The following is a 112203-nucleotide window of genomic DNA, read 5'->3' as shown; positions in this document are numbered from 1 at the left end:
AGGTGGCCAGCACCTGCGAGGCGAACGCCTCGTGGATCTCGTAGAAGTCGAAGTCCTGCAAGCTCAGCCCGGCACGTTCCAGCATCCGCGGCACCGCGTACGCCGGCGCCATCAGCAGTCCCTCCCGCCGTTCGCCGTCCGAACCGCCGTGCACGTAGTCCACGGCCGCGGTCTGGCTGAACGTGAGAAAGCCGAGCACCGGCAAATTGCGGGCGGAAGCCCATTCCTCGGTGGCCAGCAGAACGGCGGAAGCGCCGTCGGTCAGTGGCGTGGAGTTGCCCGCCGTCATGGTGCCCTCGGGGCCGCCGAACGCGGGCTTGAGCTTGCCGAGTTTCTCGGCGGTCGAGTCGGCGCGCAGGTTCGCGTCGCGGGTCAGCCCGAGGAACGGGGTGACCAGGTCGTCGAAGAAGCCGCGGTCGTAGGCGGCGGCCAGGTGCTGGTGGCTGGCGGCGGCGAGGGCGTCCTGCTCGGCGCGGGTGACGCCCCATTCCTTCGCGGTGATCGCCGCGTGCTCGCCCATCGACAGTCCGGTGCGCGGTTCGGAGTTGCGCGGGATCTCCGGGACGATGTGGCCGGGGCGCAGCTTGGTGACCAGCTTGAGCCGTTCGCCGACGGACTTCGCCGAGTTCAGCCGGACGAGCAACTGCCGCAGCTCGTCGTTGACGGCCAGCGGCGCGTCGCTGGTGGTGTCCACTCCGCCGGCGACGGCCGAGTCGATCTGCCCCAGTGCGATCTTGTTGGCCATGTTGATCACCGCCTGCAGGCCGGTGCCACAGGCCATCTGCACGTCGGAGGCGGGCGTGGCCGGGGACAGCCTGCTGCCGAGAACGCTTTCCCTGGCCAGGTTGAAGTCGCGCGAGTGCTTGAGCACGGCGCCCGCGGCGACCTCGCCGAGCACCTCGTCGCGCAGCGCGAACCGGCTCACCAGGCCGTTCAGCGCGGCGGTGAACATGTCCTGGTTGGACGCCTTCGCGTATGGTCCGTTCGACCGCGCGAACGGGATGCGGTTGCCGCCGATGATCGCGACCCGCCGGACGTTCTGCTGTGCGGCCATGTCTCCTCCAACGCGCCTGTGCTTGTGCTCTCATCGTAACCTACCGGCCAGTAAGTTACGCTGTGGACCAACACACACCGTGCAGGAGGCGAACCCGATGGCCGACAAGTACCAGCAGTTCACCCGCAGCGCGGTCGGACGGTTCGTGGTGCCGAAGCTGGGCCTGCCGAACCCGACGCCGCTGCGCCGCCACAAGACCGGCCAGCCGCCACTGGACGGTCCCGCACTGCTCGGCGCCGCACCCGGCGGACGCCTGGAGAAGACGCTGCGCACGCAGCTCACCGCGGCCGGGATCGAGGTGCTCGACGTTCCGGCGGAGGGCACGAAGCACGGCGCGCTCGTCTTCGACGCCACCGGAGTCACCGATCCCGCGCAGCTCCGCGAGCTGCACACCTTCTTCCACCCGGTGATCCGCAAGGTGGCCACCTGCGGCCGCGTCGTCGTCCTCGGCAGCACCCCGGAACTCGTCGACGGCCGGGAACGCATCGCCCAGCGCGCGCTGGAGGGGTTCACCCGCTCGGTCGGCAAGGAACTCAAGCGGGGCGCGACGGCGCAGCTCGTCTACGTCGCCCCCGGCGGCGAGCAGGCCGCGGAGTCCACGCTGCGCTTCCTGCTCTCGGCGAAGTCGGCCTTCGTCGACGGCCAGGTCATCCGCGTCGGCGACGCCCCCGCCCCCGAACCGGAGAACTGGGACGAGCCGCTGAACGGCAAGGTCGCGCTGGTCACCGGTGCGTCGCGGGGGATCGGCGCGGCGATCGCCGCCACGCTGGCCCGCGACGGCGCACACGTCGTCGCCCTCGACATCCCGGCGCAGGGTGGTGACCTGTCGGCGGTGGCGAACGAGATCGGCGGCTCCGCGCTGCAACTGGACATCACCGCCGCGGACGCCCCGGCGAAGCTCGCCGAGTACCTGACGCAGCGGCGCGGCGGGGTGGACGTCGTGGTGCACAACGCCGGGATCACCCGCGACAAGACGCTCGGCAACATGACCGAGGGCGGCTGGGACTCCGTGCTGGCCGTGAACCTGTCCGCCCAGCTCGCCGTGAACGACACGCTGCTGGCGGAGAAGGTGTTGCGGGACAACGGAAGGATCATCGGCGTCTCGTCCATCGCCGGGATCGCGGGCAACGTCGGGCAGACCAACTACGGCACCAGCAAGGCGGGCGTCATCGGCATGGTCGACACCTACGCCCCCGAGCTGGCCAAGCGCGGCGGCACGATCAACGCGGTCGCGCCGGGCTTCATCGAGACCAAGATGACGGCGGCGGTGCCGCTGATGATCCGCGAGGGCGGTCGCAGATTGTCCAGCCTCTCGCAGGGCGGACTGCCGGTGGACGTCGCGGAAACCATTGCCTGGTATGCCAATCCGGCGTCCACGGCGGTCAACGGCAACGTGGTCCGCGTGTGCGGCCAGGCCCTGCTGGGGGCGTGAGATGAGCGTCCGGGAACTCTCCGCCGCACCGAACGCCGCCGCGCTCTACTCGAAGGCCGCGCTCGGCGGCCTGCGCCACCCCGGCGGGGATTCCCTGCCGGGCAACGAGTTCGTCCTGCCGGGTGTGACGGTCGACCCGGCGGAACTGGCGGCCTACAACCAGGTCTGCGGTTTCCCGCTCACCGACGAGCTGCCCGGCACCTACCCGCACGTGCTGGCGTTCCCCCTGCAGATGGCGCTGATGACCGAGCCGGGCTTTCCGTTCCCGCTGCTCGGCATGGTGCACGTGGCGAACCGGATCACCCAGCACCGTCCGGTGCGCCTCGGCGAGGAGTTCACCCTCCGCGTGCGCGCCGAGAACCTGCGCGACCACGCCAAGGGCAGGCAGTTCGACGTCGTCAGCGAGCTCGTACCGTCCGGTTCGGACAGTCCCATGTGGACGGACGTGAGCACGTACCTGCGCCGCGACGGCGGTTCCGGCGGAGGGAAGCGTGAACAGCTCGCCCCGCCGACGCCGAGCGCGATCTGGCGGGTACCGGGCGACATCGGCCGCCGGTACGCCGCCGTCTCCGGCGACCGCAACCCGATCCACCTGCACCCGCTCACCGCGAAGGCGTTCGGTTTCCCCTCGGCCATCGCACACGGCATGTGGACGAAGGCGCACAGCCTGGCGTCCTTCGAGGGCAGGCTGCCGGACGCCTACACGGTGGACGTCCGCTTCGCCCAGCCCGTGCTGCTGCCCGCCAAGGCGGGGTTCACCTCATGGCGTACCGGCGACGGCTGGGCCTTCGAACTCTGGCACGCCCGCAAGCCGAAACCGCACCTGACCGGCACGGTCACCTTCGACTGAGCACGGCCGTGCTCAGGCCGCCGGATCGGACGGGGTCCAGAGCTTGCCCTCGACGAGGTCGTTGAAGCCCAGCCAGACGAGGTTCATCAGCCAGGACGCGAGCATGCCCTCGGTGACCGAGGGGTGGTCGATCCACCAGTCGGCCAGCGACTCGGCCGCGCCGACCAGCGCCACGGCCAGGCCCTCGCCCGACTTCTGCACCTGGTCGGCCAGTTCCGCCCGGCTGCCCGCCGACTTCACCAGCACGGCGACGAGCTCGATCGCCTGCTGCCGGAGCTGGTTGATCTCGTCGGCGAAGGTGCCGCCGACGGCGAGCGCCTGCCGGTGCAGCACGGTCCACGAGTCGCGGTACTCGTGCACGAACCGGTAGAACGAGCGGAGTCCGTGCCAGAGCTGCATGTCCGGGGCCAGCTCGGGCCGGATGCCGGCGGCGACCGCGTCCAGCAGACGGGCCGACTCCCGGCGGATGCAGTGCGTGAACAGGTCTTCCTTCGAACCGAGGTAGGCGTAGATCATCGGCTTCGAGACGCCGGCGACCTCGGAGACCTCGTCCATCGACGCCGGGTGGTAGCCGTACCGGGAGAAGACCTGCACGGCCGCGTCCAGTATCTGCCGCTCCCGCACCTCGCGTGGCAGGCGCTTGGAACGCCCGGCGGGGCGCGTCTTCTCCGGCTGTTCCGCCTCGGGCACGTGCTGGACCTCCCTGTTCCGTCGTAGACGCTACCTGTATCGCTTCACCTCGTGGGTGGGCAACGTCTTGCCGCTCTAACTACCCGTCGGTAGCGTGAGGCGCGATCGAGGTCGTGGAGGTGGCGAGTCCGTTGTGCGTACCGAGGCTCGACCGGTGAACGCCCAGGCCAGAACCTGGCGGGCCCGGCTGACGCGACGACTCGCGCCGGTTCCGGAACCCTCCGGCTACGCCCCGGCACGGCCCGAACTGGACGCCTTCGCCGCGATGCTCGAAATCGGCAAGCTGAGTCCGGGGCAGTTCGTCACCGTGCTGGAGACCCTGCACATGCTCGGCACCGCGGGCGCGGGCGTCGAGCTGAGTTCACTCTCCACGCCGAGGCTGGTCGACATCGTGCACAAGGCCTCGCGGGAACAGGTCGCCGCGCTCGCCGAGCACGAGGAGCTGCGGGCTGTCTTCCTGCACGAGATCTTCCGCCGGATGGGCGAGCAGCTCGTCCCGGAACGCGCCCGCAACGTCAGCTTCGTGGTGTCCTGGCGCTTCCCGCGTCCGGGTGCGGCCGAGGAGTACGACCGCTACCAGCTCCTGATCGAGGACGGCGAGTGCACCAGCGGGCCCGACCTCGGCCTGACCCCCGACACCACGATCACCCTCGGCGTGGACGACTTCATCCGGATGGCCACCGGGGTCGCCGCGGTGGCGCCGATGTTCGTCACCGGCAAGGTCAAGGTGAAGGGCGAGTACGCCCCGGCGGTCCGGTTGAGCAGTTACTTCGACATGCCGACGCCGAACTGAGGCCTCACGGCTGGTCGATCACCGGGCGCTGCGCGGGATCCGGCCGGGGGCGCTCCGGCCGGTCGTCCTCGACGATCTCGCTGTCCACCACGATGACGCGGTCCTGATCGGCGCGGTCCTGACCGGGAGGGCCGAACGGGTTCTGTGCGCCCATCGATCCCATCGAGCCCATCGGGCCGATGCCGCCGTGCTGCATCATCGGCGCCTGACGTTCCAGCCTGCGCAACCAGGCGCGGCGGAACAGCGCGCGCGTCGGCAGCAGGAGCAGCAGGCCGGCGAGGTCGCTGACGAAGCCGGGCAGCAGGATCAGCAGCCCGCCGAGCGCGATCAGCATGCCGTCGGTGACCTCGTTGTGCGCGGGTTTGCCGGCGCGGGCGGTGTCCATGAACGCCCTGGCGGCCTTGCCTCCCTCGCGCCGGGCGAGCCAGGAGCCGAGGACGGCGCCCGCGACCAGCAGACCCAGCGTCGGCAGCAGGCCGATCGCGGAGCCGACGGCCCAGACGGCGGCCACTTCGGCGACGACGTAGAGCAGGAACACCAGTGCCATACCCGGACAACGTCCGAGTCGCCCGTTTTGCTCCCGGATCACCCGGCGGGCCGATAACGTCACCGTCCGTGTGGAGCTGGCAGGCCGGTGAGGTGGCGCGTTACCTGGCGATCGCGGTGCTGCTGATCGCGGCCGCCGCCGTGCTCCGGCACGGTGCCCGGGACCGCGAGCGTGGACGTGGCCTGCCGACGCTGCCGACGCGCCGGTACGGCGACCGGACGATGGTCGGCTCCGTCCTCGGCTGGCTGTTCATCGCGGTGCTGGTGCTGGCCGCCACCTCGGTGGGCCTGCTCTGGCTGCTCGGCTGGCCCGCCTTTCCGCCCGCCCGCGAGTTCGGCGTGGCGCAGGTGCTGGAGCTGCTGAAGATCGCGCTCGCCGTCGTCGCCGGTTTCGGCGGGGTGGTGCTGCTGGCGGTGAACTTCCGCAGGCAGAAGGTCACCGAGGCGGAGCACGAACTGGCCACCGCGCACGCGGAACGAGAGCAGACGCAGGGCTACAACGAACGGTTCGGCTCGGCGGCCGAGCAACTCGCGCACGACAGCGCCGCCGTGCGGCTGGCCGGCGTGTACGCGATGGCCGGGCTCGGCGACGACTGGTCCGGCCAGCGCCAGGTCTGTGCCGAGGTCCTCTGGGCCTACCTGCGGTTACCCGTGGCAAGCGGGGCCGGGGAGGCGGAGGTACGGGCCGCCGTGCTGCGGGTGTTGCGCGACCGGCTCGGCGTGGATCGGGACTCGCACTGGCACGCCCTCGACTTCGACTTCACCGGGGTCGAGTTCGTCGACACGGACTTCAGCGGCCTGCGCTTCGACGGCACGGTGATCTTCGACGGGGCGCGGTTCTCCGGCGAGCTGACCTCGTTCCAGGGGACCCGGTTCGGCGGCCTGCTCTCCTGCCACGGCACTACCTTCGCCAGTGAACGGACGGACTTCTCCGGCGTCGAGTTCCGCGGCTCCGGGCGTGCCGAGTTCGTCGGCGCGCGCTTCGAGGATGGGGTGCTCGCGCTGGAGTCGGTGGACGCGACGGCGGGTACCGCGATCGACTTCTACCGTTGCGCCTTCGCCGGGACCACCGTCGAACTCGCCACCGGAATGCGCTACGCCGGACTGGTCCGCTTCGATCGGTGCGAGTTCACCGAATGCCCGGTCACCATCGAGACGGACCGCACCTGGATCGAGGACGGATCACTGATCGGCCGGGTGCTGGTGTCCGACTGCACCCTCGAAGGCGGCTCGCTCGACCTGTGTGGAGTCGCCGACTACGGTGCCTACCTGAGGCTGACCGACACCACTTTCGACACCGTGCAGGTCGTACTGGCCGGCACCTTTCCCAGCGGCCACGCCCGGCGCATGGACCCGGCGCGCAACAGCCGCTTCGTCGCCCGCCGGATCACGCTGCGCGACACCGACCTGCCGTTGCCGGTGAAGGTGCTGGCCGGGGACGCGATGGTGGCACCGGACACCCGCAGCGGGGAAGAATGGCGCAATGCCGAGTGACGAACGCCCCGTGCGCGACCTGGCCGACGCCTACGTGGAGGGGCTCGCCGAGCTCGACCCGATCATGGCCACCATGGTGGGCATCCGCCCCGGCGACGACAGGATGCCGGACTTCTCGCCGTCCGGGCAGGAGTCACGGGACGGGCTGGCCCGCGCCACGCTCCGCCGTCTCGACGAGGCCACCGGCGGAGGCACCGGTGGGGACACCGACCCGGCCGACGGTGACGAACGCCGGTGCGGACGCCTGCTCCGCGAACGCCTCGGTGCCGCGCTGGCCACCAGCGCCGCGGGCGAGCCACTGCGCGACGTCAGCAACCTGATGGGGCCGGTGCAGCAGACCAGGACGGTCTTCACGCTGATGCCGACCGAGACCCCGGACGACTGGGCCGTCGTGGCCCGCCGGATGGCGCGGGTGCCGGAGGCACTGGCCGGCTACCGGGCCTCACTGACCGAGGGCCTGTCGCGTGGCCTGCTCGCCGCGCCGCTACAGGCGAGCACCCTCGTCGAGCAGCTCGCCCAGTGGAACGCCGCGGCCGAGGGTCGCGGCTGGTTCGCCGGGTTCACCGACGCGGCCGAGGTGCCGCCCGCGCTGCGCACCGAACTGGAGCAGGCCGCCGCGTCCGCGACCTCGGCGACCACCGACCTGCGCTGCTGGCTGGCCGACGAGTACCTGCCAAGAGCGGAGGGCACCCCGGACGGCGTCGGCGAGGAGCGCTACCGGGTGGCCGCGCGGCAGTGGACCGGTGCCGATCTGGATCTGGCCGAGGCGTACCAGTGGGGCTGGGCGGAATACCGGCGGCTGGTCTCCGAGATCGAAGCCGAGGCGGCCCGCGTGCTGCCCGGTGCTTCCGCGGCGGAGGCGATGGCGCACCTGGACGAGCACAGCGAGGTGGTGCACGGCGTCGAGGAGATCCGGCTGCGGTTGCAGCGGATGATGGACGAGGCGATTGCCGAGCTGGACGGCACCCACTTCGACCTCACCGAGCCGATGAGGACGGTCGAGGCGCGGATCGCTCCGGCGGGCAGCGCCGCCGCCCCGTACTACTCCCGGCCGTCGAAGGGGTTTGCCCGGCCGGGCCGCACCTGGCTGCCCACGCTGGGGCGCACCAGTTTCCCGCTGTGGGGCCTGATCAGCACCTGGTATCACGAGGGTGTCCCCGGACATCACCTCCAGTTCGCGCAGTGGACCGGGATGGCCGACCGGCTCTCCACGTACCAGGCGACCGTCGGCTCGGTGAGCGCCTGTTCGGAGGGCTGGGCGCTGTACGCGGAGCGGCTGATGGACGAGCTGGGCTACCTCGAACCGCAGGGTGCCCGGATCGGCTACCTGGAGGCGCAGCTCATGCGGGCCGTGCGGGTGGTGATCGACATCGGCATGCACCTCGGCCTGCCCGTCCCGGCGGGCTCACCGGTCGGGGACGGGCAGCGGTGGACGCCGGAGCTCGGGCGTGCCTTCATGGCCGCGCACAGCGGGCGCGGGCAGGCGTTCGTGGACAGTGAGATCGTCCGGTATCTGGGCCGTCCGGCGCAGGCGATCAGCTACAAGCTCGGCGAACGGGCCTGGCTGGCCGGACGGGAGGCGGCGAAGGCGAACCACGGCGCGGCCTTCGACCTGAAGTCGTGGCACATGTCCGCGCTCGCCCTCGGCGCGCTCGGACTCGACGACCTGGCCGGCGAACTCGCCGCCCTCTGAGCCGCACGCCGCACGCACCCGCCGTCACCGGTAGGCCTCGGCCTGCAGGGTGAACAGGTGCGCGTACTGGCCGCCCGCGTCCATCAGCTCGGCGTGCGTCCCGGCCTCGGCGAGCTTTCCCTTGTCCAGCAACAGGATCCGCTCCGCCCGGCGGACGGTGGAGAAGCGGTGCGAGATGTAGAGGGTGGTCCGCCCTTCGGCGAGTTCACGCAGCCGGGCGAACAGGTCGTGCTCGGCCTGGGCGTCCAGCGCGGAGGTTGGCTCGTCGAGGACGAGGATGGGCGCGTCCCGCATGAACGCGCGCGCCATCGCGACCTTCTGCCACTCCCCGCCGGAGAGGCTGACGCCCTGGTCGAACCAGCGGCCCAGCGGGGCGTCGTAGCCGCGCGGCAGCCGTTCGATCCGTTCCGCCGCACCGGATCGGGCCGCGGCCGCCTCGACGCGCGGCCGGTCCTCCAGCCGTGCCAACTCGCCGAGCCCGATGTTCTCCGCGGCGGTCGCCTGGTACGTCACGTAGTCCTGGAACATGGCGCTGATCCGCAGCCGCAGCTCGTCCGGGTCGAACTCGCGCAGGTCGACGCCGTCGAGCAGGATGCGCCCGGCGGTCGGGTCGTAGAGGCGGCAGAGCAGCTTGATCAACGTCGACTTGCCCGCTCCGTTGCGGCCGACCACGGCGACGGTCTCGCCGGGCCGGATCTCGAAGCTCACCCCGTCGAGTGCGGGGTCGGCCGAACCGGGATACGCGAACGACACCTCGTCGAACTCGATGTGCCCGCGCAGCGGATCCGGTACCGGTCGCGGTGCCGCCGGCGCGGTGATTCCCGGTGGCGTGGCGAGGAACTGGTAGAGCGTGTCCAGGTACAGGTTGTTCTCGTACATCCCGCTGAACCCGGTGAACAGGCCCTGCACGGACGTCTGCACGGCGGTGGCGGCGGCTGTGTACAGCGCGAGGTCGCCCAGGGTCAGCCTGCCCGCGACGGCCTCCAGCGCAATGTAGAGCGCGATCGCGGAACCGGCCATCGTGCTCAGCAGTGACCACGCCGTGCCGACCAGGTTGCGGTTGCGGGTGAGCTTGCGCTGCCGGTCGTAGTGGACCTCGCCGAGCTTGCGGAACCGGTCGACCAGGTACGGGCCGAGGCCGTAGAGCTTGGTCTCCTTGGCGTTGACGTCGGTGGTGACCAGCGAGGAGAGGTAGTCCATCCGCCGCCGGATCGGCGAGACCAGGAACGACAGCCGGAACGCCCGCGCCCCGTACTTCGACTGCGAGATGAACGCGGGCACCGGGGCGAGCAGCGCGACCAGTGCCAGTAGCGGGCTCACCCAGACCAGCAGCGCGATCATGCTGCCGAAGGTGATCGACGTCTTGATCAGGCCGAGACCGGAGTTGATCATCGACATCGGCCTGGTCGGTGCCTCGCGTTCGGCCTGGCGCAGCAGGTCGTAGGAGTGGGAGCCCTCGAAAAACGCCAGGTGCAGGGTCGAGGCGTGCCGCATCACCTGGTGCCGGATGGTCAGCACCATCCGTTCCTGCAGCAGCGCCTGCGCGATGTTCGTCAGCGCCGAACTGATCGCGGTGAGGGTGAAGATGCCGAACTGGAGCAGCGTCAGGCCGACGATCTTCGCGGTGGACGTCAGTTCCGCGTGCACACCGATGATCGGCAGGCTCAGCGCCGTCTGGTCCGGACGTCCCTGCGTGCGGATGCCGATCGCCTCCACGACGGCGTCCAGCAGCAGCTTCGCCGAGTACGCGGTCGCCGTGGGCAGCAGCCCGGCGATCACGGTGACGACACCGAGCACGATCGTCAGCGGCGGGCTCGCCTGCCAGGTCAGCCGGACGACGCGCGGCAGGGCGCGGACCGTCCCGCCGATCGCCTCGCGCAGTCTGCGCAGCCGGGAGCGCAGGTCCTTCGCGGTGTCGGCGGGTGCCGGGTCGGGTATGTCGATGGGTCCGGTGAGCCCGCTGGCGGCGACGCTCTGCGCCGCTTCGCGAGCCCGGCGGAACTGCGCGCGGCTGGGTCCGAACCGGCCACTCGGCCCGTCGCCGACGCCCGGCATCATCCGGCGGCGCCGGGTGCGGTGGTCTCCCCGTGCAGCGCCCCATAGAGCAGGACGTCGACGATCTCCTTGCCGGACAAGGGTTCCTCCTCGGCGGGCTGGCGCGATCGGCTCATCAGCAGGGTCAGCAGCAGGGAGGCGAGCTGGGTCGGCGGCAGGCGCAGTCCGTCGCCCTCGGGGACGATCAGCTCGGCGACGGCGGTGCGCATCGTCGTGAAGGATTCGGTGCGCCGTTCCCGCCGGGCTCGCTTCGCCACCCGCCGGGCCTCCCGCGCGTCGTCCTCGGATCTGGCGTCCTCGGATCTGGCGGCGTCGGGCGGATTCCGGCGGTGGCGGCCCGCGGCGTGCGTGGCAGCCAGCAGCGCCCCCATCCGTTCCAGGTGTGCGGAGAGGGCGTCGGCCGCCGCGGCCAGCCGGTCGGCCAGGGGCTGGTCGAGCGGGATGCGGGCGAGCGCTTCGACGACCTGGTCGGGACGGAACGCCTCGTCCAGGCAGGCGTCGAGGAGTTCGTCCTTGTCGGTGAACGCCCGGAAGATCGTCCCCTCGCCGATGCCGGCCGCCCGGGCGATCTGGCTGGTGGTGATGGTGGCGCCGTGTTCGGCGACGAGTGGGAGCACGGCGCGCACGATCATCGCGCGCCGGTTCTCCGGATCCATGCCGGGAGCGCGGCGTCTGGCGGGTGTCGGTGTCACGCCGGGCAGTGTGCGGAGTGAGCACTCACTCCGTCAACCCGACTCGCTTTCCTCGGCGCTGCCGGGTCTGAACGGAACAAGGGCCCGGAGCCGTGCTGGCTCCGGGCCCCTTGCCCTGGTGGTGACCGTCTCCGGAAGACCCGGAAGACCCGGAAGACCCTGCCTAGAAGGTGATCGCCATGGCCGGGTCGCCGAGTACCGCCGCCACGTCGGCGAGGAACTGCGAGCCCTGCTGCCCGTCGACGACGCGGTGGTCGAACGAGAGCGACAACTGCATCACCTTGCGCACCGTGATCTCACCGTCGACGACCCACGGCGTGTCCCGGACGGCGCCGAGCGCCAGGATGCCGGACTCGCCGGGGGTGAGGATCGGCGTTCCCGCGTCGACGCCGAACACGCCGACGTTGGTGATGGTGAACGTCCCGTTGATCATGTCGCCGTGCGGGGTCTTGCCGTCCCGCGCGACGGTGGTCAGCTCGCCGAGCGCCCCGGCCAGCTCCGCCAGCGTCAGCGACTCGGCGTCGCGGACCTTCGGCACGATCAGGCCGCGCGGGGTGGCCGCCGCGATGCCCAGGTGCACGTAGTCCTTGAAGACGATCTCCTGCGCGGCTTCGTCCCAGGCGGCGTTGATGTCCGGGGTGCGCTTCGCCGCGAGGCAGACGGCCTTGGCCGCGAACGCCAGCGGGGTCAGCTTCACCCCGGCGAACGCGGGCGAGTTCTTCAGCTTCGCCCGCAGTTCCATCATCGGCGTCACGTCGACGGTCAGGAACTCGGTGACGTGCGGGGCGGTGAACGCGCTCTGCACCATCGCCTGCGCGGTCATCTTCCGGACGCCCTTGATCGGCACCCGGCGTTCCCGCGTGGCCGGGTCGTACCCGACCCTGCTGTCCACAGTGGACACACCGGAAGTGGCGGGGGCACCACTGGCCGCGCGGTGCACATCGTCGCGGGTGATGACGCCACCGTCGGCGGTACCGGTCAGCGAGCGGAGGTCGACGCCGAGGTCCTTGGCGAGCTTGCGTACCGGCGGCTTCGCCAGCGGCACGTAACCCCCGGCCGGAGCCGCGGGCGCGGCCGGAACAGCCGGAGCGACCGGAGGCGGGGGAGCCGGGACGACCGGAGCGGCGGGAGCGACCGGAGCCGAAGCGGCGGGCGTGGTCGGGGCCTTGCGCGCCTTGCGCTTCGCGACGACGGCCTTGGAGCCGTAACCGACCAGCGGCTTCATCTCCTCGTGCCCGGTGTCCTCGGCGGCCCCGTTCGTCTCGGGTGCCGCGGCCGGTGCGGCGGCCGGAGCCGCGGCGCCGCCGGGATCGACGTCGACAGTCAGGATCGGCGTGCCGACCTCGACCGTCTGCCCCGGCTCGACGAGCAGTTCGGTGACCACGCCCGCCCACGGGATGGGCAGCTCCACGGCCGCCTTGGCGGTCTCCACCTCGACGACGATCTGGTTGACCTTCACCTCGTCGCCCGGCTTCACGTGCCAGTTCAGGATGTCGGCCTCGGTCAGCCCCTCCGCGGTGTCGGCGAGGGGAAAGTGCTTGTAGTCAGGCATTTCTCGTTCCTTACCAGGCCAGCGAGCGGTCGACGGCGTCCAGCACCCGGTCGAGGTCGGGGAGGAAGTACTCCTCGAGCTTCGCGGGCGGGTACGGCGTGTCGAAACCGGTCACGCGCAGCACCGGTGCCTCCAGCGAGTAGAAGCACTCCTGCTGGACACGGGCGGCGATCTCGGAGGTCAGCGAGGACTCCGAGGACGCCTCGCTGACCGCCACCAGACGGCCGGTCTTACGGACGGACTCGAACACCGGGTCCAGGTCCAGCGGGGACAGCGTGCGCAGGTCGATGACCTCCAGCGAGATGTCGTCCTCCGCGGCGGCGGTGGCCGCGTCGAGCGCGACCTTCACCGAGGGGCCGTACGCGACGACGGTCGCGGACGTGCCGGTGCGCAGCACGCTCGAAGCGAACAGCGGGCCGGGGGTCGCGGTGGTGTCCACCGGGGCCTTCAACGCGCCCGAGTGGTAGAGCTTCTTCGGCTCGAAGAACAGCACCGGGTCGTCGCACTCGATGGCCTGGCGGATCATCCAGTGCGCGTCGGCCGGGTTCGAGCACGAGACGACCTTCAGGCCGGGGACGTGCGCGAACAGCGATTCCGGCGACTCGGAGTGGTGCTCGACGGCACCGATCCCGCCGCCGAACGGCACCCGGATGACGACCGGCATCTTGATCCGGCCCTGCGAGCGGTAGTGCAGCTTCGCGAGCTGGCTGACGATCTGGTCGAAGCCGGGGAAGATGAAACCCTCGAACTGGATCTCGCACACCGGACGGAATCCGCGCACGGCGAGACCGACGGCCGCGCCGATGATGCCGGACTCGGACAGCGGGGTGTCCAGCACGCGCTGCTCGCCGAAGTCCTTCTGCAGCCCGTCGGTGATCCGGAAGACGCCGCCGAGCTTGCCGACGTCCTCGCCCATGATGATGACCTTGTCGTCGGCCTCCATGGCCGCGCGCAGGCCCAGGTTCAGGGCCTTGCCGATGGTGAGGTTCTGCACGTTCGTGCTCGTTCCGTCCACTCCTGCCTTGGTGGGTGCGCTCATCAGTGGCCACCTGCCGTTTCCGCGAAGCCGGCGAGGTAGGAGAGGTACTCCTCGCGCTGCTTGTCCAGCAGCGGGTTGCCCTCGGCGTAGACGTTGTCGAAGATCCGCGACGGGGGCGGGTCGGGCATGTTGAAGCAGTAGTCGCGCAGCTCGGCGGCGAAGCGGTCGGCCTCGGCGTCCACCTCGTCGAAGAAGGCCTGGTCGGCGAAACCGGACCGGGCGAGGTAGGCGCGCACCCGCTCGATCGGGTCCTTCAGCTTCCACTCCTCCAGCTCGTCGGAGAGGCGGTAGCGGGTCGGGTCGTCGGTGGTGGTGTGCGCGTCCATCCGGTAGGTGAACGCCTCGATCAGCACCGGGCCGTTGCCGTGCCGGCACTCCTCCAGCGCCCACCGGGTGACGGCGAGACAGCCGAGAACGTCGTTGCCGTCGACGCGGATGCCGGGGAAGCCGTAGCCGCGGGCGCGCTGGTACAGCGGCAGGCGCGACTGGCGCTCGGTGGGCTCGGAGATCGCCCACTGGTTGTTCTGGCAGAAGAAGACGACGGGGGCGTCGTAGACGGCTGCCCAGACGAAGCCCTCGTGCACGTCGCCCTGGCTGGTGGCGCCGTCGCCGAAGTAGGTGACGGTGGCCTGACCGTCCTCGTCGCCCACCTTGCCCTCGAACTTCTGCCCCATCGCGTACCCGGCGGCGTTGAGCACCTGGTTGCCGATGACGATGGTGTACGGGTGGAAGCCGTGCTTCTTGAAGTCCCAGCCGCCCTGGTCGGAGCAGCGGAAGATGCCGAGCAGCTCGCGGAAGTCGACGCCGCGCGTGTAGGCGACGCCGTGCTCGCGGTAGCTGGGGAACGCCATATCGCCGGGCTTCATCGCACGGCCGGAGCCGACCTGCGCGGCTTCCTGGCCGAGCAGCGGAACCCAGATGCCGAGCTGGCCCTGGCGCTGCATCGCGTTCGCCTCACGGTCACCGCGGCGGACGATCACCATGTCGCGGTAGAGGTCCTGCAGAGCCTTGCCGTCGATGTCGGCGACGTAGGGGTCGAACTGCGGGGAGTGCACCCGCTGCCCCTCGGGTGTCAGGAGCTGGGTGAGGTCGGAGCCACCTTCCGATGTTGCTCGCAAACCTGCGATCACCTGTTCCGGTGACGGTTGTCCCGCGACCACGGCGGGGCCTTCGCCGGGCTCCGGGCGCGTCCACTGTTCGTCGGACGACATGCGCTTGTCTCCTCGTGTCTGTGCCGCGCGCCCGCTTGTGGCGGGCCCTGCGACTGCGCCGGCGGCCGCGAGGTGCTCGATTGGAAGCGCGCTCGGGTCACCGTCGGCGATGACGGCGTGTTCGGCGTCATCCTGTCATGCGGTCCGGCCGTCCGGTCAGTCCCCGAAGCCAATTTGTTGCCGGGAAAGGCCCTCTGAACAGCGAAAATGCTAGGCCGACCGACCATGTGCCCACCGAAAGTAGGGACTGCGACTGGGGCGTGACGCCGCTGTCGCGCTCCGTGAGAAAGGCAGGTCGCATCGGGCGTGCGCGGCCCCCGTTCGCCGGCACCGGACGGGTGCTCGTAGTCGTGACCTGGGGCGCCACGGCACCAGCGAACCAGGTCTTGTGATCTGCGTCATACGCAACGCTCGCCGCCGTGTGATTCGCGGACATATCGCGGTGACGACCCCCAATTCGTCGACGTATTGCGCCGCTTGCCGGTCGAATCAACGGCAACGGCCACGCTCGCGATACGCGACGAACGCACCGTGCCGGGACCGTGCGTCTCGTGGCACGATGCGGTTCGTGGAGCAGAAAACCGCATCGGACACCGTTCGCAGGCTGTGGGCAGACGAGATCGTGCCCAACCTCTCCGGACTGGTGGAGATCCCCGCCCTTTCCCCCGCGTTCGACGCCGACTGGCAGGCGGCGGGCCACCTGGACGCCGCCATCGAGCACGTCCGCGGCTGGCTCGCGGGGCGCGAGCTGCCCGGCGCGAGCGTCGACGTCGTCCGGCTGGACGGCCGCAGCCCGGTGCTGCTGCTGGACGTTCCCGCGAGCGAGGGCGCCGAGGACCGGGGCACCGTGCTGCTCTACGGCCACCTGGACAAGCAGCCGCCGGTCGGCGGCTGGTCCGAGGGACTCGGCCCGTGGACGCCGGTGCTGCGTGATGGGCGGCTCTACGGTCGCGGTTCCGCCGACGACGGTTACGCCGGATACGCGGCGACGGCCGCGCTGGAAGCGGTGCGCGCCGGCGGCGGAGCGCACGCCCGCGCCGTCGTCCTGCTGGAGACCGGCGAGGAGTCCGGTTCCCCCGATCTGCCCGCCTACCTGGAGCACCTGAGCGAACGGCTCGGCGAGGTCTCGCTGGTCGTCTGCCTGGACTCCGGGGGCAACGACTACGAGCGCATGTGGCTCACCACCAGCCTGCGCGGCATGGTGCAGGCGCACGTCACGGTGCGGGTGCTCGACTCCGGCCAGCACTCCGGCCTGTCCAGCGGCGTGGTGCCCAGCTCGTTCCGGATCCTCCGGCAGCTACTCGACCGGCTGGAGGACTCGGCCACCGGGGAGATCACCGTCGAGGGCAGCAACGTCGAGATTCCGGACGACCGCCGCTTCGAGGCGAAGGCCACCGCCGAGAGCGCGCCCGGCGCGATCGGCAAGGCGTTCCCGCTGCACGGCGACACCCGGACCGTCGTCGAGGACGAGTACGAGTTGCTGCTGAACAACAGCTGGCGGCCCACCCTGTCGGTCATCGGCGCGTCCGGGATGCCCGAACCCGCCGACGCGGGCAACGTGCTGCGCGACGCCACCACGCTGGCGATCAGCTTCCGCCTGCCACCGACCGCCGACTCCGCCGCCGTGCTGGACGAAGTGAAGAAGCTGCTCACCACCGACGTCCCCTACTCGGCCACCGTCGAGCTGGACCACCTGGAGACGGCCGACGGCTGGAACGCGCCCTCGGCCGCGCCCTGGCTGTCCGGGGCGCTGGAAACCGTCAGCGACACCGTGTTCGGCTCACCCTGGCGCAGCGTCGGCCTCGGTGGCTCGATCCCGTTCATGGGGCTGCTGGGCGAGAAATACCCGGACGCGCAGTTCCTGGTGACCGGTGCGCTCGGCCCCGACTCCAACGCCCACGTGCCCGACGAGTGGCTGCACGTCGAGCAGGCCACCCGGGTCACCGAGGCCGTCGCCATCGTGCTCGACGCGCACGCCCGCGGCGAGTGAGCCGGCCGTGGTGACCCGCAGCCGTCTGCTCTGGTTCGTCTTCATGGTCCCGCTGACCACGCCGCTGCTCCTGGCGGCGTACCGGGAGGGCGACCTGACCGGCTCGACCTGGTGCGCGGCCCTCGCCACGGCGACCGGTATCGGGCTGGTGAACGCCCTGCTGTGGGGCAAGGGGCGCAGCCAGCCGAGCTGATCGGTGACGCGTGCTGGGCGTCCGGCTCTAGCGTCCGGCGACCCTGGTCAGGAACGCGTGCCAGGCGGTGGCGTTGGTGGTGAGGCTGCCCGCGCCACGGTCCTTGGTATCGCGCACATGCGCCGCCGTTCCCGTGAGCGCGACCTCGACACAATCACCGTTCCCACTGCTGCCGCTGTAACTGCTCTTACGCCAGGTCAGGCGCGCGATCTCCGGGATAGTCATTGCGGTGCGTCCTCCGGCTGGTCGTACTCGCTTGCCAGGGTGGCAAGCCACTCCCGAGATTGTCCCTCATCCAGGGCATCAGCGGCCAGTTTACGAAGTATGTTGCTGTACACGGAAATGTCCGTGGGGTCTTCCAGAAACAGGCTGGCAGTCTGATGCTCCAAGTAAGCAAGTGGCGTGTTTCCGGCGTATCTCATGACTCGGAAGCCACCACCGAACAGACCACACGGCATCGCTGAATCCGGCAATACTCGGACGGTGCAACGAGCACGACCGCTGTTGAGCACGAGGTGAAGGGCCTGCTCGTGCATGACCTGTCTGCCCCCGATGTCCGACCGCAGCGCTTGCTCGTGGACAAAAAAGGTGAACTCCGGCGCGTTCCGTCGGCGCAGGATGGACTGCCGCTCGATGCGCGCCGCGACTCGCGCCTCCAGATCGTCCGCAGGAATCAACCCCGCTTGCCCGAACAGTGCCCGCGCGTAGTCCTCGGTTTGCAGCAGGCCGGGAATGACCATCGGCTCGTAGATGCTGATGGCGTCGGCGGTGGTTTCCTGGGCGATGAGCGAGCGCAGTTCGTCCGGTAGCTGCTCGCTGTGCTTGCGGATCCGGTAGCTGTCGTTCGACTCGCGCGCGATCTCCACCACCCTGCGAATCTCCCGCTGGGAGGAGCCGCAGTGCGCGAGAAACGTCGTCACGTCGAACTCGGATGCCCCGCGGTCCCCGGTCTCCATCCTGGAGACCTTGCTTTCCGAGCAGCCGAGTTTCCGGGAGAGCTGTCGCGCGGTGAGTTTGCCCGTGAGCCGTGCCCGGCGCAGCTCGGCACCGAGTTCACGCGATCTCGCCGCGACATTGCGTCTGGAGTTTCGCACCATCGAGCAACCGTAGAACCGTTGCGGCCGAACGCATCCACACGACGCGGAAAGGTCACCGCAATGGGCGTGAACCGGCCGCTCCGTGCCACGGCGGCAAGCCGTCGCGCGGAACCCTTTGCTCCCAGGGAATCGCTATCGATTGTCGCCGAGAACGCGCCTGGCCAGTTCCTCGTTCCACTGCACGTACTCGACTTCCGCGCCGCCGGGATGCCGGGCGTAGAGGAAACGTCCGGTGTCGCTGCTCGCCTCCGCGACGATGACGGTGGCGCCGTGGGCGTCCAGTTTCCCGGCGAGCGCGTCCAGATCGTCCACGACGACCGTGGCGGAGGCGTTCGCGTACCGGGCCCGAACCTCCGGCGGCGCGGCGATGACGAGGAAGTCACCGATCGCGGCGAGTTCCAGTTCCGCGAAGGCGAAACGCAGATCCGGCTCGGCCCCGGTCAGTTCGCGCAACAGGGGCAGCGAGCTGTCGAGGTCGTCGGCCCACAGCCGGGCATAGGTTCTCCGGATCGCCATCGTGTCCCCTTACTCTCGGACACGACGGTAGGTCCGCCGGACGTCCGCCCGGAAGGACGCACTTTCCGGTGAGAGGGGAACCCTGAGGTGAATGAGCAGGTCGACGGGCTGGCCCGGGAAATATTCGCGCACGTCGGTGGTCGCTGGGGGCTGCTGATCGTCTACGCGCTGGACACCGGCACGCTCCGGTTCTCCGAGCTGCACGCCGGGATCGACGGCATCAGTCACAAGATGCTCACCCAGACCCTGCGCGGGCTGGAACGTGACGGGCTGGTCACCCGCACGGTGTATCCGACCGTCCCGCCGAAGGTCGAGTACTCGCTCACCGCGGCCGGAAAAGCCTTACGTGCCAACGTGGACGGCATGTGCGAATGGACCCGTCGGCATCTCGACGCGATCACCGCCGCCCGGCACCGTTTCGACACCGCCGAGCCGGGACCGCCGGGCGGGGTGGCTGGGTAGGCTCAGCGGCATGTCGGGGGTCGGGTCGCGGGCACTGGTGCTCGGAAGTGGCGGAATAACCGGGATCGCCTGGGAACTGGGCGTTCTCGCCGGTCTGGCGGAACGCGGCGTGGATCTGGGAACGGCCGATCTGGTGGTCGGCACCTCGGCCGGCGCGGTGGTCGGGGCGTCCGCCGAGTACACCGCGCGCTACCGGCTCGAGCTGGCCGAGCGGGTGGCGGAGCCGCGGACGCGGATGCGGCCGTATCCACTGGCGCGCTTCCTGCTCGTGATGGTGACGACCTCGGACCCACGGGCCTTCCGGCGAAAGGCAGGCCGGCTGGCGCTCGCCGCCAGGGTGGAGGGCGAGGCCGAACGCAGGCGCACCGTGGCGTCCTGGCTGCCGGACGGCGAGCGGTGGCCGCCGGCGGCCCTGTCTGCCACTTCACGGGTGGTGCTGGTGCGGCCGGATCCGGACGCGCGCGCCGCAATGGGCCGGAGTATCACGGACAAGCTGGACCCGTCTCGTCGGAAGGCCGCGGCACTGGCCGGTTTCGCCCAGGCCGCCGCCGAAGCCGAGCGTGTCTCCGAGGTCTGGCACCCTCGTGCATAACAATCCACTGTGGACCAATTGACGGGTGCTTCGAGTAGAGTTCCGCACATGACTGGTTCCGGGCCGAAGCAACTCGCGCCTCCCGAAATCATGGTGCGAAACGAGAACATCACCGTGTGGCACACCGGTCTGGTGCAGGCGGAGTACCTGTTGTCCGTAGGCATGATATTTAGAACGTCTCCGGGTGTGACCACGGCGCACACGCGCATCGACCCGGCAAGGGACCTGCACGAACAAGTGCGTGCACAGAGCTTCCTCGGAAGCGTGAACGTGACGGTGGTCAACAAGGCCACCCAAGCGGAACACCGTCTTTGGCAAGGAACCGACTCCGGGCTGGAGACCAGGGCCATCGTCTGCTACGACGAGGTGGAGCTTCCGAGCGGCGACTACGGGTTCCTGGTGAGAGTGACCAGTCCGGCAGGTGCCGAGTTCGAGTGGGGCCGAGAATTCACGATCTGAGCGCGCCACCTCGGCCCGCTACGGCCGTGGAGCCGTTGCCGGTCAGCGTTCGAGGCGGTCGAAGGCCCGCCGCGCGCCTTCGATCTCCGGCATACGGGTCGCGGCCCAGGCCAGCAGCACGTCCACCGGCTGTCGGAGGGTCTTGCCCAGGGGTGTGATGCTGTACTCGACGGCCACCGGGCGGGAACTGAGCAGTTCGCGCCCGACGATGCCGTTGCGCTCCAGTCGCCGCAGAGTTGCGGTCAGCGATTTCTGCGAGACCTCGGGAATGGCGCGACGGAGGTCGTTGAAGCGGCATGGCCGTTCGCAGAGTTCGTTGAGAATGCTCAGCGACCATTTGTCCAGCACCTGATCCAGCAGCTCCCGGTGGGGCGCGGAAATCGTCAGCTCGTCGGTGGGGCTCGCTCCGGTATCCATGGCGAAACCTAGTTTCGTTGAAGTGTCCTTTGTGTACCAGGTAGCAATAGGATACCTACTGCCTTATATGAGGAGACTTCGATGCCCGTTCGCCATCTCAGCCCCGAAGGAATGCCGCAGCCCGTCCCCTACCAGCACGTCTCCGTCGGCACCGGCACGCGGCACGTGCACGTCGCCGGTCAGATCGCCCGCGACGCCGATGGCACTCCGGTCGCACCTGGTGACCTCACCGGGCAGGTCGCGCAGGCGCTGCGCAACACCGCGACCGGCCTCGCCGCCGCCGGGGCGACCTTCGGCGACGTACTGCGGCTGACGTTCTACGTCACCCGGTGGGAGCCGGAGAAGATCGACGCGTTCATGGCCGGGGTCGAACAGGTCTCCACCGAGATCGGCCTGACGCTGCCGCTCGCCCCCGCCTCGCTGATCGGCGTGGCTTACCTCTTCGAGCCCGACGTACTCATCGAGGTCGAGGCGATCGCGATCCTCGACTGAAACCCGGACCGCAATATGTCGACGTATTGCGGTCCCCGCGAGCGCAATACGTCGACATAAGGCGATTCACGTTTTCTGGGAGCCACTACGGGGTGAAACCACACCCCACCCGGCCACCCGGCTGGGCGGTTGGGACGGGTGCCCGGGTGGGGCGGCCCGATGGGCCGCCCCGCAACCAACGGCAGTGGATCAGACGGTCGGGGCGGGGCCCCGGGTGACGGCGCCGACCGTCACGGTGTGCTGGTCCGCCGAGGCGTCCACGGCGCCGAAGGTCCAGGGCAGGGCGATGTCCGGGTTGACCGGGTCGCCGTGCGGGTTGGAGTCCGCCGGGGCCTGGACGTGGATCGCGGACGGGGTGTGCTGCTCCGCCTTGGGCTCCGTGTCCGTCCAGTGCAGCGGCACGTGCGCCGAGGAACCGTTGGTCAGCGCCACGGAGGGCGCGTCCTCGGGAGCGTCGGACACCGCCTGCACGCTGCCGTCGCCTGCCAGTCCGACGGCGAGCTTGCCCGGCAGGGTGCACCGCTCACCCTCGTTGGCGGTGAACTCGATAGCGGCGTCGCGGTTGCCCACGCCGGCTCCTCCGTAGACCAGCTTGCTGGAGATCTGGTTCGACTGGCATTCGAAGACGGTCGGCTGCGCGGCGGCGGTGCCGGTGCTGAGCGCGGTGATGCCCGCGGCGGCTCCGGCGACGGCGAGAGCGGCGGCGGTGCGGCGAAGAGTCGTACGAGTGGTCATCAGTGTGCCTTTCTCCTCGTGCCCGGACAGACGTTCCGTCCGGTAAGGAGGCGATGCTTTCGATCGCTCTCACACAGAAAGACGTCCCCGGCACCGGAACGATGCGCCGATGTGGGATCCGCCCCGCCTACGCAACCCCCGGACGCCCCAGACGTCCGAACCCACGTGGTTCCACCGGCGAGTAGCCGTGTGCGCTCAGGACTGCTGCCGCAGAGCGTCCTGAAAGTCCTGGTCCAGCCGCGGGCCGAGCAGTCGCGCGATACCAGCCACGGCGATCACGACCAGGATCGCCAGCGTGAGCCAGAAGCCGATCGACAGACCGACTCCCTCGCGGGGATCGATGTCGGACACGTTGCCCAGCAGACTGGGAAACGTCGTCGTCTGCTTTCCGAGCGTGACCACCGTGACGATGCCGCTCGCCACCAGGGCGAGCACGCCTGTTCCGGCGGCGGCGGTCATCACCTGCACGCGCGGCCTGATGCGCCCGAGGAAACCGCTCAACAGTCCGGCGATCATCGACGCGACCAGGACGAACGCGAGCACCCGCGCGGAAACGGCCAGGCCCATGCTGTTGCCGAGAGCCTCGGCCAACTCGTCGAGGACGCCATCGGGTGCGACCGCGCCCACGAGGGCGGACTCGGGTTCACCGGTGAGGAACGCAGTGCCGGAGTAGCAGAGCTGCCCCACGCTCTCCTCGTCGTCTCCGCAGAAGACGGAGGCCACCGGAGTCAGCAGGAAAAGCAGCAGTGCGAAGAGAAACGACACCGGGCCGGCCCATCGCGCGGTCAGGTCTCGCCATCGGCGCGTCGGCGCTCGTTCCTTGTCCACCGACGTGACGCTAGTGGTGCGGCGGGACAAACGACCACCTCGTGTCCGCTTTCGGACGAGGGCTCGCGATGATTGCTGTGCGCACCGTCACATATCATGAACGACGGTGTTCACATATACATCGAGGTGTGGTGATTGCTGGCGAGGAACCGAGTTTCGACGGCATCGTGTTGCGTGCGACGAGGTTCTTCCGCCTGCCGCTGACCGTGCCGCTCGCGCTCGTGCTCGCCGGCGTCGTCGGCGGACTGGTGCTGGAGCACGGTGCCTACATCGCGGTGTTCGTCGCGGGCGTGGTGCTGGCCCCGCTGGCGATCGCCCTGAACGCGGTCGCCGGGACGATGCGCGGGCACCTACTGGCCGACGCCGCCGAGGAACGGTACCTGCGCGAGCACGGCGAGCGGGCCGTCGCCGTGGTGGAGAGACTGACCCCGACCAACTCCAGCTTCAACGACGCGCACGTCACCGACCTGGTGGTGACCGTCGTGCCCGCGCACGGCCGCGCCTACCGGACCACCACCCGGCACGCGATCCACCCAGTACTGGCACCGGCCTTCCAGCCCGGCAAGGGGCTGGTCGTGCGGCAGAGCGCGAAGTACCCCGGCGTCGTCCGCGTGGAACAGGACCCGCCCCGCCAGTGGCGCGAACAGGCCGCGCATCCGCCGGAGACCGGCACCGTCAGCACTGTCCACAGCGGACAGGGCCCGCGGACGCCCGCGGCCCGGCGCCGTCCGCCAGCCAACTTCGGCGTCGTGCTGCTCACGACGGTGGTGCTGGCGGTCGGGGCGCTTCTGCCGATCCACTCCGCCGTCGTCGCCCTCGTCTCCGATCCGGATCTGTTCGCCGCCGAGGAACTGCGCGGTGGCCTGGACGAGGTCGTCGCCGAGGGCGGCACCGCGTACATCGACGTGGTGCTGTGGTCGGAGAAGTTCACCGCCGACGCGGGCGACACCGAGATCGTCTACCGGCCGGGCCGGGTGAGCACGGACGAGAGTTACGGCGCGACCGACGAGGCGGACCGTTTCGACCTGCGCGAGGTGAACCTGACGGCGATCCCCGGCCTGATCGAGCAGGCGGCACGGACGTTCGGCGTGCCGGCCACGGAGGACGTCTACGTGCGGATCGAACGTTCCGCCGCCGGCCCGGTGGAGATGCGGTTCGGTCTGCGTACCCAGCCCGACTCGCGGACGTTCACCGCCGCCGCCGACGGCACACCCGCGCTGAACGCCGACGCGCTCACCGAGGACGGGGCGCGGGCCGTGCTCGCACTGCTGGTCGAGCGGATGGGTGGCTCGCGGGTGTACCAACTGACCGTCGGGTCCGGCCGGGTGAGCGTCGACGCGCCGACCTCGCCCGGTTCCGCCACCGGCGACACTTTCGCCTGGGCTGACGGGAAACTCGTCGAGCAGTCCCCGATGACGATCCAGCCGGACGAGGGCGACCGCCTGTTCGACCTGGCCGAGTTCGATCCGGCCGTACTGCCGAGAATGCTGGCGCTGCTGGAGGAACGGTCCGAGCTGACCGTGCCGGTCTCCGGTGCGAGCTTCCGCGTCGAGCACGACTCCGGACGTCTCGGGCTACGGACCTCGCTGCAGGACGACTACAGCCGGGTCACCCTCACCGCCGCCGCCGACGGCTCCGACCCGATGGTCCAGACCGGCCGCCGCTGAGCCGCCCGGCGCACCTCGCGCTGATGGGCGACCATGGCGGCATGCCGGAGCACACCGCGGACGGGCGCTACGTCGTCATCGACGGACGCCGCTGGCGGGCGACCGACCCGGACATCCCGGAGGACGTGGCCGCGCGGCTGCGTTCGCTGCTGATGTCCGCCCGCCGCGATGTGGGCACGGCGAAGCGCGCGGGCGACGCCGAGGCGGAACAACAGGCTCGCGACCGCGTACACGCCGCGAAGGTCGCCCTCGGCGAACGCGGTACCCCGTGGTGGGAGCAGACCGCCGCGCAGCGCCGCCGCCGCTGGGAGGGCGTACTCCCCGACGCCTGACACCTGAGCCCGCGACATGTCGACATAGCGTGATGTCGTGGCGGGTCAGGCGAGCCGGGTGAGCTGTACCGAGACGTCCAGGGTGGAACCCTTGCCGCCGGTGAAGATGCCCTTCAACGGTGCGACGTCCTTGTAGTCGCGCCCCAGCGCGACCCACACGTGCCGGGGGCCGATGTCGATCGCGTTCGTCGGGTCGTAGGCCCACCAGCCGCCGGTCCACGCATCGATCCAGGCGTGGCTCTCCCCGGCGACGGTCTCGCCCAGCGCCGCGGACGGCCGCGTGTGCAGGTAGCCGGAGACGTACCTGGCCGGGATGCCGATGGCGCGCAGCATCACCAGCGTGACGTGCGCGTAGTCCTGGCACACGCCCTCACGCGCACGCCAGGCGTCGGTGGCCGTGGAGTGCACGCCGGTGCTGCCGGGACGGTAGGTGAGCTGGTCGTGCACCCACTCCGAGATGGCCAGCACCGAGTGCGCCGGATCCTTGCCCTTGCGGAGCTGCTTGGCCACCGAGGCCAGCTCCCGATCGCGCGGCGTGTACTTGGTCGGCTGGAGGTACTCGGTGTGCTCGTCGATGACGGCGTCGGACTTGAGTTCCTTCCACGTCGTGTCGTAGCGCGGTTCCTCCGTCTCGGGGGTCTCACCCGTCTCCACCACCGACGTCGCCACCACGGTGAACTCCGTGTGCGGCGCGTGCAGGTCGAAGGAGGTGACCTCGGTGCCCCAGTAGTCGGTGTAGCGGTACGCACGGGTCGCGGGCGTCGTCTCGATCCTGGTCGCCACCACGGACTGCCTGCGATCCGAGCGGGGCGTCAGGCGCGCCTCGTTGTACGACTGCGTCGCCGGGGACGCGTACTTGTAGCCGGTGCGGTGCACCACGCGGACCTGCCAGCCGTTCACAGGCTCACCTCCGCGCCACGCCACGCCACCCACGGCGAGGAGTGGAAGTACTGGACGGACACGGCGTCACCGATCTCCTTGATCGTCTCCTGCAGCGAACCCAGCCTGCGCGGCAGGTCCTCCAGCAGATCCGCGGGGTGCAGGAACTCCAGCTCACTTCGGGCGCGACCGAGCAGGCGCAGCGCCTCGGCCTTCTCGTTCGCCCGGCCACTGCGGGTGGGGTCCAGTTCGTCGAGGCAGGACTCGGCGAGCCGCAGAGCGTGGAACACCGAACGCGGGAACAGCGCGTCGCGCAGGAGAAACTGCACCACCCGGCCGGCGTCGAGGGCGCCGCGGTACGTGCGCAGGTACGTGTCCTGCGCACCCGCCGAGCGGAGCACCGTCACCCAGCCCGGCGAGGACAACCGGTCCTGCACCCGGGAGAGCAACAAGCGGATGATCATGTCGGCGCGTTCGACGGAACGGCCGAGCACCAGGAACAGCCAGCCCTCGTCGCGGCTCATCGTGGAGTCGGCCAGACCGGCGAACATGGCCGCCCGTTCCTCCACAAAGGACAGGAACGAGTGCGGGCCGGTGCGGCGGGCCTGCCGCTGCCGGTCCGGCACGGCGTTCCAGGTCGCGTTCAGGCACTCCCACAGCTCCGTCGAGACGACCTCGCGGGCGCCGCGGGTGTTCTCCCGCGCGGCGGTGAGCGAGCCGACGATGGAGCTGGCGTTGTCCTTGGCGTAGGCGACGAGTTCGGTCAGCCGCCAGACGTCCAGGTCGCGCGTGTCGTCCGGGGCGATCCCGAGCACGGCCAGCAACTGACGGCTGGCGAAGTCGGGGTCGACGGTGGCGTCCTCCAGCAGCTGGTGGACCGAGACGTTCAGAATGCGTGCCGTGTCGTCGGCACGCTCCACATAACGTCCGATCCAGTACAACGATTCGGCGTTGCGAGCGAGCACTTCTACCTCCTCACTGTTGTTGCTGCTGTTGCTGTTCGGTGGTCAGCTCCGGGCCCTGTTCGGCGGCGCGACCGTCCACAGTAGACGCCTCGCCGAGGGACGGCGACGCCAGCTCGCGCTCCGCGTCCGAGGAACGGGCCGCCAGCACCCAGGTGTCCTTGGAACCGCCACCCTGCGAGGAGTTGACGACCAGGCTGCCCTCCGGCAGCGCCACCCGGGTCAGCCCGCCGGGCAGCACGAAGATCTCCTTGCCGTCGTTCACCGCGAACGGGCGCAGGTCCACGTGCCGAGGCGCGAGATGAGTGTCCACCTTGGACGGGACGGTGGAGAGCTGGACGACCGGCTGGGCGATCCAGCCGCGCCGGTTCGCCTTCACCTTGCCCTTGATCGCGGCCAGTTCCTTCGCCGAGGCGTCCGGGCCGAACACGATGCCGTAGCCACCGGAACCCTCGACGGGCTTGATCACCAGCTCGTCGGTGTGCGACAGGACGTAGTCGGCCTCGTCGGGGTACCAGCAGCGGTAGGTGTCGACGTTGGGCAGGATCGGCTTCTCGTCAAGGTAGTACTTCACGATCTCCGGGACGTAGGTGTAGACGAGCTTGTCGTCGCCGACGCCGTTGCCGATCGCGTTCGCCACCACCACGTTGCCCGCCCGCGCGGCATTCAGCACGCCCGCGATGCCGAGCACCGAGTCCGGCCGGTAGTGGACGGGATCGAGGAACTCGTCGTCGATCCGGCGGTAGATGACGTCCACCTGCCGCTCGCCCTCGGTGGTGCGCAGGTAGACGACGTTGTCCCGGCAGAACAGGTCGCGTCCCTCGACCAGCTCCACGCCCATCAGCCGGGCCAGCAGCGAGTGCTCGAAGTAGGCGGAGTTGTGCACGCCCGGCGTCAGCACGACGACCATCGGGTCGGCGACGTTCGGCGCGGCCGCCGCGCGCAGCCCGCGCAGCAGGTGCCCGGCGTAGTCGCCGACCGGGCGCACCCGATGCTGGGCGAACAGGTCCGGGAACACCCGCGCCATCGTGCGGCGGTTCTCCATCACGTACGACACCCCGGAGGGGTTACGCAGGTTGTCCTCCAGCACGCGGAAGGTGCCCTGCTCGTCGCGCACCAGGTCGATCCCGGCGACGTGGATGCGCACGCCGTTCGGCGGGTTCACCCCGAACGCCTCGCGCTGGAAGTGCGCACAGGAGGTGATCAAACGTCGCGGCAGCACCCGGTCGCGCAGGATCTGGGCGTCACCGTGCACGTCGGCGAGAAACGCCTCCAGCGCCCGGACCCGTTGCGCCACACCACGTTCCAGCTTCGCCCACTCCTGCGCGGCGACCACCCTCGGCACCAGGTCGAGCGGGAACGGACGCTCCTGTCCGGACAGCGAGAAGGTGATCCCCTGGTCGACGAGGGCGCGGTCCAGCGCGTCGGAACGTGCCGAGAGGTCGGCGCCGCCGAGAGCGGCGAGCGACTCGTAGAGCGCCCGGTACGGGCCGCGCACGCTGCCGTCCGAGTCGAACATCTCGTCGTAGGCGCCCGCGTGCGGACGGCCGGGCGCCAGGTAGCCGTGGAACTGCTCGCCCGCGCGGCCCCTGGTCCTGGCCTTCGGCGTGCGGGCGCGACGTCCCGCTGGGGGCAGCTTCGGCTGGGAGCTCGGCTGCTTCGTGGGGGAGCTCTGGTTCATGGTGGCCATCGTCGCTCACCTTGCCAGGTTTGCCGCGCAACACCGAACCGAGCCGTGTCACCGACGGTGAGAGACGTGACGGCGGGACCGGCTCCGTTGCGTCACCGCGGCGGAGGTGCGGTCGCCTGCTACTGGGCCGGTCGGATCACGTCAATGAGACGCGGCCGTAACGCTGAGGCGCTGTCACATGCTTCCGAAGAGTGGCAGGATGCGGGAACTCGAATGGTTCCACCTACTAGGAGTGACACAGTGGCGCGTCGACACACACACAAAGCGCTCGCACTGCTGCCCGCGTTGGCCCTGGTCGTCACCGCGACGGGCTGTGCGGAAGACATCAGCGCGGGCGGCGACAGCCAGGCGGGTGGCGAGATCAAGCTGGTCGAGGAGGGCAAGCTCACCACCTGCACGCACCTGCCGTACGCGCCGTTCCAGTTCACCGAGGGCGACAAGACGGTCGGCTTCGACGTCGAACTGGTCGACCTGGTGCTTCCGCTGGTCGGCGCCGAGGAGCAGGTCATCTTCGACACTCCGTTCGAGGGGATCCAGACGGGCGAGTCGTTCAACGCGGGTAGCTGCGACGTCGCCGCCGCCGCGATGACGATCAACCCGGAGCGCCAGGCCGTGATGGACTTCTCCGACGGCTACTTCGACGCCGACCAGGCGCTGCTGGTGAAGAAGGGCTCCGGGATCACCGACCTGGAGAAGCTGCGCGGCAAGAAGCTCGGCGTCCAGCAGGGCACCACCGGCGAGGAGTACGCCGAGACGAACAAGGCGCAGTACGGCTACGAGGTCATCCAGTTCGAGGACCTCGCGCTGGAGCAGACCGCGGTCAAGACCGGGCAGGTCGACGCCGGCATCAACGACAACGCCGTGCACTTCGAGTTCCTGAAGGCGAACCCGGACACCGAGGTGACCGCGGAGTTCGACACCGGCGATGAATACGGCATCGCGGTGAAGAAGGGCAACGGCGCGCTGCTGGGCAAGGTCAACGAGGCGGTGGCCAAGGCCAAGAGCGACGGCACCTACGACAAGCTCTACGAGAAGTGGTTCGGCCGGAAGCCGGCGAGCAAGTAAGACCTCCCGTGAGCGGAGACGGCTGCCCCGGCGGCCGTCTCCGCTTGCCGTAGAGCCACTTCGCGAGGAGTTCCCCCATGGCAATGTCGCGGCGCAAACGCGCCCAGGTCTTCCGATACATCCAGTACGGCGTGCTGATCGTCGCCGTCGTCGCAATCGCGTTCTCCGCCAACTGGGGACAGATCCAGCGGGCGTTCTTCAATCTGGACGCCGCGAGCACCCAGGTGCCCGGCATCATCACCACCGCGCTGGTGAACACGCTCATCTACACGGTCCTCGGGTTCTCCCTCGGACTCGCGCTGGGCCTGGTGCTCGCGCTGATGAAGCTGTCCTCGGTGGCGCCGTACCGGTGGATCGCCACCGTCTACATCGAATTCTTCCGCGGGATCCCGGCCCTGCTGGTGTTCATCACCCTCGGCTTCGGTATTCCCATCGCGTTCGAGCTCAAGTTCGACATCTACTCCACCGTCGCCATCTCCCTCGGCCTGGTGGGCTCGGCCTACATCGCCGAGACGATCCGCGCCGGGATCCAGGCCGTGCCGAAGGGCCAGGTGGAGGCGGCTCGTTCGCTGGGCATGTCGCAGATGCGGGCCACCGTCAGCATCGTCATCCCGCAGGCGTTCCGCATCGTCCTTCCGCCGCTGACCAACGAGATCATCCTGCTCACCAAGGACTCCTCGCTGATCTACCTGCTCGGCCTCGCCCGGGACGAGTACGAACTGACCAAGTTCGGCCGCGAGGGGCTGAACGCCACCGCCTCGCTCACCCCGCTGCTGCTGGCAGGCCTGTGCTACCTGATCATCACGATCCCGCTCGGCTACCTCTCCCGGTACCTGGAGCGCCGCACCGGCAAACAGAAGGACCGTGGCCTGGAGGTCGACGCGTGAACGAGCTCGCCAGCGAATCGGACAAGACCATGTGCCAGGAATCGACAGGGTCACGCGTCTGCGAGGTGATCGCATGAGTACGGACACGATCGTCGAGGTCACCGGGCTGGAGAAGGCGTTCGGCCACCTCGAGGTGCTCAAGGGCATCGACATGACCGTCAGCCGCGGGCAGGTCATCTGCATCATCGGCCCGTCCGGTTCCGGCAAGTCGACGCTGCTGCGCTGCGTGAACCTGCTGGAGGAACCGAACGGCGGCAAGGTCGTCGTCAACGGGTACGAGCTGACCGACCCGGACTGCGATCTGGACAAGGCGCGCACCGGGATCGGCATGGTGTTTCAGTCGTTCAACCTGTTCGCGCACCTGACCGTGCTGGACAACCTGACGATCGCGCAGCGCAAGGTGCTCGGCCGGGACAAGGCCGAGGCGGAGCGGATCGCCCGGCTCAACCTGGAGAAGGTCGGCCTCGCGGAGAAGGCCCGCTCGCTGCCGGCGCAGCTCTCCGGCGGGCAGCAGCAGCGCGTCGCGATCGCGCGGGCGCTGTCGATGGAGCCCGAGGTGATGCTCTTCGACGAACCGACCTCGGCGCTCGACCCGGAGCTGGTCGGCGACGTCCTCAAGGTCATGCGCAACCTCGCCAGGGAGGGCATGACGATGCTGGTGGTCACCCACGAGATGCAGTTCGCCCGTGAGGTGGCCGACGTGGTGCTGTTCATGGACCAGGGCGTCGTCGTCGAGCAGGGGCCACCCGCTCAGGTGATCGGCGACCCACGCGAGGAGCGCACCCAGACGTTCCTCTCCCGCGTCCTCAACCCCGCCCACGTCGACGACTGACCGCAATTCGTCGACATATTGCGATACCTTGTGCACGATGCTTCGCAATACGTCGACATATTGCGCTCGCCCGCACCGCAATATGTCGACGAATTGCGGTGTGGGTAGCTAGATCGGCACCGGGTGTACGCCATTAGGCCGCTTGCGCGCAGTGTCCATGATCGGCTTCGCTGGTAACCCCGACGGGGGATGCCGGGCATGGCCGGTCACGGGGTGACAGCGACGCGAGGGGGAAGATCATGGCGGACGAGGGGGATCGCGCGCGCCTGAATCCCTTCGCGGGCATCCCGGACCGCGCCTACGAACTCAGTGCCGCCGAACTGCTGCGCTCCCTCGGCGACGCGGAGGGGCCCGGCTGGAAACGCTGGCGCAAGCAGACGTCCAACGCGCCCATCGTGCAGGTCGAGGATCGCTACATCACCGGACGCTTCGACGTGCGCGCCGCCGAACTCGGCTACCTGTTCAAGTTCGAACGGTGCCGCTTCGAGTACCCGCCGGACGTCCGCGAGGCGACCCTGCTGGGCCTGGTGTTCCGGTCCTGCTGGCTGCCCGGGCTCAAGGCGCGCAACCTGCGCAGCCGCAACGACGTCCGGATCATCCGCTGCACCGTCGACGTGGAGCCCGGCGACAAGCCGGACCACGAGACCACGGTCCGCCGCGCCGGCGTCGTCGATCGCGGGGTACCGGACGCGGCGGTGAACCTGACCGACGCCGTCATCGAGGGCTCCGTGGTGCTGACCCGCACGAGAATCAACTATCCCAGGGGAAAGGCGATCCAGGCCGACCGGCTGGTGATCACCGGAGCCCTGCTCGCGTACCGGCTCCAGGCGGGTGGCGAGGTACGGATCCCCGGTATGAAGGTCGGCGGTAACGTCAACTTCTCCGGCGCCAGCCTGCGCAACCCGGAAGGGCTCGCGCTCAACGGCAACGGCCTGCACATCGGCGGCAGCCTGCTGTGCGAGAAGGACAAGTACGGCAAGAACGACGAGCGCCGCGTGTTCACCGCGAAGGGCGTGCTGTACCTGCCGAGCGCCCGCATCGACAGCGACATCGTCCTCCGCGAGGCACGGCTGGAGGTGGACCAGAACGGGCCGCTCGCCATCGACTCCTGGGACACCGGCGACCCCTACGTCGATCCGCATCCCGCGCTGGTCGCCGACCGGCTGCGGGTGGACGGCAACGTCGACCTGGACGAGCTGCGCAGCGTCGGCACCCTGCGCATGGTCAACGCCGCCATCGGCGGTTCGCTGCGGCTGGCGAAGGCCCAGGTGACCGTGCAGCGCCGGGACGGCAAGCCGCACTACGACCGCGCTATCCACCTGGACGGCAGCCAGATCGACGGCGACCTCCAGGCCACCCGGCTCTACGCGCAGGGCCAGTTGCGCCTGGCGGACGTGCAGATCCGCGGCAACGTGCTCGCGTCAAGGGCGCACCTGCTGCACCGCGACCGGGACGTGTTCTCCGCCCGCCGCACCCGCGTCTCCGGCAACCTGCACATGGTCGACGCCGCCGTATCCGGGACGATGCGGTTGCAGGGCATCGAGGTCGGCGGCAGCGTCGACCTGTACGGCACGCAGGTCAGCCACCCGAACGTCACCGACACCAGCAGCTTCTCCGTCGACCTGCGCACCGCGAAGGTCGGCCGCGACATCGTGCTCACCGCCAATCGCGTCCAGTCCGCGGGGGTACGGGAGTTCCGCGCGGACGGCGGCGTGAACATGGACGGGGCCCAGGTCGCCCGCCGGGTCAACCTGACCGGCGCGGTGCTCGGCACGTCCGCCGCCCACGACGTCGCCCTCGACGTCGGCGACGTCGCCGCGGACGAGTTCCTGCTGACGCCGAGCACCCCGCCCGCGGGCCGGGTCATCCTGCGCCGCGCCCGTTGCGGCACCCTCGACGACAACCCGGCGTTCTGGCGGGCGGCGGGCAAGATCGAGCTGGAGGACTTCCGCTACGACGCGATGAGCACGCCGATCGCGATGGAGGACGACGAGGCCGTCGAGAACCGGATCGGCCTGCTGCACGACGCGATGGACGGTTACCGTCCCGGCCCGTACGACCAGCTCGCCACCATGCTGCGGGCCAGCGGCAACGAGGAGCACGCCGACACCGTCCTGATGCGCAAGCAGCAGTTCCGGTACGAGACCCTGGCCCGCGGTTACGGCCTGGTGCGCCGGTTCGGGCTGCGAGTGTGGAGCTGGGCGCAGCGGCTGATGGTCGGCTACGGCTACCGGCCGATGCGTGCGGTGGCGTGGCTGCTGATGCTGCTCGTGCTCGGCAGTCTGTGGTTCGGGCTGCGGCCGGACACCTGCACCGACGACCCGGAACTGTTGCGTATCAACGACACCCGCTGCGCCGTCAACTCCGACGACACCGGGCTGGAATGGGACCCGGTGTTCTACACCCTCGACCTGCTGGTGCCGATCGTCGACTTCGGCAACAAGGGACGCTGGCACATGGCGGGTGCCGACAAGGCCGTCTCGGCGGGCTTCACCTCGATGGGCTGGATCCTCGCCACCACCGTCGCCGCCGGCGTGACCAGAACCCTGCGCCGCAACGGCTGACCTGGCGACCGGGAGTGAGACGATGTCTCCCCTCCACGGCGTCGTGGAGACGTTGCCGCGCAGGAACTGCCGTGGGCACCGGAAGCACCTGCGGGAAGTGAGGCGGTCATGTCCGAGGCGAGGATCGGCAAGCCGGATGCGGAGGGCCGGATCGAGGTGTACGCCCCGCCCGAACGGGTCTTCGCACTGATCACCGATCTGGACGTGCTGGCCGAGGTGTCCAAGGACTTCACCGGTTTCCGCTGGCTCGACGGTGCGACCGCCGTCGAGCCGGGTGCCCGGTTCAGGGGACGCAACCAGCGCGGTGTCCGCACCTGGAACACCACGTCCACGGTCGCCGAGCTGGTGCCGGGGCAGCGGTTCGTCTTCGACGTCACCGCCGTCGGCAGCACGCCGGTCGCCCGTTGGGAGTACGTTCTCGAACCCCTCCCGGAGGGCTGCCGCGTCACCGAGCGCACCTGGGAACGTCGTCCGGGGTGGCTCCGCTTCGTCGGCGGGCTGGCCTCCGGCGTCTGGCACCGTGCCGCCGCGAACGAGCTGTGCATCGCCGTCACCCTGCGCAACCTCAAGGCCCGCGCGGAGGCCGAGACGGCGGCGGCCAGCGCGAGCGTCGAGGTGGACGCCACCGCGGACGCGGCGTTCGCGTTGATCACCGACCTGGACCGGATTTCCGCCTGCGCGGAGGAATGGCAGTCCGGTGCGTGGCTGGACGGAGGTTCGGCGACGGTCCTCGGTTCCCGTTTCCGCGGCCGCAACGCGTCCAGGGAACTGTCCTGGGAGACGGTCTCGACGGTGCGGGAATCGGTGCCGGGCACGCTGTTCACCTTCGACGTGCACGACGGCGACATCCCGGTGTCGCGGTGGAACTACCGGATCGAACCGTCCGGCCGCGGGGTGCGCGTCACCGAGAGCGTCTGGGATCGGCGGCCGGAGGAGTACAAGCCGGTGAGCACGAAGACGACCGGCGTGGTGGATCGAGCCGGCGCCAACCAGCGCAACATCAAGGCGACCCTGCGCCGCGTCAAGGCGGAACTGGAGAAGGCGTGACGCTCCGGTCCCGGTGACCACGGGCAGGCGCGCGGTAACGGCGGGCAGTCGCCCGGCGATCATGCGGTTGCCGCCCACCGGCGGCAGGTCCCTCTCGCCAAAGCGCGGTACCCCGTGGCCCGAAAACCCTTGCTGAGCCTGGTTTCCTGTACGGTCCCACTGCTCGCCGTGCTCGGCTGCACCCCGGACGACCCGCCCGCGAGCCCCACCGTGGCGCCTGCCCCGGTACCCGTGACCGGCCGCGGCGGGAACAATCCCGGCGGGCAGGCTGGTTGACTCCCGATGTGACTTCCACACCGCGCCGGGCCAGGGTCCGGGCCCCCGAACTGGCAGGCGACCGCTGGCTGAACACCGGCGGCCGCGCGATCCGGCTGGACGAGCTGCGCGGCCGCATCGTGCTGCTCGACTTCTGGACCTCCGGCTGTATCAACTGCCTGCACGTGCTGGACGAGCTGCGCCCGCTGGAGGAGGAGTTCGCCGACGTGCTGGTGACCATCGGCGTCCACTCACCGAAGTTCCTGCACGAGGGCGAGGGCGCGGCGATCGAGGCGGCCGTCGAGCGCTACGGCGTGCACCACCCGGTGCTCAACGACCCGGACCTGACCACCTGGAGCCAGTACGCGGTGAAGGCGTGGCCGACCCTGGTGCTGATCGACCCCGAGGGGTACGTGGTGCACGTGGCCGCGGGCGAGGGGCACGCCGAGGCGCTGCGCCGGGTGCTGACCGAACTGGTCGGAGTCCACCAGGACAAGGGCACGCTGCGCCGGGGCGGCAGCCCGTACGTCGCCGGTGAGCAGCGGAGGACCACGCTGCGCTTCCCCGCCAAGGCCGTCGAACTCGGCAACGGCAACCTGCTCGTCGCCGACACCGCGCACCACGGCGTCGTCGAGCTGGCCGCCGACGCCGAGACGGTGCTGCGCCGGTTCGGCAGCGGCGAGCGTGGCGCGGCCGACGGCCCCGGCGAGACGGCGAGCTTCACCGAACCGTCCGGGATCGCCGTGCTGCCAACGGAAATCGCCGCACAGGCCGGTTACCACGTGGTGGTGGCCGACACCGCCGGTCACCTGCTGCGCGGGCTGAACCTGGACACCGGCGCGGTGAGCACCGTCGCGGGCACCGGCAGGCAGTGGCGCGGGGGCGCCGACGCGGGGCCGGCCCGCGAGGTCGACCTGACCAGCCCGTGGGACCTCGTGTGGTGGGACGGCACCGTGCTGATCGCCATGGCGGGCAACCACACGCTCGGCGCGTTCGACCCGGTCGCGGCGACGGTCCGCCGCTTCGCCGGCACCACCGTCGAGGGACTGCGCGACGGCCCGGCGGACGAGGCCTTCTTCGCGCAGACCTCCGGGTTCGCCGCCGACGGCGACCGGTTGTGGATCGCCGACGCCGAGACCTCCGCGCTGCGCACCGTCGACCGGGACGGCCACGGCGGGCACACCGTCGGCACCGCGGTCGGCACCGGCCTGTTCTCCTTCGGCCACCGCGACGGACCCGCCGCCGAGGCGCTGCTGCAACACCCGCTCGGGGTGGCGGTGCTGCCCGGCGGGGCGATCGCGATCGCCGACACGTACAACGGCGCCGTCCGCCGCTACGACCCGGCGACCGGCGAGGTGTCCACCCTCGCCGAGGGGCTGGCCGAGCCGTCCGGGCTGCTGGTGCGCGGGGACGAGGTGCTGGTCGTCGAGTCCGCGGCGCACCGGCTCGTCCCGCTCGACGCGGACGGGACGTCCAGCGTCGACGGGCAGGCACACGCCGTCCTCAGGCCACCGTCCGTGCTGACGCCGGGGGAGCTGGAGTTCTCCGTCGTCTTCACCCCGCCGCCCGGCGAGAAGCTCGACGACCGCTACGGCCCGTCCACCCGCCTGGAGGTCAGCGCCTCGCCGCCGGAACTGCTCGCCGAGGGCGCGGGCGTCGGCACCGACCTGCGCCGCACGCTCCGGCTCGCGCGCAGCGGGCCCACCAGTGGCGTGCTGCAGGTGGTGGCCCAGGCGGCGAGCTGCGACTCCGCCGCCGAGCACCCCGTCTGCCGGGTGACCCGGCAGGACTGGGGCGTGCCCGTCCGGCTGGACGCGGACGGTGACGGAGAACTGCACTTGGTGATGGCCGGGCTGGGAAGCTGAGCGGGATCACCCCCGAGCGGGTGAAATATCCGGTGTGGGCCGCGGTGATCCGTTCGGTGGCACGTAACCGTGGACCGTAGTGGGTAGTTGAACACGCATGGACGGAACCGGCGGCGAGTCACCAGTAACATGGCTCGCGTGTCAGATCGTCCGAACGCGCAGAGCCAGCACGCGAAACTCGAGATCCAGATGCTGCACGACCGCGTGCTGGTCCGAATATCGGCCGAGGACGGTGAGCGGCGAAGCAGCGGCGGCATCGTCATCCCGGCGACAGCGGAGGTGGCACGACGTCTGGCCTGGGGTGATGTACTGGGCGTAGGCAATAATGTGCGCAATGTGAAGGTTGGCGATCGCGTGCTGTTCAACCCGGAGGACCAGCTCGAGGTGGAGATCCAGGGGGAGCCCTATCTGGTCATGCGGGAACGGGACATCCATGCGGTCGCCAGCGAAGGCGGCGAACACGGCACCGGGCTGTACTTGTAACCACCGGTGACGTGCTGCGCGGGTCGGAGGGGACGGACGCAGTGCGGGAAGAACACTACTGGCCGGCGTGGGATACCGACCCGGTCGAGACCACCGGCGAGATCCCTCCCGTCGACACGCGCGCCACTCCGCAGCGCATCAACGACGACCCCATGTCGCCCGATCCCTACCGCTACGGCGACGACGCCCTCGCGGGCGAACTGCTGGAGGGCGACGACATCGTCGACCCGCCGCCCACCCCCGCCCGCAAGTTCCGCAAGGGCCTCGGCAAGGTCTTCATGGTCGCCGGCGGTGTCATGGGCCTGTTCGTCGTCGTCTACGCGGCCGATCTGATGATCAGCGCCGGGGACGTGCCGCGCGGCGTCACGGTCGCCGGCGTCGACGTCGGCGGCATGAACCGCGCGGACGCCGAGGCCACCCTCCGGAAGGAACTCGACTCGCGGCTCACCCAGCCCGTGCAGGTTCGTGCCGGGGACGTCGAGGCCAAGCTCGCGCCGAAGGAGTCCGGGCTGGGCGTCGACTGGGCCGCCACCGTCGAACAGGCCGGGACGCAGCCGTTGAGCCCGATCACGCGGATCACCTCGTTCTTCACCACCCGGGAGGTCGGCGTCGAGACGAAGTCCGACTCGCAGACACTCGCCCAGGCCGTCGACCGGCTCGCCGGCACCCAGCTCAACCACGGGCCCACCGAGGGCGGCATCGCGTTCGTCGACATCCCGGGCAGCGACGGCGGTATCGAGGCCAGCGCCGTGGAACCCCGGCAGGGACAGCAGCTAGCCGACCTGGACACCGCGATCGAGACGGTCGAGGCGAACTGGCTCGGCCCGTCGGGCATCGACATCGCCATGAGCATCACGCCCGTCAAGGCCAGTTCGGAGGGCGTCCGCCTCGCGCTGGAGCAGACCATCCGGCCTGCCATCGCCGCGCCGGTCACGGTGAAGGGCGAGGGCAGGGACGCCGTCCTCAGGCCCGGCGACATCGGCGCCGCGTTCCTGATCACCGCAGTCGACGGGGGCGGACTGGACGTCAAGGTGAACCCGGCGAAACTGCAGGAAACGCTCGCCCCGCAACTGGCCGAGACGGAGAAGGAGGGCAAGGACGCGGCGTTCGAGTTCGCGAGCGGCGCGCCGACGGTCGTGCCGTCCGAACAGGCGCGGCAGGTGAGCTGGCAGAAGACCCTGCAGCCGTACACCGAGGTGCTGAAGAAGACCGATGGCCGGGAGCTGCCCGCCGTCTACGACACCAAGGATCCTTCTCTGACAACGGATGCGGCGAACGCGCTCGGCGTCAAGGAGGTCATCGGCGAGTTCAGCAGTTCCGGTTTCTCCGGCCCGGCCGCGACCAACGTGCAGGCCGCGGCGGCGAAGGTGAACGGTGCGCTGGTGAAGCCCGGCGAGACGTTCAGCCTGAACAACCGGCTGGTGTCGTTGTCCTCCGGGGAGTTCACCCGCGCCCCGGTGCGCGAGGACGGGACCGGTGAGCAGGTGCCGGGCGGCGGCGTCTCGCAGTTCACCACCACGCTCTACAACGCCGCCTACTTCGGCGGGCTCAAGGACGCCGGGCACACGGCGCATCCGTACTACCTGGACCGATATCCGTTCGCCAGGGACGCCAAGACCCTGCAGGACGACGGGTCCACTGTGGACATGGGGTTCACCAACGACGCGGACACCGGTGCCGTCATCCAGGCGACCAGCAGCGGATCCTCGGTGACCGTGAAGATCTGGGGTACCAAGAAGTACCGCGTCGAGAGCAGCACCGGTCCGCGCGCCGACGTCACGCCGCCGCCGGTGGAGGTGGGGCCACCCGGCTGCAGGTCCTCGGCCGGATCGCCCGGCTTCACCACCTCCGACACCCGCGTCCGCTACGACATCGCGTCCGGCGCGGAGGTGAGCCGGGAGACCTCCGAGGTGACCTACCGGCCACGGCCGACCGTCATCTGCGTCCCCGCGCCGCCACCGCCGACCCCCTGACCCGCGTCACACCCGCCTCGCGGGCGCGCCCCTAACGCAACCAACCGCAATACGTCGACATATTGCGATACCTTGCGCACGATGCTTCGCAATACGTCGACATATTGCGGTCCCCGCCACCGCAATATGTCGACGTATTGCGCGATATTGCTCCATGTGGGGGTCAGGTGCGGACGCGGCCGCGACCGCCCTTGACCTTCGTCCAGATCGCCGCCGCGGCGATGACACCGACGATGGCCGCGACGACCTGGAACGCGTGCCGGATCCAGTCGATGCCGTCGGTATCCCGGACGCCGAAGACACCGGCGAGCCAGTTGCCGACGAACGCGGCGACGATGCCGACGACGATCGTCAGCCACATCGGGATTTTCTGGTCGCCCTTGGCGAGCATGCGACCGATGACGCCGAGCACGAGGCCGACCACGATCGTCGTGATGATGCCCCAGATTCCACCAAGCATGACTACTCCTTCGACGGTGAGAACCGGATGCGATCAGCGTGACACCGCTCGACGCGGGACGCGCGGTGTGCGCCACCTGGGGTAACCCGTTCGAGGAGCGGTGAGAAGACGGGTGCCCGTCAGCGCCGGACGCCCCGCTTGCCAGGGTAGAGCCGGGAGACCACCACGACGACGATCGCCGCCACGCCCACCTGGGTGAGCAGTTCGAGCCAGTCGAAGCCGTCCGTCTCGGCGTACCCCGCGCCGCGGGCGATGGCGGTGCCCGCGAACGCGGCCACGATGCCGACCAGGATGGTCAGGAAGATCGGGATCTTCTGCTTGCCGGGCACCACGAAACGGCCCAGCGCTCCGATCAGCAGCCCGACCAGAATTGCCGTGAAAATACTGGTGACGGTCATGTCGCTCCCTACGCCCGTGGCACGGGCCGGACGGCACGCCCAGCCCGGTACAGCTCTCGGGTGAGTAGGTACCTCGGAGGCATCGGTTCAAAACCGCATCCGGCGCGAAACCGGCGGCGGAAAAGCCGTGCCGGAACGGCGACGGCCGCGAGGCGACAGTGCCGCCGGGGGAAGCACTGCGTCTCGCGGCCGTTGCCGTGAGGTTCCGCGGGGACCGCGTCGAGACGTCAGAACGACGCCTCGTCGACCTCCATCAGATCGTTGTCAGCGTTCTCCACGATCGCCCGGCGAGCGGTCAGCTCCGGCAGGACGCTGCGGGCGAAGAACTGCGCCACGGCCACCTTGCCCTCGTAGAACGCGCGGTCCTTGGCGGAGGCACCAGCGTCCAGCTTGCCGATCGCCACCTCGGCGTGCTTGAGCAACTGCCAGCCGACGATCAGGTCACCGGCGGAGAGCAGCAGGCGAACGGTGTGCTGGCCGGCCTTGTTGATGTTCTGCGGGTCCTCCTGCGAGGCCGTCAGGTAGCCGATCAGCGAGCCGAGGATGCCCTGGGTGTCCTCCAGCGCGGTCTTCAGCAGCGTCCGCTCGTTCTTCAGCCTGCCGTTGCCCGCCTCGGACTCGATGAACTGGCTGATCTCGCCCGCGATGTGCGCCAGCGACTTGCCCTTGTCCCGGACGACCTTGCGGAAGAAGAAGTCCAGCGACTGGATGGCGGTGGTGCCCTCGTACAGCGAGTCGATCTTCGCGTCGCGGATGTACTGCTCGATCGGGTAGTCCTGCAGGAAGCCCGAACCGCCGAGCGTCTGCAGCGACTGCACGAGCTGCTCGGTGGCCCGCTCGGAACCGACACCCTTGACGATCGGCAGCAGCAGGTCGTTGACGCTCTCGGCCAGCTTCAGCGCCTCCGCGTCCCCGTCCTGCGTCCAGATCGTGTCCTGGTACGAGGCCGTGTACAGGTACACCGCGCGCAGGCCCTCGGCGTACGCCTTCTGCAGCATCAGGCTGCGGCGGACGTCCGGGTGGTGCGTGATGGTGACCCGAGGGGCGGCCTTGTTCAGCATGTTCGGCAGGTCGGCGCCCTGGACGCGCTCCTTGGCGTACTCGAGCGCGTTGAGGTAACCGGTGGAGAGGGTGGCGATCGCCTTGGTGCCGACCATCATCCGGGCGTACTCGATGACCTGGAACATCTGTGCGATGCCGTCGTGCACCTCGCCGAGCAGCCAGCCCTTGGCCGGGGTGTCGTGCTGGCCGAAGGTCAGCTCACAGGTGGTGGAGACCTTCAGCCCCATCTTGTGCTCGACTCCTGTGACGTAGGCGCCGTTGCGCTCGCCCAGCTCGCCGGTCTCCGAGTCGAAGTGGAACTTCGGCACCAGGAACAGCGACAGGCCCTTGGTGCCCGGCTTCGTCTCGATCCCTTCACCTTCGGGGCGGGCGAGGACCAGGTGCATGATGTTCTCGGTCATGTCCTGGTCGCCCGAGGTGATGAAGCGCTTGACGCCGTCGATGCTCCACGAGCCGTCGTCGTTCCGGGTGGCCTTGGTGCGGCCGGCGCCGACGTCCGATCCGGCGTCCGGCTCGGTCAGCACCATCGTGGCGCCCCAGGCCTTGTCGATCATGAACTGCGCCCAGCGCTTCTGCTCCTCGGTGCCGTTCTTGTCGACGATCATCGCGAAGTTCGGGCCAGCCAGGTACATGAACAGTGCCGGGTTCGCGCCGAGCACCAGCTCGGACAGCGCCCACTGCACGGTCGGGGGCAGGCCGAGACCACCGAGGTGGTTCGGCAGGCCCATCCGCCACCACTCGCCGTCCCAGAGCGCCTGGTAGCTCTTCTTGAACGACTCCGGCAGCGTGGCCGAGAAGGTCTTCGGGTCGTAGACGGGCGGGTTGCGGTCGCTGTCGACGAAGGACTCGGCCAGCGGTCCGGTGGCGAGGTTGTTCAGCTCGGCCAGCGCCCCGCGGGCGGTCTCCTCGTCCGAATCCTCGAGCACGCCCTTGCCGAGTCGATCCTGTACGCCGAGTACCTCGAAGAGGTTGAACTCCAGGTCTCGCACGTTGCTCTTGTAGTGGCCCATGTCGTCGCTCCGTGTCGGCTCGTCATTCCGGCAGGGCTGCCCCTACTGACCGGTAACATCAGGATATTACCTACGGGTAACCGACGGCAAGTGAATCCGCGATCCTGTGACGGAGAAATCAGCGCCCGCGCAGCCGTGGAGAAGGTCAGCGGCGCGGCGCGGGCGCGGTGTCGGTACGCGGATCGTCCGGCTGGATCACCAGGATGCCGGTACGGAACGCCGTGGTCACGGCATGCGTCCGGTCGCGGGCGGACAGCTTGCGCAGGATGCTCTTCACGTGCGTGCGAACGGTCTCCACCGACAGGAACAGCATCCGTGCGATCGCGGCGTTCTCCAGTCCCTCGGCCAGTAGCTGCAGGACCTGGTACTCGCGCCGGGACAGCGGCATCTGCACCCGCATGCCCGAGTCGCCGTTCTGCGCCCGCTTCGGCTTGACGGTCAGCGCCGCCAGCGTCGGATCGACGTAGTGCCGGTCCGCGTGCGTGCGGTGGATCGCCTCGCTCAGCCTGCGCGCCTCCGCCGCTCGCGGCACGATCCCGTGTGCCCCGGCCTCGACCAGCCCGGCGAGGTACTGCGGCGTCCGGTGGGCATGCCGCACCAGCATCACGATCACCACGTTGCGGTCGCCGGTGCTGAGCAGCCGCACCAGGTGGCCCTGCGGATCCAGGCCGGAGTCGAGAAGCACGACGTCCGGCCGTAGCTGTTCGCTGAGTTGCAGGATCGCGTGCTGGTTGGCCGCCTGCCCGACCCAGTGCAGGCCGGGCGCGCGCTGCACCATGGCGGCCAGTCCGTCCCGGAAGATCGGCACGGGATCGACGGCCGCGACGCCGAGAGTCCGGTTGCCCGCGACCCGGGGGCCTGGCTGGAGCCGATTGCTCCCGGTGCTGCGTGTCATGCCACTCCGTCCATGTGCGGGCCCCGTCGCCGGTTTCCGCTCCCCGGGCCGTACGTGCCCGGAGGAATCGCCCTGTCGCGCCTGGTCACACATGGCGGCCAGGACTGTCTACTACTTGGTAGGAGACCGGCGCGACCGATCCATGACGGAAGTTTCCCCCGTGAGATCGCACTTTCGCCCATCTCGGTCAGCTGGTGACGTCGAACCGATGCACGCGATCGACTACGGGTGATGAACGGATTCCCGCGCGTGGTTCTTATGGGTGGTCGCCTACATGAAGTCGTCCGATTTCACTACCCAAAGCAATGTTGCGACTTCTCCCGCCACCCGTCCCTGCCCGGGGCGTCCGTGGACGCGGACGTGTGACGTGCACGAGCAGCGGGTACGAACCGGGCATGGCCACACGGGTACTGGCGATCGCGATCGATTGTCTTGACGCCGAACGGCTCGCCGGGTTCTGGTGTGCCGCCCTCGGCGCCGAGGTCCGGGAACGCTGGCGGGACGCCTGCGAGGTCGAGTACGTGGAGGTCGGCGCCCCGGCCGGGCCGACGCTGCTGTTCCAGCCGGTGCCGGAAGCGAAGAGCAGCAAGAACCGCCTGCACCTGGACCTCGCGCCCGAGCCCGGCGACCAGCGCGAGGAAGTACGGCGGCTGGTCGTCCTCGGAGCGCGGGTGCTCTCCGAAGCTCCCGGGCACCCGTGGATCGTGCTCGCGGACCCGGAGGACAACGAGTTCTGCGTGCTTCCGGCGAGGTGACGACGCGCTACGGCGTTGTTAGGGTCGGCCGTGATCACTTGTGTCGTGGAGTACGTCATCGATCCGTCGAAGATCGACGCCTTCGAGCGTTTCGGGCGTCGCTGGATGGAGCTTGTCGATCTTCACGGCGGCACCCATCACGGCTACTTCCTTCCGGCGGAGGGTGCCAGTGACAAGGCCCTCGCGCTGTTCTCCTTCCCGAGCCTCGCCGCCTACGAGGAGTACCGCGGGCTGTTCGGCACCGACCCCGGCTTCATCGAAGCCGATCGGATCAGGGACGAGAGCGGCTGCGTGCTCCGGCACGAGCGGACCTTCATGCGCCCGATGCTTCCCGTACGGCCAGAGCAGTGACTACCGGCCGCGCTCGCTGACTCCCGCCGAAATCAGCGCACTGACCAGCCGCTACCCGGCGGGGTGGTCAAGTCGGTACTCCTTGCGTACGCTGTGTGACCTGCCACACAAAGCGGTGAGGAGGAGCGGCGTTGGAGTTCGCCCTGGTGCTCGGACTGGTCGTGCTGATCTTCGCCGCCGCCGTCACCTACGTAGCCGGCACTGACCGGCGCGCCGAGCGCCGCGCCACGACGCGCCGCCGGGCGCACCTGGCCCGCCTCGGCGAGGTCGACCCACTGGCCCCCGCGAAACTGCAAGCGGAGATGACCCGCCGCCCGGTGAACTGATCCACGTCGTGGAGGCGTAAGAGGTCGATCCCCGGGACACCGGCTGGGAGACCTTGCTGCCCACGTTCCGCGTCTACTTCCACCTGGCAGGCCAGGACCCGAACGATCCGAGCGAGCCCTACGCGGAGTGGATGCTCAGGCGCCCCTGACGGCCGTTCGCCCCCCGCTTAACGGCCGGGCATCCGCGGTGCGCGCCGTGCGATCGTCGGAACCATGGTGCCGATCCGACGACTGGACGAGGACGACTGGCGATTGCTGCGGGACGTCCGGCTGCGTGCCCTGCTCGACGCTCCCGAGGCGTTCGCCTCCGCCCACGCGGACGAGGCCGCGATGACCGCCGCGCAGTGGACGGCTCGGCTGCGCGGTGGCGCCTGGTTCGTGGCGTGGCCCGAGGGGGCCGCCGAACCCTGCGGACTGGTCGGGGCGCTGCCGGACGGCCGGGAATGGTTCGCCGTCGCCATGTGGGTGGCTCCGGGGCGCCGCGGCAGCGGGCTGGCAGGCGAGCTGATCGCCGCCGTGGTGCGCGGCGCCCGCAGAGCCGGGACGTCGGTGGTGGCGCTGCAGGTCAACGAACACAACTCCAGGGCGAGGCGGCTGTACGAGAAGCTCGGTTTCCGGCCCACCGGCCAGATCGAGACGCTGCCGCGCGAGGACGGCTACACCCGGGAACGGATGTCGCTCGCCCTCGCGCACCGCGCGGACTAGCTGTGGGATTCAGCGGGACCCGACGAGTTCGCGGTGCCGCACCGGCCGCGCGACGCGGGCGTCGGCCGCCCGCTGGGCGGTCGTCCTGGCAGCGGTCCTCGCCGCCGCGGCGCTCCGCGCGAACACGAACAGTGTCGCCGCGATCCAGCCGGTCAGTGCCCCGGCGGTGTTGCTGAACAGGTCGTCCACATCGAAGATCCGGTAGACGAACGGCGCGGTGCCGAAGTTGGCGGTGAGCTGTGTGGCCTCCACCAGCAGCGAGATGCCGAGGCCGAGAGCGGTCGCCGTGACGGCGCCGCGCTTCCACAACAGCCGCACGAACAGGCCCAGCGGCACGAACAGCGCCAGGTTCAGCGCGAACTGCTGGAACGTCTGCGTGGTCAGCGCCTGCGCCGCCGTCTGACCGTGCTTGCCGAGTTCGGTGCCGATGTCGGTGATCCACTGGAACGGCACGAGCTGGACGGTCTGCTCCAGCCGCTGCGTCCCCGGTCCGGGCAGCGGCAGAAACAGCACCGCCAGACTCAGGCAGCCGTAGAGCACGACGGCCCCGGTGCGCAGCAGCGCCGCCGGGACGATCCGGCCGTGCCGCGAACGCTGCACGAGCATGTGCGGGACGAGAGCGACGCCCCACACGGCGATGAAGGCGACGAGCCCGAATTGCAATGAGGTGACCTGCGCGTTCGTCATGGCTCTGACGTTATGGAGCGGGAGGGTGCCCGAACTTCGGTCGAACGGTCCGGCGGCAGCCGCGGCCTCGGCCGATCGGCCGAGCCGGGAACTGGCCGGGCGGCGGAGGCGCAAGGTCTCGTTCACCTTGCATCCGCCTTTTGCCCCTGGTAAACGCCACGCCGATTGGGCAGACTCCGCGCGGTGCGCCCATCTGGGGCCTCTGTGTCCTTTCCGAGGACCCTGCCAGAGGACATGGGATAACAAGGAGTAGTCATCTTGTCCAACCGACTCATGCGGCGAGCGGCCGCGATCGCAGCGGCCACCGTGACCGCGGTCGGCCTGGTCGCGGCGGCGACCCCCGCCTCCGCGGCGAGCGGCTCGACCACCGACGTCCGGCTGATCAGCTTCAACGACCTGCACGGCAACCTGGAGCCGCCCGCCGGTTCCTCGGGCCGGGTGGACCTGCCGGACGGCTCGACCGTCGACGCGGGTGGGGCGCAGTACCTGGCCACGCACCTCGACAAGCTGCGCGGCGAGGTGAAGAACTCGGTCGTCCTGTCCACCGGTGACAGCATCGGCGCCTCGCCGGTGAACTCCGCGCTGTTCCACGACGAGCCGACGATGGAGTACCTGCGGCAGATCGGCGTGCGGGCCTCGGTGGTCGGCAACCACGAGTTCGACGAGGGCTACAAGGAGCTGCAGCGCATGCAGTTCGGCGGCTGCCACCCGGACGACGGCTGCGAGTTCCGCGACAAGTACAAGGGCGCGAGCTTCCCGTTCCTCGGCGCGAACGTCACCTTCGACAAGGGTTTCCCCGCGCTGCTGCCGTTCACCGTCGAGTTCTCCGGCGGCATGCCGATCGGCGTCATCGGCGTCACCCTGCAGGACCTGCCCTCGGTGGTCACCCCCGAGGCGATCGAGGGGCTGAAGTTCGGCGACGAGGTCGAGGCGATCGACCGCACCGCGAACCTGCTCGACAAGCTCGGCATCAAGTCGCAGGTCGTGCTCATGCACCAGGGCGACAACACCGAGGGCGGCGGGCCGGACGACTGCCAGGTCACCCCCGGCCCGGCCACCGAGATCGCGAAGAAGGCCTCGCCGAAGGTCGACGCGTTCTTCACCGGACACAGCCACATGCAGTACAACTGCCAGGTCGCCGACCCGGCGGGCAACCCGCGCACCGTCATCCAGGGCGCCTCCTTCGGCCGTCTGCTGTCGGTCATCGACCTGAAGATCGACAAGCGCACCCGCGACGTCGTGCGTCCGGAAACCAAGGCGCACAACCAGATCGTCACCCGCGACGTCACCCCCGACCCGGAGGCCGTCGCCCTGATCGAGGAGGCCGCCGAGAAGGCCGCCCCGATCGCCAACGAGCAGGTCGGCACCATCGCGAGTGACCTGGTCCGGGCGGCCGCCCCCTCGGGCGAGTCGCCGCTGGGCAGCGTCATCGCCGACGCGCAACTCGAGGCGACCACCGGCAGCGGCGCGCAGATCGCCATCACCAACCCGGGCGGTGTGCGTACCGATCTCACCTTCCCCACGTCCCCGGCGGGTGAGGGCGATGGCGTGGTCACCTATGGCGAGGCGTTCGCCGTGCAGCCGTTCGCGAACATCATGCAGACGCTCACCTACACCGGCGAGCAGCTCAAGGCCGTGCTGGAACAGCAGTGGCAGGGCGAGGAGACCCGCGTCCTGCAGGTGTCCTCGACGCTGAAGTACTCGTACTCGGCGTCCGCTCCGGCGGGTTCGAAGGTCTCCGGCATCACCGTCGACGGCCAGCCGGTGGACCCGGCGGCGACCTACCGCGTCTCGGTGAACAACTTCCTCGCCGCGGGCGGGGACGGGTTCACCGAGCTGACGAACGGTACCGAGCTCACCGGCGGGCCGGTGGACCTGGACGCGTTCATCGCGTACCTGGGCGCCCACCCGGGCGTCACCGCACCACCGGCCGATCGCATCACCGTGCTGCCGTAGCGGAGCCATCCGGCCATCGGCGAACAACAGCGCCCTCCCAGTCCTCGGACTCCGGGAGGGCGCTGTTGTGTGATCTGTCCGGTCAACCTCGGGTCAGGCCGTAACGCGGGCGCCCCCACCTGCGAAAACACCAGCGAGCCACTTCGAGGGCAGGGAGGAAACCATGCGGCAGTCCGGGCTTGGCGCGTCGGTCTTGCTTGCCGTCCTGGCAGCGGTGCAACTGATCATCGGCACGACGATCGTGGCCAACCACTTCACCTCCACCGACAGCCTGCCGGTATGGCTGGCCGTGGTGCACATCGTGATGGGGCTGGGGATCGGCGCCGGGGTGCTGCTGGAACTGCGTAAGCACCGGTCCCGGCCGACGCTGGACCGGTCCCGCACGAAGGAATCCACAATGGACTGAGTGGTCGTTCCCGCCGCCGTTCCCGTTTCACCAAGACACGTCGCGCCCACTTGTCGGACAATCGCTCGGCAGATGGAAGGGGTGCACATGGCGAACTGGGACGAAGTACTGACGATCGCGTCCGCACTGCCCGGAGTCGAGGAGTCGACCTCGTACCGGACACCCTCGCTGAAGGTGTCCGGGCGGAGTTTCGCCCGCCTGCGCACCGAGGCCGAGGGTGGGCTGGTGCTGATGTGCGGGCTCGACGAGAAGGCCGCGCTGCTGGCCTCCGGCGACCAGGCGTACTACACGACACCGCACTACGACGGTTACGGCGCGATCCTGGTCGACCTGGACCGGGTGGATCCCGCACAGCTCGCGGAGCTGATCGAGGATGCCTGGCGACTGAAGGCGGCGGTGAAACTCCGCAAGGCCCGCGACGGTGGTTGACGAGCGCCCGCGTAGGGTCCGATAAGTCCATAGTGGACGGTTCGATCCGGCGGGGGTGAGGTCTGGTGCTGCTGCGTTCGGTGCTGCTGTTCGCGCTCGCGGCCCTGTTCGAGATCGGCGGCGCGTGGCTGGTGTGGCAGGGGATCCGGGAGCACCGGGGCTGGATCTGGATCGGCGCGGGCGTCATCGCGCTGGGGCTCTACGGTTTCGTGGCGACGCTGCAGCCGGACGCCGAGTTCGGCCGGATCCTGGCGGCGTACGGCGGCGTGTTCGTCGCCGGATCGCTGGCCTGGGGGATGCTGGTGGACGGCTTCCGCCCGGACCGCTTCGACGTCATCGGCGCGCTGCTGTGCCTGGCCGGGGTCGCCGTGATCATGTACGCCCCGCGCGGTTAGGTGTCGCGCGGTCAGGCGTACTGGGCTGCCACGCGATCAGCTTGCGCGGCGGACTCAGCCACCAGGTCGGCACCACATCCGCACCGGGATCGGAAGCTCACCGGGCACGGACGCCATGGTCGAGGTCATGCGAATCATGATCCCCGCCGGGCTCCCGGCCTGGTCGAGCAGAGAATGACGAAAGCCCCAGGTCCACAGTGGACAACCACTGGCCTGGGGCTTTCGCGCCGAATCGAATGACGGGAATCGAGCTCGCGTACTCAGCGTCTCGGCTGGATCAACGTGCGCTCATCGCCCGGACCGAAAGCTACGGCTTCACGCTGCCGGAGGTGCTTGGCGAGGCGGGTCAGCAGGTACACCTCTGCTGCGAGGGTCAGCGAACCGGTGAGTACGGCGGTCAGGGAACCGGGCATCATGAACGCGGTGTGCGACACGAGGATCCCGCCGAAGAGCCAGATCCGGTGCCGGTGGTCCCAGTTGGCCGCCGCCTGCCAGCGCAGCACCAGCAAGCCGAACGGAACGGCGGTCATCACCGCGACGATCAGCCGCTGGACGGGGGACATCAGGTCGCCGAGCAGTAGCGTGGCCCCGAGGCCGAGCGGCAGCAGCGTGGTGAGGAACGCCATGGTCAGGTACATGGACACGAATCCGACCACTCCCGGCCGTGGTGCGGACCGGACCGCTCGACCGCGTCCGGCGGAGCGGCGGCGGGGAAGGACCACCAGCGCGACCAGAGCGAGCGCGACGATGAGCGCGATGAACACCAGCGTGAAGCCCCACGGGGTCTGGTATCCGGGATCCTCCGTCGCGGAGATGAGGTAGCGAAGCCCGAGCACGCCCACGATCGCCAGGACGCCGGTGCCGGCCAAGCCCCTGTTGCTCAGGTAGGGCCGGGCCCGCTGGGCCGGGAAGAGGAGGTTGGCGATGGCGATCGGCAGCAGGACGCTGAGCACGACGTGCACGCCGATCTGCGACTCCCAGTAGGTCCAGTTCACGCCGAGCGCCCGGAATCCCCAGTCGGCGGCACCGAACATCCGGGGGCTGGTCAGCGCTTGCAGGCCAAGGCCGTCCTCCGCGATCTGGTAGGCCACGCCCAGCAGCACCAGGCTCGGCCAGCCACCACCGACCCGCACGACCGCCTCGCGGAGCACGAGGACCCCGGCGCCGTACATCACCAGGAGCAGGGGCAGCAGCAGCCAGGTGAACGGCACCGCGATCGCGGTGAACGTCAGCTCCGCGCACAGCGTGGTCAGTAGCGCCAGCGCCAAGGGCGCTCGGTTCCAGCGCCGGTTCCTCATTCGGTCCATCGGTCCGGTTTTTCCCATCTGCGTTCGAGTTCCGCGTATCGCGGCGGGGTCAGCGTGTTTCATGTGCGTGCAGGAGTTCTTCGAGCTTCGCGTTCTGCGCCTTGGCCATGGCCGTGGCCTGCTGCTCGACGGCCGCCCGCTCGGCCGGGTCGTCCGGCATCGGCGGGGCGATGTCCGGGTGCAGCCGTGCGGTGTCCAGCCAGGCGCCGATCTCCGCGTTCTCGGCCCAGCGAAGCTGTTCCGCGTTCGCGGAAAGGGCGAACCGGAGCCAGTCCACGTCGGTCCTCGGGTTGGGGGTGACGGGGCAGAGTTCGTTCTTCGCGGTGTCATCGGGATAGGTCGCCTCCACGTGCGCGATGAGGGAGGCGCTGAACACCGGCTGGCACACGCGAACCGACTGCAGGGTGATCAGCCCGTCCTGGAAGATCGGCACGACGGGGAGTTGCTTCACGGCGTCGGCGGTGCAGTCCACGTGCAGAACACGGGGGCCGGTGGGGAGCGTGCCGCCGTCGAGTTCGATGTCTGTTTCGGTGACTCGTTTGACTCGGCCGAGGCGAACGACGTTCTCGATCCTGCGTAGCTGTCGCAGTTCCTCCTGCGAGACGGTGGCGCAGCGGAACGCCGCCGGCCGCTCGTCCGGGGAGATCCGCAGGAGGGCACCGGCCGCGTCGAGGCGGTCGAAGAGGTCGGACACGGATTCCGCGCCCATGATGGCTTCGTGCTTGGCGGCGTACTCCTTCCCGATGTCCGCGGCCTGGCGCAGCGGCATCGGTTGCACCGAGGCCCGGTCGAGCAGCCACGGCGCGCGGGGCATGATCCAGGTCAGATCTGCCGGATCGACGCCCTGTTCCAGCAGCCAGAGGCAGGCATCGATCCCGGTTTTGCCCGCGCCGACGATGACGTACCGGTCGTAGGGCTCGCGAACGGCGGGCAGCTCGTTCGGCGGCACGACGGGGATGCCGGTGGCGACCTGGAACTCCGGCGGTTGCATGGCCGGTACCGTCACGCTCTGGTACGTGGTGTCCACGATTCTCCGCCGCACGGTCACCTGGTACTCCTTGCCGGAGGTCGTCAGGTGGAATCGGCCGGCGCCCCGGTACTCGGCCATGGGGAAGTAGGAAACCCGCCCGGACGGCAGGAACGTCTGCCGCATCACCTGGTCGAAGTAGCTGCAGATCTCGGCCGCGCCGGCCAGTTCGTACAGCCCGGCGTTCCAGCCCGTCTGGTCGACCTCGTCGTCGCCGAGCGGGCGGGAGTTCACGCCGTACATGGCGGAGGGCTGGTGCAGCCGCACGTAGGGGTAGGCGACGGTCCAGTGCCCGCCTGGCTGGTGGTAGCGATCGACCAGGGTCACGGTCGCCTGCGATTCGGTCAGCAGCGTGTCCACGAAGGCCATCGCCGTCGCGCCCGCGCCGATCACGAGGTAGTCGGTGTCGATGTTGGTCACCATTACGTCATTCCTGTCTGTTCGTCGGTTGGTTCAGCCCGAAGAGGTCATCGCGGCGATGGCGCCCTGTGTCCGGACGATGGCCCTGCGCACCGCGGGACTTATGGACTGGCTCTTCGCGATCTCGCCCATTCGCTTCCGGACCTGCTTGCGTTCCCCGGCGGGCACCGCCCGGCGCCAGAGTTTCGCGGCGTGCAGGACGCCGATCAGGCCGGCGGTGCGCTCGCTCGGCGCGTCTCCGTCGAGGACGGCGGCGGCGAGCCTGGCGCGGACCTCGGCCTCGGCCGAGGCGTCGGCCACCGGGTAGCGGTATGCCGGGACGACACCGAGCAGCCAGGTCCGTTTCCGTTGGAGTACACCGCGTTCGACGAGCGCGGTGACGGTGCGTACGGGTGTCCCGGTGCGGGTGCGGCGCAGCAGTTTCGAGACCTTCACCCCGCCCCCCGCCTCGGCGAGCACGGCGTCCAGGTGCCCGACCCCGGTCGGAGCCGGATCCACCACGCTGACGACGTCGTCGTCGCTCACGGCGATCCGCTGAGTGAGGGCCAGTTCGACGATGACCGCACCGGCCAGCGCCCAATCGAGGCCAAGGCGCGTTCTGCCTCCGCCGGTTTGGTCGTCGAGGGCGATCAGGACGACTTCTTCGGCAACGGTGAGTTCGGGCACGGTGCTCTCCTTCCCGGACGACGGTCGAGCGGGAAGGTGCGGTGGGGCAGGTGCGCGAAGCCACTGGCGGTTCGCGTCACCGGGGGCGCGTTGGAGTGCATGATCACCTAACGGGTTGCGTACAGCGTATTGATCTGTCGCGTACAGTGTATTGAAACTAGTCCACTCGTCCATAGTTTCGGCTTGTACAGCCGAAAGAAGTGCACTAGTCTGGTCGAATTGAACTAGTGCGCTTGCGCCGGTGTCGACGAGTGGGGACGAGGAGGTGCGTATGCCGTCGGGTAACCAGCCGGCGCCGCTCTACCGGCGGATCGCCGGGGAGTTCGAAGCCAGGATCCAGTCCGGTGATCTGCGACCGGGGGACCGACTGCCGTCCATCCGCCAGATCGCGGACCGCTGGGGGATCGCGATCGCGACCGCGACCAGGGTGCTCGCCACATTGCGCGAAGACGGGCTGGTCGAGGCGAAGGTCGGCTCGGGCACGGTGGTCAGCGCTTCCCCCGACAGGCCGCGACCGTCCAGTCGGGCGAAGCCGCCCGCTTCCCGGCTGCCCCCGCGTCCGGCGGGCGGCGCGAAGCAGGCACTCAGCCGCGATCACCTGCTGCGGACCGCCATCGCGATCGCCGACGTCGAGGGCGCCGAGGCCGTGTCCATGCGACGGGTCGCCGCCGAGCTCGGCGTGGGAGCCATGTCGCTCTACCGCCACATCGCGAACAAGGACGACCTGGTGACGCAAATGGCCGACCTGGTCTTCGGGGAAACGGAACTACCCGATCCGGGCCCCGAGGGCTGGCGGGCCAAGCTCGAACTGGTCGCGCGACGGCAGTGGGCGCTGTTCTGGCGGCACCTCTGGCTGTCCAAGGCGGTTTCGTTCACCCGGCCCTCGTTCGCGCCGAACATGATGGTGCACACCGAGTGGACCCTGCGGGCGCTCGACGGTCTCGACCTCTCGCTGCGGACGCGAATGCAGGAAGCGCTGACACTGCACTCGCTGGTGCTCAACGCCGCACTGTCCACAGCGGACGAAGTCGAGGCGGAACAGGAGACCGGAGTGACACTGGCCAGGTGGTTGCAGGCGCAGCAGGCGCGGACCGAGGACCTGTTCGCCAGCGGGCAATTCCCGTTGCTGGCGAAGGTGCACGAGGAAACTGCGCCGGATCTCGACGAACTGTTCGAATACAGCCTCGCCCGGCATCTGGACGGGTTCGCGGTCCTGGTGGGCGAGCCGGCTCCCTAGTTGTGATGTCCCGGCGCGGCGAAGGACAGCGCTCACCGGCATCAGAGAAGCGGCCTGAGGTGCACTTCGCTCGAAGCTGCTCCGCACGGTCGGAGCTCGGCATCTGGTCGTGCCGTGCCGTCCGACCGGCGATTCCGTGCCACGGCGTAGCCGGTTACCGGGTACGCCGAACCCGCACCGCCCGAGGCGGTGTACCCCATCGTCCGGCTCGTTCCCCGGACCGGCACCGGACCGACCGGCGCCGGACGCGATCGTGCGTCGACCGGCGTGCCCGCACGGGGGATACACGCGGGGCGATTCCCCAGGAACGACGAAGGCCCAGGCTCGGCGGAGAAACTGCCGCTGACCTGGGCCTTCGCGTTGTGAGCGGATGACGGGAATCGAACCCGCGTATTCAGCTTGGGAAGCTGATGTTCTACCATTGAACTACATCCGCAGCGGTGTTCGAGCATACACGCCGCCGATCTTCCGCCGTCGTCAACCTCCCCGGGTCAGCGCTCACGCGGCGCGTGCCGGGAGAGCCGGACGGTACGTCTCCGACCGTCCCCGGTGATCGACTTCGCCGGCACACTGCCGCCGAACGGGGATGCATAGCGCTTATCCGGTGAATTGTCACCCAACTTTGTGTGCGTATTCCTGGGCGTAACGCATTCTGACGCTTGGTGACCGAACATTCTCACGCGCGAACAAGTTGGAAAATTACTCCATTGGAACGCTGTTATCCGGTCAATTGTTTCTTTACTCTTCCGCCTGACAGCGCTTGCCGTGCGGCCCGAACCCTGCGTAATCCCTGCCGTGCCGCGCGGGAAGCGCTGATCCGCGTTCGGTCCCCACTGGCGAAGCCCCGACCCGGGGTTCGCCGATGCTCCCCTGCTCGAAAGGAAGCTCGGATGAAGAACCTTGTCGCACGTGCCGCTGTCGTCGGAACCGCCGCCGCTGCCGCCATGTTCGCCGGAGTCGCCGGTGCCAGCGCCTCGGCCGACGGTTCCGCAAGCGACCCGGTCTCGAACGTCGCCCCGGCAGGCTCGGTGCAGGCGATGGCGAAGATGTCGCACTCCGCGGCCAAGGCCGAGCTGGACGCGGCGGGTATCGGGATCTCGTCCAGCGGCGGTTGCAGCGACCGGCAGACCCCCACCTGCACCTCGCTCGAGCAGGTCAACTCGGCCAGCATCGCCGGCGCCAAGACGCTGAAGAGCGCCAGCGGCTGCGGCCTGACCGTCACCGGCGGCACCGAGGTCGGTCACGCCAGCGGCACCTACAGCCACTACAACGGCTACAAGCTGGACTTCAGCATGAGCTCCTGCCTGACCAACTACATCACCGGCAACTTCACCTCGATCGGTGGCTCGAAGTGGGAGGCGCCGTCCGGCAACGTCTACTTCAACGAGAGCAACCACTGGGACGTCACGTTCTACAACTCGGGCTCCTGATCCCAGCCGGGGCTCCCCGCGCCGTCCGGCGGGGAGCCCCGTGCGCCGGGCTAGGGTGTCGGAGTGCTGCTCAGTGACCGCGACCTTCGCAAAGAGCTCGACGCCGGCCGTCTCGGGATCGAGCCGTTCGACCCGGCGATGCTCCAGCCGTCCAGCATCGACGTCCGACTGGACCGCTTCTTCCGGGTCTTCAACAACACGAAGTACACCCACATCGACCCGATGCTCCAGCAGGACGAGCTGACCTCGCTGGTGGAGAAGGACGACGAGGACGCGTTCGTACTGCACCCCGGCGAGTTCGTGCTCAGCTCCACCTTCGAGATGGTGTCGCTGCCCGACGACCTCGCCGGACGGCTGGAGGGCAAGTCCTCGCTCGGCAGGCTCGGCCTGCTGACGCACTCGACGGCCGGTTTCATCGACCCCGGCTTCTCCGGCCACATCACGCTGGAACTGTCCAATGTGGCCAACCTGCCGATCACGCTCTGGCCGGGAATGAAGATCGGCCAGCTCTGCCTGTTCCGGCTCACCAGCGCGGCGGAGTTCCCGTACGGATCGAGTCAGGCCGGCTCGCGCTACCAGGGCCAGCGCGGACCCACCCCCAGTCGCGCCTACCAGAACTTCCACCGCGTGGACACTCGCCGCTAGGCCGGAACAGGCGACTCCCAGTCCAGGTGGTGGTCCCAGGCCCAGCGGCCCGGGTCCACGCCGGACGCGGCGAGTGCGCGGAACCGGCGGGCGAGGAAGACGTCACGCAGCACCCGGCCGACCGTTCCCGGGGACTTCTTGCCGCCGCCGTTGCGTTCGCCCATCGCCACGATCGCCTCGACACGTTCGCGGCGGACCGACTCGTACCGGCCGAACGCCAGGTCCACGTCCTCGTTGTCGCGCAGGCACTTCGCCAGGGTCACCGCGTCCTCCAGCGCCATCGACGCTCCCTGGCCCGCCGCGGGAGGGGTCGCGTGGGCGGCGTCACCGACGATGATCATGCGATCGCGATGCCAGACCGGAACCCGCGGAAAGTAGTACGTCGGGTACGGGCGCACGATGTCCTCGCTGGCTTCGATCAGCCTGGTCGCCGGTGTGCGATCGGCGCTGAACATGCCCAGCAGCCTCGCCTTGATCTCGGCGTCGGTGGCCGCGGCGAGGTCCGCGGCCGTCGGTTCCTTCGGCGCTGGCGGGTTGGCCCACCACCAGGTGTCGCCGTCGGGATGGGGAAAGTAGGCGAAGAAGCTGCGCTTGCCGAAGACCATGTTGACGGTGCCCGGCCGCAGGCCGAGGTCGACGCCGCGCGCGGTGCCGACGGTGTTCAGCAGGCCCTGGTAGGTCGCCTTCGGTGCGGCCGGGTCGATGAGATACCGCACGGTGGAGCGCAGGCCGTCCGCGCCGATGAGCAGGTCGCCGGTCGCGGAGCTGCCGTCGGCGAACTCGGCGCGCACTCCTTCGCCCTCCCGGCGGGCGCCGGTGAGCCGCTTGCCGTACTCCACCTGAACCCCCTGGCGCACCGCCTCGTCGCGTAGAGCGATGTACAGGTCGGACCGGGAGACCGTCACCGCTCCCGAGCCGTCGGGCAGCTCCCCGCCGACCGGCAGGCCGCCGAGGGCGCGGCCGTTGCCGTTGAAGAACTCCATCCGCGGCGTGTCGAACGTCCTGCCACGCAACAGGGTTCGCAGGCCGAGTGCGTCGAGGGCATCGATGCCGTTGACGGCGAGGGTGAGGAACGCGCCGACGCCGTCGGACGTCCGGCCGTACGCCTCGTGCACCGTCGCCCGCACGCCGGCTCTTCGCAGCGCGATGGCGGTCACCGTGCCCGCGATCCCGCCTCCGATGATCAGCGCCTTGGTCATCCCGCCTCCAGAAAGTAGTTCGTTCGATCGAACGAACTATCTACGGTACGCTGGGCGGGTGTCAAGCTCGAGGGCGGAACTCATCAGCAAGGTGCAAGGCGGCGGACGGGAACTGTCCACCGCGACGGTCATGCTGCACACGGCGATCGCGGAGGCCTCCGGGCTCTCCGCCGTCGAGTCCAAGACGTGCGAGTACCTGGCCCGGCTGGGGCCGTTGTCACCGAAGGAACTGACCACGCTCTGCGGCCTCGCCCCGGCGTCGGTGACGGCCCTGCTCGATCGCCTGGAGACGAAGGGCCGGGTCCGGCGCGTCCGCGATCCGCGTGACGGCAGGCGGCTGACCATCGAGCTCGACCCCTCGCACACGGCTGCCGTGGCGCCGCTGTACACCGGGATCGCGGCGGCGACGGCACGACTGTGCGAGCGCTTCGACGACGAGCAACTGCGGACGATCACCGAATTCCTCGACGGCGCGGTGACGGCGACACAGCAGGCGGCCGCCGAGGTCACGAACCTTGCCGAGGGGGACGACGGTGGCGCGCGACGTTGAGAACAGAGGGTGAGACTTTCGTCGGTTCGGTGCGTTCGACGGGTTATTTAAACACCCGATAGTGGTAACTTCCGGCCTCGTGAATGCGCTGAGTTCTCGCCGGAAGTCGACGATGATCGGTCTGAGCGTCGTCGTCGGTGGCGTACTCGCCGCGGGCGGCCACCTCGCCACCAGCACCACCGCGGGCGAACCCGCACCGGACGCCGCCACCCTCGCCGCGGCGAGCAGCGGACTCGGCGGCGGCCTCCCCGGCGAACCGGCGGCCCCGGCACCCGCGCCGGCGTCCACGACGAGCACACCCGCGTCCAGCACCACGGACGTTCCCGCGCCACCGTCGAGTGCCGCGCCGGCGACGACCCCGTCGAGTACGAGCACCACCACCGACGTCCAGGAGAGCAGCGAGACCGCCACCCCGAAGCGCCGCGCCACCGGCGGCTCGCAGACCGAGCAGGTGCTGCGGCTGGTCAACGCCGAACGCGCCGGCGCCGGGTGCGAGCCGGTGGAGGCGGACAGCAGGCTGGTCACCGCCGCCCAGGGGCACAGTGAGGACATGTCCGAGAACGACTACTTCTCACACACCTCGCAGGACGGCCGCACGTTCGGCGACCGGATCACCGAAGCCGGCTATCCCAGCCCGGGCGCCGAGAACATCGCGAAGGGCCAGCGCAGCGCCGAGCAGGTGATGGAGTCGTGGATGTCCTCGCCGGGGCACCGGCGCAACATCCTCGACTGCTCGCTCACCGCGCTCGGTACCGGCCTGGCCACCGACGGCTGGTACTGGACGCAGAACTTCGGCCGCTGAGCCGTCCTAGCGCGCACGGACGTAGTGCAGGCCGATCGCGCCGGTACTCAGCGTCGCCGTCCCGGTGGTCGTCCAGGACGACGCGGGCAGGCCGCCGTCGAACAGCCGGAGCCCGTCGCCGAGCAGTTCCGGGATCACCTGCAGCCGCAGTTCGTCCACCAGGTCGGCGGCGAGCAGCGTCCGGATGAGGCTGGCGCTGCTGAGCACGATGATGTCGCGGCCCGGCGCTCGCTTGAGCTCGCGCACCTCCGTCACCGGGTCCTGCCCGGCGATCCGTGCGTTCCGCCAGGTGGCCTCCGTCAGCGTCCGGGAGAAGACGACCTTCGCCACCGAGTTCATCCACCGCGCCAGGTCCCGATCCCTGGCGGGTGCCGACTCGTCCTCGGCGACGGACGGCCAGTAGCCGTGGAAGCCCTCGTAGTTGACCCGGCCGAGCAGGGCGGTGTCCACGCCCCGCCAGACGCCCTCGAAGTAGGTGCTCATCCGCTCGTGCGCGGCGTGCGCACTCAGCCAGGACATGTCGCCGCCGGGACCCGCGCTGAACCCGTCGATCGAGACGGTCGCGTTGACGATCAGCGTGCGGGTGCTGTCGGTACTCATGGTGCTCCCTGGTCACGGTCCCTGGCCGGGCGCTCGGCGCACCCGGCCGCCGGCGGCGGGTGCGCCGGTTTCGCCATCATGGAAGGACTTCTCTCGCCGGGCGAGTTGTCGGGCCGGAACGTTACGCTCGCCCGCATGGCCGATGTGGACTGGCGCTCCGAGGCGCTCGAACAACTCGACTTCTACTGGGAGCACTGGCGTCCCCGCCTCGACGGGCTGACCGACGCCGAGTACTTCTGGGAGCCGGTGGCCGACTGCTGGTCGCTGCGCCCGGCCGGCGGCGGGTTCCGGATGGACTTCGCCTTCGAGACCCCCGAGCCGCCGCCGTTCACCACGATCGCCTGGCGGCTGGCCCACATCGCCGGGCACGTTTTCCACCTGCGGGCGAACAGTCATTTCGGCGACGGTTCGTACCGTATGGACAACGAGGACCATCCCGGTACGGCGGCCGCCGCGCTCGCCTACCTCGACGAGCAGCACCACGCATGGCGTGACGGTCTCGGCGCGATGGACGCCGAGGCCTGGGCCCGCCCGGTCGGCCCGGCCGAGGGACCGTACGCCGAGCGCTCCTATCTGACGCTGGTGCTGCACCTCAACCGCGAGCTCTGTCACCACGGCGGCGAGGTGGCGCTGCTGCGCGATCTGTACGCCCACCAGCAGCCCGGGCGATAGGCACACCGGACGGCCGGCGTGCCCGCGGTCAGCGGAAGGCGGACGCGTCGACGGTGGCCGGGTCGGCCCCCACGGCATGCACCTCCGCCAGCCACCTGCCGAAGTCGGGGCGGGTGCCGTCGAGGTCGGTGAAGCCGTAGGTGTGCATCAGCGTCCACGAGGCGAGTACCTGCCCGGCGTGACGGCCGACCTCCGGGTCGGTGGCCAGTGCCGCCACGGCGCGGCCGAGGTAGTGCGGGGTCTCCGAGACGGCGAAGGCGGCGCGTTCCGGGTCGGTGGGGTCCACCGCCTCGCGCCAGGTCTGCTCGGTGACGCCGAAGTGGTCGAGCATCGCCTCGGAGCGGAGGAAACCAGGGGTGACGGTGAGGCCGGTGCAGCCGTGTTTCGCCAGCTCGGTGCCGAGCGCCCTGCCTATCGAACGGATGCCGGACTTGACCAGGTAGTAGGGGATCCCGGCGCCGACGTAGTCCTCGTTGTCGCCGTCGGTCACCTCCAGCACCAGACCGCCCGCGGCGACGACCAGCGGCAGCAACCGGTGCAGCGCGATCAGGTGCGTCTCCAGCCCGTTGCGGACCACCGACAGCGCCGTCTCCAGTTCGGACTCCCAGTACGCGGAGGCGAAGTCGACGAACGGGTCGCCGCCCCAGATGTCGTCCACCAGGATGTCCACCCGGCCGTCCGCCTCGGACTCGATCCGCTCCCGCAGGGCGTCCACATCGGACACGGACGTGTAGTCGCACCGGACGGCGATGCCGCGTCCGCCCGCGGCGTCCACCAGTTCGGCGGTCTCCTCGATGGTCTCCGGGCGGTTGATCGGCGAGGCACTGTCCCTTGTGGTCCGCCCGGTGACGTACACGGTGGCGCCGAGCCTGCCCAGTTCCACCGCGATCGCCCGCCCACAGCCGCGCGTCGCGCCGGTCACCACCACGGTCCTGCCCGCCAGTTCACCGGAGTCGTTCATCTCTTCCCCTCCTGCTCCCGGTGCCAGCCGGCCAGCACCGCGTCGGTTTCCACGACCAGCCGGTCGGCCAGCCGCCCCTTCGGCCGGATCGACCAGTCCAGCGCGGCCCCGTTCACCACCGACAGCAGCACCCGCGCCGCCCGTGCCGGTGCCGGGCCGCGCCAGTCCTCGACGGCGGCGGCGCGGCGGACGAGACGGCGCAGCTCGGACTCCAGGGCCGCGTAGTGCTCGCCGAGCAGCGCACGCAGCTCCGGGTCGCCGAGGTCGACGCCGAGCTGGCCGAGATGGTTCGTCGCGGCTTCGGCCCCGTTGCCCGCCCCCTCGGCGGGGGTCAGCCCCGAGTAGGTGGCGACGACTCCGGCGCGCAGTGCCGCGAGCGGACCGTCCACCGCCGCGGCGGCGACCCTGACCACCTCGACCGTCCACTGTGTAGTGATCCGGCTCAGCGCGCGGAGCAATCCGTTCTTCGAGCCGAACCGCTTGGCGACGGTGCCGACCGCGACACCGGCCTCGGCGGCGACCTGCGCCAGCGTGAAACCCGGCCCTGACCTGCCGATCACCGCGGCCGCGGCGGCGAGAAGCCGTTCGTCGGAAATGCTTCGGGGGCGGGCCACAGAGTTATTGAATCATCGTTCATTAACCACGGCAACACCCTCCCGGCACCGAGATGGTTCAGGGTCGGGTCAGGGTCATCACCGATCGCGCCGGAGACGACCGGTGCGCGAAGCTACTACCTGGGTCGGGGATGAGGTTCGCCCTGCAGGATGACGCGCTCGGCACAGTCGTCAGCCATGATTACCCGGTCGGCAACGGCCACCGGCGCACGAGAACAGCCCAGCAGTAAAGCGTCCGGCTGGAACTGGGACGCTTTCGAGGAGGAAGACATGATCGAGGCACGGAGCCTCACCAAGCGTTACGGAAAGACGCTTGCGGTGAACGACCTGTCGTTCAGTGTCGCGGCCGGCCGCGTCACCGGCTTCCTGGGCCCCAACGGCGCGGGCAAGTCCACCACGATGCGGATGATGCTGGGCCTGGACAACCCCACGGCCGGCCAGGTCACCATCGGCGGCAAGCGGTACCACGAGCTGAAGTATCCACTTCGGACGGTCGGTGCCCTGCTGGACGCGAAGTGGGTGCACCCGAACCGTTCCGCCCGCGCACACCTGGCGTGGATGGCGAAGTCGAACAAGCTGCCCGCCAAGCGCGTCGACGAGGTACTGGACGCGGTCGGACTCTCCGGCGTCGCAGGCAAGCGCGCGGGCGGTTTCTCGCTCGGCATGTCGCAGCGGCTCGGCATCGCGGCCGCCCTGCTCGGCGACCCCGAGGTGCTGCTGTTCGACGAACCGGTGAACGGCCTGGACCCCGAGGGCATCCTCTGGATCCGCAAGTTCATGCACCGCCTCGCCGAGGAGGGCAGGACGGTGTTCGTCTCCAGCCACCTGCTCTCGGAGATGGCGCTGACGGCCAGCGAGCTCGTCGTCATCGGCAAGGGCGAGCTGATCTCGCAGAGCACCACCACCGAGTTCGTCTCCCGCGCGTCGGAGAACACCGTCAAGGTGCGCAGCCCGCAGCTCCCGCAGTTGCGCGCGGCGCTGCAGCAAGCAGGCACCGAGGTGCGCGAGGACGAGGGCGCGAGCCTGCTGGTGTCCGGAATGGACAGTGACCGGATCGGCGAGCTCGCCGCCGCCAACAACTTCGTCCTGCACGAGCTGAGCCCGCAGCAGGGCTCGCTGGAGCAGGCCTTCATGCAGATCACCGGCGACTCGGTCGAGTACCACACCGAACTCGAGAACGAGGCGCAGCAGGTGCTCGCCGGCCAGACGGACCCGCTCGTACCGAGCAACCGCTGACCGACCCGACCCCAAGGATTCGAGAAGACCATGACTCTGCTCGCAGTTGAACGCATCAAACTGTTCTCCACCCGGTCGCCGTGGTGGTGCGCGCTGATCGCCGTCGTCGTCACCGTCGGCCTGTCCGCATTGGTCGCCGGCACCATCGACGATCCGGGTGGGATCAGCGTCGGCAGCACCCAGTTCGGCTACAACTTCGGCATGCCGGTGGTGATGGTGCTGGCGGCACTGGCCGTGACCACCGAGTACCGCTTCGGCACGATGCGCACCACGTTCCAGGCGATCCCGAACCGGGCCGCCGCCCTGGGCGCCAAGGCCGTCGTCGTCGCGCTGGTCGGCCTGGTCATCGGCCTGGTGTCCGCCTTCGGCTCGCTGGCCGTCTCGCAGCTTCTCCAGCCGGACGCCGACCTGAGCCTGAGCTCGGCGGCCGAGTGGACCAACGTCGCGGGGATCGGCCCGGTGTACGCGCTCGCCGCGGTACTGGCAATCGGTGTCGGCGTCCTGCTCCGGCACAGCGCCGGGGCGATCGCACTGCTGATGATCTACACGCTCGCCGTCGAATCGCTGATGCCGATCATTCCGAAGATCGGCGACAGCATCTACCAGTGGATGCCGTTCAACGTCGTCAACAAGTTCATCACCGGCGACAACCCGCCGCAGGCCGGTCCGCCCGCGTCGACGAGCACGCTGAGCCCGACCATGGCGCTGATCTACTTCGCGGCCTGGGCGGTCGCGGTGTTCGCCATCGCCATCGTCGTCACGAAGCGGCGCGACGCCTAGAAAAGAATTCCCGCAAGGGAGAGGGGAAAGCCCGCCGGCACCGCGCTCGGGGCGCGGAGCGGGCGGGAACGGGGAAACAGGGCCCGGGTCGTTCTTCGGGGGACGACCCGGGCTTTTCCGTGCGCGGGGGACGCAGGCCGGAGCAGCACCGGGAAAACCGTTCCCGAACGAATGCGCTCGACGACGAAGCGTTATCACTATTGCGCGCAACGAATCGCTGGTACGACGCGAATTCGTGGCTGCGAACGTCGAACCTCGCCGCCATCTGGGCGACCCGGGACCACTTTGGGTAACACTGTTCATGATCCGCACGACATAAAGAGTGCGATACCGCACGTCGGCACATTAAAACCACGTTAAGCGCCTGTGGTTTCTCCCACATTCACCGGACGCGGAGTCGCTGACCAGGCCATACATGAAGTGATCCGTCTCGCCAGCTCCACGGAGGTGACCTTTGACGGTGGTCGATACCGGCGTCAGTCCCATCCCTGCCAGTCCTTCCGGACGGCCAGGGATTCCATTGATGCGCGGCAACCAGCCTCGTCTCGAACCGATGCTCGGCCTGGAGTGGTCCCAGGCGATCGAGCTGCCGCGGGTCGCGGACTCCGCGACCAAACCCGCCGAACTGCGCCGTGCCTGGGTACATCGCGCACCGGAGAAGCGGGTACTCGAACTGTTCCGGGCATCCAGTCGTTTTGGCGGAGCCGTCCCGGCACCGTGGTGGCTGCGCGCCATCGCCGCGGGCACGCTCGACTCCCGGGAGGACGGTTTCCGGGTGGAGGACCGCATCACGCAGCTCCTCGGCCCGCGCCCCGGCTGGGAGTTCGTGCCATGGGCCGCCGACGGCGAGTCCGGGTACTGGGAGTTCATCCCGTCCGAGGGCGGTGCGACCGGCTACTCGATCCCGACCACCGTGCTGAACACCAGCAGGCACACCGGCTGGATCGACGTGTTGCCCGCGCACAACGGCCCGACCCCCGCACCACTGCCGGTCGCCGGCCTGGCCGGGCTGCGATCCCGGCTCGGTGAGTTCGAGGCGATTCGCTGACCGGCTTGCCGGGAACCGCCCCACACCGGCAAATTCCGGCAGTAAGGTTCTCCCGTGCGTGAACTGGCCGTCGACTTCGGTACGTCGAACACCGTCGCGGCCGTGCGGAGTTCCCCCGGCGCGGCACCGAGTCTGCTCACCTTCGACGGCTGGCCGGTGCTGCCGTCCACGGTGTGGCTGGCCGACGACGGATCGATCGTCGTCGGCCGGGAAGCCGAGCGGCAGGCCCGCCTCGACCCCGCGCGCTACGAACCCAACCCGAAGCAGCGCATCGACGACGGACAGGTGCTGCTCGGCAGCACACCCGTCGAAGTCACCGAACTCATCGCCGCCGTGCTCGGCAGGGTCGCGGCCGAGGCGGAACGGCAGCTCGGCGGACCGCCGGAGACCGTCGTGCTGACGCACCCGGCGGGCTGGCGGCAGACCCGGCGCGACGCCCTCGCCCACGCCGCCCGTCGTGCGGGCTGGCAGTGCGAACTGCGGCTGGTCGCCGAACCGGTGGCCGCGGCCACCCACTTCACCCGCTCCGGCGCGGTCGGTGAACCGCAGGTCGGACAGGCGATCGCCGTCTTCGACATGGGCGGCGGCACCACCGACATCGCGGTCCTGCAGCGCACCCCGGCCGGCTGGCATCTGCTTGCCGAGGCCGGGATCCCGGACTTCGGTGGCCGCGACGTCGATCATCTCCTGCACGAGCACGTCCGCACGACGCTCAGCCGGGAACACGCCGAGTCCACCACCGAGCTCTGGGACGAACTGCGCAGGCCGTCGACGCCGGCGATGCGCCGCTCCTCGCGCACGCTGGCCGACGACATCCGCGCGGGCAAGGAAGCACTGTCCTCCTACCCGCAGACCGACATCCCGCTACCCCCGCCGCTGCCCGACGCCCACGTCACCCGCCGCGAGCTGGAAGACCTGGTGCGTCCCGGGCTGGAACGTTCGATCACGCTGCTGGCGACCACCGTCGCGGGCGTCGACCTGCGCGCCGTCTTCCTGGTCGGCGGCGCGACCCGGATGCCGCTGGTCGCGCAGTTGATCAACGAGCGGGTCGGCGTGCTGCCGGTGGCCGTCGACTCGCCGGAATGCAGCGTCGCGCTCGGCGCGGGCAACGTGGCGGACGCCGACGACACCCGGCAGCTCACGGCGCCGATGCCGTTCCCGCCGACCACGCCGCAGTCGTTCCCTGCGTACCCGGGGCAGCAGGCCGTCCATCAGCCGACGCCGCCACAGCCGTTCCCCGCGCAACGGACCTGGCAGACGCCCCCGGCGAAGCGGCCGAAATGGCCGTACACGGTGGCGGCGGCCGCGGTGCTGGTGGTGGCCGCGACGGTGACCGCGGTGACCGTCGCGTCGAGTTCGGGTGAGGAGCGGCTCGGCGGGCAGCCGAGTCCGTCGCCGTCCTCGTCCGCGCGGCCGTCCACCTCGACCGGGCCGACGTCCTCGTCCGCCAGGGTCACCACGACCGAGCCGAAGCCGGACAACTCCCTCGCCTTCGGCAACGACATGGAGTTGCTCGGCTTCGCCGGTGGCGCCGTGGACCGGGCGCTGGGCTGCGTGAACGCGATCGGCACCTCCGGCATCGGCGACACGGTCGGTGCCCGCAGCCACGTGCGCTGCCAGTACCGGGGCACCGACGGCGCCGACTACTTCGCCAACTTCCTCTCCGGCGACACCCAGGAAGCCTGCGAGGCGTACACGCAGATGCTGCACGCCGAACCCGGCTCGAAGTGGTCCGATCCGATGTTCTGGCGCGGCGGCGGCCTGTTCGAGATCACCTCGGACGGCCCACGCGCGACGATCTACTGGCAGTACAGCACCGGCACACCGTGCGGATTCTTCGGCCCGCGTGAGGACGCGCAGGTGCCCGTGCTGGACTTGCACCGGCAATGGAACGCCAGCGTGGGGCTGGAGATCTGAGATTGGTGGATGTCCCGGTGGGCGAGAGCGAGGGGCAGCCGAGGCTGCGCAGCGTCGTCAGTTACGTACAGCGCGGGGGGCGGATGACCGTCGCCCAGCAGCGGGCGTGGGACGAGCGCTGGCCGGAACTCGGGCGGGCGGTCGCGGCGCTGGAGCCGGGGCCGCTCGACTTCGACGCCTGGTTCGGGCGTACCGCGCCGGTGACCCTGGAGATCGGCTCCGGGATGGGCGAGACGACCTCGCAGCTCGCCGCCGCCGAACCGGAGCGCAACTACGTCGCCGTCGAGGTCTACGAGGCCGGTCTCGGTCAGCTCATGCTGCGTGCCGACCGGCTGGACGTGACGAACCTGCGGCTGTTGCACGGTGACGCCGTCATTCTGCTCAACGCGCACGTCGAGCCGGAAAGTCTCGCCGGCGTCCGGATCTACTTCCCGGACCCGTGGCCGAAGAAGCGCCACCACAAACGCAGGCTGGTGCAGCCGGAGTTCGTGGCGCTGGTCGCGTCCCGGCTGAAGCCCGGCGGGACCGTGCACATGGCCACCGACTGGGAGCACTACGCGGAGCAGATGCTCGCGGTGTGCTCGGCGGAACCCTTGCTGCGCAACAGGTTCGCCGACGAGCCCGGTGGCTGGGCGCCGCGTCCGGACTGGCGTCCGGTGACCAAGTTCGAGAACCGGGCCAGGGACGAGGGCCGGATCAGCCGCGACCTCGTGTTCGAACGGATCGGCTGACGCCCCAGGGCTACCGGGCGGCCGGGACGGCTGCCGCGGCGGCCTCCGCGCGGGCGCGACGGCCACGGGCGGGCAGCCGGTCGCCCAGGTCGACGAGCACGGACACGCAGGCCAGCAGGGTCAGCACGGTGAGTACCACCACGACCCCGGTGAGTTCGACGGCCGACATGGCAACCTCCTCGCGTCGCGGGACGGAGCCTGGTGCGTCCATCCGGCTGCGACCAGCATCCGTCCTGCGTGGCGTCTCGCGTATCGGCCGAGCGGCTGGTATCGACCGGCCATCAGGCTGACGCGGACGTCCGCGCGGCGGCGGAGCGTCACCCCGGGACGGTCGCCGTCGCCGTGATCTCCACCAGTTGGCCCGGATAGCCCAGCATCGATACGCCGAGCAGCGTCGAGGTGTGCGGGCCCGCCGACAGCCCGGAGGCGCGCACCACGTCCCAGACGTCGTAGAGGTCCTGTTCCACGGCGGCCACCACGTACACGGTGCTGGCGACCACCCGGCCGGGCTCGCTGCCGATGTCGGTGAGCGCGGCCGTCAGGTTGCCGAGGACCTGGTGCGCCTGCGCGACGTGGTCTCCGGCACCGACCAGGTTCCCGTCGGCGTCGAGCGGCACGGATCCGGCCAGGAAGGCCAGTCGTTCGCCCGCGTCGAGCACGGCGGCATGCGCGTATCCGGGCGGCGGGAACAGGCTAGGAACGATCCGATGCTGGGCCATCTGCGGTCACTCCGTCGTCTCGGCTGCACGTACCGGTGGATCTTCTCGCCGGTGGCGGGGGGGTCATCCGCATTTCGGCCACCTACCGGAACGCCCGACACGGCTTGGGTCCTGGGCGCCGACACGAGGGGTCAGAACGCCCGACACGAGGGGTCAGAACGCGCGACACGGGGGGTCAGGGCGCGCGACACGGTGTGCCGGAAAGCCCGACACGGTGTGCCCGAGCGCGCGACACGGGGCAGGGAGGGGCGGAGGGGGGTGGGCGTGACGCGGGGCGGTTGCCACCTTCCCCCCGATGAGAAGGCGGCAACCGCCCCGTGTTCCCCCTACTTGGCTCCGCTCACTCGTCGGCGAGCGGCTCCGTCTGGACTCGCTTGAGCGCGGGACGGCAGACCGCGGCGGCGAACACCGCGACTCCGGCACCCAGCACGATCGGCGCCAGTACCCACGGGGTGAGTACCGGACCGCCCTCCTCGGCGGTCTGCAGCAGGCCGATCGCGGCGAGGATGCCCACCCCACCGGCACCGACCGTGGCGACGATGGCGGGCAGCGCCGCCTCGGTGCGCAACGCCCGTGCCAGCGTTCGCACCGGAGTTCCGGCGGCGAGCAGCGTGCCGAACGTCCGGCGGCGGTCCATCACCGATCCGGCGGTCGCGATCGCCGCACTGCACCCGGCCAGCAGTGCCGCGGCGCCGAGACCGATCACCGTCACCCTGCGCAGGTCGGCCAGCGTCGTCTGCTGACCGGCGAGGAGGATCTCCCTGCTCTCCACCTGCGCCCCGTCGACCGCGCCCGCCAGTGCGGTGCGCACGACGTCCCTGGACTCCCCGCTCGCCGGGACCGCGAGCATCGCGGACTGCGGAACCACCCCGGCCGGCAACACAGCGGGGTCGACGATCAGCCGGTTGGCCAGATCCTGGTCCTCGGCCGGCAGCGTCTTCGCCAGGGTTCCCGGAGCGAACGGGACGCCGGGGGCCGTCGAGTCGGTGGTGGCGCTGAGCGCGCCGGCGTCGAGCTGCCGCCCGCTGTACACCCCTGGTCCCGAGGCACACATGGACGTCGTGTCGAAACGGGTGAGTTCGGCGGCGGTGTTGCAGTCGGCCACCAGCGCCTGGGTGTTCCGGTCGCCGTCGCGGACGTAGACGGTCGGCACCGCGCGGACCCGCTCGACCTGGCCGTACCGGGCGAGCTCGGCGTTCGCGCGTTCCGCTGCGGCGTCAGCGCCCTCGGTGATGGATTCGACGTAGAGCACCTCGTCCTTGAACAAGGGGCCGCCACCGGCCTGCGCTTCGAACGTCGGCAGCAGCGTCAGCGCCATCGAACCGGCGAACACGGCCAGCACCACACCCGCGGAGGCCCGGTAGGCGCCCTTCGGGTCGTCGGTGAGCCGCCTGCCTGCCAGCAGCCCGGCGGGCCGCCGCCACACCCGGACGAACACCCGGCCGACCGCCGAGGTCAGCCATGGCCCGACCAGCGCGGCGGAGGCGATCATCGCGGCGAGACCGATCAGCGCGACTATCGGGCCGCTGTCCCCGGAGGAGTTGCCGACCGCCAGGAAGAAGCCGCCGATCGCCACCGGCAAGGCCAGCAGCCGCCACCAGTGCAGTGGTTTCGGCGCGGTCCGCGCCGTGGCGCCCAGCGGGGTGTAGACGACCTTGCGCAATCCGATCACCGCGGCCATCAGCACCAGGATCGGAGTCGCGATCAATGCGAAGATCGTCAGCGGAAGTGGCGGGGTGAAGTCGCTGAGGAGCCAGGTTCCGCCTTCCCACGGGACGAAGGTGGCCAGCCAGCGCAGCCCCGGACTGATCGCCAGACCGAGCAGCGTGCCACCGACCGCGGCGATCCCGGTCTCCGCGCTGACCGCCGAGACCACCTGGCGTGGGGTGGCTCCGGCCAGCCGCATCGCGGCCAGCCTGCGTTCCCTGCGGGCGGCGGTCAGCCGCGCGGCCGAGGCGGCGAGCACCAGACTCGGCACCACCAGCACGACCAGGCCGACACCGGCGAGCAGTTCGAGGAACCCGTCCGCGTAGACGGGCCCGGTGGTGAAGCCGTCGACGTTCGTCGCGGTGGCGGAGATCGTGTCCGGCGTGTGCCCGACGACGGCGGCCAACTGCTCGGGGAACTCCAGCGCCTCCGGCCCGATGGTGCCCGCGACCTCGCCGTTGAAGCGATCGGCGAGCTGGGACCCTGGCAGGCTCTGCATCCGCTCGGCCAGCGCGGGCGACACCAGCACCTCACCGGGGCCCGGCAGCTTCGGCAGCCCCGCCGGAAGCTCCACAGTGGACGCGTCCTGGATCGGTGCGACGTCGAGGCGGGTGATCTCCTCGTCGCCGCTGTAGTCGGAGCTGTATGCGACCGAGAGGGTGGCCTGCGCCTCGGAGGGTCCGTAGTCCTGTTGCCAGATCGAACGTTCGGCGCGCGCCTGGGCGGCGAACGGCAGGCTCGCCAGCAGCAGCACCAGCGCGGTCGCCATGGCGACGCCGACACCGGTGAGGATCGCCGAGGTGCGGGCGCGGCGGTCGACCCGCAGCACCTTCATCGCCAGTCCGAAGCCCCTCATCGGGTGATCACCCGGCCGTCGCGGATGGTGACGGTGCGCGGCAGCGCGGCGGCCAGGTCCCGGTCGTGGGTCACCACGATCACCGCGGCTCCGCTGTCGGCGGCCGCACCGAGGAGCGCGTTCATCGTTTCCTGGCCGGTGCGGGTGTCGAGCGCGCCGGTCGGTTCGTCGGCGAAGATCACCGACGGCTGGTGGCACAGCGCCCTGGCGATCGCGACACGCTGCGCCTCGCCGCCGGACAACTCGCCGGGACGGCGCTTCTCCTTGCCGCGCAGGCCGAGGTGCGTCAGCCACTCACGTCCCGCGGCCAGCGCCTTGGACCGTCCGGCCCCACCGAGCAGGGCGGGCAGCGCGACGTTCTCCTCGGCGCTCAGCTCGGCCACCAGCATTCCGGACTGGAACACGAAGCCGAACTCGGTGCGCCGCAGTTCGCTGCGCTTGGTCTCGCTGAGCTGATCGATGCGCTCCCCGGCGAGGAAGATCTGCCCGCCGTCGGCTCGCAGGATGCCCGCGAGCACGTGCAGCAGCGAGCTCTTCCCCGAGCCCGAGGGCCCGACGATCGCGACGGCCTCCCCCGGCTGGACGGCGAAGTCGACCCCGGCGAGCGCGAGTTGGTCGCCGTATCGCTTCAGCAAACCCTCACCGGCCAGCGCGGGCTGCGCTCCGACCGTCCGAACTGGATCCTTCGTCTGCGGACGCACCAGGTACTTCCTCTCTCACACCGGGATCGGCGTCCCGGGATTTCGCTGTCGTTGCTGACCTGCCGAGAACCATCGCGCGCCGGGCCGTACTGGCACCTCGGGCAGACGGTCGGCAGCGGGCCCGGCCGGTCGGCCGATCGGCCGAGTGCCGAATGACTGACCGGCCGGGTCGCGCACCATGCAGGATCGCCTACCGTCGCTGGAGTGCCCTCTGTGAAGAATCCGTCCGTGCGTCCCTCGTCGGTGGTGCAGTGGCTCGGCATCCCCGGTGTAGTGCTGCTCGCGGCGGTGGTGTGCGACCTGCTGATCGTGCTGACGACGGGCAGCTCCGTCGGGCGCGGCGTGCTGCTGCTGCCGGGCTCGCTGGCCCTGGCGGCATGTGCGCTCTGGTCCCGGTCGGCTCCGCTGGCGGCGGCGGTGACGGCGGTGGTTCTGCTCGGCGCGTCGACGGTGCTGCTGAACGACGCCGAGGTACGAGCGTTTCCGACACTGCTGCGCAACATCACCTTCGGCGAGACCGTGGCGGGGTTCATCCTGGTCACCCAGTGCGCCCGGCTGGTGCGGCCACTGTTCGCCGTCGGCGCGATCGGCGGGCTCGTCTCCGTCGCGCTCTTCGCCACCGAGTACCGGCCGCCGAACCTGAACTGGCAGGGCTTCGACCACATAATCAGCCTCGCCGCCGGCTCGGTGCTGCTACTCGCCGCGGTGATCACCGGTATCCGACTGCGCGCTCCGGACGCGCCGAGGCCCGCGCAGGGTTTCGGCGCGGAACTGCTGCGCGACCAGTGGCCGCTGATCGGCATCTTCTCGGTCCTGCTGTTCGTCGAGCTGACGTCGGTGTTCGACGGCAGCCTGCTCGGCTTGGTGGTCGTGCTGACCTCGGTGGTGTCGGCGACCGCGGCGGTGCTGGCCAGCCGGTACGCGGAACGCGGCGCGATGGGCGTCGGAGTCGCGATGTTCGGTGCCGTCGTGATCACGGTGGTGACCGACGACTCTGCGTACAGCGCCGCCGCGGGCATCCCGCCGACGCAGGTGCTCGCCGGGATGGCGGTGGTCGTCGCCCTGGTGCGCAAGGTGAGCGCCTATCGTGCCCTGGCCTACATCGCGGCGCTGTCGGCGCTGGTCGCCTACTGCGCCGCCGCCACCACTCCACGCAGCCTGGAGCCGCTGGCCGTGTCGGCATCGCTGCTGCTCGGCATCTCGGTGGCCTTCGGGCTGTTCCTGCGCAGCCGCGATTCGGAGCGTCGGAAGACCGTGGAGTCAGCGGTGACCGATGCGCAGACGGCGGAACGGATGGCACTGGCCAGGGAGCTGCACGACGTCGTCGCGCATCACGTGACCGGCATCGTGGTGCAGGCGCAGGCGGCGCAGATGGTGTCCGGCACCGACCCGAGCGCCGCGGTCGACGCGCTGGGCCGGATCGAGACGGCCGGAACCGAGGCGCTCGGCGCGATGCGGCGACTGGTCGGCAGCATGCGTGGCGAACCGCCCGCCGGGACCACGACCATCAGCGAGCAGGCCACCACCGACCTCACCGCCGATCTGCGCAGGCTGGTCGAGACGGCCAGCCTCGGCGTACCGACGGAGGTGACGGTGGACCTGCCGGACGCGATCCCGCAGGAGGTCGCCCGGTCGACCCTGCGGATCGTGCAGGAGTCGCTGACCAACGTCGGCAAGCACGCGCCGGGGGCCACGGTGGCCAGGGTGGCGGTCAGCCCGATCGGCGACGAGCTGCACGTCCGGATCCACAACGACGACCCCGCACCGGGACCGGGCGGCCGGGCGGCGCCCGGTGGGTCCGGTGGGTACGGTCTGGTCGGCATGCGGGAACGGGTCGAGTTGCTCGACGGCAGGCTGTCGGCGGGCCCGCACGCCGACGGTGGCTGGCTGGTCGAGGCCTGGTTGCCGTGCGAGACCGTGAAACCCGAGGGGGAGCAGTGATCCGTGTCCTGATCGCCGATGACCAGGAGATGGTGCGGATGGGCTTCCGGATGATTCTGGACGCGCAGTCCGACATCCAGGTGGTCGCCGATGTCGCCGACGGTGTCGAGGCGGTCCGGCAGGCCAGGGAGCTGCGGCCGGACGTGTGCCTGCTGGACATCCGGATGCCCGGGATGGACGGGCTGGAGGTCACCCGGCAGCTCGCCGGCGCGGACGTGACCGATCCGCTGAAGGTCGTGGTGGTGACGACCTTCGACCTGGACGAGTACGTGCACGCGGCGCTGGCCGGTGGGGCGAGCGGGTTCCTGCTCAAGGACGCGGGTCCGGCGCTGCTGATCGAGGCGGTGCGCGCGGCCGACCGGGGCGACGCGCTGGTCTCGCCGCAGATCACCGTCCGGCTGCTGCGGCACTTCGAGGGCAAGCCGGTGAAGGAGGTCGAGCAGCCGCAGGAACCGCTGACCACGCGCGAACTGGACGTGGTCCGGGCGGCGGCGCGCGGGCTGACCAACGGCGAGATCGGCAGTGACCTGTACCTGTCGCTGTCCACGGTGAAGACGCATCTCGCCTCGGTGCAGGCGAAACTGGGCGCCCGCAACAGGGTGGAGATCGCCGCCTGGGCCTGGCGGGGCGGGCTGTTGGACGAGGACTGAGCGGGCCGGGCAGTATGCAGCGATGACCTCGCGCCGTCTCCGTGCCCCTATCGTCCTGCCCGCCGACCCGGCCTGTTCCGTGCTGCGGGATGCCGTCGTCGACATCGGTGCGGACGGCCGGATCACCCACTGCGGCCCGGCCGCCGAGGCGCCCGCACTGGAAGGCGCGCTGGTCACCGACCTGCCCGGAATTCTGCTGCCCGGCCTGATCAACGCGCACGCGCACAGCCCGATGGTGCTGTTGCGCGGTATGGGCGGTGAGCTGCCGCTGCTGCGCTGGCTGCGCGAGATCATCTGGCCCGCCGAGGCGAAGCTGCGCGCCGAGGACGTGCGCGCCGGGATGTTGCTCGGCTCGGTGGAGATGCTGCGGCACGGGGTCACCACCAGCGCGGAGATGTACTTCCACGGCGAGCAGGTGGCCGAGGCGGTGCTGACCACCGGTGGCCGCACGCTGATCGGCGCCCCGATCATGGACCTGCCCGGGCTGGACTGGCTGGCGATGCTGCGCGACATCGACGCCTGGATCGACCGGGACGGCCGGGTGTACGGACCGGGTGACCGGGTCGAGGTGACCTACGGCCCGCATTCGGCGTACACCCTGCCGGAGAAGGCCCTGCGGCTCACCGCGGAGGCTGCGGCCGAACGGGACGCGCTGGTGCAGATCCACGTGGCGGAGGCGCCGGACGAGGACGTCAAGCAGCGCACCGAACACGGATCGGTGCCGCTGCTGCTGGAGAAGGTGGGCATGCTGGACAACCGGGTGCTCGCCGCGCACACCGTCCATCTGTCCGATGTGGACATCGCGTTGTTCGCGAAGTACGGCGTCGGGACGGCGCACTGCCCCGGGTCGAACTCGAAGCTGGCCTCGGGGATCGCGCGGCTGACCGACCTGCGCGCGGCCTCGGTGCCGGTCGGTCTCGGCACGGACGGCCCGGCCAGCAACGACGATCTGGACCTGTGGGAGGAGATCCAGCTCGCCACCATGCTGGCACGTCTGTCCACACAGGACTCCACAGCGCTGACCGCCGCCGACGCGCTGCTGCTGGCCACCCGTGGTGGCGCGGAGGCGCTCGGCCGGCCGGACATCGGCGCACTGGAACCGGGCCGCTGGGCGGATCTGGTGCACATCGACGTCGACGAGCCGGCCTTCGCCACCGGTTTGGACGCCCCGGACGGACAACTGCTGTCGAACCTGGTGTGGGCGGCCGGTTCGCGGCGGGTGCGTGACGTCTGGGTTGCGGGCGAGCAGGTCGTCGGCGGCGGTGAGTCGACGAGGGTCGACCGCGCCGCCGCGCAGGCCGAGGTGGGCCGGATCGCCGCCCGGCTCCGCGGTTAGGGCGGCCGGGAACCTGGATGCCAGGCAGCCTGGCTCGGACGTACCGCCGCTTCGGCACGGGCGGGACCTCGCCGTTGTACGAACGCCTGACCCTCGCGCTGAGCGAGTCGGACGAGGCGCTGGGTGCGATCGAGACGGTGCCCGCGCGCAGGCGGCACCCCACGGTGATCCTCGCCGCGCTGCATGACCTCGCCCTCGCCGGTCACGCCCCCGCGCTCGCCGCGGTCTACGCCGCCGGGGACGGGGATGCCGCCGCCGGCGCGGCGATCGACACCCTGCTGCGGATGACCGGCGCGGTGGCCGAGGTCGCCACGCGAGGGCGCACGCGCACGAACGAGACCGGGCACTGCGCCGTGCTGTACCCGGCGATCGCCGAGGCGGCGGGCCGGGCGGGCGCGAACGCGGTCGGGCTGATCGACGTGGGCTGTTCGGCCGGACTCAACCTGAACGTCGATCGCGTCGGGATCAGCTACGACGGCGGCCCGGCAGTGGGTGCGCCCTCGTCTCCGGTGCGGCAGTCCTGCACGCTCGTCGGGGGCCGGCCGGTCCCGTCCAGGACGATGCCCGGGGTCGTCGCCCGGATCGGCATCGACCTCGATCCGCTCGACGTGACCGATCCGGAGCAGGCCCGGTGGTTGCGTGCCTGCCTGGCGCCGGACCAGCCGGAGCGGGCCGCGAGGCTCGAGGCGGAACTGGCGCTGGCGGCCTCGGACCCGCCGCTGCTGCTGCGAGGGGATGCCGCCGAGCTGCTGTCCGAGGCGTTCGCCCTGGTCCCCGGGGACGCCTTGCCCGTGGTCACCAGCACGTGGGCGCTGTCGCGTTTCCCACCCGAGGGCCGTCTGCGTTTCTTGCTTCGTTTGGGCGAGGCGGCGGGCGGGCGGAGGGTGGCGTGGGTGTCGGCGGAGGGCGTCGGGGTCGCTCCGTCGGTACCGACACTCGGCGACCGTCCCGCCTCCGGCCACAGCATCCTCGGCCTGGTGATGTTCGACCGGTCGGCTCCGCACGCCGAGGCGATCGGCCGCTGCTGGTCCCGGGGCCGCATGCTGGCGTGGCTGGCATAGGGCGCGAGCGGCGCGATCGGTCGTACATTCGCTCGTACACTGTGCTGAATGGAGGGATCCGGCTCGGTGGGCTCGCGGATGGTCCGGCCGCCGCCTCGTGCTTTCGCTCCCTGGTACGTGACCCGGCTGCGGACGTACTTCGTCGCTGTGGACCGGTCGCAGCCGGTCGCGGTGAGCCTGAGCGTGTCCGGCCAGGTCCTCGACGTGGTCTCCTGGGCGGCGGACGCTCCGGCGCCGGAGACGTGGGAGTGGCCGAACCGGCGCGTTTTGCCGGTTGAGGACGAGTTGGTGGTCCAGGATCTGCCCGGCGGTATCGGCGTCACCCTCGACGTGGATGCCGATGGTCGCCTGCGGTACGCGACCGGGACGCTGCCGGAGACGCGGCCGGACACCCCGGGCCGGTGGGTGCACCGACGGTTCTTCGGCTCGGCGAACCGGCGGATCGAGGCCGGTGACGGTCACGTCTGGGCAGCGGAAGCGACTGTCGGGCAGTGCTCGGTGTCGGCGAGGGTGTCGCTGACCGATGCCGAGGGTGCCGTGCGCGAACTGGAGATTCCGTCGCCGGGGTCGGTCACCTCGCTCGCCACGCTGGGAGCCGATCTGGCCGTGGCGTGTGTCCAGCGGGCGGCCAAGCGGCCCTGGGACTTCGCGCCGGAGGCCCAGTTGTGGTTCGTCCTGCCCCGCCCGGCGGGCCTGGCTCCGCGGTTCGTGCCGCCGTTGGACATCACCGACCTGTGCCGTCCCAGACCGCTCGGCCGGGAACACGCGGTACGCAGGCAACAGGAACTGTCTACCTACCTGACCTACTCGCTCGGCGATCTGCGCACCCTGCGGGAAGCGGGTGCCGAACGCGCGGAACTGACCGTGCACGGCGATATCGCGTCCGGGGACGTCATGGTCGACCTCACCTTCGAAATGCCCCACCTGCCGGGCGTCCGGTTCCGCAGGCGCGATTGCCCTTTCGACGAGAACGGCCTCCTCGGCGGCGGACTTCGCGACCTCAACGTCTCGCTGCGGGAGGACCTCGACGGCGGGCTGATCGAAGCCCTCGCCCCACACCGACCCGGAACCGTGGACCTGTGACGTTCCCCGTCAGCGGCCGCTCGGCCGGGTGCACTGCGGTGACGCGCGGGCCCTTGCCCTTGGCGCGCAACAAGTCGCCGAACACGTGCAGGGCGAACCGGCTGGCCGCGTACGGACCCAACCGCGACGCGCGGTGAGTCCGTCGCCGAAGTTGATCGGCACGACGCGGCTCTCTGATGAAGAGCGTGCGCGATCGGCGGCAGGCTCGGGTGCTCGGGGCCTGCGTTAGAAGGGTGCTGGCAGGTTGGTTGGTGGGTGGAGGGGTTGGGGGTGGCTGGTGTGGTGTTGTCTGGTGGGGGTGGTGATGTGGAGGGTTCCGGTGGTGTCTTGGTGGAGGTGCCAGCCGGGGGTGTTTTTGAGTTGGTGGTGTCGTCGGCAGAGGCTGGTGAGGTTGTCGGCGCTGGTGTGACCGCCGCTCTGCCACTCCGTGGTGTGGTCGATGTCGGATAGGTGTGTTGGTCGGTGGCAGCCGGGCATGCGGCATTCGCGGTCGCGGACTTTGATGAGTTCGGCCAACGCGGTGGGTGGTCGGTAGCGGGTGCGTCCGACATCGCGCACGGTTCGGTGGACGGGGTCGGTGACTACCTTGCGCAGCGCGGAGTTCGGATTCTGGGCAAGATGCCGGGCGAGCCAGGCCGGTATCGGTCCATGGCCGGATAGTTCGGCGGGCTGATCGTCTGCTTCGGCGAGGGTGGTGGCGGCGACGTGGACGAACACCTCCGTGCGCGACTCCACGACACGGTGGCCGAGGCAGAGTTCGGCGAACACGTCAGCACGCAACTGTTCAAGCGTGCGGGTTTCGCTGCGGCCGCGCAGGGTTGTGGCGATGCGGTCCACACGGGTGTAGATGGCGGTCGCGGTTTCGGTGGGCAGGTCGGCGATGAGGGTGCTCATGGCGTCGTCCTGATGCACCAGTTGCACACTACGATCCAGCCGCCGTCTCCGGGCTCGTTCGGCATGCCCGCCGGGATCAACGTGCGCGACTTGGCGCACGACCGCACGGCGAATGCTGGACGGATTCCGACCATCCACTCGACCAGCCATTGCAGCATCGACGGCAGCGGCGTGCTCGTCCGATAGCGGGTTGGTGGCGTCGACAATTTTGGAGGCTTTGTAGGCGTCGATGACGCCGGTTTCCATCGCCGCCAAGGTTTCCGGTAGCCGGGTGGTCAATGCTTGTGCCATCGCGACCATTCGCTGCGCGCGGTGTTCGGTGGCCGCCAAGGTCAGTGCGATCTCGGTTGCCACCCCCCGCGGGTCTTCGCACAGGGCAGCGAAGCGGGCCACCGCCCGCACCTGCACAGCTTCCGCACGGGAGCGCGCGGCCTCGGCATCGCGCATCACCCGTAGCAACCCCCGCCCCGACAACCGTCCGAGCCCAGCACCGAGCAGCCCGCCGTGACTCACACCGCTGTGATCAACGCGCACCGTTTCCCGCGATTCCATGTCCAGAATCGCGGATAGCTGAACTTCGACAGATCCCCCATCGATCATGCCACTTATTTTAGCGGGCATTCACAAGAGTGGAAATAACACCATCAGGTACCCCGGCATGCGAAAGTCCCATTCATGCCCGGCCCTATCACGCTAATGCAAAACTGTTCCACGAAAACGTGACCCCGGGCAATAGAAACGACCACAGATAGCGCCTCCGCAGGGCGCTATGCAGGGGATTGAGCCGTACGAGTGCCGCCGGACCCCGGCCCGGGTGATGACAGCGCGTAGGCGCGGCCGGGAACCGGACAGCACCAAACCGACCAGCACCAAGCCCCCGTGCGGCCAGGAACCCGACAACACCGAACCGACCAGCGTCACCCGTCCCGTCAAGCAGGCCCCGAAGGACAACCGGACGCGGCAGTCGGGGTACGAACCCGGACGCGACACACCCAACCGGACGCGACACCCCACCCGCACCGCACCGGACAGCACCAGCACACCCGTTCCGTGGGTAACTGTCGCTGGTGACCATCAACGGCGAACGCCCCGCGCAGCGACAGTTACCCACGGCGCGCCGAAGGCGAGCCCGAAACCCAAGACACCACCCCGATACCCCCCAACCCCGGCCCCGAACCGCCCCGAACCAGGAGCCGAAGCCAACCCGGTACCCCGCCGCCAAACCCACCGCAGCAAGGCGAACAAGCCCACCCGAGCGGCAAACCCGTGGACCCGGTCAGCGGTCGCTCGGCCGGAGAACCAGTTCGGTGGGGTGCGCGTCCGGGGTAGCGGTGATCGCGCCGACGACGGCCGTGGCCACCGAGTCCGGCCGGAGGAAACGGGAACCGTCGTAGTCCCTGCCCTCCCCGGCCACGATGACGCGCTGCATCTCGGTGTCCACCCGCCCGGGGTGCACGGAGGTGACACGCAGGCCGTTGCCCTCCTCCTCGGCGCGCAACGAGTCGGCGAACGCGCGCAGGGCGAACTTGCTGGCCGCGTACGGACCCCAGCCGGGACGGGCGGTGAATCCGGCGCCGGAGTTGATCAGCACGACGTGACCCTTCGCGGTACGCAGCGCGGGCAGCAGCAGCCGGGTCAGCTCGGCCACCGCGACGACGTTGACCTCGAAGTTCGTCCGCCACGCCTGCGCCTCCGCCTCGGCGACGGTGCCCAGTTCGGCCACCCCGGCGGAATGCACCAGCACCTCCAGTTCCTCGATGCCGCCGACCGCCTCCCGTAGCGCCGACGGGTCGGTGAGGTCGACCGGCCAGGCGGTACTGCCGGGCAGCTCCTCGGCGAGCGCGGCGAGCGCGGTCGCGTCGCGGCCGCCGAGCAGGACCCGATGTGTGGGGGACAGGGCGTGGGCGACGGCGGCGCCGATGCCGCGGGTCGCACCGGTGACGAGCGCGAGCGGTAGGTCGGTCATGACCTCACGGTAGAGGGCTTGACGCCCGCCCGCCGCGAGGCGTCAGATGCTCGCGTGAACTCGACGACGAGCACCGACGAGGGCAACCGGATCCTGCGCAAGGTCGCGATCCGGATCATGCCGTTCCTCTGCCTGCTGTACTTCGTCAACTATCTGGACCGGGTCAACATCGGCTTCGCCGGGCCGAACGGGATGAACGACGAACTCGGGCTCACCGCGACGATGTTCGGGTTCGCCTCCGGGATCTTCTTCATCGGCTACCTGATCCTGGAGGTGCCGAGCAACCTCGCGCTGCACCGGTTCGGTGCCCGCCGCTGGCTCGCCCGGATCATGCTCACCTGGGGCATCGTCGCCACGATCATGGCGTTCGCGAACAACCCGACGACGCTGGTGATCCTGCGTTTTCTGCTCGGCGTGGCCGAGGCCGGCTTCTTCCCCGGCATCATCCTGTACCTGACGTACTGGTTCCCTGCCTCGCAGCGGGCGAAGGCCGTCGCCCTGTTCATGGCCGCCGTGCCGATCTCCTCGGCCGTCGGCTCGACGGTGTCCGGGCTGCTGATCTCCGGCGGCGAAGGGGTGTTCGGCCTGTCCGGCTGGCGGTTCATGTTCCTGGTCGAGGGACTGCCCGCCGTGGTGCTCGCGTTCGTCACCTGGTTCTTCCTCACCGACCGGCCGGAGAAAGCGCGCTGGCTCAGCGCCGGGGAACGCGACTGGCTCAGCCGGACGCTGGAGGCCGAGCGGAAGGCGACCGAGGCAGAGCACCACTGGCCGTTGCGCAAGGCGCTGACCCATCCGCGGATGCTGGCGCTGGCGTTCGTCTACGCCGGGATCACCTACGGGCTCTACGCGCTCGGCTTCTTCCTGCCGACGATCATCGCGGGCTTCGAGGAGCAGTTCGGCACCGACTTCTCCACCGCCCAGTCCGGTCTGATCAACGCGATCCCGTACGTCATCGGCGCCGTCGCGATGGTGCTCTGGGCGCGGCACGGGGACCGTACCGGGGAACGGAAGTGGCACGTGGTCGCGCCGATGTTGCTCGGCGGGCTGGCCATCCCGGTCGCGCTCTACCTGGGTAGCCCGCTGGCCACGATGGTCGCGGTGACCTTCTGCGCGGTCGGCGTGTGCGCGGCTCTGCCGACGTTCTGGGCGCTGCCGTCGACCTTCCTCTCCGGCGCCGCGGCCGCGGGCGGAATCGCGCTGATCAACTCGCTCGGCAACATCAGCGGGTTCGCCGCGCCGTACGTCACCGGCTGGCTGAAGGACCTCACCGGCAGCCAGAAGGCCGGCATGTGGGCGGTCGGGGCCTGCATGGTCGTCGCGGCGATGGTCGCGCTGGTCGTCGGCTCCCGGCTCGCACCTGCCCGTTCCCCGGAACCCTTTGTGCCACAGGATGAGTCGGGTTAGTTCCGGCCGGCTCGCAGAACCCAGGTGGCAGCGGCGTTCCTACCACCTGGGTTCGTCTCGGCTACCGGACGCCGATACGTCCGGCGAGACCGAAGTGGCCCTTGCGCCACACCGCGACCAGCGCCGGGCGCGGCTGCGCCCGGCCGCCGTCCGGCCAGTGCGAGGTGGGGTCGGCGGAACTCTCCGCGTCCTCCCCGGGGTGCTGCACCGCGGCGAGCACCAGGTTGTCGGTCACCACCGGGCCACAGCACTCCGCGCCGACAGGCACCGAGAGGAACTGCTTGACGTAACCGCGTTCCGGGCCGTCCACCGGCACCGAGAACAGCCCGTCGTGTGAGCCGAGCGCGTTGCCGTCGGTGGAGATCCACAGGTTGCCGTGCCGGTCGAAGGCCAGGTTGTCCGGGCAGGAGATCGGCGAGACCTTGCTCTTGTCGAAGCCGCCGAAGTACGTGTCGGCGGCGTTCGGGTCACCGCAGACGAGCAGCAGGCGCCAGCCGAAGGTCAGCGCCGCCGCGTCGCCGCCGTCCTCCTCCCACTCCAGGACGTGCCCGTTCTTGTTGCCGTTGCGCGGGTTCGCCTCGTCGGCCACGCCCTTACCGGCGGCGCCCCGGTCGGTGTTGTTGGTCAGCGCGGCGTAGACGCGGCCGTTGACCGGGTTCGGCTCGATGTCCTCCGGCCGGTCCATCTTCGTCGGGCCGACCTTGTCCGCGGCCTGGCGGGTGAACACGTACACGTCCTCGGCGGTAAAACCGTCCACAAAGGACTTGTTGCCCGCCGCCAACGGGATCCATTCGCCCACGCCGTCGAACTCGCCGTCGCCGGGAAGCGTTCCGATGCCGTCGATCTCGGCGGCCGGGCTGTCACCGGTGAACCGGCCGACGTAGAGCGTGCCGTCGTCCAGCAGGGCGGAGTTGTGCCTGCGGGCGTGTGCGCTGTGCCCCTTCTTGTACTTGCCGTTGGAGACGAACTTGTAGATGTACTCGAACCGCTCGTCGTCGCCGGAGTAGACGGCGACCCGGCCGTCCGCGGTGATCTTCACGGCGGCGGCCTCGTGCTTGAACCGGCCAAGGTGCGTGTGCTTGATCGGCGTGGAGTGCGGATCGTGCGGATCGATCTCGACGACCCAGCCGAACCGGTTCGGCTCGTTCGGCTCCCTGGCGATGTCCCAGCGCTGGTCGAAGCGTTCCCACTTGCGGGTGCTCTCGGTGCCGGAGAAGCCGTACCGCTTCAGCCTGGCCGCGGCCACCGGGTCGGTGACGGTGTCGGCGCCTCCGAAGTACTGGTTGATGTTCTCCTCGCCGGAGAGCACCGTGCCCCACGGCGTCACGCTGCCCGCGCAGTTGTTCTGCGTACCGCGGACCTTCCTGCCCGAGGGGTCGGCGGAGGTCTTCAGGTACCGCGATCCGGCGGCGGGCCCGCGCAGCTCGAACTCGGTGTCCAGGGTGATCCGGCGGTTCGCCCGTCCCGGCACCGCGCGCAGCGCGCCGAACACCGGGTCGCGGTAGGTCTGCACAACGCTCAGGCCGTGCGCCGCCCAGCCGATCCGGGCCTGTTCCTCCGTCGGGTTCGCCTCGTCGTAGGTTCCGGCCGGGAACATGTGCGTCTCGGTGGTGTACTCGTGGTTGACGACGAGCAGGTTCGCGATGCCCAGCGGGTCCTGTGGGATGAGGCCGACGAAGTCGTTGTTGTAGCCGAACTGCTTCGCCTGCGCCTCGGGGGTCTGGTTCTCGAAGTCGAACGCCGGCGCGCCGGGGACGACGGGGTCGCCCCAGCGGATCACCACGCTCTGCCCGTAGCCCTCGGGGATCGTCACCGCGTCGGTGGTGTTCGGCGGGACGGCGTCGAAGTCGGTACCGGGGACAGGCCTGCCGGGCTTGCCGCCCCGGCCGGGCTTGGCGAGCGCGACCGGGGGCGTCGCGGCGGCCGTGCCGGAGAGTGCGGCGAATCCGCCTGCCGCCGCCGCCATCACCGCTCCGGCCCGCAGCGCGCCCCGGCGGGACACGACGCCGGAGACGACGTCGCCGAAGTACTCGTTGTCGCTCGGGTTCGGCGCGGGGTGGGCGCACGCGTTGCCGCAGCGGTACTCGCAGGTGACCGCGGAACGGCCACCTCGGTGGGAGATCAAGGGCAGCAGTCGCCCACGTTCGACGGACACAGGTCCTCCATGGTCACTCAGTCAGGGGAACGACTGCGCACGTTAAGTGGCCAAGGAGAGGGCGCCGCGACTTCCAGATGAACGCCGAGCAAACCCCATCCCGTCTCCCGCCCGGCCCCGGCCCCGGCCCGCAATACGTCGACATATTGCGGTCCCGCGCACCGCAATATGTCGACGTATTGCGGCTGGAGGGGTCGTCGGTGTCCTCGTGGGCGTGCCGTACGACGTCGCCCCGGATGCGCACCAGCTTGATCTCGTAGTCGTTCAGCCGCTTGGCCGGCTTCGGCGACCGGCGTGATGTTTCCGCAGGTGAAAGCCTTGTGAGTCGGATTACTTGGACACCTGCCGGCGTATTGCTTAGCATAGCTAAGGGATTTTCCGTCGAGTCAGAGCCGGAAGGAGCCACGGTGAGCGCAGCGACGCGGGCAGGCGAGCACTCAAGCCTGCTGGACGCGATCAAGGGCCAGCCGAAGCAGGTGTGGATCACGGCGTTCGCCGCGGTGATCGCGTTCATGGGGATCGGCCTCGTCGATCCGATCCTGCTCTCGATCGCCGAGGGGCTGAACGCCACGCCGTCCGAGGTGACGCTGCTCTTCTCCTCCTATCTCGGCGTCCAGGTACTGGCCATGCTGTTCACCGGGGCGGCGAGCGCGAAGTTCGGCGCCAAGCGCACCGTGATCACCGGCCTCACGCTGATCGTGGTCGCCACCGCCCTCTGTGCCGCCGCCGGATCGATCGAACAGCTCGTCGGCCTGCGCGCGGTGTGGGGACTCGGCAACGCCTTCTTCATCGCGACGGCACTGTCGGTGATCGTCGGCGCGGCAGCGGGCGGCCAGTCCGGAGCGATCCTGCTCTACGAGGCGGCACTGGGCCTCGGCCTTTCCGTCGGCCCGCTGCTCGGCGCCATGCTGGGCAACATCTCCTGGCGCGGCCCGTTCCTCGGCACCGCCGTGCTGATGGCCGGCGCGCTCGTGCTCTGCGCGGTCTTCCTGCGCAACGACGCCCGCGAACCCCGCGACCCGATCCGCCTGCTCGACCCGATCCGCGCGCTCCGGCACGGTGGGCTGCTGCGCACCTCGATCGGCTCCGCGCTGTACACCGCCGCGTTCTTCGCCGTGCTCGCCTGGTCGCCGTTCATTCTCGAATGGGGCGCCGTCGCGATCGGCCTGATCTTCTTCGGCTGGGGCCTGTGCGTCGCGGTGTCCGGCGTGGTGCTCGCGCCGAAGCTGGCCGCGAAGCTCGGGCAACGACACGCCACGGTCGTCTCCGTACTCGGTTACGCGGTGCTGATGCTGCTGATGGCCGTGCCGAGCAAGCCGCTGCTGGTGGTCGCCATCATCCTCAGCGGCCTGGCCTCCGGGCTGCTCAACACCCTGTTCACCGGCACCGCCATGTCGATCTCGCCTGCCCCCCGGCCGGTCGCCAGCGCCGGGTACAACTTCTGCCGCTGGCTCGGCGGGGCCGCCGCCGCGACGCTGGTCGGTCACATCGCCGAGTGGTTCGGTTCGCCGCAGGCCCCGTTCCTCGTCGCCGCCGTGCTGTGCGTGATCGCGGGCGGGCTGCTGGCCGTCCGCGAGCGCGTCGCCGACCAGCGGAACGTTCCCGCGGAAGCCGCGCTGGTCGGCGAGGAGTTCTGACGGGGGGCAGGTGAACGACTGGTGGACATACGGCGAACGGCGGGTAGCGGACGTCGCTGAGGTGGCCTAGCGTCACAGGCCCCGAACGCCCCTGCCTGGAGGCCCGCGTTGTCACCACGACCGGAGTACCTGCTTCCCCTGCTGCCCGCCCACCCCACCAATCGCGCCGCCGTGACCTGCAAGTACCGCTGCGGCGACGCCTGTTTCCACGAGATCCCGAACGTCTCGGGCAACGAGACCTTCGACAATGTCCTTGGTGACGTCCTCAGCAGGCGCGGCGCCCTTCGGGCCGGAGCGGTGGTCGCTCTCGGTACCGGAGCCCTCGCCGCCGGCGCCCTGCCCGCTGCCGCCGAACCCGCCGCCGGGCCAGCCGCCCGCGGCGGCGTCCCGGCGAACGGTGCCGGGAAGCCGACACCACCGCCCGGCACCGATTTCGAGCCCGTCCAGCCGAACACGCTCGACGCGGTCGTCGTGCCGGAAGGCTACGAGCAGGCCATCGTGATCCGCTGGGGCGACGCGGTGTGCGACGGTGCGCCGGAGTTCGACTTCGACAACCAGACCGCGGACGCACAGGCCACCCAGTTCGGCTACAACTGCGACTTCGCCGCCCTGATGCCACTGGACGGCAAGGACGGTCGTGGCGGCCACGGCCGGGACGCCTCGCTGCTGGTGACCAACCACGAGTACACCACCGAGGAATTCATGTTCCGCGGTTACGACGAGGAGAACCCCACCGAGGAACAGGTGCGGATCGCCTGGGCCGCGCACGGGCTGACCGTCGTCCGGGTGGAACGCGGGCGCGACTCCGGCACGCTGACGCCGAAGCCGTCCCGGCAGAACCGCCGGATCACGCTGCACACCGAGTTCGCCGTCACCGGTCCCGCCGCGGGCAGCGACCTGCTCAAGACGTCCGCCGATCCCACCGGCAGCACCGTGTTCGGCACCATGAACAACTGTGCGGGCGGCGTGACGCCGTGGGGCACCATCCTGTCCGGCGAGGAGAACGTCAACCAGTACTTCGCCAACGCCGACCTGGTGCCGGACGAGAAGCAGCGCGAACGGCTCGCCCGCTACGGCATCGAGGGCACCGAGACGGTCCGCAAGTGGGAACGCTTCGACTCCCGTTTCGACCTGACCGCGCAGGCGAACGAGGCGAACCGCTTCGGCTGGGTGATCGAACTCGACCCGTACGACCCGGATTCCACGCCCGTCAAGCACACCCACCTCGGCCGCTTCAAGCACGAGTGCGCGAACATCCGGCTCACCCGTGACAACCGCGTGGTCGCCTACTCCGGCGACGACGAGCGCTTCGAGTACATCTACAAGTTCATCTCGGACAAAAAGATGAAGAAGGGCGACTCCGCGCACGCCCGCAGGCACAACATGACGCTGCTCGACTCCGGCACGCTCTACGTCAGCCGCTTCACCGGCGACAGCCCGCCCGCCGAGATCGACGGTACCGGGACGCTGCCCGCCGACGGTGAGTTCGACGGCTCCGGCGAGTGGATCCCGCTCGCCTCGAACGACAAGTCCTTCGTGGACGGTATGACCGCCGAGGAGGTCTACGTCTACACGCGCGAGGCGGCGGACAAGGTCGGCGCGACCAAGATGGACCGTCCCGAGGACATCCAGGCGCACCCGAAAACGGGGCGCATCTACTGCGCGTTGAGCAACAACGTCGAGCGTGGCCCGGACGGCAAGGAGGCGGCCACCGAGCCGAATCCGCGCAACAACAACAAGCACGGCCAGGTGCTGGAACTGGAGGAACGCCGCGGCGACCCGCTCGCCACCAGCTTCTCCTGGCGGCTGTTCCTGGTCTGTGGTGACCCTGCCGCGCCGGACACCTACTTCGCCGGCTTCCCGAAAGATCAGGTCTCACCGATCTCCAGCCCGGACAACGTCGCCTTCGACTCGCACGGCAACCTGTGGATCTCCACCGACTCGGCCGGCGCGCTGGGCATCAACGACGGGCTGTACGTCGTCCCGCTCGAAGGCAGGCAACGCGGTCACCTCAAGCTGTTCCTCACTGTGCCGAAGGGCGCGGAAACCTGCGGGCCGGTCATCGAGGACACGCTGGTGACCGTCTGCGTGCAGCATCCGGGCGAGGTCGACGGGGCGGACGCGGACAATCCCGTGTCGCACTGGCCGGACGGCGGCGACACGCAGCCCCGTCCGTCCGTGGTCGCCGTGTGGAAACCCGGCAGGCACGGCCGCCCCGCCCCCATCGGCTGACCCGCGACGCTCGGCCGACCCGCGACGGGCAACGGCGGTCACCGGACGAACCGGTGACCGCCGTTCCGAGCGGGATACAGCCTGACGAGAGGTCAGAGTTCGCCGGCGATGAACTTCTCCACGGAGTCGCGTGCCTCGGAGTCCGAGTACTGCTCAGGGGGCGACTTCATGAAGTACGAGGACGCCGACAGGATCGGGCCGCCGACGCCACGGTCGAGCGCGATCTTCGCGGCACGCACGGCGTCGATGATGATGCCCGCCGAGTTGGGGGAGTCCCAGACCTCGAGCTTGTACTCCATGTTCAGCGGCACGTCGCCGAACGCGCGGCCCTCCAGCCGGACGTAGGCCCACTTGCGGTCGTCCAGCCACTGCACGAAGTCGGATGGTCCGATGTGGACGTTGCCCTTGCCGAGATCGCGATCGACCTGCGAGGTGACCGACTGCGTCTTGGAGACCTTCTTCGACTCCAGGCGCTCGAGTTCCTTCATGTTCAGGAAGTCCATGTTGCCGCCCACGTTGAGCTGCATGGTGCGGTCGAGCTGGACGCCCCGGTCCTCGAAGAGCTTCGCCAGCACGCGGTGCGTGATGGTGGCGCCGACCTGGGACTTGATGTCGTCGCCGACGATCGGCACCCCGGCGTCGGTGAACTTCTTCGCCCACGCGGGGTCGGAGGCGATGAACACCGGCAGCGCGTTGACGAAGGCGACACCCGCGTCGATGCAGGCCTGGGCGTAGAACTTGTCGGCGTCCTCGGAACCGACGGGCAGGTAGGAGACCAGCACGTCGACCTCGGCGTCCCGCAGCGCGGTGACCACATCGACCGGCTGCTCGTCGGACTCGTCGATGGTCTCGCGGTAGAAGCGGCCGAGGCCGTCGAGCGTGTGACCGCGCGCGACGGTGACGCCCAGCGGCGGCACGTCGGCGATCTTCACGGTGTTGTTCTCGCTGGCGACGATCGCTTCCGAGAGGTCGCGGCCGACCTTCTTGGCGTCGACGTCGAACGCGGCGACGAACTCCACATCGCGGACGTGGTACTCGCCGAACTGGACGTGCATCAGTCCTGGCACGCGGGAGTTCGGGTCGGCGTCGCGGTAGTACTGGACGCCCTGCACCAGCGACGCTGCGCAGTTGCCAACGCCAACGATCGCCACCCGAACGTTGCGGCGGTTCTCGCCCATGCCGGTTTCTCCTTACGTTGTCCGTGTCGTAGGTCGTGCCTCGATAGATGGTGCGTGAAACGCCAGGAACCGATCAGGGTTCCTGGCCGCGTTGCTCGGCTCGTTCGTGCGCGATCAGCTCGTTCAGCCAGCGCACCTCCCGCTCGCTCGTCTCCAGCCCGAGGCGGTGGAGTTCGCGGGTGTAGCGGTCGATCTTCTCCTCGGCACGGCCCATCGCCGCCCGGATTCCCTCGCGGCGCTCCTCGACCCGCCGCCGCCTGCCTTCCAGGATCCGCATCCTGACGTCGGCGGGCGTGCGGGAGAAGAAGGCCAGGTGGACGCCGAAGCCCTCGTCGTCCCAGGTCTGGGGACCCGCGTCGGCGAGCAGTTCGGCGAACCGCTCCTTGCCCTCCGCAGTGAGCTTGTAGACCCGGCGTGCCCGCCTGCCCCAGGAGTTCCGGTTCTGGTTCCGGCCCGCGGTCTTCGGCGCGGGCTCGCCCGCACCGTCCTCCTCGACGTCCTCCACGATCAGCCCCGCCCGCTGCAACCGTCGCAGGGTCGGGTACAGCGAGCCGTAGGAGAACGTGCGGAACATCCCGAGTGTCTCGTGCAGCCGTTTCCGCAGCACATAGCCGTGCATCGGCGCCTCGTGGAGCAGCCCGAGAACCGCGAACTCCAACACGACGCAACCCCCTTCCGGGAACAAACGGCGGCGGGCGGCGTTGCCCCTACCGCTTGCCGATGACTTCAACCTACCGGCGAAGTATATCGCGCCGATACATCGAAGTGGTGTAGCTAACGCTCGCCAAATGGCTGGTATTCACCGATGCGTTACCGAAACTTCGGCGTGTCGCTTGCGTGACGACTCCAACACCGTCAACCACTACGGAGAACGGGCCATGGTCAGCCCGGCCGGAACACGTAGTCTGTGTGGGTGCAAACCCAACGGGAGGTCGTGGACTACGCCCTGCAGCGCCGTGCGCTGCTGGCCGGCGTCCACTCCGGTCGTATCGGGACCATGGAGGTCTGCGACGCGAGCCCGTACCTGATGCGGGCGGCGAAGTTCCACGGACAGCCGAGCGACTCCGCCTGCCCGCTCTGCCGGAAAGAGGCGCTGACCCTGGTCTCCTGGGTGTACGGCGACGAGCTCAAGCACGTCGCCGGGTCGGCGCGGGCACCCGAGGAACTCACCCGGATGGCCAACCTCTTCGCCGAGTTCACCGTGTACGTCGTGGAGGTGTGCCGGTCGTGCGCCTGGAACCATCTTGTGCAGTCGTACGTCCTGGGAACCGGAACACCGCAACCCCGATCGCGGAGGACCGCGGGACAGTGACAACGGCAGTGACGTGTGACCGGATGCTTGACCGGACTCTTGACCGCAGAACGACGCGCCCCGAAGCGTCGGTCTGGGAGGCCAATTCGTGAACGACCACCAGAACCCCCGCTGGCCGCAGGACCCTGGCCACGGGCGGCAATCCTCATGGCCTACCGGCGACGAGGGGCCGCCGCAGTGGCCCACCGGCAACGAGCCGCCCGCGAACGCACCGTGGAGGCGGCCCGCGCCGCCCCGCGACCAGTCCCAGCGTCCCCCACAGCAGCCTCCGCAGCAGCCCCAGTGGCCGGGCGGCGGCGACCCGGACCGGCGCGGCGCCCCGCGTCCCCCGCAGGGCAGGCCGCCCGGCAACGGGCGTGGCGGGCCGCCGCCCCCCGGCGGCCCCGTTCCCGGCGGGCCCGGTCAGCGCGGCCCCGGCGGCCCCCGTTACGGCACCCCCCCGCGCGGAAACCCCGCGCACGGCAACCCCGGCAACGGTCCGCAGGGCGGCCTGCCCGGCAACGGCCCGCGCGGCAACGGCTACGGCCGTCCCGGGCCGGGCCAGGCAGGCGCGGCGGCGGCGGGCGCGGCAGCCGGAGCGGGCGCCGGATACGCGGCGAGCAGGCAACCACCGGGGGAGCCGAGGCCGACGCCAGGGCGGCGCACCGAGTCCGAGTACTCCACCGGTCTGATCCGGCCGGACCTCGGGCCGGGCGAACGCGAACCCGGCCTGCTCACCCACGATCCGCTGAACAACTCCTACGAGGACCACCGCTACGCCGACGACTACGACGAGCAGTGGCCGGACGAGTACGAGCAGGAGTCGCACGAGTACGGAGACGAGGACACCGACGACGGCGCCAAGCCGCCACTGACCCCCGCACAGAAGAAGAAGCGCCGCTGGCGGCGGGTGCGCCGATCGCTCTACGTGCTGGTCGGTGTGTTCCTGGTGCTGCCCGCGGTGGCGTTCACGATCGCCTACTTCCTCGTCGACGTCCCCAAACCCGAGGACGTGGCCAGCGCCCAGAGCAAGGTCGTCACCTACTACTACGCAGACGGCAACGAGATGGGCAAGGAAGTTCCGCCGGACGGCGGCAACCGCGTCCTGAAGAAGCCCGAGGAGATCCCCGAACACGTGAAGAAGGCCGTGTACGCGGCCGAGGACGCGACCTTCGAGACGAACTCCGGCTTCGACATCACCGGTATCGCCCGCGCCGCCTGGAACCAGGTGACCGGCGGCGTCGGCGGTGGTTCGACCATCTCCCAGCAGTACATCAAGAAGGCGACGGAGAACGAGGACGCGACGATCACGCGTAAGTTCACCGAGCTGGTCAAGTCCTTCAAGATGAACCAGACGCTGGAGAAGCCGGACATCATCACGGCCTACCTGAACACGATCTACTTCGGCCGCGGCGCGAACGGCATCCAGACGGCCTCGCAGGCGTACTTCAAGAAGGACGTGCAGGACATCACGCCCTCGGAAGCCGCGCTGCTGGCCGGGATCATCCAGGCGCCGAGCCGCTCCAGCAACACCGAGTACGCGACGCAGCGCTGGAACTACGTGATGGACCAGATGGTCGCGAACGGCTGGCTGCCGCAGGCGGAGCGCGCGAGTGCGCAGTTCCCCAAGCCGCTGCCCGCCGAGGAGACAAGGCCCGCCACGATCACCGGCCCCGCCGCGCTGATCCAGAACCGCGTCAAGGCGGAACTGGAGGCCAAGGGGTACCCCGAGGAGCGGATCTACGCGGGCGGCTACAAGGTCTACACGACCATCGACCAGAAGTCGCAGGACGCCGCCGTCGCCGCGGTGAACGAGGTGATGGAGGGCCAGCCGGACAAGCTGAAGGAGGCGCTCGTCGCCGTCAATCCGAAGACCGGCGGCGTGCAGGCCTACTACGGCGGGCCGGCCACCAAGGAAGACGCGATCGACTGGGCGAACTACCAGCGAGAACCCGGTTCGTCGTTCAAGCCGTTCGACCTGGTGGCGCTGCTGCAACGCGGAAAGGGCATCGGCGAGACCTACGACGGTTCCTCGCCGCGCACCATCCAGGGCGCCACGGTGACCAACTCCGACGACAACCAGTGTCCACAGTGCACGGTGCTGGAAGCGATGGAGAGATCCATCAACACCGTCTTCTACGACATGGTCGCCTCGGACACCAGCGTCCAGGGTGTGGTCGACGCCGCGCGCGCCGCGGGCATTCCCGAGGCGCACGGCGATGTGCAGACGATGGCCGAGCCGGACAACAACATCTCCATCGGTGGCGGCAAGACGCAGGTCACCGCCGAGGACATGGCGGCCGCGTACGCGACCTTCGCCGCCGACGGCATCCACCGGGAACAGCACTTCGTGTCGAAGCTGACCAACTCGGACGACTCGGTCGTCTTCGAGGTCAAGGACGAGGGCAAGCCCGCGTTCGCCACCGACGACCCGGAGAAGAGCAAGCAGATCGCCGGCAACGTCACCATGGCGCTGCAGCCCGTGCTGCCGTACTCCAAGCTCACCTGTGCGGACGGGCGCGAGTGCGCGGGCAAGACGGGCACGCACCAGTACGTGGACCCGGACGGCGAGAAGGTGAACGAGAACGCGCAGGCGTGGATGGTCGGCTACTCGCCGAACATCGCGGCGGCGGTCTGGGTCGGCACCGGCAAGAACGACAAGATCCGGGATGCCGACAACAAACGGATCTACGGCAGTGGACTACCGGGCGAGGTCTGGAAGAAGTTCATGGACAAGGCCTTGGACGGCACGCCCAAGGACAAGTTCGCCGAGGTCAAGATGATCGGCAAGCAGGCACCGAAGCCCTCGCCGAGCACGACGAAGAAGCCGGAGCCGACCACGAAGCCGCCGGAGACCCCGCAGCCGCCGCCGAGCGAGGAGCCGCCCTCCTCGCAACCGGAACCGACGGAGAGTTCCGGCGACGAGCAGCCGACGGAACCGGAGGACCCGGACCGGCCGACCGGCAGGCCACCGTTCCCGTTCCCGCCGCCGGACCCGGTACGGGAAGACGAACGATCCGGCGGCTGAGCCGCCTGCCGCCCAGCTCACGGTGCCCACGACGTACGCGTCGTGGGCACCGTGCTTCCGCGGTGGTGAAAAAGTCACCTGTTCCCCACCGGCTGACACCATCGGAACGCGGTTGCCCGTAGGCTGCGCCGGTGTCCAGCGCGCCCGAGCCGAAACGCAGCCGTGCCGCCGACACCGCGTCGCTGGACGCCAGGGACCGGGTGATCCCGAGCTGGACGGACCCGATGGCGGCCGGACTGAGCCGCCCCGTCGGCGGGCCGCTCGGCGAGCACGCGGCCATCGGCAGGCACTGGTTCTGGTCGCCGTTGCGGGTCGGCCTGTTGCTGGCCGTCCTCGCGCTGACGCTGTCCTGGTTCGGCAAGGCAGGCTGCATCCAGCAGTTCACCAACGCTCAGGGCGAGCCCGAACTGGACTGGCGGTCCGGCCGTCCGTACGTCGCGATGTGCTACTCCGACGTGGTCCCGCTGTTCAGTGCGGAACGGCTGGACAAGCCGGAGACGTTCCCGTACGAGACCAAGTGGGTGGAGAACGAGGGCACCCCGCAGGCGCAGGACCGGTACATGGAGTACCCGGTGCTCAGCGGACTGTTCCAGTGGGTCAACGCGAAGCTCGCACACGCCTGGGACGACGGTGCCGAGGCGGGCCTGCTGCCACGCGCGTTACCGGTGGCGGTCTACTTCAACTTCACCGCGCTGTTCCTGGCGCTGGCCTGGCTGGTGACGGTCTGGTCGGTGGCCAGGGCGTCCCCGCGCAGACCATGGGACGCCGCGCTGGTCGCGGTGTCCCCGCTGGTGATCGTGCACGCGTTCACGAACTTCGACACGATCGCCGCCGCGCTGGCCACGACCGGGCTACTGGCGTGGGCGAGACGGAAACCCGTGCTGGCCGGGCTGCTGCTCGGGCTCGGCGTCGCGGCGAAGCTCTATCCGCTGTTCCTGTTGGGACCCTTGCTGATCCTCTGCCTGCGGGCGGGGAAGCTGCGGCAGTGGACGGTCACCGCGACGACCACGGCGGGCACCTGGGCACTGGTGAACCTGCCAATCGCACTGAACTACCCGGAGGGCTGGCGGGAGTTCTTCCGGCTCAACAGCGAACGCGGCAAGGACCCGGACTCGCTCTACAACGTCGTCTCGTACTTCACCGGCTGGTCCGGCTTCGACGGCGAACTGGCCCCCGGTGAGTCGCCGGTGGTGCTGAACACGGTGACCGCCGTGCTGTTCCTGGTGTGCTGCGCGGGAATCGCCTACGTCGGCTTGTCCGCACCGGTGCGGCCCCGGCTGGCGCAGCTCTGCTTCCTGGTCGTCGCCGCGTTCCTGCTGACGAACAAGGTGTGGAGCCCGCAGTACTCGCTGTGGCTGGTGCCGCTGGCGGTGCTTGCCCTGCCGCGCTGGCGGGTGCTGCTGGCGTGGATGACCGTGGACGCGCTCGTCTGGGTGCCACGGATGTTCTACTACCTGGGCGTCGACAACCGCGGTCTGCCGGAGGGCTGGTTCCTCGGCACGGTCGTGGTCCGCGACCTCGCCGTCATCGGGCTCTGCGTGCTGATCCTGCGGGAGATCCACCGGCCCGCGGACGACCTGGTGCGCAGGCACGGCGACGACGATCCACTCGGCGGGGTGCTCGACCGTGCCCGCGACGCCGTCGTCCTGCGCAGGCGGGCGCCCGTGCTGATCGACTCCGGCGTGCGGGACCCGGACGTGCGCTGACGGCCGGCTCAGTCGAGCCGGGCCACCGCGAAGGTGTGCAGGTTGTAGCTGGCGGGCACGATCTCGACGTCGTGCTTGGCGGCGGCCTCCCGGAGCACCACGGACCGTTCCTTGAGCTGGTCGACCACTCGGCGGGCCTGATTGTCCACGCAGGCGGCGAGGAACTTGGCCTCGTCGGCCTCCGGCGGGGTGGCGAGCACCGTCGCCTCGATGGACCGGACGAGGGTGCTGACGCCGCCGGCGAACTCGCCCTTGCCGCGGACGAAGTCGCGCGCGGCGGAGACGGCACCGCAGCTCTCGTGCCCGAGCACAACGACGAGGCGCACCCCCAGGTGCTCCACGGCGTACTCGACGCTGCCGAGCACCGAGTCGTCCAGCACCTCGCCCGCCGAGCGGACGGTGAACAGGTCGCCGAGGCCGTGGTCGAAGACCAGTTCCGGGGACACCCTGGAGTCGGCGCAGCCGAGCACGCAGGCGAACGGGTGCTGCTCGTCGACGAGCTTCTCGCGCCATTCGAGCTGTTCGTGCGGGTGGCGCTGCTCGCCGGTGACGAAGCGGGCGTTGCCCTCGGTCAGCATCTTCCAGGCGGTGGCCGGATCGACGGAGTCGTCCGGCGGTGTCGGTGACGAGGCGTCGGCGGGCAGCGCGCCAACGACGCTCGCCGTGGCGGCCATGGCGCCGATCCCCAGTGCGCTGCGACGGTTGAACCGGTTCTTCACGGAATGTTCGGACATGAACGTGAAAATAGTCCGGCTTACCTCCCGTTCGAATGGGAGGTGAAAAAATACTCAAGAATACTGAGAACGGATTTACGGGCTTTTCGAGCAATTCGGACAAATGTTCGCGAAATAGGCGGTCCGGCGTCCGCATCGGCCCGTGACCTCGCCGTCCGCCGCCGAACGCGACCCGCGGGAATTCACCCGCGCCCCGCTCCGGCGAAAGGACGTCAGCGCGCGACGGCCTCGCGCACGAATGCGATGTCGGCGGCCTGGCCCTCGGCCGCGGTCTCCACGACGACCGAGGTGTTCGCGGTCTTGGCGACGGCGGCCAGTACGTCCGGGTCGATCGTGCCCTTGCCGCCGACGACGTTCGCGTGCCGGTCCCGGGTGGAGCCGAACTCGTCGCGGGAGTTGTTCAGGTGCAGCAGGTCGATCCGGCCGGTGATCGCCATGACACGTTCCACCGCCGTGTCCAGGTCCCAGCCCGCGGCGAAGGCGTGGCAGGTGTCGAGGCAGAACCCGGCACCGAACTCGCCGACCTGGTCCCAGAGCCGGGCGATCTGGTCGAGCTCGCGGGACATCGCGTGGTCGCCGCCCGCCGTGTTCTCGATCAGCACCGGGACGGCGAAGCCGCCCTCGTCCGCCTGCCGCTCGAACAGCTTGCGCCAGTTGGCGAAACCCTCCGCCTCCTCGCCCTCGCGGACGTGCCCGCCGTGCACCACGACGCCCTTGGCCCCGACCTCGGCCGCGACCTTCACCTGCTGGGTGACGGACTTGCGCGAGGGGATGCGCACCCGGTTGTTCAGCGAGGCGATGTTGAGCATGTACGGCGAGTGGACGTACACCTCGACATCCGAGTCCCGCAGCTCGGCGGCCCGCGGATGCGGCGGCGGCGCCTTCCAGCTCTGCGGGTCGCTCAGAAACATCTGGATGACGTCGGCGCCGAGCTCGGCGGCCAGGGACAGCGGGTTCTCGTCGTCGCGGACGTGCGCACCGATTCTCATGATCCGAAGAGAATACGACGCCGGAGCGCGGATGCGGCCGTGAACTGGTTACCGCATCCGGGTCCTCCGAGTCAGGATTGTGCAGTACGGTGGCGCTCGGCCCCCGCGTGCCCGCGGGGCTACTCGGCGTGAAGTTCAAGGCGATAGGGGAACTCGATGCGGAAGAACGGCCTCCGGATCGGGGCGGCGAGCTTCATCGCCGCCACAGCAGTGCTGACGCTGCCCGTGACCTCCTACGCGGAGGAGCCGCCGCCCGTGCTCGCCGGGGACTGCGAGAGCCTCGTCGACGAGAACGGCCAGCCCATCGAGGTCGACGCGGGCGCACTCGCCAACGCCGAGGACAGCGTGGACGTCGGCCTCGCCGAGACCGGCGAGGAGAGCAGCTCACTGCTCACCATCCCGGTGGACGCCGTCACCAGCCCGCTCGGCGGCCTGCCGATCGTCGGCGACACCGTCAAGGCCACCTGCGACACCGGCCAGGGCCTGGTCAACGGGCTCGCCGCGCCGGTGCAGGGCCTGCTCGGCGCGGTCACCGGAGCACCGGAGGAGAACCCCGAGGTACCGGACCCGGAGGTGCCGGGCCCCGAGGATCCGGAACAGCCCGGCCCGGAGGACCCGGAACAGCCCGAGCAGCCCGGTCCGGAGGACCCGGACGTGCCCGAGGCACCCGGCCCGCAGCCGGAACTGCCCGGCGGCGAGCCCGGTGGCGACCCCGGCCAGGGCTCCGGACCGGACGTCCAGTTCCCGGAACTCCCGGACGACGACCTCACCGAGTTCCCCTCCTTCGACGACCTGGACGGCTCCGGCCTTTCCGAGTTCCCGCCGCTCACCATGCCCGGCTCCCCGCTCCCGCCCGCACCGGTGGTCCCGCCCGTGCAGGCTCCCGACCTCAACCCGCTGCCTTCCGCGCCGGCCCCGCCGGACGTCCGCGCCCAGGACGCGGGCAGCGCCGAGGCGATCCCCGCGCAGAACACCAGCACCGACCGCTTCCCCCAGCTCCTCGCCGTGCTGGCGCTCGCGGTCGTCATCGTGGCGCTGGTCCGCACCTGGATCCGCCGCCGCGCCGTCTGAGCCGCGAGTCCGCCGCCCGCCTCCGTTCGGGTGGCTTCGCGTCGCGTTCGCGTCACCTCCGCGGGCTCCCCTCGTTGAACCCGACGAGGGGCAATCCCGCATGCAGACGCTGGAAGGGCGAAGCGATGGCAGGGCGTACACGCAGGGCAGCAGCCGTGGGGGCGGCCACGTTCGTGCTGGCCGGTACGGCAGCGCTGACGACCACCACCACCGGTACCGCCGTGGCGGCCCCTCCGCTCATCGCCGGCAGTTGCGGCGCGACGCTGAGCGGTGAACCCGGGCAGCCCATCGCGCTGAACGTCGGCTCCCTGCTGGGCAACCCCAAAGCGCCGACGATCACCATCGGCACCGTGCAGCCCGGCACCAACACCATCGCGGTCCCCGGGTCACAGATCCTCGGCGCACTCTCCGGACTGCTGAAGCCGATCCTCGGACCGCTCGTGCCGAACGTCTGCAAGGTGACCGTCAAGGCCGTGAACAACGTCGCCGCTCCCGTTCAGGACGGGGCGCAGGCCGTCGCCGAGACGGGCCGCGATGTCGTCGAGGGTGCCGCGCGCGCCCTCAACCCCGGCAGGAAGCCCGCCCCGCAGAACCCGGGCGGCAACGGACCCGGCCCGCAGAACCCCGGCCCGCAGCCCGGCACGGGCGGTCCCGGTGGCGAGGGCTCCGCGCCCGGCGCGCAGCGGCCCGCTCCCGGACCCGGACTGCTCCCACCGAACAGCCCCGTGCTCGGCGGCGGCAGCGGCCTGCCCGGATTCGCGGCTCTGCCCACCAGCTTCGGCGGCGGCTTCGCCCCGATGCGCGACTACAGCAACCTGCCCGCCGCGTCCGCGGGTCTGTTCGCCCCCTCGCCCGGCCTGCGCTACGGCGGTCAGGTGCCCGGTTACGCCCCGCAGTTCGGCATCCTCGGCAAGGACCAGGCCGGCCGGGCAAGCGGCGACGAGAGCGTGCAGAACGCCGGAAGGGCCGAGGCGCTGCCGGGTTCCGGCGGCAACCCGATGACCGACGCGGTCGGCCTGCCGGTGCTGATCGCCGTGCTGGCGCTCTCCGGCGTCACCGCGGCGCTGGTACGCACCTGGGTGCTCCGCCGGTCGGTCGAGCAGGGCGTCTGAGCACGCCCGTCCGAGCGGTCTAGCAGGCGCCGGGCGGCAGCCGGTCACGCATCCGCACCGCGGGCCCGTCCACGGCCAGCGTCCAGCTCTCCCCGTTCCCGCCGAGTACCTGCACCAGGTCGTCGGCGAGGAACCGGGCGGCGGCGAACGACCGACCGGCACCGTCCGGCCGAAAGCAGCCGAGTTCGTCGCGCTGGGAGAGCAGGCCCTCGCTGGAGCGCAGCACGAGTTCGTCCACCGGATCGGCGTCCCCGGTACGGATCCGGACGATCTGCAGCCGTTCGTCCTCTGAGGTCGCCACCACGGACTGACCGGAGGTCTCCCGCCCGCCGGACAGCAGCCAGGACGCGGCGGCGCCGAGCACGCCCAGCGTCGCCAGCACGGCAGGCAGCAGCCTGCGGGTCACCGGATGCCCGTCGTGGGCGAACAGCGCCGCGGCCACCAGCACCGGAACCGAGGCCAGCAACAGCCCACCGAACGGCGCGGCGGCGTGCAGCAGGACCAGCCGACCGGGGTTGACGGCGGCGAAGAAGCCCGCCGTCGCGCAGACGAGTGCGCCGAGGACAAGCCACCAGCGCCAGGGCGCCGGGCGGGGAACGGGCGCCGAAGACATACCGCCGATAGTAGGTAGGAACCCGACCCGCTATCTTTGCGTACCCTTCTCGTGATCGACTCGTTGATCACACGATCGAGCGGTAAGTTACTCACCAACGCAGCGGAGGACAGAGCCAGTGCGGTCGAAGCGCAGCCCCCGAGCCCACCGGACACGCAACGTCCTCATCGCGACGGCGATCGCCGCCGCGGCCACCGGCGGGGGCATCGTGGTGGCGGGCACCGCCACCGCGACGACGACGCACCAGGCGGAGAGCTGCACCTCGACCGTCAACGGCAACATCGGCGATCCGGTCACCGTGCGCGCCGAGTCCCTGCGCGACCTGGTGAAGCGCGGCGCACAGGAGGCGGGCACGCTCGCCCTCGCCGACATCGCCGCCCACGACGTCACCCGCGACGGCGCCCTCGCGGTCGGCCAGGTGCCGAACGCACAGAACGGCCTCGTCTCAGGCAACTCGATCGCCGACGCCGCGGCCGGTGCGCTGAAGGGCTCGCTCGGCCTGGGACTCAACTCCTCGAAAACGATCTCCAGCATCAAGAACAAGATCGCCGGGAGCTGCGGCATCTCCGTGGTCGCCAGCGACTACGAGGCGCCGGAGTCCGAGCAGCCCATCCCGCAGCAGCCCGCGCCCGGCGGCAACAACGGCGGTACCGGACCGCAGCCCGGCACCGGCAACCTGCCCGACCCGCTGCCCTCCGGTTCCACCGGTTCGGGCGACACGACCGTCCCGCAGCGCAGCTACGACAACATCCCCGTCGTGCCGCCCGGCATCCCGGCCCCGCCGCCCGGCAACCGCTACCCCGGCGCGGCACCGGTGCCCGGAATGCAGGCCCCCGAGGTCGGCGTGCTCGGCGCTCCCGGTCAGCAGCAGGGCCAGCCGGTCAGCGGCGACGTCCGCAACGCCGGCAACGCCGACTCGCTCGCCGCGCCGGAGGCCCCGGGTACCGTGCAGATGCCGATGCTGCTCGCCGTCATCGCACTCGCCGGTGTCTCCGCCGCGCTCGTCCGCACCTGGGTGGTCCGCAAGGCCACCTGAGGTACTTTCTCTTATCGCGCAAGGCTTTCACGAGGGCCGTCCCGTCCGGGGCGGCCCTCGTCGCGTCGTCCGGCCCGCTGGCGTCCACCTGCGGTCCGGACTGTCGGCGGGCCCGGGTACTCTTCGTGACGACAAACCCTCCTGTCACGGATCGTCCGTGACCGCGAGCCCATAGGAGGTGAGTGGTTGTGTCACGCCATTACGAGGTAATGGTCATCCTCGATCCCACGCTCGACGAGCGCACGGTCGCCCCGACGCTGGACACGTTCCTGAACGTGATCCGTACGTCCGAGGGTGGCAGCGTCGAAAAGGTCGACGTGTGGGGCCGCAGGCGGCTGTCCTTCGAGATCAACAAGCACGCCGAGGGCATTTACGCCCTGCTGGACCTGAACTCCACGCCGGAAGCGGTGAAGGAGCTCGACCGTCAGCTCTCGCTGCAGGAGACCGTGCTGCGCACGAAGGTGATGCGTCGCGAGGCCCCGAAGCCGGGTTCGCGCAAGCTGCGCAAGCCGGCCCCCAAGCCCGCCGTCAAGGCCTGAGGCACGGGAGTAACCCATGGCTGGAGACACCGTCATCACGGTGGTCGGCAACCTCACCGCGGACCCGGAGCTTCGCTTCACCCCGTCCGGTGCCGCTGTCGCGAACTTCACCGTGGCCTCGACGCCGCGGATGTTCGACAAGCAGTCCGGCGAGTGGAAGGACGGCGAAGCGCTGTTCCTGCGCTGCAACGTCTGGCGTCAGGTGGCGGAGAACGTCGCCGAGTCGCTGACCCGCGGTGCCCGCGTCGTGGTGCAGGGCAGGCTCAAGCAGCGGTCGTTCGAGACCAAGGAAGGCGAGAAGCGCACCGTCGTCGAGCTCGAGGTCGATGAGATCGGTCCGTCGCTGCGCTACGCCACCGCGAAGGTCAACAAGGTCAGCCGCGGCAGCGGCGGCGGCGGGTTCGGCGGCGGCAACGCCGGCGGTTCCGGCGGCGGCGCACCTGCCGACGACCCGTGGGGCTCCGCGCCCGCCACCGGTGGTGGCGGCGGCGGTGGCGGCGGTTTCGCCGACGAGCCCCCCTTCTAAAGCAACCACTTTTTGATCACCCCAGGAGTCAACCGTGGCCAAGCCACCCATTCGTAAGCCGAAGAAGAAGGTCTGCGTTTTCTGCAAGGCCGAGAAGAAGGGTCGCCCCGAGGCGATCGACTACAAGGACACCAACCTTCTTCGCAAGTACATCTCCGACCGCGGCAAGATCCGTGCCCGCCGCGTCACCGGTAACTGCAGCCAGCACCAGCGGGACGTCGCCATCGCGGTGAAGAACTCCCGTGAGATGGCGCTGCTTCCGTACACCTCGAGCGCCCGGTAAAGGAGGCCAAGTCATGGCGAAGATCATTCTGACCACGGACGTGGCCAACCTCGGTGGCCCGGGCGACCTCGTCGAGGTCAAGGACGGGTACGCCCGCAACTACCTGCTTCCGCGCGGGTACGCGATCGCCTCGTCCAAGGGCGCCGAGAAGAACGTGCAGACAATCCGTCGTGCCCAGGAGTCCCGTCGCATCCGGGACCTGGACCACGCCAAGGAGATCAAGGCGACGCTGGAGGGCCTCGGCGCCGTCCAGGTCGCGGGCAAGGCAGCCGAGGGCTCGAAGAAGCTCTTCGGTTCGGTCACCACGAACGACATCGTCTCCGCGATCAAGTCGGCCGGTGGCCCGCAGCTCGACAAGCGCATCATCGAGCTGGACGACCACATCAAGACCGTCGGCAAGCACAAGGTGACCGCCCGGCTGCACCCGGACGTCACCGTCGAGGTCCGCCTCGAGGTCAACGCCGGCTAGTTCGCCGACGAGGGCTTCACCAGAACCAGCGGCGGGGCCGCTCCCCTTTTTTCCGGGGAGCGGCCCCGCCGTCGTCGTCGGCGCGGTATTTTCTGTCCAGGCTTTCCGTCCGTGCGCTGGGGCAACGCGGGGGAACGGCTTCACCGGCCGGTACGTCCGACTCCGTGCGAGGTGTTCTTGACGCCGCGCCGGGGTCCGCGCAAGATTTTCACCGAGGGTCGCGGATGTAGTCCGCAGCGTCACGCACCGGCGAGCCGGTGCGTGCAGGGGATGCGAAGGGGATCATTGGAATGTTGGACGCAGGAGCGCAGGCGGGTGGCGGGGCGATCGACCGGCTCCCGTTCATGCCGGATGTCCCGGACATGTGGATCGGCGACGCCGCCAAGGGCCTCGGCGGCGCGGCCGCTCTCGCCGGCAACGTGGCGGGCGACGTCGCGGGGTCGAAGGGTGGCGGCGGTTTCCAGTTCGCGCCGGACCAGATCGACGCCGTCATCGCGAAGTGGGAGGACCTGCTCAACCAGCTCCGCGACGACGAGGCGGAGGTACGGATCGTCCGCGACGTCCGGCCGCCGGGCAACGAGTTCGCCAGCGGGGACTTCGCCGACGCCGGGCGCAAGTCCGGTGAGACCCTCGGCGACCAGAACCAGCGCATGATCGACTACGTCACCCGCTACATCGAGGCGCTGAAGACCGCGAAGAGTGGCGTGCAGGCCACCGAGGAGAACGCCCAGGCGGACGTCGTCGCGGCAGCGGGTGACCAGTGAGCACTCGCTCCGGACGTGCCGTCCTCGCGTCCCTGTCTCTCGTGGCGCTGGGCCTGTTGAGCGCCTGCGGGGGCGAGACCGCCGGATCGCCTGCGGCCGGGGCACCCACGCCCGCGGAATCCTCGGGGAGTTCGGCGGCAGAGCCGGACAGCGGGGCACCCGCGGTCGCCGACCCGATCGACACCGCAAGTTTCGAGGCGGATCCGTGCGTCGCGCTCAGCGGTGCCGCCGCCTCCGGGCTCGGCCTGAAGGACACCGGCCGGAAGCGATCGACCGGTGGTGGGGCGGCCTGTTCATGGGACTACTCGGAGGTCACCACCGGCCGGTTGACCATCATCGCGCTGACCAGGAACAGCAAGGGCCTGGGCACCATGTACGAACAGAAGGAGCAGCTCGCCTACTTCGAGGAGGCGGAGATCGCCGGGCACCCGGCCGTCTACGCCGGCCCCACCGATGACCGCACCCAGGGTCGTTGCGAGCTGTACGTCGGGCTGTCCGAGAAGCTGGCGCTGCAGGCTCTGACACAGATCGACCAGGGGCCGGACAAGCCGAGGTCCTGCCAGGTCGCGGAAAAGCTGGCCGATTCGGCGATGCAGACGCTCAAGGGGGGCTCGTGATGGCAGGGGGAACCCGCGCATCCGCGGCCGCGTCCGACAACCGGTGGCGAAGAGAGTTCGCCGTGGGCATTCCGAGGGGCTGAGACAGTCATGCCGTTTTTCCTGATCCCGCTGGTCGCAGGCGCGGCCGCGTACGGAGCCGCGAACCAGAACGAGGCCGGGGACTACTCCTCGACCCAGGGCGAGCGTTCCATCGACGCCTACCAGATCTACCGGCAGATCACCGACGGCGACGGGGAAGGTTCCCTGGTCGACGGTCAGTACTCGGCCGGGACGCTGCGCGATCGTGCGGACGAGCGGAACCGGTTGATCGAGGAGATCAACCGCGACATGGAGAGCGCCTGGCAGGGCGGTGGCGGGGAGGCCGCCATGTCCGGGGCGAAGCCCCTGCAGATCTGGACCGAGGACTCCGGCATGAACCTCGGCGAGAGCACCCGTTATCTCGACGGCCAGGTCAGCGCGTTCGGCGACGTCCGGAACCGGGTGCAGGAGATTCCGGAGAAGCCCCCGGAGAGCGGCTTCTGGAACGATGTCGCGCCCTGGGAGACCGATACCGACCGGTCGATCGACGACTACAACGCCAAGGGCGAGTCGAACGTCCAGGCGTTCAACGCCTACTACGACGAGAGCGTCCGCAACGCCGCGGGGATGCCGAACTTCAGCGGCGTCGACGGCGAGTTCGGCAAGATCGACATCGACGACCGTGAGGGCGACCCGAAGGGGCCGCCGCCGGAGCGCAAGGAGCCGCCCGGCAGGGACGGGGACGACGATGACGGCCGGGGGCCCGGCGGTCCCGGTGAACCTGGCGGGCCCGGTAGCCCCCGCGGTCCGGGCGGCATCGACGTCGGCGACGGTGACCGGGGCGACCGCGACAACGGCGGGCTCCGGCCCAACCTGCCGGAGCGTCCTGAGCTGAACCGGCCCGACCCGCAGCGTCCGGACATCAACCGGCCGGACATCAACCGGCCGGACATCAACCGGCCGGATCTGACCAGGCCCGAGTACGACGGCAGCACGCACCGTTCCGGCTTCACTCCGGACAAGGTGCCGTCCGCCGACTTCGGCAGCCACGGCATCGGCGGCGTCGGCGGGGGCGGCTTCGGCCCCGGCGGTGGTTCCGGGGCGGGTGGCGGCGCCGGATCGATCGGGGGCATCGGCGGTGGTGGCTTCGGCCCCGGTGGCGGCTCGGGTTCCGGCGGCTTCGGTCCCGGCGGTTCGGGTTCGGCACTGGGCGCGGGCTCCAGCACCGGGGCCGGTTCGGGCTCGGGTGCCGGCGCTGCGGGCGGAGTCCGCGGCGGCGCGATCGGTGCGGGTGGCGCGGGCGCGGCAGGCGGGCGCGGCATGGGCGGCGGCATGGGCATGGGTGCCATGGGCGGCGCCGGTCGCGGCGGCCAGGGTGGCGACGACGACGAGCACACGTCCAAGTACCTGGTGCAGGAAGACGGCAACGAGATCTTCGGTACCGACGAACTCACCGCGCCGCCGGTCATCGGCGAATAGCCGCGACGGCACGGTGGGTTCGCCGGGTTCGGCGAACAGAACTACCGGGAGCGGGGCGGACGACGGCGTCCGCCCCTTCCGGGCGAGCAGAACAGGAGCACCACGGTGCTGGATCAGCAGGTGACCTTGACGACCGGCACCCTGCTCAATCTCATCCGGCGGCGCGACGGCGAACCGCACACGGTGCTGGCGAGCACGCCTGTGTGGCAGAGCCCCGAGGCGAAGCGCGCGGCCACCGACCGGGCGAACGCGGAACTCGCCGGTTACGGCCTCGCCGGTCGCGGCGGCATCGACCGCGGACTGCTGGCGACCGTGCAGGCGGTGGCCCGGCCGCAGGTCGAGTTCTACGGGTGGATCACCGGCGGCCACGACGGCAAGCCCGTCAACTACACGCTGCTCGCCGGAAGTGCCGGGGGTGAGGGTTTCGTGCTGGCCCGCAACACCGATCACGAGGGTGTGGTGCTGGTGTCGTTGCGCCCGGACCAGCTCATGGAGAACTTCATCGCGCAGATCCCGGGCCTCGCACCGGGCAGGGGCAGGCAGCTCAGCGTTCCGCGCAGTCAGGTCGGCGGCACCGGCCGGACCGGCGATGGCGACGAGGGCTTCGAGATCCTGCGGAGTTCGCGGCCGAGCGAGAGCAGCCAGGAGGCCGAGGAGCTGCGCCGGGTTCTGGGGCTGCGCAGGCTCGGCGGGGGCAGCCTGTACGTCGCCGCGCGGACCAGGGCCGGTACCCGGCAGCGCGTCGAACGGCCGCTGAACTACATCGACACCACCGAGGGCCGCTGGCTCACCGAGGAGATCCCAGGCAGTGGTGAACCCCGGGTCGCGCTGACGCCGGCGACCGCCCAGCTCATCGCCGACCGGTTACGCAACGCCCACAGCAGGCTGCCCGTCTGAACGGCGGAATCGCCACCCACTCAGCCCAACGGGTGGCGACTCTACGCTCCGTAGCAGCTATCCACAGGTGCGTGCACAACCGACCGCCCAAGCCTGTCGCGACACGCCGAACACGCGATCCGCGCGACACGCCGAGACATTCTCGATCAAAGTTATCCACAGGTAATTCACAAGGTCTGACCTGCGATTTCGCTAAGACCCCCCGGTGTTGTCCCCAGGTTATGAACAGGGTAGCGGCTGCCTGTGACTCGTTACCCTGATTGATCCACAGGCTGTCCACAGGACGGTCCCCAGGCTGAATTGCTTTGCTCCTACCGAGGGATCTAGCGTCGCTGCGAACGGTCTCCGGAAGTGACCCGCGAGCTAGGCGGAACGGCCGCGATCCGGGCTGGAATTCCGCTACAATCGAACGTACGTTCGAACACGAGAGAGGTGGCCTGGACGGTGGCGATCACCGACGACCGCGGTCCCGCGTACCCCCCGCCCGACCCGGGCGAGATGTCGCGGGGCGGGGAGTTCGACCGGCAGCCGCCGCAGGATCTGCCCGCCGAACAATCGGTGCTGGGCGGGATGCTGCTGTCGAAGGACGCGATCGCCGACGTCATCGAGGCACTCGGGCCGGGGGACTTCTACCGGCCCGCGCACCAGGCCGTTTACGACTGCGTCCTCGACCTGTACGGCCGGGGCGAACCGGCCGACCCGATCACCGTGTCCGCCGAGCTGGAGCGCCGGGGCGAGCTAGGCCGGGTCGGCGGCGCCCCGTACCTGCACACCCTGATCGAGACGGTCCCCACCGCAGCGAACGCCGGCTACTACGCCGAGATCGTCGCGGAGAAGGCCGTACTGCGGCGGCTGGTCGAGGCGGGTACCCGGATCGTCCAGTTCGGCTACGGCGCCAACCAGGACAAGGGCGGCAGCAACATCGACGAGGTCGTCGACCGCGCGCAGGCCGCGATCTACGACGTCACCGAGCGGCGCACCGCCGAGGACTACGTGGCGCTGGAGGAACTGCTCCAGCCGACGATGGACGAGATCGACGCGATCGCCTCCCGCGGCGGCCAGTCGTTCGGTATCCCCACCGGCTTTCTCGACCTGGACGAGGTGACCAACGGGCTGCACCCCGGCCAGATGATCATCGTCGCCGCCCGTCCCGGTGTCGGTAAGTCCACGCTGGGGCTGGACTTCGCGCGGTCGTGCTCCATCAAGCACGGCATGAGCAGCGTCATCTTCTCCCTGGAAATGAGCCGCACCGAGATCGTCATGCGCATGCTCTCCGCCGAGGCGCGGATCCGGCTCGCCGACATGCGCGGTGGCCGGATGAGTGACGACGACTGGACGCGCCTTGCCCGCCGGATGAGCGAGATCAGCGAGGCGCCGCTGTTCGTCGACGACTCGCCGAACCTGACGATGATGGAGATCCGGGCGAAGGCGCGGCGGCTCAAGCAGCGCAACGATCTCAAGCTCGTCGTCGTCGACTACCTGCAGCTCATGACGTCCGGCAAGCGCGTCGAGTCGCGGCAGCAGGAGGTCTCGGAGTTCTCCCGTCAGCTCAAGCTGCTGGCGAAGGAGATCGAGGTGCCGGTGGTCGCGATCAGTCAGCTCAACCGTGGTCCCGAGCAGCGCACCGACAAGCGGCCGATGCTCTCGGACCTGCGTGAGTCCGGTTCGCTGGAGCAGGACGCCGACATCGTGCTGCTGATCAACCGGCCGGACGCCTGGGAGCGCGACGATCCGCGGGCCGGTGAGGCGGACCTGATCCTGGCCAAGCACCGTGCCGGTCCGCAGTCCACGATCGTCGTCGCGCACCAGCTCCACTACAGCCGGTTCGCCGACCTCGCCCAGGGCTGAGGGCCTGTCCCTGTCGACGGCCACGCGGCTCCGTGGGGCGTGCGGTCACACCGGTACCGCGGCGTTGACCGGCAGTTCATCGCGTACCCGGCATCGGTAGCGCAGCGGTGACTGTCCTACCTCTCGTTTGAACGCGGTGCTGAAAGCGCTCTCCGACGAGTAGCCCAGTTCGATCGCCAGCGCCCCGATGCGGATATCGCTGTCGCGAAGTGCGCGCTGTGCCAGCAGCATCCGCCACTGATGGAGGTAGGTCAGCGGCGGTGTGCCCGCCACGGTCCGGAAGCGTTCGGCGAACGACGTCCGTGACATCGCCGCGGCGCGCGCCAGTTCCGGCAAGCCCCACGACTTTCCGGGTTCGGCGTGCATGAGGCCCAGCGCCGGGCGCAAGCGTTCGTCGGTCAGCGCCCGCAGCCATCCCGGGGGCAGCTCGGCCTGGTCGATGTGGGCGCGCAGAACCTCCAGCAGCAGGAGCTGGCAGTGCTGCCGGATCGCGAACGCGGAGCCCATCCGGTTCCCGGTCACCTCGTCGAACAGTCGGTAGAGGCTGCCGCGCAGGTTGTTCGCCGAGGCGGCCGATGCCCGGACGTGCGCCAGCGGCGGAAGCGAGCGCAGCAGCAAGGCGTCACCGGCGGGGTTGAGGTCGATGCGGCCGCCGATGAGGATGTCGCCGGTGCCGCGGTCGGCACCGGCCAGGTCGGCGAAGGGGAAGTCCGCTTCGGGCGTGATCTCGCGGCGCGGTCCTTCACCGGTGCCGCCCTCGACACACAGCCACGACCGTTTGTTCAGGATGGCAACGTCGCCGGGTTCGAGCTCGACCGGCTCGGCCGCGCCGTCGGTGGTCAGCCGGGCCCGGCCGGACACCATCGCGAGGAACTTCAACGGGGTGTCGATGGCCGCGCGCGATACCCAGGGTCCCCGTACCGCGAACCCGCCCGACAGCAGACCGCGAACGTCGACGAGGTCGAACACCTCGGACAGGTGATCAGCGGCCATGCTCGTACTCTCGCGTAAGAAATACGGACCTTCAATGATTCAAAGTACGGGTAGACGTGCCTAGCGTGGTGACATGACCCAGAAACAACGCCCCATCGGATCCGGCTTCACCGCCGCGTCGACCGCCGACGAGGTACTGGAGGACATCGGCCTGTCGGGCACCAACGTCATCGTCACCGGCGGCCACGTCGGACTCGGCCTGGAGACCACCCGGGCACTGAGCGGGGCCGGCGCGTCGGTCACCGTGGGCGTGCGCGACCCGGACCGCGCCGCCCCCGCGCTGGCCGGGATCGAACGCGTCGAGCTCGCTCGCCTGGACCTCCTCGACCCGGCGTCGATCGACGCCTTCGCCGCCGGTTACGTCGGCTCCGGCCGCCCGCTGCACATCCTGATCAACAACGCGGGCATCATGGGCGGCCCGCTGTTCCGGGACGCGCGCGGCTACGAATCGCAGTTCGCCACCAACCATCTCGGCCACTTCCAGCTCACCCTGGGCCTGCTGCCCGCCCTGCGCGCCGCCGGTGCTGCCCGAGTGGTCAACGTGACCTCCGGTGGCCACCGGATCTCCGGTATCCGCTGGGACGATCCGCACTTCACCACCGGCTACGAGCCCATGCTCGGCTACGGCCAGTCGAAGACCGCCAACGTGCTGTTCGCCGTCGAGCTGGACCGGCGTTGGGCCACGGACGGAGTCCGCGGCTACGCGGTGCACCCCGGTGTCATCCTCGGCACCGACCTGGGGCCCTCGCGGCCCGAGGACGGACGGGCGGTGACCGACGAGCAGCAACGGGCCATGGGACTCCTCGACGATTCCGGCCGGCCGATCATCGACCCCGGCCGCGGGACGAAGACTCCGCGGCAGGGCGCCAGCACCAGCGTGTTCGCCGCGACAAGCCCGCTGCTCGCCGGCATCGGCGGTATCTACCTGAAGGACAACGACATCTCACCGCTGGACACTCCGCGGCCGATCGACTTCGGCGTCGATCGGGACATCCCGGCCGAGGTCGTACCCCATGCCGTCGATCCCGAGTCGGCACAGCGACTCTGGGAGCTGAGCGAACGGCTGATCCAGGCGTGACGCCGCATCACCGTGCAGACGTCACGCGAATCGACGATCCACTGGCGCGTGGTACAGCGGGGGTTCAGTAGCGGCCGGGGCCGAAGTGCTGCGGCCTGCCGTACTCCTGCCTGCCATGGTCCTGGTAGCCGTGGTTCTGCCGGCCGTAGTCCTGGTAGCCGTAACCGTGCTCGGGTTGCCGCTGCATCGGCGGCTGCGGGGGCTGGGCATGTCGCGCCTGCCCGTGTCCCTGACCGGCGAACCAGGCCATCGGGTTACCGCCGAGCTGCTCGTCCAGCGAGACGCGCCTGGACTTGCCGTTCAGCTCGGTGCGGGCGACCCAGTAGTTGGTGTCCAGCCCGGCTCGCGCATCCTCGTGGATACGGCCGATGACGTCGAGCGCCTGGCGTGCGGCATTGTCCAGCGCCGCACGGAAGTCGTTGTCGGAAGCCATATCCCTCCTCGAGAGCGCGTGGCCCTCCACCGGACTATTGGCGAAATTAGGACATCTGACCGCCGGTTGCTACCGCCGAATGTCGCAGAGTTGTCACACTGTGATCGGCGGGCCACGCTCAGATCGTGAGTCCTGCGGCGCGCAGTGCCCCTTCCACCCGGAGCCGTTCGAGTTCTCGCTCGACGCCGTGCGAGGGTACGCCGTCGAGTTCGTGACCGATACCGACGGCGTCACACGCCTGGCCGAGCAGGGCGTCGTAAGCCTGACCGGTGGCGTTGCGGCGCACGGCCGGCGCGCCTGGGGGCAGCGCGGTCATCGACCGCCGCACCCGGCGAAGGTCGGCGGCGAGCCGTTCGATGGGCGGGCCGGCCGGTTTGAGTCCGCGACGGCGCAGCGAACCCATCCAGTCGGCCGTGCGGGGGATTCTGAGCAGCACCCAGAACGCCACCGTCGGCGCCAGCGCCACCGCGGCGAAGAGAAGGACGTTCCCGAACGGAACGACCGCGTCGTCCATGGCCGAAGGATAGGCGCGGCGGGGGGTGGCCGAACAGGCCCGGGCCCGTCCGTCGTTCGACGAATGTCGCGGTCCGCCGATCCGGCGTACAGTGATAGTTGAAGATTCAATACTGCAGGAGATGTCGCACGATGGGAAGTGGACATGGCCGTCACCGATCGGTCCCCGGTGCTCTACCTCAGCCACGGCGCGCCGCCGCTGGCCGATGACCTCCGGTGGACCCGTCAGCTCGCCGACTGGGCGGGCACGCTGGACACGCCCACGGCGATCCTGATCGTCTCGGCGCACTGGGAGGAGGCGCCGCTGACGCTCGGTGCCACGACGACCGTGCCGCTGGTCTACGACTTCTGGGGTTTCCCGCAGCACTACTACCAGGTCACCTACCCGGCACCGGGCGCGCCACGACTGGCGGCGAAGGTGCGGAAGTTGTTGCACGGCAAGGGAAATCCGGTGCACGACGATCCGGGTCGCGGTCTTGACCACGGGGCGTACGTTCCGCTGGCCGAGATGTTCCCGGACGCGGACGTGCCGGTACTGCAGATGTCGATGCCCTCGCTGGACCCACGGGAGCTGTACGAGATCGGCCGCACACTGGCGCCGCTCCGGGACGAGGGGGTGCTGATCGTCGGCAGCGGATTCTTCACGCACAACCTGAGCGCGGTGGACTTCGCCCGCGGTACGGACTACTCGCCGCCGTCCTGGTCCGCCGAGTTCGACCTGTGGGGCGAACAGGCGCTGCGCACCGGCGACATCGACGCGGTACTCGACTTCCGGCACAAGGCACCAGCGGCAGTGCTGGCCCACCCGCGGATCGAGCACTTCGCCCCGCTGTTCGTCAGCCTGGGCGCCAGCGGGGCCGCCGAGCTGCCGCGCACGGTGATCGACGGCTACTGGTACGGCCTGGCGAAGCGGTCGCTGCAGTTCGGCTGACCTGCAGTTCGGCAGGCGCTGCGGTTCGGCAGGCCCACGCACGGCGGCCCCGGGAGCGCTCGCTCCCGGGGCCGCCGTGGTCTGGCTGTTAGTGCGTCAGTTCATCACTGGATGTGGAACTTCTTGCCGGTGAGCTCGCCGACCAGCTTGTCGAAGATGCTCAGCGGCGAGCTGTCGACCTGGGCCATGGCCGGGCCACCCGAGGGGCGGCCGAAGTCCATCGGCACCAGCGGGAGCTGGTCGACGGACGGGCCACCGACGTGGTCCGTGCCGGGCAGCGTCGGAAGCTGACCGGAGACCGGCAGGTCGATCGGCAGCTTGCCGGAGGTGATGCCGCCGGGCAGGTCCAGGCTGTCGAAGGACGGGACGTCCAGCGGCAGCTTGCCGGAGAACGCGCCGCCGAGCAGGTCGTCGCCGCCCAGCACGGTCTTGCCAGGGAGCTCGAACGGCAGGATGCTCGCCTGCGGGGTGTCGATCGCCGAGATCGGCGTGGCGTCCGCGCGCAGCGTGGTCGGCATCCGGCCGCCGGGCAGGCTGGGCAGGGTGCCGGCGCGGAGCTCCGAACCGTCGATCTGCTGGATGAACGAGGGCTCCTCGCCCGCGACTTCGATGTCGGTAGCGTTGACCGCCTCGGTGATCGCGTTGCCGAGGA

110 protein-coding genes and 1 tRNA gene (2 of these 111 running past the window's edge) are annotated in these 112203 nt (G+C 69.9%); 65 read left to right on the top strand and 46 right to left on the bottom strand.

What is annotated here, in order from left to right:
- Positions 1 to 1054, bottom strand: the 5' portion of a protein-coding gene (locus tag CFN78_RS14465; protein ID WP_094863286.1) for an acetyl-CoA C-acetyltransferase. Its footprint begins 248 nt before the window's first position; the window shows 1054 of its 1302 coding nt (coding positions 1–1054); its start codon is at positions 1052 to 1054; the stop codon falls past the left edge of the window.
- A gap of 97 nt (positions 1055 to 1151) precedes the next feature.
- Between CFN78_RS14465 and CFN78_RS14460 the strand changes: the two genes are divergently transcribed.
- On the top strand, positions 1152 to 2486 hold the full coding sequence (locus CFN78_RS14460) for a 3-oxoacyl-ACP reductase (protein WP_094863285.1): 1335 nt from the start codon (positions 1152 to 1154) through the stop codon (positions 2484 to 2486).
- A 1-nt stretch (position 2487) separates the two neighbouring features.
- A complete protein-coding gene (locus CFN78_RS14455; protein ID WP_094863284.1) occupies positions 2488 to 3336 on the top strand; it encodes a MaoC/PaaZ C-terminal domain-containing protein in 849 nt (282 codons plus the stop codon).
- 12 nt (positions 3337 to 3348) lie between these two features.
- Here the strand turns inward: CFN78_RS14455 and CFN78_RS14450 are convergent, their stop codons facing one another.
- Positions 3349 to 4026 (bottom strand): TetR/AcrR family transcriptional regulator, encoded by a 678-nt coding sequence (locus CFN78_RS14450; protein WP_205660514.1) that lies wholly within the window; start codon positions 4024 to 4026, stop codon positions 3349 to 3351.
- A gap of 265 nt (positions 4027 to 4291) precedes the next feature.
- Here CFN78_RS14450 and CFN78_RS14445 point away from each other — a divergent pair, with 265 nt between their 5' ends.
- A complete protein-coding gene (locus CFN78_RS14445) occupies positions 4292 to 4819 on the top strand; it encodes an SCP2 sterol-binding domain-containing protein (protein ID WP_094863336.1) in 528 nt (175 codons plus the stop codon).
- 4 nt (positions 4820 to 4823) lie between these two features.
- Here the strand turns inward: CFN78_RS14445 and CFN78_RS14440 are convergent, their stop codons facing one another.
- Complete coding sequence (locus tag CFN78_RS14440) at positions 4824 to 5366, bottom strand: FxsA family protein (RefSeq protein WP_094863283.1); 543 nt, start codon at positions 5364 to 5366, stop codon at positions 4824 to 4826.
- A gap of 68 nt (positions 5367 to 5434) precedes the next feature.
- Here CFN78_RS14440 and CFN78_RS14435 point away from each other — a divergent pair, with 68 nt between their 5' ends.
- Positions 5435 to 6859: a pentapeptide repeat-containing protein gene (locus tag CFN78_RS14435; RefSeq protein WP_094863282.1), complete on the top strand. Its 1425-nt coding sequence runs from the start codon at positions 5435 to 5437 to the stop codon at positions 6857 to 6859.
- The gene (locus tag CFN78_RS14430) at positions 6849 to 8552 is read left to right on the top strand and encodes a DUF885 domain-containing protein (protein ID WP_094863281.1); all 1704 of its coding nucleotides are present in this window, start codon (positions 6849 to 6851) and stop codon (positions 8550 to 8552) included. Before CFN78_RS14435 ends, CFN78_RS14430 begins: the two co-directional genes overlap by 11 nt.
- A 24-nt stretch (positions 8553 to 8576) precedes the next feature.
- Here CFN78_RS14430 and CFN78_RS14425 read toward each other — a convergent pair whose 3' ends face one another.
- The 5 genes from CFN78_RS14425 to pdhA all read right to left on the bottom strand — a co-directional run bounded on the left by CFN78_RS14425 (position 8577) and on the right by pdhA (position 15101).
- Positions 8577 to 10607: an ABC transporter ATP-binding protein gene (locus CFN78_RS14425; RefSeq protein WP_094863280.1), complete on the bottom strand. Its 2031-nt coding sequence runs from the start codon at positions 10605 to 10607 to the stop codon at positions 8577 to 8579.
- Positions 10607 to 11263 (bottom strand): TetR/AcrR family transcriptional regulator, encoded by a 657-nt coding sequence (locus tag CFN78_RS14420; protein ID WP_094863279.1) that lies wholly within the window; start codon positions 11261 to 11263, stop codon positions 10607 to 10609. Before CFN78_RS14420 ends, CFN78_RS14425 begins: the two co-directional genes overlap by 1 nt.
- A gap of 199 nt (positions 11264 to 11462) precedes the next feature.
- Complete coding sequence (locus CFN78_RS14415) at positions 11463 to 12851, bottom strand: dihydrolipoamide acetyltransferase family protein (RefSeq protein ID WP_094863278.1); 1389 nt, start codon at positions 12849 to 12851, stop codon at positions 11463 to 11465.
- A 10-nt stretch (positions 12852 to 12861) separates the two neighbouring features.
- Positions 12862 to 13890 carry an alpha-ketoacid dehydrogenase subunit beta gene (locus CFN78_RS14410; protein ID WP_094863277.1) on the bottom strand — a complete coding sequence of 343 codons (1029 nt, stop codon included), beginning with the start codon at positions 13888 to 13890 and terminating at the stop codon, positions 12862 to 12864.
- The gene (pdhA, locus tag CFN78_RS14405) at positions 13890 to 15101 is read right to left on the bottom strand and encodes a pyruvate dehydrogenase (acetyl-transferring) E1 component subunit alpha (protein ID WP_094863276.1); all 1212 of its coding nucleotides are present in this window, start codon (positions 15099 to 15101) and stop codon (positions 13890 to 13892) included. Before pdhA ends, CFN78_RS14410 begins: the two co-directional genes overlap by 1 nt.
- A gap of 559 nt (positions 15102 to 15660) precedes the next feature.
- Between pdhA and CFN78_RS14400 the strand changes: the two genes are divergently transcribed.
- Both CFN78_RS14400 and CFN78_RS14395 read left to right on the top strand, forming a co-directional pair.
- Complete coding sequence (locus tag CFN78_RS14400; RefSeq protein WP_094863275.1) at positions 15661 to 17091, top strand: M20/M25/M40 family metallo-hydrolase; 1431 nt, start codon at positions 15661 to 15663, stop codon at positions 17089 to 17091.
- A 10-nt stretch (positions 17092 to 17101) separates the two neighbouring features.
- A complete protein-coding gene (locus CFN78_RS14395) occupies positions 17102 to 17284 on the top strand; it encodes a hypothetical protein (RefSeq protein ID WP_133116355.1) in 183 nt (60 codons plus the stop codon).
- Between the two features lie 27 nt (positions 17285 to 17311).
- On the opposite strand, the gene CFN78_RS14390 is transcribed toward CFN78_RS14395, so the two are convergent.
- The 3 genes from CFN78_RS14390 to CFN78_RS14380 all read right to left on the bottom strand — a co-directional run bounded on the left by CFN78_RS14390 (position 17312) and on the right by CFN78_RS14380 (position 18897).
- Positions 17312 to 17509, bottom strand: a complete 198-nt coding sequence (locus CFN78_RS14390; protein ID WP_165777555.1) for a DUF397 domain-containing protein — start codon at positions 17507 to 17509, stop codon at positions 17312 to 17314.
- The gene (locus CFN78_RS14385) at positions 17506 to 18381 is read right to left on the bottom strand and encodes a helix-turn-helix domain-containing protein (RefSeq protein ID WP_094863273.1); all 876 of its coding nucleotides are present in this window, start codon (positions 18379 to 18381) and stop codon (positions 17506 to 17508) included. Before CFN78_RS14385 ends, CFN78_RS14390 begins: the two co-directional genes overlap by 4 nt.
- A 132-nt stretch (positions 18382 to 18513) precedes the next feature.
- Positions 18514 to 18897 (bottom strand): VOC family protein, encoded by a 384-nt coding sequence (locus tag CFN78_RS14380; RefSeq protein WP_094863272.1) that lies wholly within the window; start codon positions 18895 to 18897, stop codon positions 18514 to 18516.
- An 87-nt stretch (positions 18898 to 18984) separates the two neighbouring features.
- Between CFN78_RS14380 and CFN78_RS14375 the strand changes: the two genes are divergently transcribed.
- Genes CFN78_RS14375 through CFN78_RS14365 form a run of 3 tightly spaced genes read left to right on the top strand, consistent with a single transcriptional unit; the run spans position 18985 to position 20410 of the window.
- The gene (locus CFN78_RS14375; RefSeq protein WP_094863271.1) at positions 18985 to 19359 is read left to right on the top strand and encodes a winged helix-turn-helix transcriptional regulator; all 375 of its coding nucleotides are present in this window, start codon (positions 18985 to 18987) and stop codon (positions 19357 to 19359) included.
- A gap of 10 nt (positions 19360 to 19369) precedes the next feature.
- Positions 19370 to 19951: a patatin-like phospholipase family protein gene (locus tag CFN78_RS14370; RefSeq protein ID WP_094863270.1), complete on the top strand. Its 582-nt coding sequence runs from the start codon at positions 19370 to 19372 to the stop codon at positions 19949 to 19951.
- 48 nt (positions 19952 to 19999) lie between these two features.
- Positions 20000 to 20410, top strand: coding sequence for a hypothetical protein (locus CFN78_RS14365; RefSeq protein WP_133116354.1), 411 nt, complete (start codon positions 20000 to 20002; stop codon positions 20408 to 20410).
- Positions 20411 to 20452: 42 nt separating this feature from the next.
- On the opposite strand, the gene CFN78_RS14360 is transcribed toward CFN78_RS14365, so the two are convergent.
- Positions 20453 to 20827 (bottom strand): winged helix-turn-helix transcriptional regulator, encoded by a 375-nt coding sequence (locus CFN78_RS14360; protein WP_094863268.1) that lies wholly within the window; start codon positions 20825 to 20827, stop codon positions 20453 to 20455.
- Between the two features lie 81 nt (positions 20828 to 20908).
- Between CFN78_RS14360 and CFN78_RS14355 the strand changes: the two genes are divergently transcribed.
- Positions 20909 to 21319, top strand: a complete 411-nt coding sequence (locus tag CFN78_RS14355; protein WP_094863267.1) for a Rid family hydrolase — start codon at positions 20909 to 20911, stop codon at positions 21317 to 21319.
- A 189-nt stretch (positions 21320 to 21508) separates the two neighbouring features.
- Here the strand turns inward: CFN78_RS14355 and CFN78_RS14350 are convergent, their stop codons facing one another.
- Positions 21509 to 22054 (bottom strand): DUF4232 domain-containing protein, encoded by a 546-nt coding sequence (locus CFN78_RS14350; RefSeq protein WP_094863266.1) that lies wholly within the window; start codon positions 22052 to 22054, stop codon positions 21509 to 21511.
- A 195-nt stretch (positions 22055 to 22249) separates the two neighbouring features.
- Positions 22250 to 22882, bottom strand: a complete 633-nt coding sequence (locus CFN78_RS14345) for a hypothetical protein (protein ID WP_133116353.1) — start codon at positions 22880 to 22882, stop codon at positions 22250 to 22252.
- Between the two features lie 131 nt (positions 22883 to 23013).
- Between CFN78_RS14345 and CFN78_RS14340 the strand changes: the two genes are divergently transcribed.
- Both CFN78_RS14340 and CFN78_RS14335 read left to right on the top strand, forming a co-directional pair.
- A complete protein-coding gene (locus tag CFN78_RS14340) occupies positions 23014 to 24549 on the top strand; it encodes a hypothetical protein (protein WP_133116352.1) in 1536 nt (511 codons plus the stop codon).
- A 41-nt stretch (positions 24550 to 24590) separates the two neighbouring features.
- Positions 24591 to 24881 (top strand): hypothetical protein, encoded by a 291-nt coding sequence (locus tag CFN78_RS14335; protein ID WP_205660513.1) that lies wholly within the window; start codon positions 24591 to 24593, stop codon positions 24879 to 24881.
- A gap of 45 nt (positions 24882 to 24926) precedes the next feature.
- On the opposite strand, the gene CFN78_RS14330 is transcribed toward CFN78_RS14335, so the two are convergent.
- From CFN78_RS14330 to CFN78_RS14320, 3 genes are read right to left on the bottom strand one after another with little or no spacing between them, the layout of a single operon-like run.
- Positions 24927 to 25781, bottom strand: coding sequence for a transglutaminase family protein (locus tag CFN78_RS14330; protein WP_094863262.1), 855 nt, complete (start codon positions 25779 to 25781; stop codon positions 24927 to 24929).
- Entirely contained in the window at positions 25778 to 26725 is a 948-nt protein-coding gene (locus CFN78_RS14325) for an alpha-E domain-containing protein (protein WP_094863261.1), read from the bottom strand. The genes CFN78_RS14330 and CFN78_RS14325 overlap by 4 nt, the downstream gene beginning before the upstream one ends.
- A 10-nt stretch (positions 26726 to 26735) precedes the next feature.
- Positions 26736 to 28412 carry a circularly permuted type 2 ATP-grasp protein gene (locus tag CFN78_RS14320; RefSeq protein ID WP_165777554.1) on the bottom strand — a complete coding sequence of 559 codons (1677 nt, stop codon included), beginning with the start codon at positions 28410 to 28412 and terminating at the stop codon, positions 26736 to 26738.
- A 240-nt stretch (positions 28413 to 28652) separates the two neighbouring features.
- On the opposite strand from CFN78_RS14320, the gene CFN78_RS14315 reads away from it, so the two are divergent.
- From CFN78_RS14315 to CFN78_RS14280, 8 genes are all read left to right on the top strand, one after another.
- Complete coding sequence (locus CFN78_RS14315) at positions 28653 to 29477, top strand: transporter substrate-binding domain-containing protein (RefSeq protein WP_094863260.1); 825 nt, start codon at positions 28653 to 28655, stop codon at positions 29475 to 29477.
- A gap of 77 nt (positions 29478 to 29554) precedes the next feature.
- A complete protein-coding gene (locus CFN78_RS14310) occupies positions 29555 to 30364 on the top strand; it encodes an amino acid ABC transporter permease (protein WP_094863259.1) in 810 nt (269 codons plus the stop codon).
- Between the two features lie 73 nt (positions 30365 to 30437).
- Positions 30438 to 31196, top strand: a complete 759-nt coding sequence (locus tag CFN78_RS14305) for an amino acid ABC transporter ATP-binding protein (RefSeq protein ID WP_094863258.1) — start codon at positions 30438 to 30440, stop codon at positions 31194 to 31196.
- 239 nt (positions 31197 to 31435) lie between these two features.
- Entirely contained in the window at positions 31436 to 33760 is a 2325-nt protein-coding gene (locus CFN78_RS14300) for an oxidoreductase (RefSeq protein WP_094863257.1), read from the top strand.
- Between the two features lie 108 nt (positions 33761 to 33868).
- Complete coding sequence (locus CFN78_RS14295; protein WP_094863256.1) at positions 33869 to 34807, top strand: SRPBCC family protein; 939 nt, start codon at positions 33869 to 33871, stop codon at positions 34805 to 34807.
- 284 nt (positions 34808 to 35091) lie between these two features.
- On the top strand, positions 35092 to 36927 hold the full coding sequence (locus tag CFN78_RS14290) for an NHL domain-containing thioredoxin family protein (RefSeq protein ID WP_094863255.1): 1836 nt from the start codon (positions 35092 to 35094) through the stop codon (positions 36925 to 36927).
- A gap of 129 nt (positions 36928 to 37056) precedes the next feature.
- A complete protein-coding gene (locus CFN78_RS14285) occupies positions 37057 to 37410 on the top strand; it encodes a GroES family chaperonin (RefSeq protein ID WP_094863254.1) in 354 nt (117 codons plus the stop codon).
- 41 nt (positions 37411 to 37451) lie between these two features.
- The gene (locus CFN78_RS14280; protein WP_240519442.1) at positions 37452 to 39383 is read left to right on the top strand and encodes a VanW family protein; all 1932 of its coding nucleotides are present in this window, start codon (positions 37452 to 37454) and stop codon (positions 39381 to 39383) included.
- A 163-nt stretch (positions 39384 to 39546) separates the two neighbouring features.
- Here the strand turns inward: CFN78_RS14280 and CFN78_RS14275 are convergent, their stop codons facing one another.
- The 4 genes from CFN78_RS14275 to CFN78_RS14260 form a co-directional block, all read right to left on the bottom strand.
- Positions 39547 to 39843, bottom strand: a complete 297-nt coding sequence (locus CFN78_RS14275) for a GlsB/YeaQ/YmgE family stress response membrane protein (protein WP_094863253.1) — start codon at positions 39841 to 39843, stop codon at positions 39547 to 39549.
- Positions 39844 to 39962: 119 nt separating this feature from the next.
- Positions 39963 to 40241 carry a GlsB/YeaQ/YmgE family stress response membrane protein gene (locus CFN78_RS14270; protein ID WP_094863252.1) on the bottom strand — a complete coding sequence of 93 codons (279 nt, stop codon included), beginning with the start codon at positions 40239 to 40241 and terminating at the stop codon, positions 39963 to 39965.
- Between the two features lie 227 nt (positions 40242 to 40468).
- The gene (locus CFN78_RS14265; RefSeq protein ID WP_094863251.1) at positions 40469 to 42313 is read right to left on the bottom strand and encodes an acyl-CoA dehydrogenase; all 1845 of its coding nucleotides are present in this window, start codon (positions 42311 to 42313) and stop codon (positions 40469 to 40471) included.
- Positions 42314 to 42458: 145 nt separating this feature from the next.
- Complete coding sequence (locus CFN78_RS14260; RefSeq protein ID WP_094863250.1) at positions 42459 to 43208, bottom strand: response regulator transcription factor; 750 nt, start codon at positions 43206 to 43208, stop codon at positions 42459 to 42461.
- A 395-nt stretch (positions 43209 to 43603) separates the two neighbouring features.
- On the opposite strand from CFN78_RS14260, the gene CFN78_RS14255 reads away from it, so the two are divergent.
- From CFN78_RS14255 to CFN78_RS14240, 4 genes are all read left to right on the top strand, one after another.
- On the top strand, positions 43604 to 43963 hold the full coding sequence (locus CFN78_RS14255; protein WP_094863249.1) for a VOC family protein: 360 nt from the start codon (positions 43604 to 43606) through the stop codon (positions 43961 to 43963).
- A gap of 30 nt (positions 43964 to 43993) precedes the next feature.
- The gene (locus CFN78_RS14250) at positions 43994 to 44314 is read left to right on the top strand and encodes an NIPSNAP family protein (protein WP_094863248.1); all 321 of its coding nucleotides are present in this window, start codon (positions 43994 to 43996) and stop codon (positions 44312 to 44314) included.
- 131 nt (positions 44315 to 44445) lie between these two features.
- Entirely contained in the window at positions 44446 to 44640 is a 195-nt protein-coding gene (locus CFN78_RS14245; protein WP_094863247.1) for a hypothetical protein, read from the top strand.
- A 213-nt stretch (positions 44641 to 44853) separates the two neighbouring features.
- Positions 44854 to 45345 (top strand): GNAT family N-acetyltransferase, encoded by a 492-nt coding sequence (locus CFN78_RS14240; RefSeq protein ID WP_094863246.1) that lies wholly within the window; start codon positions 44854 to 44856, stop codon positions 45343 to 45345.
- A gap of 9 nt (positions 45346 to 45354) precedes the next feature.
- On the opposite strand, the gene CFN78_RS14235 is transcribed toward CFN78_RS14240, so the two are convergent.
- On the bottom strand, positions 45355 to 46032 hold the full coding sequence (locus CFN78_RS14235; RefSeq protein WP_094863245.1) for a VanZ family protein: 678 nt from the start codon (positions 46030 to 46032) through the stop codon (positions 45355 to 45357).
- Positions 46033 to 46305: 273 nt separating this feature from the next.
- Here CFN78_RS14235 and CFN78_RS14230 point away from each other — a divergent pair, with 273 nt between their 5' ends.
- The 4 genes from CFN78_RS14230 to CFN78_RS14215 all read left to right on the top strand — a co-directional run bounded on the left by CFN78_RS14230 (position 46306) and on the right by CFN78_RS14215 (position 49218).
- Entirely contained in the window at positions 46306 to 47988 is a 1683-nt protein-coding gene (locus CFN78_RS14230) for a bifunctional metallophosphatase/5'-nucleotidase (protein ID WP_094863244.1), read from the top strand.
- Positions 47989 to 48151: 163 nt separating this feature from the next.
- Positions 48152 to 48394, top strand: a complete 243-nt coding sequence (locus CFN78_RS14225; RefSeq protein WP_094863243.1) for a hypothetical protein — start codon at positions 48152 to 48154, stop codon at positions 48392 to 48394.
- Positions 48395 to 48481: 87 nt separating this feature from the next.
- Positions 48482 to 48823 (top strand): MmcQ/YjbR family DNA-binding protein, encoded by a 342-nt coding sequence (locus CFN78_RS14220; protein ID WP_094863242.1) that lies wholly within the window; start codon positions 48482 to 48484, stop codon positions 48821 to 48823.
- A 62-nt stretch (positions 48824 to 48885) separates the two neighbouring features.
- Positions 48886 to 49218 carry a YnfA family protein gene (locus tag CFN78_RS14215; RefSeq protein WP_094863241.1) on the top strand — a complete coding sequence of 111 codons (333 nt, stop codon included), beginning with the start codon at positions 48886 to 48888 and terminating at the stop codon, positions 49216 to 49218.
- A gap of 260 nt (positions 49219 to 49478) precedes the next feature.
- Here the strand turns inward: CFN78_RS14215 and CFN78_RS14210 are convergent, their stop codons facing one another.
- Genes CFN78_RS14210 through CFN78_RS14200 form a run of 3 tightly spaced genes read right to left on the bottom strand, consistent with a single transcriptional unit; the run spans position 49479 to position 52638 of the window.
- Positions 49479 to 50525 (bottom strand): hypothetical protein, encoded by a 1047-nt coding sequence (locus CFN78_RS14210; RefSeq protein ID WP_094863240.1) that lies wholly within the window; start codon positions 50523 to 50525, stop codon positions 49479 to 49481.
- Positions 50526 to 50574: 49 nt separating this feature from the next.
- On the bottom strand, positions 50575 to 51975 hold the full coding sequence (locus tag CFN78_RS14205; protein ID WP_094863239.1) for an NAD(P)/FAD-dependent oxidoreductase: 1401 nt from the start codon (positions 51973 to 51975) through the stop codon (positions 50575 to 50577).
- Positions 51976 to 52005: 30 nt separating this feature from the next.
- A complete protein-coding gene (locus CFN78_RS14200; protein ID WP_165777553.1) occupies positions 52006 to 52638 on the bottom strand; it encodes a GOLPH3/VPS74 family protein in 633 nt (210 codons plus the stop codon).
- A gap of 271 nt (positions 52639 to 52909) precedes the next feature.
- On the opposite strand from CFN78_RS14200, the gene CFN78_RS14195 reads away from it, so the two are divergent.
- Positions 52910 to 53875, top strand: coding sequence for a TetR/AcrR family transcriptional regulator (locus CFN78_RS14195; protein ID WP_094863237.1), 966 nt, complete (start codon positions 52910 to 52912; stop codon positions 53873 to 53875).
- A 365-nt stretch (positions 53876 to 54240) separates the two neighbouring features.
- On the opposite strand, the gene CFN78_RS14190 is transcribed toward CFN78_RS14195, so the two are convergent.
- Positions 54241 to 54311, bottom strand: a tRNA-Gly gene (locus CFN78_RS14190).
- 454 nt (positions 54312 to 54765) lie between these two features.
- On the opposite strand from CFN78_RS14190, the gene CFN78_RS14185 reads away from it, so the two are divergent.
- Together CFN78_RS14185 and dcd are read left to right on the top strand one after the other, a co-directional pair.
- On the top strand, positions 54766 to 55305 hold the full coding sequence (locus CFN78_RS14185) for a hypothetical protein (protein ID WP_205660512.1): 540 nt from the start codon (positions 54766 to 54768) through the stop codon (positions 55303 to 55305).
- 63 nt (positions 55306 to 55368) lie between these two features.
- Positions 55369 to 55950 (top strand): dCTP deaminase, encoded by a 582-nt coding sequence (gene dcd / locus CFN78_RS14180; RefSeq protein WP_094863236.1) that lies wholly within the window; start codon positions 55369 to 55371, stop codon positions 55948 to 55950.
- Here the strand turns inward: dcd and CFN78_RS14175 are convergent.
- Positions 55947 to 57149, bottom strand: a complete 1203-nt coding sequence (locus CFN78_RS14175) for an FAD-dependent oxidoreductase (protein ID WP_094863235.1) — start codon at positions 57147 to 57149, stop codon at positions 55947 to 55949. The genes dcd and CFN78_RS14175 overlap by 4 nt on opposite strands.
- A 58-nt stretch (positions 57150 to 57207) precedes the next feature.
- On the opposite strand from CFN78_RS14175, the gene CFN78_RS14170 reads away from it, so the two are divergent.
- Both CFN78_RS14170 and CFN78_RS14165 read left to right on the top strand, forming a co-directional pair.
- Positions 57208 to 57699, top strand: a complete 492-nt coding sequence (locus tag CFN78_RS14170) for a MarR family winged helix-turn-helix transcriptional regulator (protein ID WP_094863234.1) — start codon at positions 57208 to 57210, stop codon at positions 57697 to 57699.
- Positions 57700 to 57811: 112 nt separating this feature from the next.
- A complete protein-coding gene (locus CFN78_RS14165; protein ID WP_094863233.1) occupies positions 57812 to 58501 on the top strand; it encodes a CAP domain-containing protein in 690 nt (229 codons plus the stop codon).
- Positions 58502 to 58507: 6 nt separating this feature from the next.
- Here CFN78_RS14165 and CFN78_RS14160 read toward each other — a convergent pair whose 3' ends face one another.
- The gene (locus CFN78_RS14160) at positions 58508 to 59101 is read right to left on the bottom strand and encodes a dihydrofolate reductase family protein (protein WP_094863232.1); all 594 of its coding nucleotides are present in this window, start codon (positions 59099 to 59101) and stop codon (positions 58508 to 58510) included.
- Between the two features lie 135 nt (positions 59102 to 59236).
- Between CFN78_RS14160 and CFN78_RS14155 the strand changes: the two genes are divergently transcribed.
- The gene (locus CFN78_RS14155; RefSeq protein WP_165777552.1) at positions 59237 to 59773 is read left to right on the top strand and encodes a DinB family protein; all 537 of its coding nucleotides are present in this window, start codon (positions 59237 to 59239) and stop codon (positions 59771 to 59773) included.
- Positions 59774 to 59801: 28 nt separating this feature from the next.
- Here the strand turns inward: CFN78_RS14155 and CFN78_RS14150 are convergent, their stop codons facing one another.
- Positions 59802 to 60734, bottom strand: a complete 933-nt coding sequence (locus CFN78_RS14150) for an SDR family oxidoreductase (RefSeq protein WP_094863231.1) — start codon at positions 60732 to 60734, stop codon at positions 59802 to 59804.
- The gene (locus tag CFN78_RS14145) at positions 60731 to 61348 is read right to left on the bottom strand and encodes a TetR family transcriptional regulator (RefSeq protein ID WP_094863230.1); all 618 of its coding nucleotides are present in this window, start codon (positions 61346 to 61348) and stop codon (positions 60731 to 60733) included. Before CFN78_RS14145 ends, CFN78_RS14150 begins: the two co-directional genes overlap by 4 nt.
- Positions 61349 to 61618: 270 nt before the next feature.
- Between CFN78_RS14145 and CFN78_RS14140 the strand changes: the two genes are divergently transcribed.
- From CFN78_RS14140 to trmB, 5 genes are all read left to right on the top strand, one after another.
- A complete protein-coding gene (locus CFN78_RS14140; protein WP_094863229.1) occupies positions 61619 to 62584 on the top strand; it encodes an ABC transporter ATP-binding protein in 966 nt (321 codons plus the stop codon).
- Positions 62585 to 62614: 30 nt separating this feature from the next.
- Entirely contained in the window at positions 62615 to 63364 is a 750-nt protein-coding gene (locus CFN78_RS14135) for an ABC transporter permease (protein ID WP_094863228.1), read from the top strand.
- Positions 63365 to 63887: 523 nt separating this feature from the next.
- Positions 63888 to 64412 carry a hypothetical protein gene (locus tag CFN78_RS14130; RefSeq protein ID WP_094863227.1) on the top strand — a complete coding sequence of 175 codons (525 nt, stop codon included), beginning with the start codon at positions 63888 to 63890 and terminating at the stop codon, positions 64410 to 64412.
- Between the two features lie 54 nt (positions 64413 to 64466).
- Positions 64467 to 66329 carry an Hsp70 family protein gene (locus CFN78_RS14125; RefSeq protein WP_094863226.1) on the top strand — a complete coding sequence of 621 codons (1863 nt, stop codon included), beginning with the start codon at positions 64467 to 64469 and terminating at the stop codon, positions 66327 to 66329.
- A gap of 83 nt (positions 66330 to 66412) precedes the next feature.
- A complete protein-coding gene (gene trmB, locus CFN78_RS14120) occupies positions 66413 to 67060 on the top strand; it encodes a tRNA (guanosine(46)-N7)-methyltransferase TrmB (RefSeq protein WP_240519450.1) in 648 nt (215 codons plus the stop codon).
- Between the two features lie 10 nt (positions 67061 to 67070).
- On the opposite strand, the gene CFN78_RS29140 is transcribed toward trmB, so the two are convergent.
- The 4 genes from CFN78_RS29140 to CFN78_RS14105 form a co-directional block, all read right to left on the bottom strand.
- Positions 67071 to 67229, bottom strand: coding sequence for a hypothetical protein (locus CFN78_RS29140; RefSeq protein WP_165777551.1), 159 nt, complete (start codon positions 67227 to 67229; stop codon positions 67071 to 67073).
- Positions 67230 to 67377: 148 nt separating this feature from the next.
- Entirely contained in the window at positions 67378 to 67779 is a 402-nt protein-coding gene (locus CFN78_RS14115; protein WP_094863224.1) for a RidA family protein, read from the bottom strand.
- 340 nt (positions 67780 to 68119) lie between these two features.
- On the bottom strand, positions 68120 to 70342 hold the full coding sequence (locus CFN78_RS14110) for an ABC transporter permease (RefSeq protein ID WP_094863223.1): 2223 nt from the start codon (positions 70340 to 70342) through the stop codon (positions 68120 to 68122).
- Positions 70339 to 71043 (bottom strand): ABC transporter ATP-binding protein, encoded by a 705-nt coding sequence (locus CFN78_RS14105; RefSeq protein ID WP_094863222.1) that lies wholly within the window; start codon positions 71041 to 71043, stop codon positions 70339 to 70341. Before CFN78_RS14105 ends, CFN78_RS14110 begins: the two co-directional genes overlap by 4 nt.
- Before the next feature lie 204 nt (positions 71044 to 71247).
- Between CFN78_RS14105 and CFN78_RS14100 the strand changes: the two genes are divergently transcribed.
- From CFN78_RS14100 to CFN78_RS14080, 5 genes are read left to right on the top strand one after another with little or no spacing between them, the layout of a single operon-like run.
- Complete coding sequence (locus tag CFN78_RS14100) at positions 71248 to 72984, top strand: sensor histidine kinase (RefSeq protein ID WP_094863221.1); 1737 nt, start codon at positions 71248 to 71250, stop codon at positions 72982 to 72984.
- Complete coding sequence (locus CFN78_RS14095; RefSeq protein ID WP_094863220.1) at positions 72981 to 73634, top strand: response regulator; 654 nt, start codon at positions 72981 to 72983, stop codon at positions 73632 to 73634. The genes CFN78_RS14100 and CFN78_RS14095 overlap by 4 nt, the downstream gene beginning before the upstream one ends.
- Before the next feature lie 22 nt (positions 73635 to 73656).
- On the top strand, positions 73657 to 74970 hold the full coding sequence (locus tag CFN78_RS14090; protein WP_094863219.1) for an amidohydrolase family protein: 1314 nt from the start codon (positions 73657 to 73659) through the stop codon (positions 74968 to 74970).
- A gap of 17 nt (positions 74971 to 74987) precedes the next feature.
- The gene (locus tag CFN78_RS14085) at positions 74988 to 76031 is read left to right on the top strand and encodes a DUF2332 domain-containing protein (protein WP_094863218.1); all 1044 of its coding nucleotides are present in this window, start codon (positions 74988 to 74990) and stop codon (positions 76029 to 76031) included.
- Positions 76032 to 76079: 48 nt separating this feature from the next.
- Entirely contained in the window at positions 76080 to 77114 is a 1035-nt protein-coding gene (locus CFN78_RS14080) for a hypothetical protein (RefSeq protein WP_094863217.1), read from the top strand.
- A 225-nt stretch (positions 77115 to 77339) separates the two neighbouring features.
- Here CFN78_RS14080 and CFN78_RS14075 read toward each other — a convergent pair whose 3' ends face one another.
- The gene (locus CFN78_RS14075; protein ID WP_276307334.1) at positions 77340 to 78608 is read right to left on the bottom strand and encodes an HNH endonuclease signature motif containing protein; all 1269 of its coding nucleotides are present in this window, start codon (positions 78606 to 78608) and stop codon (positions 77340 to 77342) included.
- Positions 78609 to 79284: 676 nt separating this feature from the next.
- Positions 79285 to 79974 carry an SDR family oxidoreductase gene (locus tag CFN78_RS14070; protein WP_094863215.1) on the bottom strand — a complete coding sequence of 230 codons (690 nt, stop codon included), beginning with the start codon at positions 79972 to 79974 and terminating at the stop codon, positions 79285 to 79287.
- A gap of 117 nt (positions 79975 to 80091) precedes the next feature.
- Here CFN78_RS14070 and CFN78_RS14065 point away from each other — a divergent pair, with 117 nt between their 5' ends.
- Positions 80092 to 81378: an MFS transporter gene (locus CFN78_RS14065; protein ID WP_094863330.1), complete on the top strand. Its 1287-nt coding sequence runs from the start codon at positions 80092 to 80094 to the stop codon at positions 81376 to 81378.
- A 61-nt stretch (positions 81379 to 81439) separates the two neighbouring features.
- Here the strand turns inward: CFN78_RS14065 and CFN78_RS14060 are convergent, their stop codons facing one another.
- Positions 81440 to 83533: a PhoX family protein gene (locus tag CFN78_RS14060; RefSeq protein WP_094863214.1), complete on the bottom strand. Its 2094-nt coding sequence runs from the start codon at positions 83531 to 83533 to the stop codon at positions 81440 to 81442.
- Positions 83534 to 83940: 407 nt separating this feature from the next.
- Between CFN78_RS14060 and CFN78_RS14055 the strand changes: the two genes are divergently transcribed.
- Both CFN78_RS14055 and CFN78_RS14050 read left to right on the top strand, forming a co-directional pair.
- A complete protein-coding gene (locus tag CFN78_RS14055; RefSeq protein WP_094863213.1) occupies positions 83941 to 85170 on the top strand; it encodes an MFS transporter in 1230 nt (409 codons plus the stop codon).
- A 108-nt stretch (positions 85171 to 85278) separates the two neighbouring features.
- Complete coding sequence (locus tag CFN78_RS14050; RefSeq protein ID WP_165777550.1) at positions 85279 to 87402, top strand: PhoX family protein; 2124 nt, start codon at positions 85279 to 85281, stop codon at positions 87400 to 87402.
- Positions 87403 to 87494: 92 nt separating this feature from the next.
- Here CFN78_RS14050 and CFN78_RS14045 read toward each other — a convergent pair whose 3' ends face one another.
- Positions 87495 to 88580, bottom strand: a complete 1086-nt coding sequence (locus tag CFN78_RS14045) for an inositol-3-phosphate synthase (RefSeq protein WP_094863212.1) — start codon at positions 88578 to 88580, stop codon at positions 87495 to 87497.
- Between the two features lie 73 nt (positions 88581 to 88653).
- The gene (locus CFN78_RS14040) at positions 88654 to 89241 is read right to left on the bottom strand and encodes a PadR family transcriptional regulator (RefSeq protein ID WP_094863211.1); all 588 of its coding nucleotides are present in this window, start codon (positions 89239 to 89241) and stop codon (positions 88654 to 88656) included.
- A gap of 252 nt (positions 89242 to 89493) precedes the next feature.
- Between CFN78_RS14040 and CFN78_RS14035 the strand changes: the two genes are divergently transcribed.
- From CFN78_RS14035 to CFN78_RS14025, 3 genes are all read left to right on the top strand, one after another.
- Positions 89494 to 89892 (top strand): DUF5318 domain-containing protein, encoded by a 399-nt coding sequence (locus CFN78_RS14035; protein WP_094863328.1) that lies wholly within the window; start codon positions 89494 to 89496, stop codon positions 89890 to 89892.
- Between the two features lie 88 nt (positions 89893 to 89980).
- Complete coding sequence (locus CFN78_RS14030; protein WP_094863210.1) at positions 89981 to 92899, top strand: transglycosylase domain-containing protein; 2919 nt, start codon at positions 89981 to 89983, stop codon at positions 92897 to 92899.
- A gap of 131 nt (positions 92900 to 93030) precedes the next feature.
- Positions 93031 to 94605 (top strand): glycosyltransferase family 87 protein, encoded by a 1575-nt coding sequence (locus CFN78_RS14025; protein ID WP_240519441.1) that lies wholly within the window; start codon positions 93031 to 93033, stop codon positions 94603 to 94605.
- An 8-nt stretch (positions 94606 to 94613) separates the two neighbouring features.
- On the opposite strand, the gene CFN78_RS14020 is transcribed toward CFN78_RS14025, so the two are convergent.
- Entirely contained in the window at positions 94614 to 95339 is a 726-nt protein-coding gene (locus tag CFN78_RS14020; RefSeq protein ID WP_205660511.1) for a carbonic anhydrase, read from the bottom strand.
- Between the two features lie 212 nt (positions 95340 to 95551).
- Positions 95552 to 96328 (bottom strand): deoxyribonuclease IV, encoded by a 777-nt coding sequence (locus tag CFN78_RS14015; protein WP_094863209.1) that lies wholly within the window; start codon positions 96326 to 96328, stop codon positions 95552 to 95554.
- Positions 96329 to 96484: 156 nt separating this feature from the next.
- On the opposite strand from CFN78_RS14015, the gene CFN78_RS14010 reads away from it, so the two are divergent.
- Positions 96485 to 97399 carry a hypothetical protein gene (locus CFN78_RS14010; RefSeq protein ID WP_094863208.1) on the top strand — a complete coding sequence of 305 codons (915 nt, stop codon included), beginning with the start codon at positions 96485 to 96487 and terminating at the stop codon, positions 97397 to 97399.
- A gap of 125 nt (positions 97400 to 97524) precedes the next feature.
- Positions 97525 to 98511 (top strand): hypothetical protein, encoded by a 987-nt coding sequence (locus CFN78_RS14005; protein WP_094863207.1) that lies wholly within the window; start codon positions 97525 to 97527, stop codon positions 98509 to 98511.
- Positions 98512 to 98530: 19 nt separating this feature from the next.
- Here the strand turns inward: CFN78_RS14005 and CFN78_RS14000 are convergent, their stop codons facing one another.
- A complete protein-coding gene (locus tag CFN78_RS14000) occupies positions 98531 to 99124 on the bottom strand; it encodes a hypothetical protein (RefSeq protein WP_094863206.1) in 594 nt (197 codons plus the stop codon).
- A 118-nt stretch (positions 99125 to 99242) separates the two neighbouring features.
- On the opposite strand from CFN78_RS14000, the gene CFN78_RS13995 reads away from it, so the two are divergent.
- The 10 genes from CFN78_RS13995 (at position 99243) to dnaB (ending at position 107603) form a co-directional block, all read left to right on the top strand.
- A complete protein-coding gene (locus tag CFN78_RS13995; RefSeq protein WP_240519440.1) occupies positions 99243 to 100160 on the top strand; it encodes a hypothetical protein in 918 nt (305 codons plus the stop codon).
- A gap of 188 nt (positions 100161 to 100348) precedes the next feature.
- Positions 100349 to 100699, top strand: coding sequence for a 30S ribosomal protein S6 (rpsF, locus tag CFN78_RS13990; RefSeq protein ID WP_205660510.1), 351 nt, complete (start codon positions 100349 to 100351; stop codon positions 100697 to 100699).
- A 16-nt stretch (positions 100700 to 100715) separates the two neighbouring features.
- On the top strand, positions 100716 to 101225 hold the full coding sequence (locus tag CFN78_RS13985; protein WP_094863204.1) for a single-stranded DNA-binding protein: 510 nt from the start codon (positions 100716 to 100718) through the stop codon (positions 101223 to 101225).
- A 34-nt stretch (positions 101226 to 101259) separates the two neighbouring features.
- On the top strand, positions 101260 to 101508 hold the full coding sequence (rpsR, locus tag CFN78_RS13980; RefSeq protein WP_094863203.1) for a 30S ribosomal protein S18: 249 nt from the start codon (positions 101260 to 101262) through the stop codon (positions 101506 to 101508).
- Positions 101509 to 101521: 13 nt separating this feature from the next.
- Positions 101522 to 101977 carry a 50S ribosomal protein L9 gene (rplI, locus tag CFN78_RS13975; protein WP_094863202.1) on the top strand — a complete coding sequence of 152 codons (456 nt, stop codon included), beginning with the start codon at positions 101522 to 101524 and terminating at the stop codon, positions 101975 to 101977.
- Between the two features lie 290 nt (positions 101978 to 102267).
- Complete coding sequence (locus CFN78_RS13970; RefSeq protein WP_094863201.1) at positions 102268 to 102741, top strand: hypothetical protein; 474 nt, start codon at positions 102268 to 102270, stop codon at positions 102739 to 102741.
- Positions 102738 to 103358, top strand: coding sequence for a DUF3558 domain-containing protein (locus tag CFN78_RS13965; RefSeq protein WP_094863200.1), 621 nt, complete (start codon positions 102738 to 102740; stop codon positions 103356 to 103358). The genes CFN78_RS13970 and CFN78_RS13965 overlap by 4 nt, the downstream gene beginning before the upstream one ends.
- A 90-nt stretch (positions 103359 to 103448) precedes the next feature.
- On the top strand, positions 103449 to 104858 hold the full coding sequence (locus CFN78_RS13960) for a hypothetical protein (RefSeq protein ID WP_240519439.1): 1410 nt from the start codon (positions 103449 to 103451) through the stop codon (positions 104856 to 104858).
- Positions 104859 to 104963: 105 nt separating this feature from the next.
- A complete protein-coding gene (locus CFN78_RS13955) occupies positions 104964 to 105755 on the top strand; it encodes an ESX secretion-associated protein EspG (RefSeq protein WP_094863199.1) in 792 nt (263 codons plus the stop codon).
- Between the two features lie 444 nt (positions 105756 to 106199).
- A complete protein-coding gene (dnaB, locus tag CFN78_RS13950) occupies positions 106200 to 107603 on the top strand; it encodes a replicative DNA helicase (RefSeq protein ID WP_094863323.1) in 1404 nt (467 codons plus the stop codon).
- A gap of 45 nt (positions 107604 to 107648) precedes the next feature.
- On the opposite strand, the gene CFN78_RS13945 is transcribed toward dnaB, so the two are convergent.
- A complete protein-coding gene (locus CFN78_RS13945; RefSeq protein WP_094863198.1) occupies positions 107649 to 108596 on the bottom strand; it encodes an AraC family transcriptional regulator in 948 nt (315 codons plus the stop codon).
- Positions 108597 to 108669: 73 nt separating this feature from the next.
- Here CFN78_RS13945 and CFN78_RS13940 point away from each other — a divergent pair, with 73 nt between their 5' ends.
- Positions 108670 to 109674 (top strand): SDR family NAD(P)-dependent oxidoreductase, encoded by a 1005-nt coding sequence (locus tag CFN78_RS13940; RefSeq protein ID WP_094863197.1) that lies wholly within the window; start codon positions 108670 to 108672, stop codon positions 109672 to 109674.
- Positions 109675 to 109738: 64 nt separating this feature from the next.
- Here the strand turns inward: CFN78_RS13940 and CFN78_RS13935 are convergent, their stop codons facing one another.
- Both CFN78_RS13935 and CFN78_RS13930 read right to left on the bottom strand, forming a co-directional pair.
- Positions 109739 to 110107, bottom strand: coding sequence for a hypothetical protein (locus CFN78_RS13935; RefSeq protein ID WP_094863196.1), 369 nt, complete (start codon positions 110105 to 110107; stop codon positions 109739 to 109741).
- Positions 110108 to 110225: 118 nt separating this feature from the next.
- Complete coding sequence (locus CFN78_RS13930; protein WP_094863195.1) at positions 110226 to 110621, bottom strand: hypothetical protein; 396 nt, start codon at positions 110619 to 110621, stop codon at positions 110226 to 110228.
- Between the two features lie 144 nt (positions 110622 to 110765).
- Between CFN78_RS13930 and CFN78_RS13925 the strand changes: the two genes are divergently transcribed.
- Positions 110766 to 111551 carry a dioxygenase family protein gene (locus CFN78_RS13925; RefSeq protein ID WP_094863322.1) on the top strand — a complete coding sequence of 262 codons (786 nt, stop codon included), beginning with the start codon at positions 110766 to 110768 and terminating at the stop codon, positions 111549 to 111551.
- 104 nt (positions 111552 to 111655) lie between these two features.
- On the opposite strand, the gene CFN78_RS13920 is transcribed toward CFN78_RS13925, so the two are convergent.
- Positions 111656 to 112203, bottom strand: partial view of a beta strand repeat-containing protein gene (locus tag CFN78_RS13920; RefSeq protein WP_094863194.1) — the 3' end only. It continues 2584 nt past the right edge of the window; the window shows 548 of its 3132 coding nt (coding positions 2585–3132); its start codon lies off the right edge, out of view — the gene reads right to left on this strand; the stop codon is at positions 111656 to 111658.

It is taken from the genome of Amycolatopsis antarctica (assembly GCF_002262875.1).
GTDB lineage: Bacteria > Actinomycetota > Actinomycetes > Mycobacteriales > Pseudonocardiaceae > Amycolatopsis > Amycolatopsis antarctica.
Note: the sequence above shows the minus strand (reverse complement) of the source record. Positions and strands in the feature narration are given on the sequence as shown.

Coding starts and splice junctions, on each gene's coding strand:
- CFN78_RS14455 (WP_094863284.1), top strand. CDS start 2,488: ATGAGCGTCCGGGAACTCTCCGCCGCACCGAACGCCGCCGCGCTCTAC.
- CFN78_RS14090 (WP_094863219.1), top strand. CDS start 73,657: ATGACCTCGCGCCGTCTCCGTGCCCCTATCGTCCTGCCCGCCGACCCG.
- CFN78_RS14230 (WP_094863244.1), top strand. CDS start 46,306: ATGCGGCGAGCGGCCGCGATCGCAGCGGCCACCGTGACCGCGGTCGGC.
- CFN78_RS14205 (WP_094863239.1), bottom strand. CDS start 51,975: ATGGTGACCAACATCGACACCGACTACCTCGTGATCGGCGCGGGCGCG.
- CFN78_RS13940 (WP_094863197.1), top strand. CDS start 108,670: ATGACCCAGAAACAACGCCCCATCGGATCCGGCTTCACCGCCGCGTCG.
- trmB (WP_240519450.1), top strand. CDS start 66,413: ATGACCGTCGCCCAGCAGCGGGCGTGGGACGAGCGCTGGCCGGAACTC.
- CFN78_RS14355 (WP_094863267.1), top strand. CDS start 20,909: ATGCCCGTTCGCCATCTCAGCCCCGAAGGAATGCCGCAGCCCGTCCCC.
- CFN78_RS14235 (WP_094863245.1), bottom strand. CDS start 46,032: ATGACGAACGCGCAGGTCACCTCATTGCAATTCGGGCTCGTCGCCTTC.
- CFN78_RS14460 (WP_094863285.1), top strand. CDS start 1,152: ATGGCCGACAAGTACCAGCAGTTCACCCGCAGCGCGGTCGGACGGTTC.
- CFN78_RS14445 (WP_094863336.1), top strand. CDS start 4,292: ATGCTCGAAATCGGCAAGCTGAGTCCGGGGCAGTTCGTCACCGTGCTG.
- CFN78_RS14270 (WP_094863252.1), bottom strand. CDS start 40,241: ATGACCGTCACCAGTATTTTCACGGCAATTCTGGTCGGGCTGCTGATC.
- CFN78_RS14175 (WP_094863235.1), bottom strand. CDS start 57,149: ATGACCAAGGCGCTGATCATCGGAGGCGGGATCGCGGGCACGGTGACC.
- CFN78_RS14070 (WP_094863215.1), bottom strand. CDS start 79,974: ATGACCGACCTACCGCTCGCGCTCGTCACCGGTGCGACCCGCGGCATC.
- CFN78_RS14225 (WP_094863243.1), top strand. CDS start 48,152: ATGCGGCAGTCCGGGCTTGGCGCGTCGGTCTTGCTTGCCGTCCTGGCA.
- CFN78_RS14240 (WP_094863246.1), top strand. CDS start 44,854: ATGGTGCCGATCCGACGACTGGACGAGGACGACTGGCGATTGCTGCGG.
- CFN78_RS14420 (WP_094863279.1), bottom strand. CDS start 11,263: ATGGATCCGGAGAACCGGCGCGCGATGATCGTGCGCGCCGTGCTCCCA.
- CFN78_RS14295 (WP_094863256.1), top strand. CDS start 33,869: ATGTCCGAGGCGAGGATCGGCAAGCCGGATGCGGAGGGCCGGATCGAG.
- CFN78_RS14310 (WP_094863259.1), top strand. CDS start 29,555: ATGGCAATGTCGCGGCGCAAACGCGCCCAGGTCTTCCGATACATCCAG.
- CFN78_RS14020 (WP_205660511.1), bottom strand. CDS start 95,339: ATGTCCGAACATTCCGTGAAGAACCGGTTCAACCGTCGCAGCGCACTG.
- CFN78_RS14300 (WP_094863257.1), top strand. CDS start 31,436: ATGGCGGACGAGGGGGATCGCGCGCGCCTGAATCCCTTCGCGGGCATC.
- CFN78_RS14185 (WP_205660512.1), top strand. CDS start 54,766: ATGAAGAACCTTGTCGCACGTGCCGCTGTCGTCGGAACCGCCGCCGCT.
- CFN78_RS14210 (WP_094863240.1), bottom strand. CDS start 50,525: ATGGACCGAATGAGGAACCGGCGCTGGAACCGAGCGCCCTTGGCGCTG.
- CFN78_RS14150 (WP_094863231.1), bottom strand. CDS start 60,734: ATGAACGACTCCGGTGAACTGGCGGGCAGGACCGTGGTGGTGACCGGC.
- CFN78_RS13945 (WP_094863198.1), bottom strand. CDS start 108,596: ATGGCCGCTGATCACCTGTCCGAGGTGTTCGACCTCGTCGACGTTCGC.
- CFN78_RS14135 (WP_094863228.1), top strand. CDS start 62,615: ATGACTCTGCTCGCAGTTGAACGCATCAAACTGTTCTCCACCCGGTCG.
- CFN78_RS14130 (WP_094863227.1), top strand. CDS start 63,888: ATGCGCGGCAACCAGCCTCGTCTCGAACCGATGCTCGGCCTGGAGTGG.
- CFN78_RS14425 (WP_094863280.1), bottom strand. CDS start 10,607: ATGCCGGGCGTCGGCGACGGGCCGAGTGGCCGGTTCGGACCCAGCCGC.
- pdhA (WP_094863276.1), bottom strand. CDS start 15,101: ATGTCGTCCGACGAACAGTGGACGCGCCCGGAGCCCGGCGAAGGCCCC.
- CFN78_RS14255 (WP_094863249.1), top strand. CDS start 43,604: ATGGCCACACGGGTACTGGCGATCGCGATCGATTGTCTTGACGCCGAA.
- CFN78_RS14415 (WP_094863278.1), bottom strand. CDS start 12,851: ATGCCTGACTACAAGCACTTTCCCCTCGCCGACACCGCGGAGGGGCTG.
- CFN78_RS14410 (WP_094863277.1), bottom strand. CDS start 13,890: ATGAGCGCACCCACCAAGGCAGGAGTGGACGGAACGAGCACGAACGTG.
- CFN78_RS13925 (WP_094863322.1), top strand. CDS start 110,766: ATGGCCGTCACCGATCGGTCCCCGGTGCTCTACCTCAGCCACGGCGCG.
- CFN78_RS14155 (WP_165777552.1), top strand. CDS start 59,237: ATGGCCGATGTGGACTGGCGCTCCGAGGCGCTCGAACAACTCGACTTC.
- CFN78_RS14220 (WP_094863242.1), top strand. CDS start 48,482: ATGGCGAACTGGGACGAAGTACTGACGATCGCGTCCGCACTGCCCGGA.
- CFN78_RS14110 (WP_094863223.1), bottom strand. CDS start 70,342: ATGAGGGGCTTCGGACTGGCGATGAAGGTGCTGCGGGTCGACCGCCGC.
- CFN78_RS14365 (WP_133116354.1), top strand. CDS start 20,000: ATGACTGGTTCCGGGCCGAAGCAACTCGCGCCTCCCGAAATCATGGTG.
- CFN78_RS13985 (WP_094863204.1), top strand. CDS start 100,716: ATGGCTGGAGACACCGTCATCACGGTGGTCGGCAACCTCACCGCGGAC.
- CFN78_RS14010 (WP_094863208.1), top strand. CDS start 96,485: ATGCGGAAGAACGGCCTCCGGATCGGGGCGGCGAGCTTCATCGCCGCC.
- CFN78_RS14015 (WP_094863209.1), bottom strand. CDS start 96,328: ATGAGAATCGGTGCGCACGTCCGCGACGACGAGAACCCGCTGTCCCTG.
- CFN78_RS14260 (WP_094863250.1), bottom strand. CDS start 43,208: ATGACACGCAGCACCGGGAGCAATCGGCTCCAGCCAGGCCCCCGGGTC.
- CFN78_RS14065 (WP_094863330.1), top strand. CDS start 80,092: ATGCCGTTCCTCTGCCTGCTGTACTTCGTCAACTATCTGGACCGGGTC.
- CFN78_RS14350 (WP_094863266.1), bottom strand. CDS start 22,054: ATGACCACTCGTACGACTCTTCGCCGCACCGCCGCCGCTCTCGCCGTC.
- CFN78_RS14165 (WP_094863233.1), top strand. CDS start 57,812: ATGATCGGTCTGAGCGTCGTCGTCGGTGGCGTACTCGCCGCGGGCGGC.
- CFN78_RS14000 (WP_094863206.1), bottom strand. CDS start 99,124: ATGTCTTCGGCGCCCGTTCCCCGCCCGGCGCCCTGGCGCTGGTGGCTT.
- CFN78_RS13930 (WP_094863195.1), bottom strand. CDS start 110,621: ATGGACGACGCGGTCGTTCCGTTCGGGAACGTCCTTCTCTTCGCCGCG.
- CFN78_RS14085 (WP_094863218.1), top strand. CDS start 74,988: ATGCCAGGCAGCCTGGCTCGGACGTACCGCCGCTTCGGCACGGGCGGG.
- CFN78_RS13935 (WP_094863196.1), bottom strand. CDS start 110,107: ATGGCTTCCGACAACGACTTCCGTGCGGCGCTGGACAATGCCGCACGC.
- CFN78_RS14305 (WP_094863258.1), top strand. CDS start 30,438: ATGAGTACGGACACGATCGTCGAGGTCACCGGGCTGGAGAAGGCGTTC.
- CFN78_RS14400 (WP_094863275.1), top strand. CDS start 15,661: ATGCGGTTCGTGGAGCAGAAAACCGCATCGGACACCGTTCGCAGGCTG.
- CFN78_RS14080 (WP_094863217.1), top strand. CDS start 76,080: ATGGAGGGATCCGGCTCGGTGGGCTCGCGGATGGTCCGGCCGCCGCCT.
- CFN78_RS14285 (WP_094863254.1), top strand. CDS start 37,057: ATGGCTCGCGTGTCAGATCGTCCGAACGCGCAGAGCCAGCACGCGAAA.
- CFN78_RS14140 (WP_094863229.1), top strand. CDS start 61,619: ATGATCGAGGCACGGAGCCTCACCAAGCGTTACGGAAAGACGCTTGCG.
- rplI (WP_094863202.1), top strand. CDS start 101,522: ATGGCGAAGATCATTCTGACCACGGACGTGGCCAACCTCGGTGGCCCG.
- CFN78_RS14320 (WP_165777554.1), bottom strand. CDS start 28,412: ATGGCCACCATGAACCAGAGCTCCCCCACGAAGCAGCCGAGCTCCCAG.
- CFN78_RS14370 (WP_094863270.1), top strand. CDS start 19,370: ATGTCGGGGGTCGGGTCGCGGGCACTGGTGCTCGGAAGTGGCGGAATA.
- CFN78_RS14005 (WP_094863207.1), top strand. CDS start 97,525: ATGGCAGGGCGTACACGCAGGGCAGCAGCCGTGGGGGCGGCCACGTTC.
- CFN78_RS14335 (WP_205660513.1), top strand. CDS start 24,591: ATGCCGGAGCACACCGCGGACGGGCGCTACGTCGTCATCGACGGACGC.
- CFN78_RS14115 (WP_094863224.1), bottom strand. CDS start 67,779: ATGGCCCAGCATCGGATCGTTCCTAGCCTGTTCCCGCCGCCCGGATAC.
- CFN78_RS14360 (WP_094863268.1), bottom strand. CDS start 20,827: ATGGATACCGGAGCGAGCCCCACCGACGAGCTGACGATTTCCGCGCCC.
- CFN78_RS14195 (WP_094863237.1), top strand. CDS start 52,910: ATGCCGTCGGGTAACCAGCCGGCGCCGCTCTACCGGCGGATCGCCGGG.
- CFN78_RS14430 (WP_094863281.1), top strand. CDS start 6,849: ATGCCGAGTGACGAACGCCCCGTGCGCGACCTGGCCGACGCCTACGTG.
- CFN78_RS13970 (WP_094863201.1), top strand. CDS start 102,268: ATGTTGGACGCAGGAGCGCAGGCGGGTGGCGGGGCGATCGACCGGCTC.
- CFN78_RS13960 (WP_240519439.1), top strand. CDS start 103,449: ATGCCGTTTTTCCTGATCCCGCTGGTCGCAGGCGCGGCCGCGTACGGA.
- CFN78_RS14160 (WP_094863232.1), bottom strand. CDS start 59,101: ATGAGTACCGACAGCACCCGCACGCTGATCGTCAACGCGACCGTCTCG.
- CFN78_RS14075 (WP_276307334.1), bottom strand. CDS start 78,608: ATGATCGATGGGGGATCTGTCGAAGTTCAGCTATCCGCGATTCTGGAC.
- CFN78_RS14390 (WP_165777555.1), bottom strand. CDS start 17,509: ATGACTATCCCGGAGATCGCGCGCCTGACCTGGCGTAAGAGCAGTTAC.
- CFN78_RS14380 (WP_094863272.1), bottom strand. CDS start 18,897: ATGGCGATCCGGAGAACCTATGCCCGGCTGTGGGCCGACGACCTCGAC.
- CFN78_RS14275 (WP_094863253.1), bottom strand. CDS start 39,843: ATGCTTGGTGGAATCTGGGGCATCATCACGACGATCGTGGTCGGCCTC.
- CFN78_RS14385 (WP_094863273.1), bottom strand. CDS start 18,381: ATGGTGCGAAACTCCAGACGCAATGTCGCGGCGAGATCGCGTGAACTC.
- CFN78_RS14440 (WP_094863283.1), bottom strand. CDS start 5,366: ATGGCACTGGTGTTCCTGCTCTACGTCGTCGCCGAAGTGGCCGCCGTC.
- CFN78_RS29140 (WP_165777551.1), bottom strand. CDS start 67,229: ATGTCGGCCGTCGAACTCACCGGGGTCGTGGTGGTACTCACCGTGCTG.
- CFN78_RS14045 (WP_094863212.1), bottom strand. CDS start 88,580: ATGGGCGAGAACCGCCGCAACGTTCGGGTGGCGATCGTTGGCGTTGGC.
- CFN78_RS14265 (WP_094863251.1), bottom strand. CDS start 42,313: ATGGGCCACTACAAGAGCAACGTGCGAGACCTGGAGTTCAACCTCTTC.